Source organism: Xanthomarina sp. F2636L (assembly GCF_026410195.1).
Classification (GTDB): domain Bacteria; phylum Bacteroidota; class Bacteroidia; order Flavobacteriales; family Flavobacteriaceae; genus Xanthomarina.
In genome coordinates this window covers 1-115,343 of record NZ_JAPMLM010000061.1, presented here as the reverse complement: position 1 = coordinate 115,343, position 115,343 = coordinate 1, and the positions used below count along the sequence as shown (strand labels likewise).

The following is a 115,343-nucleotide window of genomic DNA, read 5'->3' as shown; positions in this document are numbered from 1 at the left end:
CAGAAAATGTCCCATAAGTTCCAGCGTTTGATGATACATTTGCGATGGAATTTCTAATAAACACATCGTAAGTAGAATTCATTCCATCGGAAATATCTCTAGTAGCTGCTGTACCGTTAACAGTATTCTGACAAAAGATAGAATTATTAACATTTAGGTTTACACTTCCATTGCCTGATGCCGTAATAGAATTGCCATAAGTACCATTATAATCATTATTAACAAACGTACTATTAGTAATCACAACATCTAAAGTATTACCATTATTCCAGTCTTCTCTGTAAATATTTAGTGCTGAAAGATTAATATCGTTATCTGCTACCAAAACATTTGCCCAACGTGTAAAAATATAACCGTTTGTACTATCAGATTGTATATAAACCAATCCCATATTAACAATGGTATTATTAATAAACTTGGTGTTTTCAATAAGTAATCCTTGATTAAATTTTCTAATTTTAAGTAAATAGCCATTAGAGTAATTATTTCTAAATACCGAGTTTTTAATTTTTAAATTATTAGCATTTAAACTATTTGGTATAAATATGACACCGTTTTCTTCTACACCACCTGATTGTGAAGTATCGTAAATGTTTTCAAAAACAATACCATCAAAAGTGACGTTGCTCGTTCTTAATTCAAATAAACGCTCTGCATTATCTGTTTTGTTCGATGAGAAATCTCCATCAATATCATCACCATTAATATCACCAGTAAAAATGGTTGCATTTGTAGTATTAATGGCCGTTAAGTCTCTATCAGCTAAAGCAGTTTCGGTTCCAGAAAAACCTCCAATAATATCTACTTCATTTGTATTAATAGCTATTGGCGTGTTTTTATCTGCTAAGGTATACGTTCCTTTTGCTACCCAAACAGCATCATTTAAATTGGTAAGTGCTAAAGCGTCTGTTACGTTTGTAAAAGCATCTGTCCATGAGCTACCATCGTTAGCACCTGTTGCATTAGCATTTACGTAAAATATAGAAGGAATACAGTTTTCACTGTAACCTGCTTGACCATCTTTAGTCCAACCTACTACGTACTGACCGCTGTTTGCTGGTGGTGAAAAGCCTGCATCAACTTGAATACATGTTAAACTTGCATTATTATAGGCTTTCATGTAGATGAAATTACTGTTGTTTCCGTTAGAGATTAACAAAGTTTCTAATGCACTATTTTCATGACAAAACAATTCATCAATATTTGTATTTAAACGTATGTCTAAACTTGTTAAGTTGTTGAAACCAACATGCAAACGTGTTAATGATAAGTTATTACTCACGTCAATAGTGGTTAAGCTATTATTAGGCACATCTAAACGCGTTAAATTGGTAAAAGCTTCAATACCTGTTAAGTCTGCAATACCAATACCGTCCATAATTAACTCGGTTGTAGCTTGTGCTTCTGCCAGCGTTATTTCAGAATCTCCATTTAAATTGATAGTGTTATCGCTTACTAAAAAGTTTTTAAAATTGGCATCAGGGATGTTTACTACTTGATTAAGAGCAACACAATCGTCACCATAAATTGCAGAGTTACCTTTGGTCCAACCTTGACTGTATATTCCGGCATCTGCTGGTGGTGTAAAACCAGCATCTATTTGTATACATGATAAACTATTTCCATAGGCTTTCATCCAACTTATATTGCTGTTATTTCCATTGGCAATGTTTAATGCATATAAAACACCATTGTTATGACATTGAATATCTGTAATTAACGGATTTGCACTAATATCTAAAGTTCCAATTTGATTATCAGAACAGTGTAAACGTGTTAATGCTAAATTATTACTAACATCTAAAGCTGTTAAATTATTACTGTAACAATCTAAACGTGTAATGTTTACAAAAGTTTCAATTCCTGTTAAATCTGAAATAGACAAGCCATTTATTAATAACTCACCCGAAAATGCTTGTGCTTCTGCTACAGAAATTTCAGAATCTGAATTTGTATTTATTGCTGAATCTGCTAATAAATAGGTTTTAAAATTAGCGTCTGGAATATTTACATTTTGAGCTATAGCTGTAAAAACCCCTAAACAAAAGAAGGTCGTAAAAAGTAGTAATGTTTTTTTCATTGTAGTTGAGATTTATTTTAATTTTCAACTACAAAACAACAATCAAATAAGGGTAAATTAAGTGAGATTTTTCTGAATAGCTCTAATTTCTTTCTAAACAGAAATCACATAAAAGTTTCCTTAATCACGTCCAAAAACTGATCGCGTCTAGATTTTGAAATCGGGATACGTTTTTGATTGGACATTAGTAAGTAATCCCCATCATCTTTAACTAATTCATCTACATATTTTAGGTTAATTAAATACGAACGATGACATTTAAAAAACATCGCATTGCGCTCTAGTTGTTCTACAAAATGCTTCAACGGTTTGCAAATCGTTTTTTGTTTGCCTTCTATAAGTTGTACATTAGTGTACATGCCATCGGCTTCAAAATATGCAATATCGCTATGTGAAGCAAACATGATCCCTTTAGGAATTTCTAAAGCAACCTTGTCCATTGATAGTTGCTTCAACGAGTCGCGTAACTTGTTTAACTGGTCGTTTAAATTGTTGGCTTTTATCGCTTCTTCGGCTTTTGCAACTGCTTCTTTTAATTCAGTCGTATCAACTGGTTTTAACAAATAATCTACTGCTGATAATTTGAAAGCTTCAATCGCATATTGATTGTAAGCTGTGACGAAGATAATTTTAAAATCGATTTGATTTGGAAAGTAATCTAAAATATCTAATCCAGATTGATTAGGCATTTCAATATCTAAAAAAACAACATCAGGCTTACTGGTTTTTATCAAGTCTACGCCAGATGCTAAATCTTGTGCTTCTTCAATGTTTATAATACTAGCGCAATGTTCGGTTAGCAGGTTAGACAGTAAATGTCTTGCACGTTTTTCGTCGTCTATAATTATTGCTTTCATATCTTAATGTATTGGCATGGTCATGACCACTTTTGTACCCGCAGCAACGTTGTTTTCATTATACAAATCCTTCGTCGTTATGGTTAAATCACGGTTTAATTTATTTTTATAAAGGTGCACACGTTCTTCATTGGCTTTGGTTGCAAAAGGCTTGTGCTGCTGGTTTGGTCGTTTTAATTTTTCGGATTGTACACGACCAATGCCGTTATCTTCAACCGTAATTTGTAATTTATTTTGCTGAATAATTTTAGCTTCAACACGTAATTTTCGGTTGTTAAATTTGTGTAACAATCCGTGTTTCAAAGCGTTTTCAACATACGGTTGAATGAATAATGATGGTACTTTTATTTGTTTTGTCTTTAATTGACTATCAATAGCAATATTGTATTCTAATTCGTCTTCAAATCGGACTTTCTCTAATTCTAAATACAGTTTTAAAGCGTTTAATTCTTCTTCCAAAGTTATTTCGTTTTGCTGACTATAATCTAAATACATGCGGATTAATCGGCTAAACTTCACTAAATAAGAACTTGCTAATTCCTTTTCATTGGAAATAATATAATCTTGAATAGAATTTAAAGCATTAAAAATAAAGTGCGGATTCATTTGCGATCGCAAATTTTCTAATCTTAAATTGGTTATTTTTTTATCGATTAAGATTTTATCAATTTCGGCAATACGGTGTGCTTCTTTTTGTTGTAGTCGCCATCTAAAATATAACCAAATTAACCCAAAAACTGATACCAAAATCAAGCCATAAAACCAATAGGTTTCCCAAAATGGTTTTGCTATTGTAAAGGTAATAGGACTTGCAAATCGCACATCTTTACTGCTAATATTTTGACCTTGTAATTCAAACGTATAATCGCCACTAGACAAGCTGTTAAATACCACGAAATGGGTGTTTAAAGGCACGTTTCGCCATGTGGTATCAATAGGTTTTATTCGGTATTTGTAGTTAACATGCCTATTAGATTGAAATCCGTTTGAGTTAAAATCGAATCGTAATTTATTATAATCGTAAGGTAAATTGTAGTTGGTATTTACAACCGTATCTTTATCATTTATTTGAACTGATGTTATCCAAACTTTTGAGGTTTTAAAAGCTTTAAAAAGCGTATTGTTTTTGGGCATTAAATACAATGAATTTGGAAAAACAGACACCAAATAATCTTCAAGAATAATAAACTTATCTACAGGTAATGTTAATCCATCTTGAGTGTTTAAACGTCTTACTTTATTGGTTCTTGGATGAAACTTAAAAAAACCTTCTTCGGCGGAAATCCATAAAAATTCACCATCAGATTTTAATGTATTTATTTGTATTTGCTTTGGCAAAGCATCGTGTCTAGAAATAAGTTGATCATCCTTTAAACACAACAAACCATTATGCTGTGTTGCCAGCCATATAGTATCGCTTGTTTTAGCTATTGAGTTTACTAAAACACTTTCACCCTCTAGCTTAATTTCTTTTGACTGAAAACTATTAACATCAAATTGATACAAGCCATCAATAAAAGAAACAAATAGCTGATTGTTTAATATTTCGGATGCTTTTACTCTGCTTTCTCTAATAACTCTTGTAGAGTCTGAAATATAAGGTTTGTTATATATTATGGCTTCTTTGTAGCTTCCATAGAATAGATTTTCATCATTAATTTTTGAAAATGTTTTTGCGACAGAGTATTTATTTTTTTGGTCTTTAATCGAGAATAGACTTAGATCTACACTATAAGATTCTGATGCATTAATACTAACAATTACATGATTTTGTGATGCATCAAAAAATAAATTGCCTATGATTTTTGATCCCGGTAATTTAATCATTTTAAAAACACCTTCTGTATTATAAAACATCAACTTACCATTATTTGTACCTAATAAAAATTGATTATTATTTAATGCACATACTGCGGTAATTTTATCTTTTGCCTGGTCTAAATTAAGCCGTCTAATATTTAGATTAGAAGACACAAAAACACCGTTATCTAATGTGGAAAACCAATAATTTTTATTAAAATCCACCAATACATCTGTTACGGACTCGTTACTAAACAGTTGCTCTTTTAAAATTAATTGCTGATCTTTTCGTTGAAAAATAAACACACCAGACGTTGTTAAAAACCAATAATTATTATTTAAAGATGTAATGTTGTAAATGGTTAAATCTTCTAACGTTTTAGGTGTCTTTAGCTTTAAAACATCGTCTGTTTGAGTTTTATAAATAAAAAGTTGATTTTTGCCTTGCTCTTTAAAATTTAGTAGCGCACTATTTTTAAAAGCATATACCTTTGGCGACTGCATTCTGTTTATAGACGTGAATGCTTTAAGTAACTTTATATGACCATTTTTAATTTGGTACCAATTCTGTTTTTCTTTGGAAGGTCTGTCATTAGCATTCATTTTAATGACATAAGATAAATCTTTGTGAGTGCTTTCACTAACACACATACCTTCAAAAAGCTTGATGATGTTTTTGTCTTTTAAACTAATATCATAAATACCATCTACAGTAAATAAGCGAATGGATGTATTGGTGATTTCAAAAGGTGATAATTGACCTTTTACCAGTTTGCTAGCGTCATAAAATAGGCGTAAAGTATCATTTTCAACATAAAATAATTGCCCGTAAATATTAATACACCAAAGTTTTCCTTTTTCATCTAATTTTAATTGAAATAAAGAATTTGCTTTTTGTTTAGGGTTTGTAAACTTTTGGTAATTCTTTCCGTTATAACGGTATAAACCTTTATCTGCTGCAAGCCAAATATAGTGGTTATGATCTTCTTGAATGTCATAAAATTCAACATCCGGAAGATTAGAAATTTCAGACATGTGTTGCGTTACCGGATTTTGAGAAACTACAAAAACTGGTATCAGTAAAAATAATATGTATTTAATAGAACACCTCATAAATATCAATTAACAAACTTAATATTTATGACTGTAACCTGTGTTCTATTTTTCTGTAACTATCTTATTTTTTTCTGAATAAAAAAATAAAAGAAGAGACTGTCTTTTTAGACGCCCTATTTTTATTTAATCGGTTTCAATTTCAGAAATAAGTTGTTTTCCATAATACAGTTCTAAATGGGTTTCAGGAAAGGAATTGTGGACTATAAAGTAAATTTCAGCCGTAAACTGGTCCAATTGTGTAGGTGAATAATATACGGTTGAAATGATCTCCTTTTTTTTTCCGGAAAATTCTCCTGCAAGTGATCTATTGGTTCCAAACCTGAGTGGAACTTCTATATTGGTATAACCTTCAAAAATAAAATCTTCAAAACTATCTTTGACGCTTTTATCATATTCAGGAATGCCTTTATAAGGCTTTCCTTTCCTATTTTTTAAATTCTTTTTAAGATACATTTTACTGGTATAACCAGACCCGAATACAGAAACAGCTTGATAACCTATATATTCATTGATACGATATCTCATTTTATTTATAGTATCCACTAAACTAAAGGCATTAATATCTACAGGTTGGTCGTACAACGCTTTAACCTTACATCTGGTTAGAATGCGTTTGGATTGATTCCCTTTCACTTTCACATTCGAGCGTGTATTAAAATTCTTTGAGGTCTTTTTTGTTTTTAAAAACTCAATACTCAAACTGTCATTAATAATGATTTCTTGACTAACAGCAAACTGAAGTTGAAATAAAAAGAAAACTAATAGGATCTTATGCATTTAAAGTCGGTTTTATATTTTTAAAAATAATAAAAAACCATATTCAAGTCTTAAAATGCCTGAATACGGTTTTTATTATATCTTTAAAATCAGTTTAATCGGCCAAAACAATCTCCTCTTTACTATCTACCCAAGCAACGTACAGTTTGTGTAAAACAGATAATAATACGGTTCCAATAAATATACCTATTATACCATGCAACAACATGCCTCCTAAGGCCCCAAGAATAATAAGCACCATTGGGGTTTCTAAACCTTTAGATAATAAGATTGGTTTTAAAACATTATCTAATAAAGAAACTACAACAATGTAAATTGTAAAAATTGTTGCTATTAAAGTGCTGTCTGAAATAGAATAAGCCATAAAAATAGTAGGTATTACAACAAGTGTTACAGGTATTTGAACAATGGCTGCTAACATAACAATAAACGCAAAAATGGCCGGACCAGGAATCCCCATCAGTTTAAACCCTATAAAACAAAGAAACGCTTGAATAATAGCCACAAATAAAATGCCTTTAACCACATTTCTTACAGTATCTCTTGCTATTAATAGCATCTCGGCTCCCTTGATGCTTCCAACTAATTTATTAGCAAAATCACTAGCTGACTGGAAAGCTCCTTTGGCATTAGTCATAAACACTACAGCAATTATAAATGACAATAAAAAAGATAAAATTGTGCCAATAAGACCCGTAAATTTTTTAAATGCATTACTCCCTTTGTCCAATAAGTAATCTTTATGTTCGATGGCATAGTTTTTTGAATTCTCAGAAAGCGCGTTCCAATTGTCATATACGCGTTCTCCTATAACAGGCCAGTCCTTGACTTTTTCAGTTGGAGGCGTTATTTTTAATTCGTTATTTTGAATAGCTGAAAAAGTGTCTTTTAAATTAGAAAATAAAGAATCCACCATCATATAGGTTGGCACAACTAACAAGGCCACGGCAACTATGGTAAAAATAAAAGTAGCTTTCTTTTTATGCTTTTCTCCAAATACCTTATGAAGTTTTTGAAATAGTGGAAATAAGGCTACTGCTAAAATTATTCCCCAGGTAAAAACTCCAATAAAAGGTTTTAAAAGAAAAAAGCCCCAAAGAATTAATAATGAGAGAACTATTAGTCTGATAAATTCTGTAATTGTAAATGCTTTCATAATGTTTTGGTTTGATTAGTTTGTTTGATTCCATCCACCCCCTAAAGCTAAGTATAATTTTACAACGGATTGTAATTGTGACTTATAACTTTCGGAAGCAGTTAATTGAACAGTAAAAAAAGTGGTTTGAACATTTAAAAATTCTAAAAAAGAAGTGGCTCCTTCGTTATAACGTACCCAAGCCAGATTATAGGCTTCTTCGGCTAATTCTAATTGGTGTGAACGTATTACGACTTCTTCTTTATAGGTTTCTATAGCTATAAGCGCATCTTCAACTTCTTGAAAGGCTATTAAATAAGCTTGCTTATAATCCAATACCATTCTATGATACTGCTCTTCTTCTATAGCAATAGTATTATTTATTTTATTGCCATTAAAAACAGGACCAAACATACTTCCTACTAAATTTCCAAAAACAGCAGACGGATCTAATAGCTGAGCACCCAAATTAAAATCAATTTGAAAGTTTGGGTATTTAAATGTTTCCGTGGCTCCCAATTGAGCTAATTGGGCTTTCAATTGTAATTCCGATTTTAGAATAGATGGACGACGTCTTAATAATCCGGCTGGAACACCAACTGGTAATTCGGAAGAAAACACTTGGTCTTCCAGTTTTTTTCCTCTTGGAATATCTTTTGGCAAACTTCCCAAAACCGTACTAATGGCATTTTCTACTTGCTTTCTGGATCTATATAAGGTTTGCATGGTTACCTGCACATCCTTCAAACTGATACTTATTTGATTAACATCTACTTTTGAAATAAAACCACCGTCGTAACGTGCATCAATAATCGCTTTATATTTTTCCATGGAAGCCTCCATTTGCTCCGAAACATAGATTTTGTTATCTATATCCCTGAGTGTAAAATACAATTCTGCTATTTGAGACACCATGGTTGCTTTAACTTCAAACACAGCCATTTCTGTCGCTAAATATGCCTGCAATGCAGCTTCGTTTTGATTGGCAATTCGTCCCCAAACATCTAAAGTATAAGATACTTGTCCAACCGCTGTAATAGAGTTTCTAAACGAAGGTAATAAAGAGGTTTTCGATGTTTCTGCAGATAAACCATAATTTACTTCAGGATACAATTGGGCTTTAGCAATGTCTAATTGTAACTGAGACTGCTTGATACCAATAATGATATTTTGAAGAGGTAAATTGCTATTTAATCCTTCTGAAATTAACTCAGTAAGCACTGGGTCGTTAAAAAATTCCCACCATTCTGTATCTGCCAGGCTCAATGAATCTGTAGTTTGTGTTGAAAATGATGTTGGGTTTTCAGTTTCTGGTGCTATATAATCCTTTTGAACTTTACATCCATAAAAGAACATAGAGAATAACACCACACTTAGATAAAATAATCTATACCAATTCATTCTTATAAATTCTTGGATTATTAAAATAAGTGATAATTTTATAAGCTAAAACTACGTATAAAACGGCTAAGCCAATTCCAAACAAACGCTCAACAATAGTTGTTCCAGCAGACGTATCTGAAGTAGAAATAACACCCATTACAAGAAAAAAAGTACGAAATGCTATAGCGTAAATTGGAACCGTTTTTTTATCTGAAAAAATATTATAAGTAAAGTACAAACCTATAGCAAAAATTAAAAACGTATAGAAAAATAAAGTTGGTGTTATAGTCAGTAAATTATAAGCAATGATACCACAGACACCACCAAATATATTGGCTAAAATTAACACAAATCCTTTTTTAGATTTATAAATCATGGGATCTAAACCTAGAACAATAATAAATACAAAGGTTAAAACAAGAGCATTAGGTTTAAACAAATAAAAATACAATACAGCAGGCATTAAAACTAAGAGCCCGTTAATAGCTACTTTATTTAAATTGTATTTGGTATCCTCGTCCTTTTTATCTTGAGCAGGGTTATGAGTATTTATGTTTTCAGGAAAAAACACAAATGCTAATTGAGCTACGCCTAACGCAATGGCTAAATTAATTATCATATCTATTAAAATAAGATCGCCCAAAGGTTCTGCGGTTAAACTTAAAAAAGGTAACAAAAGCGTAAGCATTAAAAACAAGAGTCTAACAGGTTCTGGAATTTGAATAAGCTTAAAGGACCAAAAAATAACAAGTCCTAATATCAAAATGGTTACAATAGCATAATCTTGAACAAAACCACCTAACAGTAAGCCAAATAATCCAAGAAAGTATAAACCAATAATAGCTATCAGGGATTTCTTAATACCGATTGCCGTCTTACCTTGATCTAAAAGCATTAAAGCAAAAATAGCTGAAATTTGAGGCAACAATATGTTGTTTAAAGTAGCAATAAGCAAAGCAGAAACAACACCCAGTAAGCATCTAAGAATAGCTCTTGTTTGTTGAGGCGTTTTAATATTTAATTCTGCCTTATCTAACATAAGAGAATTTTGAAGTTAGCCAAATTTTAAATTTTGCCAAGGTGTTTAAAACAAAGCTATCTCCTGTATAAACCACTACATTAGCTTGACTACCTTGCCTTAACTTTTTATAAACTACCTGATCTTCCAATGCTATAATAACTGGAAACCTTTGCTGTTCGCGTAGCCAGCCTTGTTGACTTCTTACAGTTGGCAAGTCGCCCGCATTCGTATTTTGTGTTTTTACACCATAAGCAATGCTAGTAACTTTGGCTTTATAAACCTCTCCTGCGTCTATATCGAAAGTGATTCCAGCCTCATCATTTACTTTTAAATGGGTTAGATTATTTTCAGTAAAATTGGCTTGGATCCATATGGTTTTATTTGAAATTAAAGAGGCTATTGCATGTCCTGCAGATGCAAAATAACCTGTTTCTACGTTAAAACTTTCAATAACTCCATCTGATGGTGCAGTAATAACAGTATGTTCTAAATCCCAATTAGCTTTTTCTAGTTGGTTTATGGCTGCTTTTACTAAGGGGTTTTTAGCATCTGTTGGTCCCAAAGCCGTTTTTTGTCCTTCAAGATTTGCCTTGGCAGTAGCTACATGTTCAATAGCTGTTAGATAAGAAGATTCTGATCGGTCTCTATCAGCTTCAGATAAAGCACCTTCATTTTGAGCCATAACACGCTGGGTACGTTCCCAGTTCTTTTTAGCCCGATCCAATTTCACACGAGCACTATTTAGTTGTGCGGTTGCAGCTTTTAAACCTGATAGTCCTGCCGTTAAATTTTGAATAACATTCTCTAAATTAATTTCAGCTTGAGTTACAGCAATTTCATATGGCTTTCTATCTATAATAAATAAAGTATCTCCTTCCTTAACCTGAGAATGTAAACTAACATCTACTCTGGTTATATAACCGCTAACCATTGGAGCTAATGACAAGTTTAATCCATGAACTCGTGTTTGATTGGTGGAAGGTGTAAATCTACTTGAAAGCACATTAAACAACATGATAATAAAAGTTAAAACAATTACTAAGATGCTGATTTTTTTTGCTGAAGCCTTTTTTGATTTCATTAATTTGGATTTTGACTTTTATAAATTTGCTGAATTAAGGAAAACATCATGGCTGTAGACCATCCAATTAACATAATGCCGTTAATAGCTTCAATGCCTGAGAGTAAACGCCAATCGTCAGTTAAAGTCAAATCGCCATAACCCAAAGAAGTAAAAGTAACCATAGAAAAATACCATGCTTCTGAAGCACTGGAAAAAACACCGGTTATTTCTGGAATAAGCATGTAAGCTACGGCCCAGAAACCTGTTTGTATAAAATGAATTATTGAGAAAAAAATAAACGAATAAGTCAATAAACGTAAAGGTCGGGATATAGAATTAGACGTTTGAAAGTTTTTAGATGCAAGTATTTTTTTTAACCAGAGGACATTTCCATATGCTTGAACAAGCACGCTTATTATAATAATAAAACTTCCTATTAATAAAGAAATAACCATCTTAAAGTAAAACTTTTTATTACAAAGAAAACAAAAATATTAACTTGTCATACTCCAAATACATAAAATACAATCGATTATTTTTTGAATTTGAATATTTTACAGAATAGTTTTTTAAATATATAACCCGAGACACACACACTTAAAGCGCTTGAAATAAAAATTATATCTTTATAAAAAAGAATAAATTATGGAGCTGGATGTATATAAGACCTTGCTTTAAGTCTATACACTTAAAAACAAAAATGCCCACTTTTCAGTGAGCATTTTTTGATAGCCTTTATTTATAAATTTCTAACTAATAAAATTAAAAGATAAAGGGTATGATGGAGATTCGCCATTGTTGGCTTTAATAGCATTAATTATTGGAAATATTAATGAAATAAAACCAATAACAATCAAACCTATAATGCCTAATCCTAATAATATAATGGCAGGAATACAAATAATAGCATAGATAAGCATGCTTAACTGAAAGTTAATAATTCGTTTTCCTTGTTCGTCCATTTCAAGCACTTTGTCTTTCTGTGTAGCCCATAAAATAAGAGGAACGATAAGGCCTCCAAATCCTGTAACAAAAGTCAATAACTGACTTAAATGTGTGATAACTATTAACTGATTGTCTTTTCTCATGATGGTGTAATTTTGAATGATTGATGTATTAATATGACGCACAATCATTAAAAATGTTACACTTTTTAATGAGACAGTTTCAATTATTTAACAGAACAACTAGCTTCACCTTTTTTTATACCCAACTTTATGAGAATCGTTTCCAATAAACACCATTTTGTAAAGGCCGATTGGATTAAATTCACTCCAATAAATACTGTAAACCACATCCAATTTGGATTTACGTAAACAGTTAAAACAACACTTAAAAGTACCATGGTACCTACTATCACTCTAAAATACGTATTTAACATTTTTTCTAATTTTTAAATTTATACATGTCTTTCAATTGGAACCACAACTGCTCTTACAGCGTTATTAGTTTCTACATTTGAATTAAACTCTTTTATTAAACTGAATAAAGTATCAATCTTTTCATCTTCTGTAAACGAGAAGAATAAGCTGGATTCATTTCCTCCTTTCACACTTGGAAACCAGCTGGTAGCCATTAATAAGGAAGATCCGTTTTTGTACCCATCAATTTCCGAACTACTAAAATTATGGATATCGGCATCTTTAAAAAGTCTCAAAATATCTTTTTGAAATTCTTCGACTGAGGTAACTATAACTAATTTCATATGCTATCTTTTATTTATAATTCTTCTTTTCAATCATATAATACACCAATGGCACAACCAACAAGGTTAATACGGTTGAAACAATAGTACCCCCCATTAACGAAATAGCTAATCCCTGGAAGATTGGATCGAATAAAATCACGAAAGCTCCAATAACAACCGTTCCTGCTGTTAATAAAATAGGGGTTGTTCTAACGGCTCCGGCTTCAATAGCTGCTTGCTTAAGAGGCACCCCTTCGGCTGTACGAAGATTTATAAAGTCAATTAATAACACCGAGTTTCGAACCATAATTCCTGCCAAAGCAATCATACCAATAAATGATGTTGCGGTAAAGAAGGCGCCCATAATCCAGTGACCTAAAATAATTCCTATTAAGGATAATGGTATAGCTACCATCATAACAATTGGAGCTTTAAAGTTTTGGAACCAACCTACAATTAAGATGTAGATTAGAATAATAGCACCTAAAAAGGCGATTCCTAAATCTCTAAATACTTCAAGTGTAATTTGCCATTCGCCATCCCATTTTACCGTATAATCATCTTCAAAATCTGGTTGTCCTAAATACAATTCATTCAATTCATAGCCTTGTGGCAAAGGAATGTCTTTTAATTTCTCCTCCATGCCCAAAATAGCATAGGCAGGACTTTCTAATTCTCCAGCCATATCAGCCAAAACATAAACCACACGTTTTTGGTTTTTTCTATAAATACTTTTTGCGCTTGTTGTTTCATTTATAGTTACCAGATCTGCAATTGGTACCATATTGCCTTGCTTAGATTTCACTTTTAACTGCGAAATATCTGTAAGCGTTGATTTTTCCTTTTCATCTAAAGCCAATACCAAACCTACCTGATTACTCGCATTTTCATCATATAAAGTGGTGATAGCTCTATTGGATAAGGCCATATTCATGGTATAAGCAATTTGCTGTGGTGCAACACCATAAAGCATAGCTTTCTCCTTATTAATTTCGAATTGATATTCTGTTTGGTCGTCTTCAACCATCCAATCAATATCCACCACATCGTCTGTATGCCTAAGAATGTTTTGAATTTGATCTGCAATCTTAATCTGCTCATTATAATCTGGGCCATACACTTCTGCAACAATGGTCGATAATACCGGAGGTCCTGGTGGCACCTCAACTAATTTTACGTTGGCATTGTATTTGGCTGCAATCTTTTGAATATCCAGACGTAATAATTTAGCAATATCATGGCTTTGAGCAGAACGCTCTCCCTTACCTATTAAATTTACTTGAATATCTGCCATATTGCTTCCTCCACGTAAATCGTAATGACGAACCAATCCATTAAAAGTAATAGGTGCTGAAGTCCCCACATAATTCTGATAGTTGACCACTTCTGGACGCGTAGTTAAGTATTGAGCAATTTCTTGCGCTACTACCCCTGTTCGCTCTAAGGTGGTGCCTTCCGGCATATCTATCACAACTTGAAATTCATTTTTATTATCGAAAGGCAGCATTTTTACGGCAACCGAATTGGTGAAAAACAATGACATTGTTCCCATTAAGATGGCAAAAGTTCCTCCTAAAAACACCCAACGTTTTGTTTTATTTTCCATTAATGGACGTTCAAACTTATTGTAAACACGATAGATAAACGTCTCCTCTAAGGGTTTTTCAACTTTTTCAGGCTGTCCCTTTTTATCTTTTTCTCTTAAGAAAATATATCCTAAATATGGTGTTATAGTTAAGGCTACAAATAACGAAAGAATCATTGCAATGGATGCACCAATCGGCATTGGAGCCATATAAGGTCCCATTAAACCAGACACGAAAGCCATTGGTAATACTGAAGCAATAACCGTAAATGTTGCTAAAATAGTTGGGTTTCCAACTTCGTTAATAGCATATAAAGCAGCCTGTTTAAAAGGCAAGCGTTTCATTTTAAAATGCCTATGCATATTTTCGGCAATAATAATGGAGTCGTCAACTACAATACCTGTTACAAATACCAATGCGAATAAAGTAATTCGGTTTAGCGTATAATCCATCATATAATAGCTCAACAAGGTCAGGGCAAAAGTAATTGGCACGGATAAAAACACAACCAAACCACCTCGCCAACCCATGGCTAGCATAACAACAAGTGTTACAGCAAAGATAGAACCAATTAAATGCCACAATAACTCTGAAACCTTATGAGATGCTGTTTCTCCATAGTTTCTGGTTATTTCTACATGTACATCGTCTGGAATTAAAGAGCTACGTAAATGTTCCACTTTATCTATAATCACTTCCGAAATTTTCATGGCATCGGCACCTTTCCGTTTTGCAACAGAGATAGTTACAGCAGGATACTCCGATTTATAATCAGCCGATTTTACACTTCCTTTTCCAAATCCTAAACTCACATAGTTTTGTGGAACTTCCGGACCATCAAGAATAGTTGCTACTTGTTTTAAATAGATAGGCTGATTTTTATGTACACCCACTACCAGATTCTCAACATCTGTAACTGTTTCTAAAAACTTTCCAGTGTTTACAAGGAATTCGGTATCGTTCTTATCAAAACTTCCAGAGCTTAACTGACTGTTATTAGCTTTAATCATTTCAGAAACCGATAGGAAATCCAAACCAGATGCAGCCAATTTATCTTTATCTAAAACCACACGCAATTGGCGGTCTCTGCCTCCAATTTTATGCGTCATAGACACATCATTCACTTTTTTAATTTCGTTTTCTAACTCTTCAGCCATTTGGCCTAATTGGTAATCGTCGTAATTTTCACTCCACAAGGTGAGCCCCAACATGGGTACATCGTCAATTGCACGTGTTTTTACTAATGGAAACGTAACCCCTTGAGGCATTTGATCCATGTGCTTATTGATTTCGTTGTACAGTTTTACAAATGAACGCTCAATATCTTCACCTACATAAAATTGAACAATGACCATGCCTTGTTCCTTCATAGAAGTAGAATACACATACTCTACTCCTTTAATATTAGAGATTAATTTCTCTAAAGGTTTGATAACACGAGATTCCACTTCTGTAGGACTTGCTCCTGGATACCCAACAAAAATATCTGCCATTGGCACATCAATTTGTGGTTCTTCTTCTCGTGGAATTAAAAATGAACTGTACACACCAACAACCATAAATACAATCATTAAAAGCACTGTAAGCTTAGACTGTATAAAGATTTTTGCGATTTTCCCTGCGATACCTTCTTTCATATATTTGCCCCTTAGTCCCAAATGATAGAACTTTAATGGGTGGTTTTTTAATTAATACTTATTTTATTGTTTGAAATATTATCTCAAACTAAAAACAACTTTGTTTTACTGAACACTTATTTTTGCTCCGTTAAACAATTTTCCTTCGGCTGAGACGATATAAGCTTCATCTGCCGATAAGCCAGATAAAACCTCAACCTGATTGCCATAGGTTCTACCTAATCGCAACCAACGCAATAAAGCTGTATTACTCTGACTAACTGTGTAAACACCTGATAGCTGACCATTAGTTATAATAGCATCTGTAGGGATTAAAACAATATTGGTAGTTGATTTTTTCTCTATAGGAAATTGAACCGTTACAAACATGCCTGATAAAATGTTAGCATCCGTTTTATCCAAAGCTATTTTCACCAAATACTGTCCTCCGGTATTCTTTGCTGAACTACTTACTTCAGTCACTTTTCCTTTTAAAGTTTGATTGATCGACTTAACCAAAACAGTAACTTCAATATCATTCTTAATTTGAGAAATTTCAGTTTCTGGAACCATTGCCATAACTTCAAAATCCCCTGGAGATTCTACTGAAATTAATGGTTGTCCTGGATTTGCCATATCTCCTTCTTTCACATTTTTAGAGGTAACAACTCCAGCAAATGGCGCTGTAATATTAGAATATGCAAATTGTGCATTCACTTCGTTTTTCATTTGTTTGGCTGCTTCTAAACGCGCTTTTGCCATTTCAAAATTAGCTATGATATCATCTAACTCTTTTTGTGAAGCAGAATTACTTGCAAACAAACTTTCAAAACGTTTATAGTCCTTTTGTGCATTGTTAAAAGCAGCAGTAGCTTCTGTTATTCCTGCATCTACCTGAGCACGTTTTGCTTGTAAATCGGTGTTGTTAATAGCAACTAATAATTGTCCTTTAGTTACTTTATCGCCAACATTTACATGCACTTTAGTTACATATCCCATCATTCTAGTGCTTAAATCAGCACTATTAACAGATTGAATTGTACCACTAACAGCTAAAAATGGATTATTGTTTGCCTCGGCAACCTGGCTCACTTCTACCTTAATTGCAGGAGAATTATCTACGGCTACCTTTTTGTCTTCACCTCCACAGCTTGCCATAAAGAGTGATGCTGCTATTATTGTTACTATGTACGTATATTTTTTCATTGATTTCGTATTTATATCCTTTCCTTGAAAAGTAAGTTTTTAGTTTGTTAATTAGTTTTTAGTCAAAAATTGTAGATACGCTTGCGCATAATTATATTCGAAAATAGTTTGATAATACTCCAATTGTTTTTGTGAATATTGAGTTTCAGACAATAACAAATCGGTTGTTTTCTCTAAACCTTCTTCATATCTGTTGGTTCTAATTCTAAATGATTCTTCAGATTGCTCTAAAGCCAGTTTCGTTAAATTCAACCTATTTTCTGCATCTGTTAGCATACGTCTTGCTTTATTCAACTCTAATTGGTTTTGAGAAACATACTGATCGTATTGTAATTTAGATTTTTCAAACTCCGCTTTACTTTTTTGTGCTTTTCCAAAACGTTTGGTTCCATCTAAAATAGTCCAGCTTAATTGGGCTCCAAAAATATAGCCATTGGCATCTCCCTGAAAAATTTGATCATCGTATAATTCATAACTTCCAAAAGCATTTAGTCTTGGTAAAAACGACATATTATCTGCTTTGTTCATAGTTTCATAAGCTTTGGAAGCTAATTTCATTGCTTTAATATCTGAACGTTCTTCTGAAATTGTTTCCGAATTTAAAGCGCTGAAACGTGCAATTTGTAAACTATCTGATGGCTTATAAATAACATCGCTAGACTCACTCATTAGAAACGATAAATAATTGGAGGCATTTTCCACATTACTCTTAGCAGATTGTAACTGATTTTTAACTTCGTTTACACGAACCTCAACCGATAATACATCTGCTCTTTGCAGATATCCCTGCTTAAAACTATTATCTGCCAATTTCTTATTTGCATTTGCAGTCTCTAAAGCTTTTTCAAGTACATCAACGCCTTTATAAGCCAATTGTAATTGCATATAGGCCTTTTCTACTTCAAAAGCATAGTAGTCTGATGTGCGTTCAATTTTTAAAGCCTGAGCTTCCATTTTTGATTTTGCAGCCTTACGTTGATAAATGCCATCCATATTGATTAATGGTTGCTGAATTTCAAAACGAGTGGCAAAATTTTCTACCTGGCCAGGATTGTTTAATAAATCTGGATTAAAATCTGAGGCTGTTAAAATCTCTTGATTTAGTTTAGAACCAAAAGCCATTAAAGGATTTGTTGTAGCCATCCCTGTATGCGACGCTGTAATATTAGGTAAAAACACCCCATTGGTTTGTTTATAGTCTGCTTTTGCTTCTAAGTATTCTTGTTCAGAAATTTTAATAGCTCTGTTTTCATCTGAAACTTTAGCTAATACTTCAGCTTTAGTTATTGGCAACACTTGTTGCGCTTGTATGGCAACCGATGCGAGTAAAAATCCAATGCTGAATATATATATCTGTTTTTTCATGTATCAAATTGTTTATTAATGCAAATTTAAGATTATAAAGGCTATTGCAAAGTAACATAGGTTACCAAAGAGAAAGGCACTCGTAAGAATGCCTTTCAACCAACCAAAAATCACTGATAATATGGTTATCAGTTTACCTGTCTTGTGCCTCCATGTCCTCCAGCTACAATTACTAAAACCTTTATACTCAAGTATATGTATTTGAAGAACTGGATAATGGGATTCATCATCTTAAAGCGTTGATATTTTGAAATACGTTCTGTCATGTTGTTTCTATTTAAGTTTTTTTCACTACCTACTTCCTACTTCCTACTACCTACTACCTACTACTACCCATTACCTACTCAGGTAGCAACCACCAGAATGGTTTCATTTTAGCTTTATAAATAAAAGCGTAATGTAGGGTTAGTTTTAACCAATGTCCTGCCAAACCAATTTCGCCAAAGGTTTTACCTAATTGTCTTCCTTGAGTTTTTGGGTACTTATTATAATCTGGAACAATTGGAAAAGTTGTAATACTTACACCGCTTCCTGAAGTCAATCCATAACCTGCCGAAGCAATACAAGCGGCTCCCATATTTCCCATAGACCCTTTATGACTTAAGGATTCTTTACCGTTTTTAATACTATCTATAATATTATCGGCTACAATTTTAGCTGTAATTCCTGATGGCATTCCTGTTCTAGGTGGCGCTGGAGTAATATCTGTTCCATTTTTACTTTTTCTAGGTTTAGAAATAGCATGTGGAGGTGCAAAAGCAATTCCTGGAGCAAAAATATTATTGTATGAAGGATTCTGATACGTTTCTGGCCAATCCTGAACAGACCATTCTTCGTAAGGTCTTGGTGTATAATCTGCATCGACAATCATAAAACCTTTAAAGAGTTTTTCTGTAATATCCTGATCGTTTTTGTCGTATGCTTTAAAACCATGACCTGAAAACGACGGAATAAGCATGGCAAAATCGTAAGTTTCTGTTTTAAATTCGCCGTCTAAGTTTTCGTAATGAGCCAATCCGTCTTCTATTTTATTAACTGCCGAACCAAGAATCCATTTAATCCCTCTGTCTTCAAAAACCATTTCTATCATTTCATGAGACTTCATAGTCATCCCTTTATAGCTTAAAAGCATGCCGTCCATTCCAAAATCTCCTAGTTGATATTCATTAGAAATCCACGTAATCTCTGCCATATCACGGACTTTGTGTTTGCGCAACTCTTGTTCTACATTTAATATATACTCGAAAGCTGCCCCTTGACAAGTGGATTTAGCATGACCCGTTCCAATAAGAATCTTAGCCTTTTTACCCTGCTTCATTTCTTTAATCAACGCTTCCAAGTTTTCCCAGGCATGTTCTGCATGGGTGTAGGTACAAACCGAATAGGCTTTGTTTTGTCCAGGAATTAATCCCTCAGTTGCTTCAAAATTTAATTTGGGTCCTGTACCATTTATCAAATAGTCGTAAGTTACTTTTTCTTGCTGGCCTTTTTTATCACCCACAACATACTCAACCAAAACATAAGGTTTGTTTTCAGTTTGATCACCTTCCGGATGAAAGGTCATTGCTTTAGCTTGTTTAAAATCAATATGTTTCTTTTTATATAAAGGAGCTAAAGGAAAAAGAATTTGCTTAGATTTCATTCTACCAATTCCCACCCAAATATTCGAAGGTATCCATTGGTAATTACTGTTTGGTGACACCACGACCACTTCGTGTTCTTTAGAGAGTTTTCTTCTTAAATGAGATGCAGCAACGTGACCTGAGATACCAGCACCTAAAACAACTATTCTAGCCATGACTTTAATTTTTATTAAAGATAGGCTCCTTTTAACTGCCGCACAGTAACTTAAGTTACATAAGAAATAAATTGTTAAAAGTTAATCTTTTGAGTTTAATTTATTAATTAGCCATTTAGCGAATACCAAACCAAAAGCTCCACCAATTGCAGACACTAAAAGATTAATTGCCAACTGAAATCCATCAAAATCTCCATTATTCATTATAGACCAAGGATCAAAACCTAATCTACCGAAAGACTTAATTAACAAAATACTTCCAAAAACACCAATTAAGGTATTTCCTATAACACCAAAAGAGTATTTCTTCTTTAAATAACCCAAAAGGTTTGCTGCAATTATTCCTGTGAGAATACTTAATAATGAAATTAATGTTCCGGTCATAATACTAACTTTTTACTAATGTCCATAGTCCATATTATCAATCTTACCTCCCATCAATCTTTTTTGAACAATCATATAAATAAAAATTAGGATAAAACCAATAATTCCCCAAGATAACGCAACAGACAAACCATATTCTGGTGCAGCGGTGTTGTAAATGGATAAATGTTCATGAGTATCATTAACAGATGGCAATATTACAGGAAACAAAGAAGCTAATGAGGATGTAATTCCACCAACAATTAACAAGGTTGACAATACAAAAGCATGACTGTCTTTTTTGATTTTTTTGATAAAAAATAAGCCAATTAACCCTGTTAAATAAATGACAGGAAATATCATTAAATAAGGCTTTTGAATAAAATTATCTAAGGAATCAGGGTTGACCATTTGCCATACAATTAAAGAGAAAACGGTAAGCATTGCCAATGCAATATTTAATTTAAAAATAACACTTTTAAGTTTGTTGTTTATTGATGAATTGGTTTTTAAAATCACCCAATTGGCACCATGAATTGCTAATGTAACAACTGATATTAATCCTATTATAATTGTAAACCAATCTATAACGCCTGGATGGTCTGTTAAAGGACTAAAACTACTATCCCATAATGGTAAGAAAAAATAATGCCCTTCGTGAGCAGAAACTCCATTTTCTACGCTTCCTAAATTTACACCTCTTACTATATTACCTAAGGCAATACCAAAAAACAGGGCTAATAATAAACTGGAAACCCCAAAAGAAGCATCCCAAATATCTTTCCACATTTGATATTTGAATTGTCCTCTAAACTCTAATCCAATAGCCCTAAAAATAATTAACCACAACACAATTATTAATGGTAAATAAAAACCACTGAATACGGATGCATAAAACGTTGGAAAAGCCATAAAAAGCATACCTCCTGCTGCCACTAACCAAACCTCATTAGAATCCCAAAATAAGCCTGCAGATTTAGTAATGACTTCTTTGTCCTTTTCTTCCTTAGCAAAAAACAAGTGAATGATTCCTGCTCCAAAATCATACCCATCTAAAATAAAAAACACCGTTAAAACAACAGCTATTGCTATGTACCAAAATATTTCCATAATTAATGTTTTTGAGATATTGGGCCCTGGTTGATAGTTTTACCGACTAAGACTAAAAACAACAAGCCTAGAAGCATATATAAACCAACAAAACCGAGTAAAGTAAATAGTGTATTACCAGAAGAAACCGTAGGTGAAATACCATCGCTAGTCCTTAACAAGCCGTAAACCAAATACGGTTGTCTTCCCAATTCTGCAGTATACCAACCTGTAATGTTCGCGATATAAGGAAATGGTACTAAAAACATAATCGTCCAGAGTAATGGCTTCATGTTGTATAATCTTTTTCGCCACAAAAAGAAAAGTGCTAATGCCATAACGCCTATAAATATGGTACCCAAACCAACCATAATATGATAAGCATAATATAATGCGGGAACATTGTCTGGCAATTCATCCTCCTCAAATTGGTCCATTCCGGGAATTTGTTTATCCCATTCTTGGTAGGTTAAAAAACTTAAAATATTAGGAACTGCAATTTTATTATCAAGTTTTTTATCTACCATATTCGGTTGACCAATAAGCACAATTTCGGCTCCAGCTTCTTCTGTTTCAAAAATACCTTCCATAGCTGCAAACGTTCCTGGTTGATATTTTGCAACATTTTTTGCGTTCCAATCTCCTGTAGGAAAAGCAACTAAAACACTAGAAACTAATCCAAAAACAACACCTGTTTTTAAAAATAACCTGCCATATTCAGAATGTTTATTTCTTAAAATATAAAAGGCACCAATACTTGCCATAACAAAAGCTGAAGTTACAACAGAACCCATTTGATTATGTAAAAAGGCTGGAAGTAGCCAAGGGTTTGTAAATAGTTCTGAAAAATTATTCAATACAAATTTTCCATTTTCTAAAATTTCATAACCTACAGGATTTTGCATCCAAGCATTGGTTGCTAAAATAAACCAACCACTTGCCCAGGAACCTAAAAATACTAAAAAGCCAGTTAAGAAATGAAGCTTTTGTCCCATCAGTTTTTCTCCAAAAATAAATAAGGCTAAAAAAGAGGACTCTAAAAAGAATGAAAACATGCCCTCCATAGCCAAGGTCTGTCCAATAATACTTCCCGTTAACTCAGAAAACTTTGCCCAATTGGTGCCGAATTGAAATTCCATTGGGATTCCCGTTACCACTCCCATTGTAAAATTAATGGCAAAAATTTTCATAAAAAACTTTGCTGCGTTATTGTATTTTTCAATTTTAGTTCGAAGGAACTTCCATTTAAAATAGACAATCATTAAAGATAATCCCATGGTTAATTGTGGAAAAATGTAGTGGAATGTGATAGTAAATGCAAATTGCAGTCTATCGTAAAATATCATGTCTTCCATTCAGAAAAGAATTTTTTAAAACTAAGGTATCCTGCAAAATTAGGCAATAAATTAAGCTCTATGTGTAACATTAGTAACGTTGATATATTTTGTTTTCTAAATATTTAAAATTATTTAATTTATGCTCTAGTCAAGAAAGTTTCTTATAATTTATTCCCTGATTTTAATTAACATCAATTTAACTCATGTAGGTAACAAATGTTACAAAGAAGGTTTATCATTTATGATATTTTTGTATAATCGTGAAAACTAAAACTTACATAGCGGCATTACTTACATTTATCTTTTTGGCGAAATTTGTAGCCATAGATGCAAATGGGTTAAACGTTTTGTTCAGCGGAAATAACATATCTTTTGTAAAACAGAATTGTAAGAATAAAAATTCTTCAAAACAGACAAAGAAAACAACAGATTTTTCTCAGATTGATCTATCTACTTCGCAAGAAATCATATTAAGTGGTTTTTGCACATCACAGTTTCAATTTGATTTGTTTACTTGGGAAACAAATATTTTAAAATCTATCACGGTTTTGAACGAACACGTACCTTCAAATTTAAGCTATCGTTATTTAGATAACGATTCTCCTCCACCTCGCTTGGCTTAAACTTCCAAACTCCCCTTTTTAAAACAAATTAAAGTCGGTGCTTTCGAAGTGATTTTTTACGTCCAAAAAACACATAAAACGGAACTATTAGGGATAGGCATCGCACAAAATCAAACTTTCAAAAATCATTTTCAATGACGACAAAAATATTAATTAGCCGTCGTTCCATACAGCTATTGCGTGTTATGATAAGTGGAATATTTCTAGTGGCGGGTTTTAACCACTTAGTCCATGTAGAGAAAACAGCACAGCGAATTGAACAATCAAACCTTACGAGTATCGCCCATTTGTTTGGCGTTCTGCAATGGCTTGTTATTGCCTCTGGAAAAGTAATGATTGTGGCTGGCTTCCTGTTTCTTATAGGATATAAAACCAAATGGGCAGCAATAGTCTTGATGGCTGTTTTAATACCTATAACACTAACAATTCAAGTAGGGCAAATAACAACGCTTGGACCACTATTTAAAAACATCGCAATTTTAGGTGGACTTCTATTCTTTATAATGAACGACATCAATAAACCTTTAAAATAAATAAAAATGAAAACATACCTATTTAATTCCATATTTGTTTTGTTAACGCTGTTTAGCATTACTGAAATAAAAGCACAACAAATAAATAATGACAAGAACAATTATGTAGTCCTAACTAAAAAAGTACCTCAACTACAACCAATTATTCTTGCTGCAGAAGCACTAAAAACTGAAGATGGCGAAAATTTCGGTAATTTTGAAGTGATTATTTGCGGACAAGAAATTGGCGATATTACCAATCCTGAAAAGATAAATAATTTTATAAAAAAAGCTAAAGAAACTGGCATAGAAATTATTGCCTGTGGATTTTCGCTAAATAAGTTTAAAGTTGAAAGAACTCAGGTTCCTAAGAACATGAAAATAGTTGAAAACGGCATTCTTTATAATTTACAACTTCAGAAAAAAGGATATAAAAGCATTACATTATAATTATGAAAAAATATATAAACAATAGCTTCGCAGTTTTAACATTAATCGGATTAACTCTTATATCAGTTTCTTGTAAAAATAAAACAGCTTCAGAACAATCAGTCAACAAAACGGTTAATGACACTTTAAGCATTACCATACTTCAAACTGCTGATATTCACGGACAATTAGACACACATCCCGAATTGTTTTGGGAAGACGAAAAAATAGTCTTCAAAGATCGTGGTGGACTCGCCAATATAAAAACACTTTTTGATAAAGAACGTGAGGCAAACCCAAATAAAACCATAATTGTAGATGGTGGCGATTTAATACAAGGAAGTGGCTATGCTGCTTTATCGGACGGTAAAGTAATGCAAGATGTGATTAAAAATATGGGTTTTGATGTTATAATTCCTGGCAATTGGGAAGTTGTTTATGGCAAGAATATGATGATGGAAATTATGAAGGGTTACGAAACCGACGTTATCGTCCAAAACATGTTTGATGACGACAAAGATAAAAACCCATTATTTCCGGCTTATTCTGTAAAGGAAATTGAAGGTATACGTTTAGGATTTATAGGTATTAACGACCCAGACGTTCCGGTTAGGCAAAATCCTATTTTTAGTAAAGGCATTGGTTTTAGTGGACTAGATGACAAGCTAAAAAAAATGGTGGACAATATTAAAGTAAAAGAAAAAATAGACGTGCTTTTCTTGGTCACACATATTGGTATTTTTAAACAAGTGGAATTGGCCAGCAATCCAATTGCCGAAAATGCCGATTATATTCTTGGTAACGATACGCATGAACGAGTTCGTGAAATGATTCAGGGTAAATATGCTAAAGTAACAGAACCTGGTGCTTTTGGTTCGTTTGTTGGAAAGTTAACTTTGCATTTTGTAGATGGCAAATTGGTTAGAGATGATTATGACCTTATTGATGTAGACCCAGAAGTTTATCCAGCAGATGAAAGTATTCAAGCGCTTGTTGACGAGGCTAAAGCACCTTACAAAGACCATTTAGAAACTATTATTGGTTATACAAACACACCAATTTACAGATATTTAACGGTTGAAAATCCAATGGACAACATGATAACAGATGCTGCTCGTTGGAAAACTGGTGCAGACATTTCAATTTCTAATGGTTTTAGATTTGGAAATCCTATTGTGCCAAAAGATGGAAAACCTGCTCCTATTACAAGAGCTAATTTGTGGAATTTAATGCCTGTTAATGAACCTGTAAAAACAGGAAAAGCAACTGGTAAACAAATTAAAGATTGGTTAGAAAAAGAAATGCATAACGCCTTTTCTCAAGATCCAACCGAACGTTTTGGTGGCTGGCTAGTACGTTTTTCTGGAATGAATGTAAAATTTAACAGTCAGAATGAAAGAGGTCAACGCATATCTTCAATAATTATAAAAGGAGAAGAAATGCAAGATGATGAATATTACACCATTTCAGCATGTGTCCGTCCTGGCGACCCAATAGATAATTTGTGTAGAATGGCAAATGTTAAAGACGTTGAAGTAAAAGATTATACCATACACGAAGCTGTTGAAGAATACCTAAAAATACATTCGCCTGTTTCGCCTAAATTAGAGGGTAGAGCATTTTGCGAATATCTTGGTGAATATTCTTTTTCAACAGTTCCTAAAACGGATTATAAATTTCAATAAAAATTGAATATCATGAAAACAGATAAAAAAGAAAAAACAATTAAGAAATCATGGATTAAGAATGGAATTTTTCTTGCAGTTATCGCTGCTCTTTATTTCACAGGTTTGCACACCGAAGTCATTGGTTTTGCACAACGAGGATTACTGGCTACCGGTTTGATGAATCCAAATGTAGAAGAAATTACCCAAGTACGGAACAATGAAAACGCAAGTGAAACGGCACCTATTGCAGACCTTATCAAGGCAGATTTAAACCTTAAAATGATTGATAGTGATGGAAACACCAGAACTTTGGAAGAGTTTGAGGGTAAAGTCATATTTTTAAATTATTGGGCAACTTGGTGCCCACCCTGCATAGCAGAAATGCCTAGCATTAAAAAATTGCATGAAGAAATGGGAGACGAAGTGGCTTTTGTATTGTTGTCTTTTGATGACGATTTTGAAAAAGCTAAAACTTTTGATAAACGCAAAGAGTATAACCTGCCTATTTATGCTCCCGCAAGTAATCTTCCAGCAATGTTTCAATCATCTGCTTTACCTACAACTTATGTGATTGATACCAAAGGAAATTTAGCAATGACACATAAAGGTATGGCCGATTATAACACTTCAGAATTTAAAGATTTTTTGAATGGTTTGAAGTAATAATGTGGTTATTTAAAGTTTATTTTCCTTAAATGCACTCGTGTTTTATGTATTACTTAAAATGGATATTCAATATTCTTATAGCGTTTACATAAACTATTGTCTATTCTAATTTAATAAAATGAGGCTGACTTATAAGTCAGCCTCTTTTGTTTTTTTATAGAAAAATCATTTAAGATTTAACACCTACAAACCGTATTACTTCTGCTTCACCTTTATGATGGTTTCCTTCAGAAAGCTGAATCGTTTCTTCTTTTAATATCTTAAATTTTAACTCTTTAAATTCATCTTTAATTTCTTCAATTGAAAACAACATATCTTTACTTTTTGGTCCACCAGAAGTGTTTCCAAATTGTGCCTTTGAAAAGGCTTCAAAAATTATAATTCCACCAGGTTTCAAAAAATTAATCAAATGTCTATGTGCTTCCTTTCGTAATTCAATTGGAAAATGAGCATAACACAAACCAATAACATCAAACTGCTGACTAGACATAAAATCTAACACACCAAAAATGTGATAATCAATACTTACATTTTTTTCTTTAGCCAATCGTAAAGCTTTTTCCTGTCCACGCTCACTAATATCGAATGCGGTTACTTGCCAACCTAGTATTGCAGCATAAACTGCGTTACGTCCTTCTCCTTCGGCAGGTAAAAGCAAACTTCCAAGTTTCAGTTTATTTATTTGTTCTTTAAAGAATTCATTGGGTTGCGTGCCGTAAATAAATTCTTCTTGACCAAAACGGTCATTCCAAAATTCTGCTGGATTATGTTTCATAGTCTTTTAAAGGAATCTCCTCGTTTTTGTTTTGTAAATTGAATATTCAGGGAATTTTTCTGATAATAATTTCTCTTCATAGTTTGATTTAAAATAAAATAATAGTCCTAATGCTACAACTATTATAAATTTATATAGTGATGTATCAAATACAGCATAACCCAAAGTTATAGCTAAAATACTAGTATAAATAGGATGTCTAGCTACTGCAAAAGCACCATGAGTAAGTAATTTACTATTTACTACTGGTGTTGGGAAGGGTGATAATTTAGCATTTATTTGTAATAAGGCTCTAACACCTAAAATTAAACCTAAAATAGTTAAAATTAAACCGGAATATCTTATCCATTCCATAAGAGTAATTACAATTATTTTAATTGGAAAAATATAAGCGATAAAAAGTAAAAGCTGAATACTTACAAATACATAATCTTTTTTTGATGGATGTCCTGTTTCCAATAGCTTCGTTCCTATTTATTTACTGAAATTTAGTCACAGCATCACTTAAATCGAACACATCAACCTTATCTGTAATATTTGAAATGATACTACAACCTGCTGCACTCCTATACCCCCCGGCACAATGCACTACAATAGGTTTGTCTGTAGGGATTTCATCTTCAGCATCTCTTAATTGATGAAGCGGAATAGCTATAGCATTTTTAAAGATTTCACCTTCTTCTACTTCACTCTTATTTCTTACATCTATTATAGTGTATTTATCCTGATGTTTTTTAAAATCATTGAAATTAAGAACATCAGAATCTTCTAAATTAGCTTCACCTAGAGTCATCAATCCTATTAATTGTTTCTCGTAACCAATTTTAGCTATTCGATACAGCATTTTATCTCGGTCTTCAATAGACTTTATTACTAAATAAAACGCTTCATTTGGTTTTACAATAGAGCCTAACCAAGTTTCAAATTTATCATCTTCAGTTTCAGCGATAATATTAATACTTCTATTTAGGTGGTTATTATCAAACGCTTCTTTACTTCTGGTATCTACAATTAATGCATCATCATTAAAAAAACCATCAACTTGAAATTGGAATGTTGGTATGGCAATACACAATTGAAAATTCTGTGATCCTTCTTTATTGATATCCACATTAAAACCAAAATAGGACGGAATAAAAGGTTGATCTTTTAAAATATGAGATACAAATTGGTCTTCAGATAAATCTTTAAATGCCCAATTTTCATTTCTTTCTTTTCCTAAAGTACTGGATGCATCTGCACTCATATTTTTACCACATAACGAACCTGCACCATGCGCTGGATACACTAGTGTAGCATCTGGTAAATGATTAAATTTATGATGTATGGTGTGATACATGCTTTTAGCTAATTCTTCGCGTTTGGCTTTCATGTTTCCCGCTTTTTCTCTTAAATCTGGTCGTCCTACATCCCCAATAAAAAGGGTGTCACCTGAAAACATAGCATAATTATTATCCATATCTTCAGCAATAATTGTAATACTGTCTGGTGAATGACCAGGTGAGTTAATGGCAGAACATGTAATATTCCCTATTTTAACAGTATCTCCATCATCAAAAGTCTCATGTTCATAGGTTGCACCAACCAATTTACTGACATAAATTTTAGCACCTGTCTCATTGTGAATCTGCAAATGCCCACTTACAAAATCGGCATGAGGATGAGTTTCAAAAACAGCTATTATATTTGCATTATGCTTTTCTGCTAATTGATAATATGGTTCTGGATCCCTTGATGGATCTACAATTGCCATTTCATTATTACTTATAATAGCGTAAGAATAATGTGCTAATGGCTTGTCTTCAAATTGTATGATATTCATAATTTTTACTCTTTTTTCACTTTCTCTTTTAAGATAAAAAATTTCGGCCTCAATTAAAACTTAAGACCGAAATTTCAATTAGATTTTTAAATTATCAATTTACTTTTTTAAGAAAATGATTTCTAAGCTTATAGTATTATTTATTTTTTAAGGATATTGTTTAATACTAAATCTTTATCGAGCTTTTTTGTACAGAAAAACCAATCTTCACATTCTAAATCGTCTGTACCTGTCATTCTTTCTTCAGCAACACCACATGATCCTGCAGGAGACACAATAACATCATCACCAGGATACCAGTCTGCTGGAGTAGCTACATTAAATTTATCAGAGGTTTGCATGGCAATTAAAGCTCTATATAATTCATCAAAATTACGTCCTAAACTTAAAGGATAATAAATAATGGCGCGAACGATTCCTTTTGGATCTACAAAAAAGACAGCTCTAACAGCTTGTGTTTCGCTTTCTCCAGGCTGAACCATTCCATATTTTTTTGCAACGTTCATAGAAATATCTTCAATTAAAGGAAACTTAACCTCAACGTTTTCCATACCGTTAAATTTAATTTTATCCTTGATGGTTCTTAACCAAGCAATATGACTGTACAAACCATCTATTGACAATCCAATCAGGTTACAATTGGCTTTTTTGAATTTCTCTTCTTGATCTGCAAATGTCATAAATTCAGAGGTGCAAACTGGAGTAAAATCTGCTGGATGACTAAATAATATAGACCATTCTCCTTTATAATCTGATGGGAAATTAATTTCTCCTTGTGTTGTTACGGCTGTAAATTCTGGAGCCTTATCTCCAATTCTTGGCATTGAAAATACATCTTCTTGTTGTGTTGTTTCCACGGTATTCATAATTATATAAGATTAATTTATTAATAGTATAAAATTAATCTAATCTTAGCTTTTGCAGTGTAACCTAAGTAGCACAAGACATCTATAATATTGATATTGAAATAAGAATTATCGATTTAGATACATCTAATGTAACCCTTGTTACACAACGCCATTATTACTAACTATTATGATAAAAATCAGTTTTAAGCTCAATGGTCAGTTTTATCTTTGTACTGATGAAACTGAGCACTTACATTTTTTCTATTACATTAACAATCCTTCTCCTTTTTAGCAGTTTAAGGGTATCACTAACATATGCGTATTACAACATAGATCGCATAGGTTTTATTGAGATTTTATGTGAAAACAAAGATAAACTTGAGTTACAGTGTCAAGGGAAATGTCATTTAATCAAAGTTAGTAAGTCACAAAGTAAGGAACAAAAGATTCCTGAAAGTATTGTTAATTTTGAAGAGCTTGTTTTATACCCAAATTCGGAATTGGATTATACATTAATTCAAGAAAACTCTATAAAAGAGCAAAACCCTATAGCTTATCAAAACCTATATTTTTATAACAGCATCATCGATTGTTTTCACCCTCCAAGAGTCTCGTTTTCTTCTTAAACTGGTAGTTCACACTACCTCAATCACTCTCGTTTAATAAAATATTACTATATATGAAAACATTATATGGTGCGCTAATATGCTCACTAATTACAGCTATATCTTTTGGTCAAGAACTAAACGAAACTAAAAAAGACTCAACAGAACAAGAAATCACAAAACTAGATGAAGTTATTGTTACTGGAAATATAAAAACAGACCCAGTATTAACAGTTGTTGCCAATAATTATTATGAAGACATTGTCCAGCCTAAAAATGTTGCAGATTTATTTAACAACATCAATGGTTTCTCGGTTATAAAAAGAGGGAATTACGCCATAGACCCATCGTTTAGGGCGGCTCAATACGAACAATTAAACATTCAATATGATGGTGGAACAAAAGCCATGCATGCTTGTCCAAATAGAATGGATCCAATTACAACACATATTATTCCTGAAGAAATAGCTAAAATTGAAATAATTAAAGGACCATACACCGTGCGTTATGGAGCCACTTTTGGGGGTGTTATTAATTTAGTGACACAAAAACCAGATTACGAAGATTATGGTTTTCATGGTAAAGTTTCGGCTGGATATGAAAGTAACGGAAACTCTCTAGTCAATCTAGTTCAACTACAGTATATTCAAGAAAAATATGATATTGTTGCCAATGCAGGTTATAGAGATTTTGGCAACTATAAAGATGGAAATGGTGTTGAAATTCCTTCAGCATTTAGAAGTACAGACTACGGAATTAAATTAGGTTACAATTTTACTGAAGACCAACGTTTACAAGGACATTGGAGACAGTCTTTTGGTCGCGATGTATTACATGCTGCTTTACCAATGGATACCGAATATGATAATAGTAGCATTATTTCTTTAGATTATAAATTGGACAATATTGGAGAAATTGCAAAATCATTTACTGCCAAAGCGTATTATAGCTACGTAGATCATTTAATGACTAATACTGATAGACCCTCGTTTAAGATGACAGAATCTTCTTCTGCTGTAGATGCGTCCACTATGGGAGGAAAAATAGAATTAAACTGGGTACCCGTAAACAAATTAAACATGTTTTCAGGCTTAGATGCTTTGCATATTGCTAGAGATGGCGATAGAACAAGAACCGTCAAGTTTAAGAATGGTAACCCTTTACCAACACCTATTGTATTTAATGATAAAGTTTGGCAAGATTCATATATAACAGATATAGGTGTTTTTACAGAAGTTAAATACAGTTTAAACCCATTAACTATTATTACGGGAGGAATTAGATATGATAATGTAACTTCAGACATACTCGATCCTGCAGAAGATTTCTCAAAAATGTATGATCTAGAAAAGCGTACAGAACATAATATAAGTGGAACAGTTTCGATTAAAAAATTAGTCTCAGAAAATTTCACTTTAGAAGCTGCTTATGGACGTGGTGTTCGTTCTGCAAACATGATTGAACGTTATATAAATCATTTTACAGTTGGTCAAGATCCCTATGAATATATAGGAAACCCAAATTTAGATGCTGAAATAAATAATCAATTTGAAATTGGATTCAAGGGAATAGAACAATTGCAAAATGGCTTTAATAGCTTTAGATACGAAACGTCTTTTTATTATTCATTTTTCGAAAACTATATTGTTGGGGTAATTGATGAAAACTTAACTAGAAAGTTTAATCCGATGTTAGAACCTACGCACCCTAAAGTATTTCAAAATTTAAACGAATCTTATAAAACTGGTTTTGAAGTTTTAGCACAAATAGATTTTTTAAATAATTATTACTTTAAAACTGAGTTTGCTTATGTATATACTAAAAACAAGGATTTAGATGAATCTTTACCATTAACACCTCCTTTTAATACCAAACTAAGTATAGGCTTCCAAAAAGAGAAATTTTGGGGGAATGTACAATACAACATAGTCTCTGAACAGGATAATATTTCTAAAAGTTTTGGTGAAACAGAAACTGATGGCTATCAAACGTTAGATGTGCGTTTAGGAGTAAAGCCTATAAAAGGTATAACATTGGGTGTCGCTTTAATTAATGCCTTTGACGAAGCTTATATTAGCCACTTAAACTTTTCTTTTACAAATCAAGCAGATTTTGGAAGAACTCCAATTACCGAACCAGGACGTAACTTTTCTGCGTTTTTACAATACACTTTCTAATCAATAAAATCAAACTTCAAAAAAGAGGTTGTCTAAATAGACAACCTCTTATTGGTTAGTACTTTTTTAAAAAACAATTATTGCTAAATATTTATATAAATAGTAATCGTCTTAATACAAGAAAGAAATAGAGGGTTAATTAAAGTGTTTCACTTTTAAAAGTCCTTTTAAATACCTTAGTTTGCACCTTACTAAAAAGCATATTTTTTATTTTAAATGGATTCATTAACACAAATTGTTTTAGGTGCTGCCGTTGGAGAAGCTGTTCTGGGAAAAAAAGTTGGTAATAGAGCCATGTTTTATGGTGCTATTGCTGGAACTATTCCTGATTTTGATATCTTTTCTTCTTATTTTACAGATACGGTTTCTGCTCTAGAAATACATAGAGGTTTTACACATTCTATTTTCTTTTCTATATGCATTGCTCCTATTTTTGGTTGGCTTGTTTCTAGGTACGAAAACTTTAAAGACGTTAAAGGTTGGTCTTTGTTATTTTTCTGGGCATTTATAACACATCCTATTCTAGATGCACACACCACATGGGGAACGCAGCTTTTCTGGCCAATAGACTATCCCATTGCCTTTAAAACCATTTTTGTTATAGATCCACTCTACACCTTGCCTTTTCTTACCTTTTTAATATTAGCTGCATATCAAAAATGCGAGGCTCCAAAAAGACGATTTTATAATAATATGGGACTTATAATTAGTAGTACTTATCTGTTATTAACCTTCGGATTAAAAGGTTTGGCTTATAATCAATTTGAAAAAGCATTAAAAAATCAGGATATAGATTATACAAAACTTGAAACAAAACCTTCGCCATTAAACACCATATTATGGTCGGCAAATGTAGATACAAAAGACTATTACCTAATTGGATATTATTCTTTTTTCGATAAAAAACCCATTCATTTTGAAGCATACCCAAAAAATCATGAGTTGTTGGGAGAGTTAGCAGATAACGAGAAAGTAAAGCGCATGATTCATATTTCTAAAGGCTGGTATTCTATTACAAAAAAAGATGATAAATTATTGTTCAACGATTTACGCTTTGGCTTATTAAGTTTAAAACCCGAAGCCCAAAATTTCGTATTTCAATATGAAATAAAAACGGATAATCTAGGCGAAGTTACATTTACGGAAACTATTAAAAACAAAGAAGACGCTAAACAACTATTAAACGATCTTTGGTTGCGTATAAAAGGAAATTAAAAACCTTGGTAGTGTTAGTTTACAAGAAACAAAACCTAACAATGCTCAATAGAAAAACTACTGTTCTTCCTCTTCCGTACCTTCTTCTTTTTTACCTCCCATCATAAAGTTAATAAGAATTGCAACTAAGGTAATACATACTAATGCGAAAATAGCAATCATAATAACGCCATTATTCCAATTGTATAAAGCAAGGTTTTGAGTAATCATAATCGAGGAGTTTTGTGGTTTATAATTAATTGTAAAAATATCTGATATATGTAATATTAAATATGATTTTAGTCAGTAAATATAACATACTTTTTAAATTAGTAACAAAAAGGCACTTTTATTTCTAAAAGCGCCTTTTCAAACCAACCAAAAATCACTGACAAAGAATTGTCAGTTTACTATGAGAATTACATGACTAATTCTATTTCTTATACTTAATTATTACTATTTATTAAGTTTATTAAATCTTCTTTTTGCACTAAACCAGATTGTCTCCACAACTGTTTTCCTTGTTTAAACAATATTAAGGTTGGAACACCTTTAACTTGATATTTTGCAGCTAAAGATTGATTTTTATCCACATCAATTTTTATAATGGAAACAGATTCTCCTAAATTATCTTTAACATCTTTTAAAATGGGAGACATCATTTTACAAGGCCCACACCATTCTGCATAGAAATCGATAAGAACTGGCTTGTCCTGATTTATTATTTCTGAAAATTGACTCATACTATTCTTTATTAAGATTTACTCGCCAAATACCTCTTACCTCATTCACATCGTAACCAATGGCCATATCTTTTGGATAAAGCGCTTTTATGGTTTTATAAGCTTCGGTATCTAACTCTTTATTTGGAGTTCCATGACATTGCAAACACATAGAGTTAGTTGTAATTGGGTAATAAAATAAAACTTCACTATCTGTTTCTTCTAAAATAGGCTTTGGCTCTTGATTAGCAGCTATTACTTTTTTAAAAGCTTCTATATGCTGTAGTTCTTTAAAATTTGCTTGATTCTCAGGATTTCTAGGTTTATCTGAGACACGTTTAATTTGCGTATTATAAGCTACAGACATACTATCTGTTAAAGGGTATGCTTTTATATTACAGAATTCAACAGCTGCTAATGTACCTTTTTTCTGTATGGTTCCCATTAAATTTTTCCCTAATACCGCTTTAGTTCCTAAGGCATACTTTAATCCTTTTTCCTCATAGGTCAAATCTTGAGTATCAGTAAAGCCTTGTTTATTTTGCATCCCTTTACCATGACCTTTACCTTTTTGCTTTCCTTTACCTTTCCCCATACCTCGCTCTTCATTAAAATGGTCTTCAAACCATTCTGGCTGCTCTATCTCGTAATCAAACATATAATCTGCTATCTGTTTGATAGTTTCTTCAGGATAAGGTGTGTTTGGCATAACTCCAAACTTTTTAACAGCTCCAGGCATTTTAGCGTCGTCTTCATTTGGATTTTTTATCCAATTTAGCATATCTGCAATAAACTCCTCTTTACTGGTGTTTTCTATAATATAATGTTTTTTAATAGCCACCATTGGAGGTCCAATTCTGTCTTCCATGCTAGCCGTTGGACTATGGCATACATAACAATTATTTTCCATAAGTTTTTTTCCAGGATGGACTTCTTGTAAAGTCTTATCTGTTTCATTAACAACAACTGACATGTAAGTCTCCTTATGATCTTTACATCCTTGTAAAAAAAATAGAATACTAATTATAATAATACTTAGTCTCATAGTTTAACTGAATTTTCCTGTTGCACAACTTATAAACGATTTTGTTTTAGACACCAAAGAATTATCTTCTTCAATTGAAGGGTAACCTATACTCTTTAATTTTTCTTTCACAAGAAAAGCATCATCTTCATATATATATTTAAATGAAATTTTGCTGTCTTCTATATCTATATGTATATCTGAAATATTCTTAATTTCTGATAATTTATTAGTAATGGTATTAGCGCAGCCACCACATTTTAAATTTTGAACTATTACTGATGTTTTCATTATTCTTTTCTACTTTATCTTTTAGTGAAATGATTTCGCCATTGGCTCGGTTTATTCTTGTTTTTTATTATAATTTAAGATTCCGCCTTCTAAATCGTATATGTCCTTAAAACCCATTTTTTTCAGTTTTACAGCAGCTTTATAACTTCGGTTACCACTTCTACAATACAGATATAAAGGCTTATTTTTATCTAACGTTTCAAATTCTTTTAAGAAATCTTCAGAATAGTAATCAATGTTTATAGCATCTTGAATATGACCGTCTTTAAACTCTTCTGGAGTTCTAACATCTATTAGCTGAACATCTTTATTTTCTGTTTGAGTTTTATAATCGGTTACATTAAGTATAACGATACTATCTTTTTCTTGTGCATTTACACTAAAAGCTGATGTAATTACAAATAAAAATATAAGGATTTTATGCATTGTGATTTTTGGTTTTATAGATTATAAATTTAAGCTTTATAGATTACTTAATCAGTAACATAAGTTACATAAAAAAAGCGACTATTAGTCGCTTTTTAAATTATTAAGAATATTCTTTATTTATTTTAAAGTTGAAGGACAGACAAAGCTTGTTGTTGGAATTCCAGAAGATTTTATTTCTGAAAACCCTCCGGCTACATCTACTATATTATGAATACCTCTACTTTTTAAAATAGATGCTGCAATTACCGATCTGTAACCTCCAGCACAATGTAGATAAAATGGTTTATTATCTGGAAATTCAGCTAAATGTTCGTTTAAAGAATCGAGAGGTGTAAAATGCACGTCTTCTATATGTTCGGCTGTGTATTCACCTTCTTTCCTAACGTCGAATATTTCTTCTTTTATATCTTCGTATCTGTTTTTAAATTCTTCGGCAGAAATTGAAGAAATGGTATCGTATTCCAAACCATCTTTCTTCCATGCATCAAAACTACCATCTAAATAACCATGTACATTATCGAAACCTACTCGGGATAACCTGGTAATAACTTCTTCTTCTCTTCCTTTTGGGGCTACGATAAGAATTGGCTGACTTACATCAACAATTAAAGCGCCAACCCAAGGAGCAAAGCCTCCATCAATCCCTATAAAAATAGAACGAGGAATATGACCTTTTACAAAATCTTTTTGGTGACGAACATCTAAAACAATAGCTTCCGTTTCGTTAGCGGCAACTTCAAATTCTTGAGGAGCTAAAGGCTTTTGAGACTTTTCCATCACATCATCAAAGCTTTCATAACCTTGAATATTCATCATCACGTTTTGAGGGAAATATCCTGGAGGTGCACTTAAACCGTCTAATAACTCAGAAATAAACTCTTCTCTGGTCATATCTGCTCTTAAGGCATAATTGGTTTTTTTCTGGTTTCCAAGCGTGTCTGTTGTCTCTTTACTCATATTTTTTCCACAAGCTGATCCTGCCCCATGATTAGGGTAGACTATTAAATCGTCGCTTAAAGGCATGATTTTATTTCTTAAAGAATCGAAAAGAAATCCTGCTAATTTTTCTTGAGTTAAGTCTGATGCTATTTTCTGAGCCAAATCAGGTCTTCCAACATCTCCAATAAATAAAGTATCTCCAGTTACAATACCATGTTCATCTCCATTTTCATCAATCAGCAAATAGGTTGTACTTTCCATGGTATGACCAGGCGTATGAATAGCCTTAATTTTATAGTTTCCTACTTCAAAAACTTGTCCATCTTCAGCAATTATAGCTTCATATGAAGGTTTTGCAGTTGGACCAAAAACAATATCTGCTCCGGTTTTTTTCTTTAAATCTAGATGTCCACTAACAAAATCGGCATGAAAATGTGTTTCAAAAATATATTTAATTTTAGCATCATCTAGTTTTGCTCTTTTTATATATGGCTGTACTTCTCTCAATGGATCTATAATAGCAGCTTCTCCGTTGCTTTCAATATAATAAGCAGCATGTGCTAAACATCCTGTGTAAATTTGTTCAATCTTCATGTTATTCAATTATTTATCTATTATGCAAAATTACTTATGTTATTCGATTTTAGTTGTAACATTGGTTACAATTATACTCAAATGGTCAGTTCCTTATATATTATGTAAATTCCCATAAATAATACAAACCAACCAAATCCTTTTTTTAATTTCTTTCCATCAATAAAATTGGACATATATGTTCCTATAAAAATTCCTATTATAGCAAGAGCCGTAAAACCAAGTAAAAATAACCAATCTACATCTAAATGCCCAAAATCTCCTGTAAAACCTATTAGAGAATTAATAGCGATAATTAAGAGGGAAGTCCCTACCGCTTCTTTCATAGGTAGTTTTGCCAGCGCTATTAATGCTGGAATAATAATAAAACCTCCTCCTGCTCCAACTAAACCGGTAAACAAACCTATAATAATAGCTTGATTAAATATTAAGAAGTAATTTAATTTGACTGGTTCTTGGGTAACTTCTAAAACTTGTGTCTTTTTTAACATGGTTCCTGCAGCCAACAGCATCATGATTGCAAAAAGCGTCATAATAGCCATATCTTTAGTTACCATATAATTGTTGATAGTAAATATATTTTCTGGAATAGCGGGTAAAATAAACCGTCTGGTAAGATAGACTGCTGTAAAAGCAGGAACAGTAAAAATAAGGGCTACTTTAAAGTTAACGCGATGCTTTTGAATGTTTTTAATAGTTCCAAAAGCAGAAGACACCCCCACAACAAAAAGCGAATATGCTGTAGCTGTAATTGGATTTAAGGTAAAAAGGTACACCAGAACAGGAACTGTAAGAATTGATCCTCCTCCCCCAATTAAGCCCAGGACAACGCCAATTAAAAGTGCTCCAAAATATCCTAAAATGGTATTTAATTCCATGAGTATCTAATCAATACTTTTTTAAAGGTCCAGTAAAGTAATCCTATTTCTATTAATTTTTATTTGATTATTCTTTTCTAAAGCTTTTAAGATTCTAGATACAACCACTCTAGACGTATGTAAATCGTTTGCAATCTCTTGATGTGTAGCAAATATTTCATCATTATGGGTTACCATAGCTTTGTCTTTTAAATACTTTAAAATTCGTTCGTCCATCTTTAAAAATGCAATGGTATCTATAGCTTCCAAAAGCTCAGACATACGTTCATTATAACTTTGAAGTATAAAGTTTTGCCAGCTTTTATATTTACCCATCCACAAACTCATATGCGCTACGGGAATCATAATTAGTGTTGTATCAGTTTCTGCTATTGCTCTAATTTCACTTCTTTTTTGTCCCATACAACAAGATAAAGTCATGGCACATGTATCTCCTTTCTCTATAAAATATAGAACAAGTTCATCGCCATGTTCATCTTCTCTAAGAATTTTAACTGCACCACTTATTAATAAGGGCATGGATTTAATATAGTCTCCTATTTCAATAAGCTTGTTGCCTTCTGGAATTTCTTTAAAAACACCAACTTGGTTTATTTCCTGAAGTAGTTCGTCTTCAAATAAATAGCCATAATTGGCTTTTAAATGTTCTATCATTTTTGGATGGTATAAGGTTTAATATTACAAATTTAATGTTTAAGTCTGAAACGATATTGATATTATTCATATTAAAAAAAACAGACCAACTTCATCTAACCCATTGACAATGAATTAATAATAACATGTTTAACATGGATTTAACCAAAAATGCCAATTAAATTTTATATCTTTATAGCATGATAGCACAGGACAAATTAGAAAACGAAGTATTTTTGAAAGAATCTTTAACGTATTTAGAGAACTTAGGATTCGGCAACATTAAAGCTGATGTTGAAGGTTATGAAACACCAAAATCTTACCTAAAAAAAGGTAGTGACATTACAATTACTCCAGATATTGTAGCTGAAAAAGGAGGAAGAAAACATTATTTTGAAATTAGTTTAAAATCTGAACAACCCAAACTACTTAAATCTAAATGGCGTTTTTTAGATGTATTAACTAGAATGAAAGACCATAGGTTTAAAATTATTACACGTCGGGGACATTATAAATTTACCCAAGACATGTTAGACGAACTAAACTTAGACAAAAACCCAATAAAACTTTAAAAAAGATTAATTATCTCAAACAAAAAAAGACTGCAATATTGCAGTCTTTTTTTGTAACATACTGTTATCTTATTTCTTGTAATACTTCGCATATTTTATATAAGCCAATATACCAATAACACCTACTATACCAAATGCTATTGCTATAAACTTAACACTTACTATTTGGTCTCCACTAGCATAACTATGTAATCCTGCTAAATAAAAGTTAACTCCAAAGTAGGTCATCATAATACTTGAAAAAGCAATGATGGATGATAAGTTAAAAAGGAAGCGTCCACGAAGTCCTGGTACCAATCTCATATGTATTACAAAGGCATAAATCATAATACTTATTAAGGCCCAGGTTTCTTTTGGATCCCAACCCCAGTATCTTCCCCAACTTTCGTTTGCCCACATGCCTCCTAAAAAGTTTCCAATAGTTAATAGAACCAAACCAACAGTTAAGGCCATTTCGTTAATAATGGTTAACTCTTGAATGTTTAGTAACATTTTCTTTTTGTTGTCTTTATTGGTGAAAATCATCAGTAATAAAGCCACAAGTCCTAAAATCATTCCTAAGGTAAATGGACCATAACTTGCAACAATTATCGATACGTGAACCATTAACCAATAACTATCTAAAACAGGTTGTAAATTGGCAATAGCTGGATCCATCCAGTTCCAATGTGCAACCATTAAAATCATAGAGGTTACAAATGCTGTTGATGCTATGGTTAAATCGCTTTTACGTCCAAAAATCAATCCAAATAACATGGTGGCCCAAGCAACATAAATCATAGATTCGTATGCATCACTCCAAGGCGCATGCCCAGAAATGTACCAACGTGCGATAAGACCTAAGGTGTGCAACAAAAAGAAACCTAAAATAATGTATTTAAATGTGCTGATGCTAGCATTTAAAACCTTATTCTTTTCCTTAAATATTTGAACAATTATTAGAATAAACATCAAAGCTGATGCATACATATACCAACTATACAGTTTTTTAAAAACATCGTATTTGTTGTAACTTATTTCTGCTTGAATTTTATTATCCGATAGCATGACCTCGCTTCCAAATTTATGCTGTGTCTTTTTAAAAGACTCTAATAGCTCTTCAGCTTTGGAGAAATCCTCAGATTGCTTAGCATTATTTAAGGTTAATAGATACGCATTAAAACCATTGTTTATAAAATTGCCATATAGTGAATCTTTAATTTGCGCTCTATAATTATCCCTTCTATATTCTGTTGAAGAAATCCATTTGTTGTTATAATCTTCCGGAATTGGAAAAATCCTCAACGCATACCCTTCAATCGTGTTATATAATAAGTTAACACGTTGATCTGTTTCCTTAAATTCTTTTTGAAAACCATTTGGTATCTGTGCTTTATAAGCTTCCTCTAAATACGGAGCTAATTTATAAGCTCCATTCTCAGTAAAGAAATCTACTAAAGCGACATATTTTTGACCTTCTGCAGCACCAATTAATTTACGGATTGAATCCCCTTTTTGAGGTTTTAAATAAATAATAGGTACGTTATACCACAGTAACGGACTTTCTTGAATGGATAGAAACACCTGGTTGGCATCAAAATCTTCATAAGTATCATGCTTACTTAATTTACGAAGCATTTCGGAAGCATAGGTATTTATTGGCATCATTCGTCCTCCGGCATCCTGAATTACCAAATGCGCAAACTTATCTGCATGTGCTTTTGGCGTGATGTTTACAGCTAAAATAGAATCTATTTGATGCTTTGTTGGTCTATTACTATGTGCATGTTCGTCGTTTTTAGAATGATCTTGCGAAAAACCTTGCAAGCCAATAAATAAAAATAATACCATTAAGGCTTTATCTTTTTTAAACTTCACTCTTTTAAGCTGACGTTTTAAATCTCCAAAACGCGTTCTACTATCAAATAAAATAGCAATCATTCCAAAGTATAAGAAGAAATAACCAATATAAGTTATCCAAGTACCATAGAAATCATGGTTAACTGAGAGTCTGGTTCCTAACTCATCAGGATCAAATCCAGCCTGAAAGAATCTAAATCCACCATGATCTAAAATATGATTCATATATATACGGTAATTATAGTCACCTTCTTTTTCATCAATAACCGTTACTTCACTAGCAAAAGAAGAATAGCTTTTTTCCGTTCCAGGATATTTATCGGCAATAAAATCGTTTAGTTTGATACTGAAAGGTAGCTCTATAATTTTAGAACCATATTTTACGGCAATATCTAATCCTCCTATTTTAACTTGTTCAAATGGTTTACTATAACCTTGTCCTCCTAAAAGGTTTACATATTGTGTTTCTCCATTAGACGTTACCTTTAAAACCAAACCATCTTCATCTCCTGCCAGCATTTCCGATTTTTCAACTATATCGAAAACTCCTTTAACTACTGGTTTTGGAAAGACCATTTGCATTCCTCCAAATTTATACATGGAACGTAAAATAAGAGGCTGAAGACTGTCCTTCACCAAGTCTCCCGTTGCTCCTGTAGCCATGGTCATATAATCTCCTTCAAACGGTGATTGAATGGTAATTCCATTTTCATTTGAAGTAATATTAACGGCACCATCCACGTCTTTATTTAAAGAAAATAACACATTGTGAATGCTTTGAACTTGCCCTGCTTCTAAGAAATGATTATGAGGAGAGCCATCACCACCAGCTTCCACAATTTTTAGATATTCTTTCCCGTTTTCGTCGGGTACAACATCTTTTTCTGCACTTCCAATAAACTTTTCAAGTTCGAAAGTAACCTCTTGTTTATTGTAATCTGTTTGGTAATAAAATTTATTATTTAATCTAGGTGAAAAATCAACTTCTTCCTCTACAATTTTTCTTTGTGCCTGCCCATTAACAATATAATCGCCATCAATATAAGCAGTTATATAGGTTTTATGGGATAAAATGGAATTTTCAGTTTCTCCTTCACGAATGGTCATCATCCCTTCAAAACTAATATATCTAGTAATTCCAGCCCCTATAATAATTAGGATAAAAGATAGATGAAGCATTAAGGTTGCCCATTGATCTTTACGCCAAAGTCTGTATTTTGGAATGTTACCTATGAAATTAATCATAAAAATAAACAGGATGGCTTCAAACCACCATGTGTTGTAAATTAAATTCCTGGTATAGGGTGTTGGAGAGGTGTCTTGTCCGGCATCCATAAAAGTTCCAATGGCCATTGCAGCAGCAAAAACTATAAATAAAACGGAAGTTAATCTGGTAGAAAATAAAAATTTAGTGATTTTATTTAGCATGATATTTAGACGCTTAAATTTGGTCGTGCAAATTTAAGTCTTTTAGTTTATTTAGTCGTGTTAAAATGACTAAATTTTAAAGTTCTTACTGTCTGGATTGAAAAATATTAAGAAATAAAAATGTACTCATTTTTCTGGCTTTTTGCTTGGCTTTCATGGCATATTCACCTTCATATAACTCATCGATAGTTTGAAACCAAAGATTCAACCATTTTCCAAAATGTTCTTGTGTAATACTCTGGTTATTGTCTTTATCTACATCTATATGAACAGCAATGGGATTTCCATAATATTTATTTTCCAAGCGTTTAGTTGTAAACAAACTAGTTTCCCAAAAAGTTGTTAGTTTTTCTATATGCTCAGGCCAATCTTTAATGACCCGATTAAAAAAAGGCCCTAAAAACGGGTCTTTTCTAACTTTTGCGTAAAATGTGGATACCAGTAAATAGACATCCTCTCGAGTTTTTATATCTTCTTTAACCATGTTTTTATTCTAAAAAGTAGGTTTCTATTTTTAATTTACAAAAATCGTATGACATTTATAATTATTAGTATTACATGCACAAATAAAGTGGCTACTAACACATTAAAAATAAAATTATTCTTTAATTGGGCATAAACAACTGCGTTGTAACCCATGGCAAAAATAACACATAAAGTTAGTTCTAAAAAATGAAAACTACCTGATGTACTATTCATTAAAATAAACATGGCTGCAATAGAGCCTAAACAACTTTGTAAAATAATGGTTAAAGGAATATACAGAATATAGTTCTGCCGAAAATCTTGACGATATTGGTTTAAAAAATTCATTTTCTTAGTGTTTAAAATTCTTATTACAAAATTCTAAAACTTATCTTTGTTATTTTATGATTCAAATCATATACAAATGATTCCATCTAACATCCTAGAAACCTACAATCCTATTTTGAAAACCTTTTCAAAAGGTGAGATTGTTTTTAATGAAACGGAAATTCCTAAGTACTATTATCAACTTAAATCTGGCAAGATAAAAATGTTCAATCTTACTGAAGATGGCAAAGAATTTACCCAAGGTTTTTTTGATAAGAACACGTCTTTTGGCGAACCCCCACTTTTTGGATCTTTTGCATATCCTGCAAGTGCCATGTGTTTAACAGATTGTGAAGTCTATATTTTAAAAAAGAACGTATTTTTGAATTTACTAAAAGCTCAACCCGATATTCATTTAAAATTCACAAAATTACTTTGTAACAGGATGCTATACAAAGCAAAAATCATGAAGGAATTATCAATTCATCCTCCAGAACATCGTATTTTAACTTTGTTACATCATTTAAAGGACTCTGCAAAAACAGAAGACTTGTTTGAGGTAAAACTAACCCGAAAACAAATTTCAGATTTAACAGGACTACGTGTAGAAACAGTAATTAGAACCATAAAACACCTTGAAAAAACTAAGAAATTAATCCTTAAACAACGTAAAGTTTTTATTTAAATATTCTTATTTTAGACACATGATTTCAGTAAGTATCATTGGCGCAGGAAATGTTGCTACTCACCTATTTAACGTATTTACAAAAACTAAAACAGTTTCTGTAAAACAATGGTATAGCAGAGATTTAAGCAAGATAAGCTCTTTTAAAAACAAAGTATCGGTTATAGATAAGCTTTCTGAATTAACAGAAGCCGATATTTATATTATTGCTGTTAGCGACGATGCCATTCAAAATATTTCTGAAGCTTTGCCTTTTAAACAACGCTTGGTAGTACATACTTCTGGTAGCGTAAGCCTTTACGATTTAGACAAAAAAAATAGACGAGGCGTGTTTTATCCGCTTCAAACTTTTTCTAAAGAAGCGAAAGTAGATTTTAAAAATGTTCCTATTTGCATTGAAACTATTGGAAAAAAAGACTATCCTCTGTTGAAATCTTTAGCAGAAGCTATAGGAAGTGCATATTATAAAGTGAATAGCGAACAAAGAAAGTCCCTACATCTGGCTGCCGTTTTTGTAAATAATTTTACCAACCAATTGTATCGCGTAGCTCATGAAATTACAGAATCTGAAGGTGTTGAATTCGACATTTTAAAACCCTTAATTTTAGAAACTGCAAAAAAAATCCAAAATTTGTCGCCTTATTTAGCACAGACAGGTCCAGCAAAACGCAACGATAAGAAAACCATTAAAAAGCATTTAAAACAACTAGAAAACCAAGAGCATAAAGCTATTTACACGCTGTTAACTAATGCGATAAAAAAAACCCATGGAAGATAAAAGCTATAAAGAGTATTTAGAACAAATTACGACTCTAATTTTTGATGTAGACGGTGTATTAACAAATGGAACTATAACCGTAACAACTGCAGGTGACATGCTAAGAACTATGAACATTAAAGATGGTTATGCCTTAAAAACAGCTGTTGACAAAGGTTTTCATGTATGTATTATTTCTGGAGGAACTAACGAAGGTGTTAGATTAAGGCTTGAAGGGTTAGGGATTACCGATATATTTCTTGGAGCTCACAATAAAATCGAACAATTAAACCAATATCTGGAAAAACATCAAATAGATCTTAAAAACGTATTGTTTATGGGAGACGATATTCCAGATTTTCCAGTGATGAAATTGGTGGGTTTACCATGTTGCCCTCAGGATGCAGTGCAAGAAATTAAAGCCATTTCAAAATATGTATCTCATAAAAATGGCGGAACTGGTGCTGTTAGAGACATTATAGAACAAGTTTTAAAAGTTCAGGGCAAATGGATGGGAAATTTTAACGCCAAATACGATTAAAAATCAGTTTCCAAATACAAACATAACCATAGAAATAAATTAGACTTTGATAACAGATAACAATCCTCCTTTAAAAAAAGCATTTAAAACTGTGAATTTTTTAAACCTTATCCGGTGGAAAAACCTACTCTTAATTGCGTTGGTTCAATATTTAATAAAATACACCCTACTTGAGCCTTTTCTAGGTACTGTTAATTTAAGTGTGACTTTAAGTTTCTTTGGGTTTACCTTACTAGTATTAGCGACTCTTTGTTTAGCAGCCGCTGGATATATTATAAACGACATTTACGATATTGAAATTGACAAGGTTAACAGACCTGAAAGAGTGATTGTTGGAAATAGTATTTCAGAAAAAACTGCTAACACTTTATTTATCACCTTTAATATTGCTGGTGTATTAATAGGTTTTTATCTTTCTAATCTAATTGGTAAAAATGGCTTCTTTGCCTTATTTGTTATTATTTCAGCATTGTTATATATCTATGCAACTTATCTAAAACAAATGCTACTTGTTGGAAATTTTGTCATATCGATACTAGTAGCTTTAAGCCTTATTATTGTTGGTTTGTTCGATTTACTTCCAGCAATAACCCCAGAAAATCAAGAAACGCAAATTACCTTTTTTAAAATAATTTTAGACTATGCTGTTTTTGCCTTCGTGATTAATTTTATTAGAGAAATAGTCAAGGACATTGAAGATATTGACGGAGAATACAAAGCTGGTTTTAATACCTTACCTATAGCATTTGGTAGAAATAGAGCTATAAAAGTGGTTTTTGCACTCTCTATAATGCTGTTGTTTGGTGTGGTTTACTACATCATTACTTTTTTATATTCACAACTCTTGGTTGTTGCTTACTTTTTAACCTTTATAATGGCTCCATTAATTTACATCTGTATTAAATCATACACAGCAGAAACTAAAAAAGAGCTTCGTCTTATTAGTAATTTGCTTAAACTGGTTATGCTTATTGGCATACTTTCAATGGCACTTTATCAATTTGTTTTATTAGGGTAATGCTAAACGAAAAATTGAAAAAATACCATCTTATTTTAGCTTCAGGCTCCCCTAGAAGACAACAATTTTTTGCAGATTTAGGTTTGGATTTTGAAATTCGTTTAAAACCCATAAAGGAAGAATTTCCTACTCGCTTAAAACATTTTGAAATTTCAGATTATTTAGCGCAATTAAAAGCACTTCCTTTTGAAGGTGAATTAAATAAAAATGACATCCTAATAACTAGCGACACCATAGTTTGGCACAATAAACAAGCATTAGGTAAACCAAAAAATAAAGCCGATGCGTTCCAGATGATTAAATCTTTAAGTCATGCCACGCATGAAGTGATTACTTCGGTTTGTTTTACAACTAACAAACACCAAAAAACGGTGAATGCTATTACCAAAGTTACTTTTAAAGAATTAAGTGATACCGAAATTAATTACTACATAGAAACCTGCAAACCCTTTGATAAAGCTGGAGCTTATGGTATTCAGGAATGGATTGGACAAATAGGAATTACAAAAATTGAAGGATCATATTTTAACGTAGTCGGTTTACCAACCCATCTTGTTTACCTAACTTTAAACAGTCTGATTTCTTCTTAAATATAACTTAAGAAGCCACATAAATCTTAATTTCTATTCTATCTTTGTGCTACAAATTTATTTATAAAATGACATTTTTTCAAACCTATCAAACCGAACTTATTGCAAGTTTGTTTATCATATTATTCCTCTTTATTGTTAGAGCCATCGCAAGAAAATTAATCTATAAATTAGGTAAGAAAACAGGTATTAACGATGCACGTATTCATTTAATTAGTAGATATTCAACTGTAACTTTAATTTTAATAGCTCTTTTAATAGAGACCTTTATTTTTGGAGCTCAATTAAAAGATTTAGCGCTAGTATTTTCATCTGTATTTGCAGTTATCGGAATTGCATTATTTGCTATTTGGTCCATTTTAAGCAATATAACCTCTGGAGTCATCATGTTTTTTTCTTTCCCCTATAAAGTTGGAGACAAAATTCAAATTCATGATAAAGATTTTCCTTTAGAAGGTATTATTGAAGATATTCGAGCCTTTCAACTACATTTAAGATTAGATAATGGCGACTTGGTAACTTATCCTAATAACCTCATGCTACAAAAAGCAGTCACTTTAATAAAAAAAGATGCCATAGGCGAAGGTCCTGATGCTATATAAATAATCCATATATTTATAGTATCATTCATATTTTATGACAAAGAAAAGAACCAATAAGTACAAAAAACATATTAAGCAATCTCCAGGATCTATAGTTTATACTGGAGAAAACCCTACAGAAAAACTTTTTATAAATGCTTTTGATTATGGCCCAAATTTTATAAACGAATTAGAGCTAAAATCGGTTGAAGACGCCTTTAATTTTAAACAAACAGAATCTGTTTCTTGGATAAACATTAACGGTCTCAATCATATAAAAGACATTGAAAAGGTTGGAAAACACTACAATCTGCATCCTTTAATTTTAGCTGATATAGCTAATACGTCTCAAAGACCTAAAATTGATGTCTACGACGATTATATTTTTGTCGTTCTTAAAATGCTGTATTATGACGAAAATGAAAACATTAAAATAGAGCAAATAAGTCTTGTATTAGGTGCCAATTACGTATTAACTTTTCAAGAAATTGAAGGAGATGTTTTTGACAATGTTAGAGAACGACTTCGATTAGAAAACGGCAGAATTAGAACTCTTGGAGCAGACTATTTATTGTATGCTTTAATTGATGCTATAGTTGATCATTACTACATAGTAAGCGAAACTATGGGGAATAAAATTGAAGATTTAGAAGATCTGCTATTTAATGGCGAGATTAAAGACGACCTAAGTCAACAAGTTTTAAGCCTTAAAAAAGAAGTGCTAAAAGTACGTCGTAGCATCTTCCCGATTCGGGAAATTATTAGTCGCATAGAAAAAAACGAACACACTTTAATTAATCCCAATTCCATACAATATTATGGAGATATTTATGACCACGTTATTCAACTGTCTGATTCTATCGATATTTATAGAGAAATGATTTGGAGTTTAATGGATATGTACATGACAACCATAAGTAATAAAATGAACGAAGTCATGAAAGTTCTTACTATTATGGCTTCTATTTTTATTCCTTTAACTTTTATAGCTGGTATTTATGGAATGAATTTCGACAACATACCTGAACTCCACTATAAATACAGTTATTATATTCTTTGGGTTGTTATGGTCTTAATTTTCCTAGGAATGATTTTTTATTTCAAAAAGAAAAAATGGCTTTAAAATATAATCAACCCATATTTTATAAGACTTCTAGTTATTTGTTTTAAAACAAAAAATACTGCTAAACAAATCAAGCTTCTAGCTCCAGAACTTTTAGAGCATGAGAAAGCTCCTTAAAACGTTAAAGAAACATAAAAACCTGCAAGCTTGCGGGTTTTCTTTTTATATTTATCGCTATCTAAAAAACCCACCATGCAAAGATTATTACTTGTTGTAATTATAACCTTATTCTCAAGCTTAAATATATTCTCTCAAGCACCAAAAAAACCGAATGCTTCCGAAATTTACGAGTCCATTAAAAAACTTAATTTCTTAGGTTCTGTTCTATATGTAGCTGCACATCCGGACGACGAAAATACTCGGCTAATATCTTATATGTCTAACCATGTTAAAGCTAGAACAGCTTATCTGTCTTTAACACGTGGCGATGGTGGCCAAAATTTAATTGGTCCAGAAATTAGAGAACTTCTGGGAGTAATAAGGACCCAAGAATTATTAACTGCCAGACAAATTGATGGTGGTGAGCAACTCTTTACTCGTGCTAACGATTTTGGTTACTCTAAACACCCAGACGAAACCCTTGAAATCTGGAACAAAGAAGAAGTTTTAAGCGATGTGGTTTTGGCCATCCGTCAATTTCAACCAGATATTATTATCAATCGTTTCGATCATAGAAGTCCGGGAAAAACACATGGACATCACACCAGTTCTGCTATGTTAAGCATTGAAGCTTTCGATATCACTAACGATAAAATGTCTTATCCAAACCAATTAAACAATACAAGCCTATGGCAACCAAAACGTTTGTTTTTTAATACCTCCTGGTGGTTTTATGGCAGTCAGGAAAAATTTGAAAAAGCCGATAAAAGTAGCTTATTGGAATTTGATTTAGGTACTTTCTATCCTTCCTTTGGATTCAGCAATCCAGAAATTGCCGCTTTAAGTAGAAGTCAGCATAAATCTCAAGGTTTTGGAAACACAGGAACTCGTGGCTCACTAATGGAATACATTGAATTGATTAAGGGAGAGATGCCAGAAGATCAAACCAATCTTTTTGAAGGTATTGATACCACATGGAATCGCGTAAAAGGAGGCCAAGCTATTGGAAGCATACTGCAAAAAGTAGAAGAAAATTATGATTTTACCAATCCGTCTGCCTCTATTCCAGAATTGCTTAAAGCCTATCAGTTAATTCAAAAATTAGAAGATTCTCATTGGAGAACTTATAAAACCGAGGAAATTAAAGATATTATTTATGGATGTGCTGGATTGTATTTGGAAGCCGCTTCTAATACCAGTCAAGCAACTCCTGGAGAAACTGTAAAATTAAATATTGAAACCATCAATAGAAGTTCTTTTCCTATTACATTGGGAACCATGACATGCAACAACACGCGTATTTCTAAGCAAATAGCTCTAAAAGAAAATATTAGCTTCGATTTTCACGAAGTTTTAGACATCCCTAGCAATCAAAAACCTACAACACCTTATTGGTTAACCGAAAAAGGCACTTTAGGTATGTATCAGGTGCCCGACGAATCTTTAATAGGAAAACCAGAAACTCCAAGAGTTTTTAATGTGTCTTTTGAATTGATTTTTAACAATACTGCCATTACATTTACTAAACCCGTAATTTATAAAACCAACGATCCTGTTAAAGGAGAAGTATATAAACCTTTCGAAATTATCCCTGAAGCTTCCGTAAGAATTTCAGAAAAAGTAATCATTTTTGAGAATAGTCTAGCCAAAGATATTCCTGTTATTGTAAAAGCTGGTCGGGATGGATTAAATGGTGTTTTAAGTTTAAATTACCCTAAAGAATGGTTGGTGACACCAGAAAATCAAGAGGTACAAATTCCGAATAAAGGTGAAGAAAAAACATTTATATTTCGTGTTACACCTCTAGAAAATCAACATGAAGGTCCCTTAGTTCCTGTGATGGCTGTAAATGAAAAAACATATTCCAAAGAATTGATAGAAATAGATTACGATCATATTCCATATCAAACCGTGTTACTTCCTTCCGAAAGTAAAATTGTACGTTTAGATATTCAGAAAAAAGGTGAAAATATAGGATATATCGTTGGCGCTGGAGATGTAGTTCCTGAAAGTTTAGAGCAAATTGGTTACAAAGTCACGTTATTAAAACCTGAAGATATCAATCCTGAAATTCTCAGTCAGTTCGATGCTGTTGTTGTTGGCATTAGAGCTTATAACATCTTGGAGACCATCAAATTTAAGCAGCAACAATTATTCGATTTTGTTGCAAATGGTGGAAATATGATTGTGCAATACAATACCAATCACCAATTAAAAGTAGATGCCATAGCACCATACAATTTAGAGCTTTCTAAAGACCGTGTGACTGATGAGTACGCCGAAGTGAAGTTTTTAGAACCTAAACATCCCGTTCTAAACACTCCAAATAAAATAACCCAAGAAGATTTTAATGGCTGGACCCAAGAGCGAGGCTTGTATTTCCCAGACAAATGGGACAAAGAATTCACCTCAATTTTATCTATGCACGACAAAGGTGAATCGGCTAAAAAAGGAAGCCTGTTAGTAGCAAGATACGGAAAAGGCTATTATATTTATACCGGATTGAGTTTCTTTAGAGAGTTTCCTGAAGGCGTTCCAGGAGCTTATAGGTTATTTGCCAATATGTTGAGTATTGGAAAATAAACCATGAACTTGTAGAAGAATGATAATCTGTAATTCAATCAGCTTTATTTTTAAGATTATGAAATATCAAATAATCTTTTAAAAAAGCCAATTAATTAAAACACATGAAAAAATACAAATGGAGTAACATGTACACCTTAGTGTTAATAGCAAATGCTATTTATATTGTTATCTTTTATTTTATCTCCAAAGCTTTTTAATATGCAAACATTAGACTGGATTGTTTTAATTGGAACTCTTGCCACAATTGTAGGTTACGGAACATGGAAAACTCGAGGCAGTAAAAATGTGGAAGACTATGTTCGAGGGGGCAGTCAATCGAAATGGTGGACGATAGGTCTATCTGTGATGGCAACTCAAGCTAGTGCCATTACTTTTTTGTCTACTCCTGGACAAGCTTTCCATTCCGGGATGGGATTTGTACAGTTTTATTTCGGACTTCCAATAGCTATGATTATTATATGCATGGTGTTTATTCCTTTATACCACAAATTAAAAGTTTATACAGCTTATGAATTTCTAGAAAATCGTTTCGATTTAAAAACTAGAAGTCTTACGGCTATTTTATTCCTTATTCAACGTGGTTTGGCAGCTGGAATTACCATTTATGCCCCAGCTATTATTCTTTCGGCTGTCTTAGGTTGGAATCTGACTTATTTAAATATAGTTATCGGAATTTTAGTAATTATTTACACCGTGTCTGGAGGCACAAAAGCAGTAAGTATGACCCAAAAACATCAAATGGCTGTTATTTTTACGGGAATGTTTGTTGCCTTCTTTTTAATCCTTAGCTATTTACCTGAAAATATCACATTTGCAAAAGCCTTAGAAGTTGCTGGAGCTAGTGGAAAAATGGATATCCTAGATTTTTCATTTAACATGGAAAACCGATATACCGTTTGGAGTGGTTTAATTGGAGGCACTTTTTTAGCTCTTTCTTATTTTGGTACAGACCAAAGTCAGGTGCAACGTTATCTCTCTGGAAAATCGGTTAAGGAAATGCAAATGGGGCTTATTTTTAATGGCTTATTAAAAGTACCTATGCAATTCTTTATTTTACTCGTTGGAGTTATGGTTTTTGTGTTTTATCAGTTTAACCAATCTCCAATTAACTTTAATCCTGCTGCTGAACAGGTAATGATGGATTCAGAATATTCCGAAGCTTATAAAGAGTTAGAAAATGAACAACTGGCTATTTTTAATACCAAACAAAGCCAGATTAACAGTTTTGTTACTACAGGCGAAGCTAAATATGCCAATGAAATTGCACTGTCTAACGAAGCTGATAGAGCGAACAGAGAAGCTGCTAAACTATTAATACAAGAAGCAGCAGATAAAAAGATAGTCCGTGTTGAAACCAACGATAAAGATTATGTATTTATTCATTTTATCTTAAATAATTTACCTCGCGGATTAATTGGACTACTTCTAGCTGTTATTTTAAGTGCAGCCATGTCAAGCACAGCAAGTGAGTTAAATGCTTTGGCTTCTACAACTTCTTTGGATTTATACAAAAGAAGCATGGCTCCAGGTAAAAGTGAAACTCACTATTTAAAAGCGACCAGGTGGTTTACGTTTGGATGGGGAATTTTAGCCATTATTATTGCTAGTATCGCATATTTAGCAGATAATTTAATTCAGTTAGTAAACATAATAGGTTCTATCTTTTATGGAAATGTTTTAGGAATCTTCCTCTTGGCCTTTTTCTTTAAATATGTCCGTGGGAATGCTGTTTTTGTAGCGGCACTAATTACTCAAGCTATTGTAATTATAGGATGGTGGTTTGATTGGATGCCGTATTTATGGCTGAATTTGTTTGGCTGTATGTTAGTAATACTTATTGCTTTTTTACTTCAAAGTTTAAACTCCAAAAAATAATATTTTATATATAAAAAAAAGCCTCACAATTAAAACTGTGAGGCTTTTTTTTATAAGTTTAAAGTAATCTTAGTTTTCCCATTCTTTAAGAGAATCCAAGTTCATTTTTACATAATCATCATTTCCAGCTTCTTTTGCTCCATCCAAGGATTTTTTAGCAAGTTCAATTGCCCCTTTTATATCTCCTGCTTTTGCATAGATTATAGATTGCTGTCTTATTTGATAAAACATAGGCTTATCCATCATACTCATGGCTTTATCCATCCATTCTTTAGCTTGTTTAATATCTTTCCCTTCTTGAGAATAATAAACTGCTGCAGCGTAATAATCGCTAGCTTTTGGAGTGCCATTTAAAGCATCGTTAATAGATTTAAGTACAATTTCATCTGTTGGCACAGAGAAAGGAACTGCCACATAGGTTTTTTCCCAAAGAATTTCTAAAGCTGCTCCAGAATTTGTAATTTGATTGATGTCTATAGTAAAGGTTTCAACATTAAAAGGCACAGGGTAAACTTCAGCATTTACTCTGGCTGCAACTTTACCATCATCCCATTTTTCTGGTGTTCCCCAGTTTTCTGTATCAGAGTAAAATAATACTTCCCAAACTTTCTCTCCAGGTTTTGCAAAAATAGCATAAGATCCTGCTTTTAATAATTGTCCCATGATGGTTACATTATCACTAAAAGTAATAATGGTGTTCTTATTAGCACCCATTCTCCATACCTTATCGTAAGGAACAAGGTCTCCAAAAACGGTACGTCCTTTAACTCCTGGACGAGAATATTCTATGGTCACATCTGTCAAACCAACCTTTTGCTCCACCTTACTAAATGGACTAGATTGTGGTGTTGTAACTTGCGCACTCATATTAATAGATAAGGCAGCTACAGCAAATAATAGTAATATGTTTTTCATTCTTCTATATTTTTAAATTATTAAATTTTAAGACAAAAATAGCTTTTATGTCATTATATACTTGTTAAGGAAAGCTTAATCTTCCCAGCCAAATCGCTCATAAATAATTCTGGCAATCTTTCCAAAATTTTCTAAAAAGTTGATGTATTGATCTTGTGTTAAAATCTCTTTCATGTCCGCATTCATTCTATCGACAATTTTATCAAATTCAACATGCATTTCATCAACACTATAGTCTTTGTCTCTATCGTTTAAACGACTCATCTCATAAACATAAGTAAATACGGTAGTATCATATTCTTCTCTTACTTCATCGGATAAATCCATTTCGTTAACTCGGTTATTAAACCAAATATCAATTTTTGATCGTTCTTCTACAGTAAAAACCGTATCAATTTTTGCAGCTTGTCTTCTAATTTGTTTTTCAGATTTCTCGTTCTGAGCTAACATGGTATTTATACCTATAAAAAATAAGGCTATAAATAAAGTAGTGATTTTTTTCATTTTATATAATTTTTATAAGTCCAAATATACAATTTTATAGGAATGAATTTACAATTGTTTTAAAGAAAACTACATGTACCAAACTGCCATAGTATGGTTTTAAGATTCGTCATTTCTAAAAATATTTTCCTAATTAATAACATACATACAAATTGAATATGTTAAATTTGTCTAATTTTATATTTTTAAAGTTAGACATTTAGTATATTTACAAAAAAATTATTTGGGTATTATGGCAAAAAAGAAATCTATAAACGAAAAAGACATCATGTCAATGTACATGAAATATGTTTTAGAACAAGACAAAAAACCGCATACAGTTTATCTGTTTTCTAAAGAAAATAAAATCAACGAACAAGACTTTTATAAGTACTTTGCCTCTTTTGAGGTTCTAGAAAAGTATATATTCAATGCTTTTTTTGAAAATACGCTTCATGTTTTAGAGAAAAGTGAGGATTACAAATCTTTTGATGATAGAAACAAACTTCTTAGTTTCTATTTTACATTTTTTGAAAATCTAACGGCCAATAGAAGTTATGTGATGTTTAGTTTAGAACAAAACAAACATAGTTTAAAAGGACTTCAAAAATTATCCAAGCTAAAACAGAGTTTTACAGGTTATATTAATACTCTAGATATTGAAATGTTAGATATCCAGCTGAAACAAATAAACCAAATTCAAAAAAAAGGCCTACAAGAATCGGCCTGGATTCAGTTATTATTAACTCTCAGGTTTTGGATGGACGACAGTTCGCCATCATTTGAAAAAACAGATATTTTTATTGAAAAATCTGTAAATACCAGTTTCGATATTCTCCAAATGACACCTCTTAAAAGCGTAATCGATCTTGGAAAATTTTTATTTAAAGAAAAAGCATCTACGAACTCATGAAAACCATAGACAAAATTCCAACATCCAAAATTTCACGTGCATCCAAATTGGTTACCACTGGAGCCAAAGTTGGCGTAAACTATATTAAATATTATGGCGATAAAATGGTCACAAATAAAGAAGACGCCAAAGATCGTTTAAATAAAAATAATGCCGAAGATATTTACGACAGCCTAAAACAACTTAAAGGGAGTGCTTTAAAAGTGGCGCAAATGTTAAGTATGGAAAAGACCATTTTGCCTCAGGCTTATGTGGAAAAGTTCTCTTTGGCACAATTTTCTGTACCACCATTATCTCCGGCATTGGTATTAAAAACCTTTAAAAAATACTTTGGAAAAACACCAGACGAACTCTACGATATTTTTAACGCCACCTCTATAAATGCAGCTAGTATTGGGCAAGTTCACCTTGCTGAAAAAGATGGAAAAAAGTTGGCTGTAAAAATTCAATATCCTGGAGTCGCAGATAGTATTGCAACCGATTTGGCTATGGTGAAACCTATTGCTATGAGCATGTTTAATATTAAAGGGAAAGATTCTGATAAATATTTTAAAGAGGTTGAAACCAAACTTATAGAGGAAACAGACTATATTTTAGAAGTAAAACAAAGCCAAGAGATTGCAAATGCCTGTGCACATATTCCAAACCTAAAATTTCCAAAATATTACGAAACTTTATCGTCTGATAGGATTATTACCATGGATTATATGGAAGGGGAACATTTATCAGAATTTACCAAACACAATACAAACGCCACTCACGCAAATAATATAGGACAAGCCCTGTGGGATTTTTACATGTATCAAATCCATAACTTAAAAAAAGTACATGCAGATCCACATCCTGGAAATTTTTTAATTTCAAAGGAAAAAGAACTAATTGCCTTAGATTTTGGTTGTGTTAAAATCATTCCAGAAGATTTTTATAGTCCTTATTTTGAATTGGCTAAAAAAGAAAACATTACCAATCAAGAGAAATTTCTTTCAAAATTATATGAATTAGAAATTTTAAAAACGGAAGATACCGAAGAAGAAAAAGAGTTTTTTACCAAGATGTTTCACGACATGCTTAGCTTGTTTTCGGAGCCGCTTCAAGAAGATACTTTCGATTTCTCCAACAGTGAATTCTTTTTGAAAATCGCAGAGCTAGGGGAAAAATATTCTAAAAACACACAAATAAGAAAATACAATGCCAATAGAGGTTCCAAGCATTTTATTTATATGAACAGAACATTCTTCGGACTTTATAACCTCATGTTCGATTTAAAGGCAAATAATATAATCATCAATAATTTTAACACGCTATAATGCCACACTTTAGCAAAGAGGATATTAGTGAGATGGACTATCTCTATCGGATTAATCTCATCAACAGTTGTTCGGGTTATAAATCTGCTAATCTTATTGGTTCGAAATCAAAAAAAGGCATTTCAAATGTAGCAGTGTTTAGCTCGATAACACATATTGGCTCAGATCCTTCCATCTTAGGTTTTTTCATGAGACCAACCACAGTAATAAGAAATACCTATGATAATATTAAAGACATGTCTGTGTTTACCGTCAATCATATTTATGAGGATATATTAAAAGATGCACACCACACCTCTGCAAAATATGATGCCATGACTTCCGAATTTGATATGACAAACTTAGAAGAAGACTATAAAAATGGATGTATCGCGCCTTTTGTAAAAAACTCTCCAGTTCAAATGGCCATGAACTTTGTAGAAGAATATCATATAAAAGCCAATAACACCATGCTTTTGATTGGGGAAATTACGGACTTGTATATTCAAGACTCTTTACTTCAAGAAGATGGCTTTGTAAATCTTTCAGAAGGAAAAATTGCAGCTATAAACGGTTTGGATGGTTACACAATCCCTAATTTAAAAACAAGATTGGCATACCAAAGACCAAAATAAAGCTTAATTTAAACCAATTATTTTTATGATGCCAAGTTTTTATTCCGAACACATAAAATAATTAAATATAAACGTATCCATGAAAATTCTAGTTACAGGTTCCACAGGATATATAGGGAAAAGATTAATCCCTATATTAATCAATGAAGGCCATGAGGTTATTTGTGCGGTACGCGATACACTTAGAGTAGACAAAAGTTATCTTCAAGACGAACATATAAAAATTGTTGAAGCAGATTTTTTAAAACCCGAAACTCTTCAAAACATTCCTAAAGATATTGATGTTGCATATTATCTTATTCATTCTATGTCCAATACCTCGAAAGATTTTGAAGCATTAGAAGCTGCATGTGCCATAAATTTTAAGAACTATTTTAAAACCACAGAAATAAAGCAGGTAATTTATTTAAGTGGTATTACCAACGATGCTTATCTTTCAAAACATTTGCAATCAAGAAAAAATGTTGAAGAATTATTGGAATCTGAAACCTATGCGTTAACCATATTTAAGGCTGGAATTATTGTTGGGTCCGGAAGTTCCTCTTTTGAAATTATTCGGGATTTGGTTGAAAAACTACCTGTAATGATTGCTCCAAAATGGTTAAATACCAAAACCCAACCTATTGCTGTTAGAGATGTACTTGCTTTCTTATCTAAAGCCAAAGGTAAAGAAGAGCTTTACAACAAAAGTTTTGACGTTTTTGGTCCTGAGATCCTTACTTACAAACACATGTTACTCAAGTTTGCTAAAATTAGAAATTTGAAGCGTTATATTCTAACAGTCCCTGTTATGACTCCCAAGCTATCCTCCTACTGGCTGTATTTTGTAACGGCTACTTCGTATAAACTCGCTTCTTCATTGGTGGATAGTATGGGGGTGGAAATTATAGGCGAGAAAAGTAACATCAATCAAATTTTGGATGTATATCCCATAACGTATCAAGATGCGGTAGCTCTGGCTTTTGAGAAAATTGAACAAAATAGTATTGTTTCCAGTTGGAAAGATTCCATGGTAAGTAGTGGACGTTTAAAAAACAACATTCATAAATACATCAACGTTCCAACCTACGGCTGTTTTAAGGATTATAAAGAACGAAAAGTTATTGATACGGAGAAAACCATAAATAGGATCTGGTCCATTGGAGGTTCAACAGGTTGGTATTATGGCAATTATCTATGGAAAATAAGAGGCTATATGGATAAATTATTTGGCGGTATTGGTTTACGGAGAGGAAGAACCCATATTTCAGAATTAAACGTTGGGGATGCTTTGGATTTTTGGCGTGTAATTTTTAGCGACAAAAAAGAACGGAAATTATTGTTATATGCCGAAATGAAACTTCCTGGAGAAGCCTGGCTTGAATTTAAAATTGAAGATGGCCTGCTAAAACAAACGGCTACTTTTAGACCACGTGGTCTCGCTGGACGCTTGTATTGGTATAGTGTTTTGCCTTTTCACGGATTTATTTTTAGAGGAATGATTAATAAATTAGTAGACGTGAACTAGCATCTATGAAACACATAAACAATGCCACGGAAAATTTAATCAAGAATTGTTTAATAAGAAATTATTGCATTTAAAATGAAACTTCTTATCAAAATCAGCGTTTTTAAATTTTTCGTCTTCGAGCCATAAAATGCTTCAAAAAAAGAAATTAAGCTGTTTTACGAAAGACCAATATGGCCATTAAATTCATTGTATTCCAGGAATAATGCAGCACTCATAAATATAATGTTAATTTTTGTATAATATTTTAATTAAAAAGTTAGACAAACAGATATTTTGCTTATATTTATTTTATGATTTTAGATACGACTCACAATAATAAGAAACATGATAAACTCATCCATGATTTAGTTGGTAAATCATTTGGATGGATTCAAGCTATCCAGCTGAAAGGAATTGGCTCCAAACGCATGATGATTGAAGAGGTGAGTCCTAATTTACAACAGTATTTGAACCTAGTCGCAGATGTTAATTATGCCAATCTGGAACTAAGGCCTTTGGGAGTTCTTATCAGAATTAACAAAGGTTTAAAAAACTATACCTGGATCATCCCTTTTTACCAATTGGTAATGTATAAAACAGATGGAAGCAGCATTCATGCTCAAGGAAAATTTATCAGGTCTAGAAAAAATACTACTTTTAAAGAGAACAAAGCTTTTTTCGATAAACTATTGGATGAAAAAGTAAAATACGAAGCGAAATATCATGTTTTACCATGATTTTAGAACCACAACATATCGATCGTATTATTGAAATGGCTTGGGAAGACAGAACCCCTTTTGAAGCCATTACTTTTCAATTTGGACTTTCAGAACAAGAAGTTATTCATGTTATGCGTCGCGAATTAAAAGAAAGTAGTTTTAAATTATGGCGAAAACGGGTTCAAGGCAGAAAAACAAAACATAAAAAATTACGTGTTTTTGAAAAAGGACGCTTTAAATGTTCCAGACAAAAACAAATAACACATAATACCATTTCCAAACGCTAATGTTGCTTTGATTAAGGAACCAATTCTTTAAGACAGCACAAAAAAAAGACCTCTATGAATACAGAAATTTTAAACGAAGTTAAGAGAAAAAAAAGTCCTCTAAATGGCTTTAGCATTGAAGATATAGGCGATGACCATCTATATTCTGGCTTAGAAACACCTATGAAAACCGATGCTTTTCTATTAAGTGATACTGAAAAAAAAGAACGCATTGCCTCTCTATTTGAAGAAATTATGGATGTTATGGGTTTAGATCTTACAGACGATTCTTTAAAGGGAACACCAAATCGTGTGGCTAAAATGTATATCGATGAAATTTTTTCTGGATTAAATCCTAAAAATAAACCCAAAGTTGCTTTATTTGATAATAAATATCAATATAATCAGATGCTTGTTGAAAAAAATATTTCATTTTATTCTAACTGCGAGCACCATTTTGTACCAATTATTGGAACAGCTCATGTAGCTTATATCTCTTCTGGCAAGGTAATTGGTCTATCTAAACTCAATAGAATTGTTCAGTATTACGCCAAGAGACCACAGGTGCAAGAACGCTTAACAAATCAGATTGCAGAAGAACTAAAAGGCATCCTTGAAACCGAAGATGTGGCAGTAATTATAGATGCTAAACATTTATGCGTATCTTCGAGGGGAATTAAAGACGAAACTTCTGCAACTGTAACTAGTTATTATGGTGGGAAATTTAATACAACCCCTAAAATTGCAGAATTACAGAACTATTTAAAATTATAATATTATGGAACTTATAGAAAAAGCTTTAGAGTTTGAAAAAACCAGCTTGAGATCCCTATCTACAAGCGATAGAATAGAAATATCTAGAGAAGCAAAAGCGCTTATTCTAGAATTGAATGAATTATATAAAACCAAAAAAGATGAAGATATCATGGATCTTATGAAACGTCTTACTGCCATGAAACAAAAGGTTGAAAAGCGTTTAAAAGGAAGACCTTTAACTACTTAAACTACCATCTTTTTTTCTTATAATCATTAAATGACATTTTAAATACATGAAGACTTACATCCTTATTGGAGGAAGTAAAGGCATTGGCTATGCCATTTTAAAAACTTTGATTCCGCATAATAAAATTGTTAACATTAGCCGTACCAAGCCTGAATTTGAGCACGAGAACCTCACCCACTATACTTGTGATGTTTTAAAAGATGTTTTACCCGAGCTTGATGCTGCTGATGGTTTAATCTATTGTCCGGGAAGTATCAATTTAAAGCCTATTTCACGTTTAAATCTGGAAGATTTTAAAAACGATTTTGAAATAAATGTTTTAGGTGCTGTTAACGCCATTCAAACGTATTTACCGCTTCTTAAAAAAGGTTCCGGGTCTTCCATTTTATTATTTAGTACAGTAGCTTCAAAATTAGGCATGCCCTTCCATGCGAGCATTGCCACAGCAAAATCTGGTGTAGAAGGTCTTGTAAAATCCTTAGGCGCAGAATTAGCTCCAACCATCAGAATTAATGCCATTGCACCTACAGTTACAAATACGGATTTGGCCTCTAAATTATTGAGAAACGACAAAATGATAGAAAATATTACAGATCGTCATCCTTTAAAAAAGTTCCTAAATCCAGAGGAAGTTGCTGGCATGGCTGCCTTTTTACTTTCAGATAAAGCCGCTTCCCTTTCTGGTCAGATATTTAAAATGGATTGTGGCATTGTAAGCTTTAAGATATAAAAAATTAAATACTATAGCGTATGTTCGGATTATTTAAAAAAAAGTCTGAGGTAGATAAACTTCAAATCAAGTATGAAAAGCTAATGAAAGAATGGCATAGTTTATCCACTGTTAATAGATCTAAAAGTGATGAAAAATATGCCCAAGCTCAAGACATTCAAAAACAAATTGAACAGCTTCAAAACTAATAATGATGAAGCAAACCATAAATATCTTTTGGTTTCGAAGAGACTTACGTCTAGATGATAATGTGGGTTTATATCATGCTCTAAATGATAACCATCCCGTATTACCCATCTTTATTTTTGATCCTGAAATTTTAGACGAACTTCCAAAAGATGATGCTAGAGTAACTTTTATTGATCAAACACTTCAAAAGTTAAAACACACATTACAGAAGACATCTAAAAGTAATATAGCCATTTACAAAGGCAAACCCAGAGATGTTTTTAAGAATCTAATAAGTAAATATCAAATTGATTCTATTTATACCAATCACGATTATGAGCCTTATGCTAAAGAAAGAGATGCCGAAATTGAAACGCTATTAGCAAAAGAAAACATCGCATTTAAAACCTACAAAGATCAGGTGATTTTCGAAAAAGAAGAGGTTGTTAAAAGTGATGGCAAACCGTATTTGGTTTACACACCTTATATGAAAACCTGGAAGGCTAAGTTTAAAACCGAAACACTAAAGTCCTATCCTTGTAAATCTCTTTATTCCAATTTACTTCAAATAGAAGATGCGCCAAATGTTACTCTTAAGGATTTGGGGTTTCAATTATCCACACAAAAAGTTACTGATTTTACAGTAAACTCCAATCTCATCCAAACTTATGAAGCCACCAGAAATTTTCCAGCTAAGGACAGCACGTCCCGATTAGGTCCGCATTTACGTTTTGGCACCGTTAGTATTCGGGAAATGATACAAGAGGCCATAGCTGAAACCAATGAAGTGTTTTGGCAAGAACTTATATGGAGAGAGTTCTTTATGCAAATTTTATGGCATTTTCCTGAAACCATACACAGAAGTTTTAAGCCTCAATACGACAATATTAAATGGCGAAATAACAAACAAGAGTTTCAACTCTGGTGTCAGGGAAAAACAGGTTATCCACTAGTAGATGCTGGCATGAGACAATTAAACCAAACAGGTTTTATGCACAATCGGGTGCGTATGTTGGTTGGTAGTTTTTTATGTAAACACCTATTGATAGACTGGCGTTGGGGAGAGGCTTATTTTGCAGAAAAACTACATGATTATGAGATGGCAAGTAATATTGGAAACTGGCAATGGGTTGCGGGTTGTGGTGTAGATGCTGCGCCATATTTTAGGATTTTTAATCCAACCACACAAATAGAAAAGTTCGATAAAGATTTAAAATATATTTCTAAATGGGTTCCAGAATTTCAGGAGCTCACCTATCCTACTCCAATGGTTGACCATAAAGAAGCTCGTGAACGCTGTTTAAAAGTTTATAAAGAGGCTTTAAACAAATAACCATACTTATATTTTACTTGTTTAATTTTATACTATTTAGCTCCTAACTTTTTTGCCTCTAAAAGGATTTGATTAAACTTCTTAAGAAGTTGAAAGACTAAGGTAGTAGTGTGTCTATAGAGTGAAAACAGTATCAATAAAAATGAACCCTATGTTATTTTATGGAATAATTAGATAAAAAAAAAGCTTCGATATCCCGAAGCTTTTTTTTATCCAATACGTTCTATCTTCGCTCCAATGGCTCGAAGACGCGTATCTATACTTTCGTAACCTCTATCAATTTGTTCGATATTGTGAATGGTTGATGTCCCTTTAGCTGAAAGTGCAGCAATTAATAAAGAAACTCCTGCTCTAATATCAGGAGATGTCATGGTAGTTGCTTTTAATTGCGATTTAAAATCGTGTCCAATGACAACAGCGCGATGTGGATCGCAAAGAATAATTTTTGCTCCCATATCAATGAGTTTATCGACAAAGAATAAACGACTTTCAAACATTTTTTGGTGTATCAAAGCACTCCCTCTGGCTTGCGTTGCAACCACTAGAATGATACTCAATAAATCTGGAGTAAAACCTGGCCATGGGGCATCGGATATGGTTAAAATAGAACCATCAATATAATTTTGGATTTCGTAACCGTCTTTATGTGCTGGAATATGAATATCATCACCTTGACGTTCCACAGTAATCCCTAATTTTCTAAATACATCTGGAATTTGTCCTAAATCGTCCCAACTTACATTGGTAATAGTCAGTTCGCTTTTTGTCATCGCAGCCAAACCAATCCAGCTCCCAATTTCAATCATATCTGGTAGCATGCGGTGTTCTGTACCACCTAGCGAATCTACACCATCAATAATTAACATATTGGAACCAATACCACTAATTTTTGCTCCCATGCGATTAAGCATTTTGCAAAGTTGTTGTAAATAAGGCTCACAGGCTGCATTATAAATAGTTGTTTTACCTTCAGCTAAAACAGCAGACATAACTATATTTGCCGTTCCGGTTACAGACGCTTCATCAAGAAGCATATAAGCACCTTTTAATCTTTTGGCTTCAACACCGTAAAAATAATCTTCGCGGTTATATCTAAATGTAGCTCCTAAATTAATAAAGCCTTCAAAATGCGTATCTAATCTTCTTCTTCCAATTTTATCTCCCCCAGGTTTCGGAATATATCCTTTCCCAAAACGAGCTAAAAGTGGTCCTACAATCATGATAGATCCTCTTAACCCTTTACCGTCTTCTTTAAATTCGGCTGTTTCTAAATATTTAAGATTAACGTTTTCAGCTTTAAACGTATAAGAACCAGTCCTTATTTTATTTACTTGAACCCCTAATTTCTTAAGTAATTCTATCAATTTATTAACATCAACAATATCTGGAATATTATTTATCGTTACTAAATCTGGAGTTAGTAAGACAGCACATAATATCTGTAAGGCTTCATTTTTTGCTCCTTGAGGTTGAATTTTTCCTTTTAGCTGATGACCTCCTTCAATTTTAAATATACCCATACGTATGGTTAATAACGTTTTCTTGTTCTGTTAGTACTACTTTTTTTGTGATGCGATTTTTTGGTATTTGAGCTGTATTTTTTCTTACTTCTCATTAAACTACTAGCATCTGTTAAATCTTCGTCTGCATTTTTAAGGTCTAATTGACCTCCAGATAATTCCCGTAAGTGCCCAAAAATAACATCATCTTCAACCGTATCTTTATTCCAGTTTAAAAAACATTTTTTCATGTGATTTGCAATGGTATAGGCTAGAGCATCTTTTAATTCGCCCTCCTCCCAAGTACAAGCTACATCAATCATGGTTTTTATATTGTTCCCGTAAAACCTGTATTTTGGAAAGTTTTGTGGGTATTTTAAAACCTCTGGCCTTGCATACAATTCTTCTTTTGAAGGCACTGGGTATGGAGAATCTACATCTATTTCAAAATCGGCCATTATAAACAATTGATCCCAAAGTTTATGTTGGAAATCTGGCACATCACGTAAATGTGGCTGCATGTTTCCCATAACCGAAATAATGGCATGAGCTACTTTATTGCGTTCTTCCTTAGTTTCTCGTGTTTTTGCATAGGTTATCATTTTCTGCATATGACGTCCATATTCAGGAATGATTAAATGCTCACGTTCTGTGTTGTATTCTAAATTATCTATCAAAATAAAATGTGTAGAGTTAAATATTATGCACGAAGTTAATTATGCATGCGCAAAGTACGAAAAAAAACTAAAGACTAATAACGCCTTCCACTTTTTCTGCTACTTCCTTATATTTTTCTATTACTTGTTCCGGATTCTTCATTTTTACATTAATAGAAACACTTGTGTAGGTACCATTTTTAGATTCTGTTGTTTTAATTACAGCTCCTAAATGATTAAAAAGTTCTTCTAACTCCTGCACTTTGCTGACTTCAGATTTTACAATAAACTTGTATAAGTATTCAGATGGCCATGAGGAGGTATCATATAATTGAGATTTTAATTTTTCGTAAAACTCTTCGGGTTTTTTGTTTTCGTTCATTTCTTTTAGTTCTTCTTTTTAAGCTTGATATCGCTATTTTTTACCACAAAATAAGCTTCTCTTTTAACTTGTCTTTTAAGTTTGTAAAGATACTATATTCGGTAGCATTTTTTATTTAAGATTTAAATTACGATTTTTACAGCTAAAATCTTGCCAATTTGAACTCGAAAAAAATTGTTATTACTGGAGGACCAGGAACAGGAAAAACATCTTTAATCAACGAATTAAAAAGAAGAGGCTACACTTGTCTTGAAGAAATTTCTAGACAAATTACTCTGGAAGCTAGAAAAGAAGGGGTGGAACAGCTTTTTTTGACTAAGCCTCTTTTGTTTAGCGAGCGCTTATTGGAAGGTAGAATAAAGCAATATGAAGAAGCCAAAAACATGGTCTCGAACGTTGTTTTTATAGACAGAGGTGTTCCAGACGTTTTGGCATATATGGATTATGCCAACGAAACCTATCCTAACAAGTTTGTAGCTGCTTGCAATACGTATAAATACCATCAAGTATTTGTTTTAGCGCCTTGGCAAGAGATTTTTATTAGCGACGGAGAACGTTATGAGAATTTTGAACAAGCTGCTATTATTCACGAACAACTTTTAAACACCTATAAAAAATACAATTATAATTTAATAAACATTCCGTTTGATACTATTGAAAACAGGGTTGATTACTTATTAGACACTTTAAAAAAGCTGTAATGCAGCATCCTATAAACATATTAGAACGCTATTGGAACTTTACTTCCTTTAGGCCGCTTCAAGAAGATATTATTGAAGCTGTTATGGAAGGTGAAGATGTATTTGCTTTATTACCAACAGGTGGAGGAAAATCGTTGTGTTTTCAAATTCCTGCCTTAGCAAAAGATGGTATTTGTATTGTTGTGTCTCCTTTAATTGCTTTAATGAAGGACCAGGTGAACTCATTAAAACAAAAAGGAATTAAAGCCTTAAGCATTACAAGTGGTATTTCCAACAGCGAACTAGATACGCTTTTAGACAATTGCATTTATGGAAATTATAAGTTTCTGTACTTGTCTCCAGAGCGACTTCAGCAAGAATTGGTTCAAGATAGAATCAAGCAAATGGATGTAAATTTAATTGCAGTAGATGAAGCACATTGTATTTCTCAATGGGGAAACGATTTTCGCCCAGCCTACAAAAACATTGAGTTATTACGACAAATTCAACCTTCTGTAAACTGTATTGCACTTACGGCTTCAGCAACTCCAAAAGTCATTAAAGACATTATTGAGGAACTGGATTTTATTCAGCCTAAAATTTTCAAACAATCTTTTGAAAGAACTAATATTGCTTATATGGTCTTCAATGAAGACGATAAGCATTACAGATTAGAAACCATTTTAAAAAAAAACCCTCAGTCCTCTATTATTTATGTTCGAAGTAGAAGGTTAACCATAGAAATTTCAGAATTTCTAAACAAAAAAGGTATTTCTGCAACTATTTATCATGGAGGATTGTCCAACAAACTAAAAGACGCACATCAAAATCAATGGATAAACAACCAAAAGCAAGTGATGGTTGCTACCAATGCCTTTGGAATGGGAATTGACAAACCAGATGTTAAAACCGTTATTCATCTTAATTTACCAGAAAGCATTGAAAGTTATTTTCAGGAATCTGGAAGAGCTGGTAGAAATGGCGATAAATCTTTTGCTGTTATTTTAAAAAATAAAAGTGATTTGCTCTTAGTAAAAAACCAGTTTTTAAATGTGCTTCCAACGGTTAAGGACGTAAAACATATTTACCGAAAACTTAGTAATTACTTTCAGGTCTCCTATGGAGAAGGACAGAATATCTTATTCGATTTTAATTTTAATGCTTTTTGTAAAACTTATCAATTAAACAGCCTTTTAGCTTATAATACCTTACAATTATTAGATAGAACAAGTATTATTAGTCTGTCGAAGCAGTTCAACAAAAAAACTACTATTCAATTTATTATTAGCAATCGTGCCTTATTTACCTATTTAGAAACACATCCAGATTTAAGCATCATTGTTAAAACCATATTAAGAACTTATGGAGGCATCTTTGAGCATGAGATTAAAATAAACAGTTTATTGGTTTCTGAAAAAGCATCAATTTCCGAAGACAAACTCTTTAAAGCTTTAAAACAATTGGAGAAAGATGAAATCATCAGTTTGAATCTGTCCACTACAGATTCTGAAATTACTTATTTACAACCAAGAGAAGACGATAATGCCATTTATAGAATTTCACATTATATCGAACAGCAAAACAACTTAAAATACAAACAAGTACATGCTGTTATTGATTATGTTGAAAATGACAAAACGTGTAAAAGCATACAGCTACTCTCCTATTTTGGTGAGAAAAACTTGAAAGATTGTGGTATTTGCTCCGTGTGTATCACAAAAAACAAGAAACCAGTAAAAACCGATCTTATTGCAATTAAATCTGAAATATTAACACTTTTAGAAGCAGGCGATTTAAGCTCTAGAGATTTAATGAAGCAATTACCTTGTACAGAAGCTGAATTAAAAAAGATCCTTACCTTGCTTTTAGAGCATCAATTAATTACCATTACAAACAAAAATACCTACAAATTATATTTATAATGACCAATTTAAGAATTGTATTTATGGGAACTCCAGACTTTGCTGTTTCCATTTTAAAAACCTTAGTAGAGAACAAACATCAGGTTGTTGGTGTTATTACAGCTCCAGATAAGCCTGCTGGAAGAGGACGAAAACTAAATGAAAGTGCTGTAAAGGTTTATGCAAAATCTCAAGGGCTTCATATCATGCAGCCTACCAATTTAAAGAATGAAGACTTTATTGCCGAACTAAAAGCTTTAAACGCCAATTTGCAAATTGTTGTTGCTTTTAGAATGTTACCTAAAGCAGTCTGGGAGCAACCAAAATATGGCACTTTTAATCTTCATGCGTCCTTATTACCAGACTATCGTGGTGCAGCTCCAATAAATTGGGCGATTATTAATGGTGAAACAAAAACAGGGGTTTCCACCTTTTTTATAGATGAAAAAATAGATACAGGCGACATTATACTTCAAAAAGAAATAGCCATAGAAACCACAGATAATGCTGGCATATTACATGATAAGCTCATGCATGCAGGAAGCGAACTTGTAATGGAGACTGTAAAACTAATAGAAAGTGATACAATAACTACGCAATCTCAACCTCAAACGGAAGGTTCTAAAACAGCTTATAAACTGCATAGAGACAATTGTAAAATTGATTGGGCTGACACTAGTATCAATATATATAACAAAATTAGAGGCTTAAGCCCTCATCCGTCAGCCTGGTGTTACTTAAAGAATGGAGAAGATACTTTAGATATTAAAGTATATACGACTAAAATAGAGGAAGAAGGACACCAATTACCTTTAGGTGAACTTATAATTTCTAAAACAGAAATTAAAGTAGCAGTAAATGAAGGTTTTATAAATATTTTAGAATTGAAGCTTCCAGGAAAGCGAAAAATGGATGCGAAGTCACTTTTAAATGGATATACTTTTGAATCATCTGCAAAAATGCTCTAAACCCTCATTCTTGCTCATTTCTTGAAATCATCGACGAAATGCACTGTCTTTATTAACAAATGGGTTAAGTTATTAACAATATGATGTATTTCCCTTGCTATTACTTGCATGGTTTAAGAATCCGTATAAATTTGTAAAGGATTTAACAAAAAAATGTTTAACCAAACAATTTATTAATAATTAAAATTAAAATTATGAACAAATCAGATTTAATCGATGCTATGGCAGAACACGCAGGAATTACTAAAGCAGCTGCAAAAAAAGCTTTAGAATGTGCGTTAATTGAAATTGAAGGTGCTTTACAAAAAGGAAATAGAGTTTCTTTAGTAGGATTTGGATCTTGGTCAGTTTCTAAAAGAGCTGCAAGAGAAGGAAGAAACCCTCAAACAGGAAAAACAATACAAATTAAAGCTAAAAACGTTGTTAAGTTTAAAGCTGGTTCAGATTTATCTAGTGCTGTTAACTAGTTTTAACTTCTTGAATATCCAAAAAGCCTTCATTATTTGAAGGCTTTTTTTATTTATATCTATTTGTAGTTAAAAAAAAATTTATTACATTTAATTATTAATCCTCGAAAGCTATGATTACAATCAAACCCAAGAAAGGTGATTTGTTAATAGCAGAACCATCCATTATAGGAGATTCTTCTTTTAATCGTTCTATAGTATTGTTAGCAGACCACACCGAAGAAGGCTCTATAGGTTTTATTTTAAATAAGCCTTTAGACTATAACATTCAGGACTTAATTCCTGAAGTTAAAGCTAAATTTAAAATTTATAACGGAGGTCCTGTTGAACAGGATAATTTATATTTTATCCATAAAGTTCCAGAATTAATTCCTGATAGTATTGAAATTTCATTAGGTATTTATTGGGGTGGCGATTTCGATAAAGTTGCCGAATTAATTGCCAATAATGAACTAGGTGAAAATAATATCCGTTTTTTCCTTGGATATTCTGGTTGGGATGCCAACCAATTGGAAGAGGAATTAAAAACTAATTCATGGGTTGTTACTGAGAACGTCCATAAGAAATCTATTATTGAAAAAGATTATCAGTTTTTCTGGAAAGAAAAAATGGTGGAATTAGGTGAAGAATATAGTATTTGGTCTAATGCACCTGAAAACCCAAGCGCTAACTGACAATTGTATTCCTAAAGTATTTTACTGTAATCGTATTTTCATATTTAATTTTTGAAGTAAGTTTTTTGAAACTTCATTATTAAATGCTTTTTTTCTGTAATTAGTTACAGGCTGAATTCCGGAAATCACGTTTGTAATGAATATTTCGTCAGCTTTCTGCAATTCGAAAGGTGAAATAGAAGCTTCTTCCAAAGTATATTCTGGTATTTGTTTGATAATTTCCATAAGTTGCTTTCTCATAATACCTTTTAAACAACCATCTGTTAATGGAGGTGTTTTTATATGCATACCTTTTACAAGAAATATGTTCCCATTTAAAGCTTCCACTACCTGTTTATTGGTGTTTAAAATAAAACAATTTTGTAGTTTATTTTCATTTGCATAAATACTTCCAACGACATGCAACACCTTATTATTTGTTTTAAGTGTAGATAATAATCCTGGTGCTACGTAAAAATCTTTGTACAAATCTACTTGATATATAGAGGTATTTAGCAGGTAGAAATCGTTGTCCAAAGGTTTAGCTGAAATAATATAATCGATGTTATTTGTGTCTGGCAAATACAGACCTCCTTCTTTTCTGTTTACAAACAACTTAACTCTAACAGTATTATCTATCAAACCCTTTCCTTTAACAAGCTCAAGTATCTGTTCTTGAAGGTATTCCATGGTAAAATTCATAGGAATCTCCATTCTAAGAATTCGCATGGAAGCCATCAATCTAAAATAATGATCTTCCCAGAAAAAGATGTTTCCGTGAGAGACCTTTATAGTTTCAAAAAGCGCATCGCCATAATTAAACCCTCTATTTGAGCTTGAAATAATTTGTTTTGTATCTGTAAGTGTCCCATTAAAATTGACCATAAAAAATCCCGAAATAAATTCGGGACAAATATAAGTTAATAAAGTAAAAATCTACTAAGCAGATCCCAATACCTGTTTTAAATCGGAAATCTGATTTTCCCACAACATTTTAGTTTCTTCAACCTCATCTTGCTCTGAAAAATCTGTAACTATAATACTGACATCTTTTGTGATTTCATCTACTTGAATTTTTATTTCAAAATAATACGATGACTCTTCATCTGCCAACCATTTAAATTTAATGCGTTCCCCACTTTTTTTACTTACAAGTTTTGCATGTTCTTCAACTCCATCCCAAATAAATTTAAAAAGCTCTCCACGAGAATTTACATTTTCTGCAAACCATTCAGATAAACCCGAAGGCGTAGAGATATATTGGTAAAGTAATTGAGGGGAAGCATGAATGGGAAACTCCATTTCAAATTTAATTTTTTCGTCCATTGTATCATTTATATTATAAGTGCTCAATATATACATTAATTAATAAGTTATAAAACTATTTTTAATAATAATTAATACAAGTTTATGTTTGCTCTATTTAAATTTGTTTATATATTTGCAGCCGTTAAAAAGGCGTGTTAGGGGTAATTCTGAATAGCTTTTTTAGTTATGGCGAGGTAGCTCAGTCGGTTAGAGCGTCGGATTCATAACCCGGAGGTCACGAGTTCAATTCTCGTTCTCGCTACAATAGTAAAAAGTTCAGCACAAAGGTGCTGGGCTTTTTTTTATGCCTTAAGCTTGTGCTCGCACAATAGCGAAAAGGCATAAAAAAAAGTCAAGAAACGCATATTTACCTCTTTTCCAATACCTGCAGCAGCCGGATCGTAATTAATATTATAATCAAATCTATTGATGGTTGTTTCGGCTTTCATTCCTAATTTTTCGCCTTGTTCACTTTTGGCTATTCCCCCATAGTGCACATCAAAAACCACATCTTTTGTAACGCCTTTTATAGTCAGTTTACCGTACAATAAATAACTATCTGGTTTTCCTGTTGCTAAGATTTTAGAACTTTGGAAAGTCATTTCAGGATATGTTTCAGCATCGAAAAAGTCGGCACTTCTTAAATGATTATCTCTATTTTCTACATTTGTATTGATACTTTCTATTTGTACCGTAAAATCAAAACTTGCAGTATTGAGCGCCTCTCCATTTGTGGTTAAGCTTCCTGTATAATCCAAGAATTTTCCATTCACTATACTAATTCCTGAATGTGAGATATTGAAATTTAATGAGGAATGGTAAGAATCTACCTTCCATGGCGTTTGTGCAAATGTGCTTACCGAAAAGAAAGCTATTGCGATGAATGTTATAAAATGTTTCATTGTAATTAATTTTAAAAGTTAATAATACTTTAATGTGGTTTATTAATTGATTCATTGCCACAAAATGGTTTTTCAGCTATTAATATCGAAACAATGCATTGACTCTTGAATTAGCATTTGGCATATCTTCTTTATCTAACAAATAAACATCTCCACCATTCAAAAAAGTTTTTATGGCAGCAACATTCATCAAGGATATGCTGCTGTCATTTTCTTCACTTTGGGTAACCGTTATGGAGTTGTTTTCTTCAATATAATTACCAAAAATATCCGCTTTGTTTTCACAAAATAACGTATCAACCTTCCCTTCAAAAGCTGCAATTAATACTTTATCAATACCAATAGCTGTTTTACCAGTACCTTGTTCTTCAAGGAATTGTGCTATTTTATCTTTTCTTTTTTGATCGAATAATGGAGCTATTTTCTCCCAAGCCAACTCATGAATCTCGAAAATATCTGTATTACTAAAATCGGTTGATATATTTTCTTCATGTAAATTTGAATATGTATTAACTTCTTTATAAATGTCAAAGAGCGGATCTTGTGCTACAACTAACATGGGCTTGTTTTCTTCTCTAATAAGTGGTGCAATACCATCGTTAATAGCTCTTAAATATTTTTTTATTTCGTTTTTTCTTGCTCCTGTAGCTGCCTCCTGACCATGATACATGGCCTGACCAGCTTGACCAGTACCTCCTGATCTAAATTGTAGATTCTTTTCTTCATAATCAAAACCTACACGATCTCGTTTACTTTCTGGTATCAAATCATCAATTATTAGTTCCGTGAAACTGTGCTGTGTACAATCGTATAATTTTACATTACGTCTTTCAAGCGATAGTAAGTAAAATTCTCCATCGTCAACAAACAATGGCATTAAGGGTTTTAAATAAAATGAATTCGATATGTAATTAAATTCTTTAAAATATACAGGCACTGTATAAACTTGAGAAAAACCATCGGCTAAAAAGATAGCAAGACCATCAGATTGCTCGCGCCAAAAAGAAGAATCATCAATTAAATCCTGTACAGGTTTGGTCAATGTATTAATGACATCGCCATTGAGCCCTTTTTGTTCTAACTTTTGTTTGACATCTTTCAATTGGTTTTTTAAAAATAGGGTATCCTCTTCTTGTAAGACTTTTTTTCCTCCTCTATGTGTTGGGATAAAAATTGAAATACAAGTATCCTGATTTATCTCGTGCAATTCAACAATTTCTTTTTTAGTTATTAGTGACATAGTTTTAAATTTAGATAATTAATAAAAAATTAATTTAGTGATGTAGCACCATTTTAAACATGACTGTTTTTTTGCCAAAACAGGTCTGTTTTAAAGATATTAAACACTTTGCAATTAACCTACTGCTTTAAGTAATATTTAGGCTTTTAATTGACTAAATACAAGCTTTTTAACTCAGTGTCTTTTTCGAAAAAAAAGCTATAACCATTCCTGGTATCGATAATACTATTGCAAAATACACCAGGCTCATGGGCGAATACATTCCTAGCAGTAATCCTGCAACAGACGATGCAATCATTATGGATAAGTTAAATACCGAAGACTGAACAGATGTGGCCACATCTTTTGCAGTTTCTACCTGTCTGCTCACGCCAGCTTGCAATAAGGTTACTAATGGACCAAAAGAAACTCCCCATAAAAAGAAGGCAAAATGTCCCATACCTTTTGTGCCACCAAATATTAGAAAAATAACCATCGAAATAATAAGTAATGCAAACATTAAAATGGTTAGCAATCTTAAATATGTATCTGTGAATTTTATGGCCAATAATACCGAAATCAAAGATCCTATTCCAAAAAACAATAAGGCACTTTCTACACCTCCAGCCAACTGAATGTCATCAACAAGACTTGTGATATAGACATAAACACCATAATGCGCAATAACACCTAGTAATGTAAGCAAAAGAATTAGCAAAACTGCTGGTATTTTTAATAGTGCAAAAGGTGAAGAACTTTTAGATAGTTTTTCTCCAGGTGCAGAAGGCAAAGCAAAGAAACTAACTATGGCAATAAGAAGAATAAAAGCACCTAAACCAATAAATTCGGTTCTCCAGCCATAATCATTTCCAATGGAAGTCATTATTGGCATTCCAATACTAATTCCCAATGTGGTTCCAGCCATAATGACTGCTATGGCTTTTCCGTGATCCTTTTCATTTACCAGGCGCATACCATAAGCTGCAATCATTGGCCACATAACACCGGCACAAATACCACCAATAACTCTTAAAATAATAATTATTGTATAATCGTGTACAAGTCCTGAAACGATATTGGAAATAGCAAATCCACCAAGCAAAATGAGCAACAGATATTTCCGGTTGAATTGCATGGTTAATGAAATTAGTGGAATCGCAAAAATAGCTGAAGCGATGGCGTAGTAACCTACCAGATTTCCTGTTTGTACCTCACTGATATTCAAATCCTCCATCAAAAGAGGAAGCACCCCTGAAGGCATTAATTCTGACAGTATTCCTACAAAAGTTACGGACGACATTAAAATCATAATCAGCCAAGGAAAAACACGTTTGGTTTGACTCTTTAAATTTATTGTGCTCATATTGCTAATTATTTTTGAGTTAAGTTTAGTTATTTGTCAATCTAAAGAAAGTGAACATCTAAAACTCAGTTTCTTGACCTATCAACTTCCAACCTGCATGACTTACTTCCTGTTTTATTATCAGGTTAGTAACCAAGTTTTCTAACAAATCTTCCTGCTCTCCTATGGTTGCAACTTCTACCTGAATTTCTACGTCTTTCAAATTTGATTCAAAAACGTTTCTAGTAATGGAACGTACTAATAGTTGATTGTTGGTATCAATGTAACTTAATAACCAAAGTCGAACATGTGATTCTATGTTTAAAGGGCATTTAATAGAAACCTGGTAAAAAGTTTCTTTAACTTCCTTTTTACTATATGATGATAGTTTTGATAATCTAATACTTATCGGTCTTAGAATTAAATGTGATATAACAACTGCTGTAGTGGTAATCAATGCTTCAAGAAAAAAGCCCATACCCACTAAGGCACCAACTGCTGCAGAACACCAAATGGTCGCCGCTGTATTTAGTCCTCTCACTGCAAATCCGTCTTTCATTATAACTCCAGCACCAATAAAACCGATACCTGTAACTATTTGTGCCGTAATTCTACCAGGATCTCCACCAGAAATATGGTAGAGGTCTACTGAAAGTAATACAAATGATGCAGCTCCAATTGCAACGAGAGTATTGGTTCGCAATCCGGCATCTTTTTGTCGCCACTGTCTCTCAAATCCAATTATGCCACCCAACAAAACGGCAGTGCCAATACGTAGAGCATATTCGGTAATATCTACAAATCCATCCATAGTATTTTTACTTATTATTAATAATTATTGCCAAAAAATATTAATTAAAACTTCAAAGGAACATCATATGCGGTTTCTTTTTTACGGAATAAGAACTCTCCATTTCGTACAGAGGCCAATACATCGACCCTTCTGCGAATCGCATCATAAACAGACGTTTCATTTAATACAATGAAATTTGCTGCCTTACCAACTTCTAAACCATACGTATCTTGAATATGTAAACAACGTGCTCCGTTATAGGTGATTAAATCGAAATTTGTTTCTACATCTTTTTTAGACATAATTTGAGCCAGGTGAATTCCGTTATCCAGAATATTCATCATATTTCCGTTACCCATTGGATACCATGGGTCGTTAATGGAATCTTGCGCAAAAGCAACGTTAATTCCAGATTCGATAAATTCTTTCACCCTTGTTAATCCACGACGTTTAGGATAGGTGTCTTGACGCCCTTGTAAATACACGTTTTCTGTTGGACATGAGATGAAGTTTATATGACTCTTTTTAAATATGTCCATCATTCTAAAGGCATAAGAATCATCTGCCGAACCGAACGAACAGGTATGACTTGCTGTAGTTCTGCTACCATAACCTTCCATATATACAAGTGCATTTAATAGCTCTACAAAGCGTGAATGCGGATCATCGGTTTCATCACAATGCACATCAATCAGTTTATCATATTTTAAGGCTAGCTCAACAATATCGTGAACCGATTTTTCTCCAAACTCTCTAGCGGGTTCGTAATGTGGAATGCCTCCTACTACATCTGCTCCCATTTTTAGTGCTTCCTCAACCAGTTCACGTCCACCTTTGTACATATACATACCTTCTTGTGGAAAAGCTACGATTTGAATATCAACAATAGCCTTAAGATCTTGTTTCATTTCCAACATAGCTTTTAGTGCAGTAAAGTTAGGGTCGGTAACATCAATATGTGTACGGATATGTTGTACCCCTTGTGAAACTTCGTCTTGAATTCCTTTCATAGCCAATCGTTTGACACTTTCTACTGTTAGTGTCTTTTTAAATTGTGGCCATAATTCAATGGCTTCAAACAAGGTGCCAGAACCAGCACCTTCCTGTCCTAGTTCAGACAAAGTATATACATAGTCTAAATGTAAATGTGGATCTACATAAGGTGGCAATACGAGTTTTCCCTTGAGGTCTATTTCTTCATCACATATAGGTAAATTTATGCCTATTTGTGTGATTTTACCATTTTCAACAATCAATTCAGTTGCATCTTCGTTGCGATAAATTTTCGCGTTAAAAAACTTTTTTTTCATTTTGGTGTTATTTAGATGATTATTAAAATAGAATTAAATGAACTACAAAATACGTTACCTCCGATGTTGGTTAACCGTGATCCCTAATCATTATAAAATTATACTTCTAACAATATTTATGCGTGGCAATTGAACCTTTTAGATAAAACCCCTACGAATATCATTCGCATTTATATCTATCTTTTTGTCAAAATATTTCTTATTGAATTATTAGTGTTTTTTAAGCAAATAATTTAATTTATGAAATTGGGATAACAAAGAAATCCGTACTATCGTTCAAATATTGATAAACGAATTTTCTTAGGGTTAGTTGCTGCTCAATTCTTAACAGGTCTTTTGGATCCTTCAACTCAATCCCCACTACAGCTGGACCACTTTCTCGATTGTTTTTTTTAGTATATTGAAAATATACAATGTCATCATTCGGTCCTAAAATATCATTTACAAAATCTTTTATGGCCCCGGGACGTTGAGGAAATTGCACCAAAAAGTAATGTTTAAAACCTTCGTAGAGTAAGGATCTTTCCTTTATTTCTTGCATCCGAGTAATGTCGTTGTTACTTCCGCTTACAACGCAGACCACGTTTTTACCCTTAATTTGATCCTTGTAAAAATCAAGTGCTGAAATCGTTAAAGCCCCTGCTGGTTCCACAACAATAGCCTCTTCATTATACATTCGCAATATCGTGGTACAAACTTTTCCCTCAGGAACAACAATAATATCTTCCAAACCGTTTTTACAAATTTCAAAAGTGTGTTCTCCCACACGAGCAACGGCAGCTCCATCTACAAAGTTATCAATCTCCTCCAACGTAGTATTTTCTCCTTTTTCCAAAGAAGTTTTCATGGATGCCGCTCCGGCGGGTTCCACTCCTATAATTTTGGTCTCTGGACCCAATTTATTAAACACGGTAATTATTCCTGCTGCCACCCCTCCTCCTCCAATAGGCACAAATACATAGTCAATAGGAACAGGACTGTCTTCTAAAAGTTCTAATCCTATGGTTCCTTGTCCAGCAATAACTTTTTCATCATCAAAAGGATGAATAAAAACAGCTCCAACTTCTTTGCAAAACTGATGGGCTTTTACGGATGCTTCATCAAAAGTGTCGCCTTTTAAAACAACCTCTACTTTATCCTTACCAAAAAGATTTACTTGCTTTATTTTTTGTGTCGGAGTTGTAACAGGCATAAATATTGTCCCCTTGATGTTTAGTTTATTACAGGCGTATGCAACTCCTTGGGCATGATTACCGGCACTTGCACACACGATCCCTTTTGATTTTTCTTTCTCAGAAAGTGACACCATTTTATTATAAGCTCCCCTTAATTTGTAGGAGCGAACAGGTTGTAAATCTTCGCGTTTCAAATAAACTTGAGCAGTAAATTCTTCACTCAAGTTTTCATTTATCGTTAATGGAGTATGTACAGCAATATTTTTTATCCGCTCACTGGCTTGGTATATTTTATCTAGTAATTTCATAATTTATTAATTTTAAATTTACAAATTCCCAATGTCGTTTTCAATGGCCGGTTAAATGTATCTATGCTACAAAAATTAGTTTGTCAAAGTATATCTAAGGTTTTAGATTAGTTTGTTTTACAATTAACTCAATTTTATATCTCTTACCTTCTTCCCAAGTATTAGTTGCCAAAAGAGTTAATCATCTGCAACCCCTGAAAGGCGATAAACTTTAGTTTTAAAAAAACTTTTTTTCACGGCTCATTAATTGAACCTTATTATATATTTTAACCTTACTTTCTCTATTTCTGTACGTTAGTATCAACCCATTTTTCAAATGATTGCATAAAGCTCTTTAAGAAATCTTTAGTAGAATTAGTAATTAGATTTCCATTGTCATCAAATAGATCAGCAGCACCTCCAATATATGCTTCAGGTTGCGCCATAGTAGGGACGTTAATAAAAGTTAAGGATTGTCTTAAATGGTGGTTAGCTCCAAAGCCGCTAATAGCTCCAATGGAAACACTTACAATTGCAGCAGGTTTTCCATCCCATGAATTATCTCCATAAGGACGAGAAGCAACATCTATAGCATTTTTTAAAACTGCTGGTACGGAACGGTTGTATTCTGGTGTAAAAAATAAAAGTCCATCGACTGCACTAATTTTTTCTTTTAATGATACCCATTCTTTTGGTGGATTGGCCTCTAAGTCCTCATTGAACATTGGAAGACCTGAAATATCCAATAATTCCATTGATAATGATTCTGGTGCCATTCCCATCATGGCTTTGGCTGTTTTTAAGTTGAAAGATTCTTTACGAAGACTTCCTACGATGACTGCTATTTTATATTTTTTCATAATGATTTGTATTGAAGTTATTAAAATCAAATTCCAATTAATCAGTTTTAGATAAAAGAATGATTGGTCAGTACCTGGTAGTAAATTTTAAAGAATACGCTTGTAACTTGTAAGCGGTAATGGGTCCTAAATTGTACATGTTTGCCACAACCCAAGCAGCTCTGGGTGGTAAAGTTTTCCATTTGCCCCGAAAACCTACCACAAAAAAGGGCTGGCACTCGCCCCAATCATTCCGCCCGAAGGCTAAATTTTATTTTTTTAATTCTGTCAGCCAATTAATCTCTTGGACTTTACTATCAAGCTCTCTAAAGGCTCTTCCTGTTTGATCCATTTCAGCTTGTAACTTCTTAATATCAATAGTAGTTTTAAGATTAGCTTCGCCACTATTATTTATTTGAGCAGAGAACCTAATATGTCTTAATTTTTCAGATAGCATTTTTAAGGAATCACGTTTAGCTAATGCTTCCATTAACGAACCTTCGCCTTTAATTTGGGTTTCGTTATTGGTCTTGTTGATTCTGATTACCAAAGTTTCTAAATCTTGAATGGCTTTCCGCAATTGGGCCAATAACTTACTTGGATCTTCCTGTGGCTTTTTGTCGTCCGATACAATAAGAACAGGTCTGATTCTATTTTGAAGATGCTCAATTTTCTTCATTAAATCAGCTCTTAATAAAAGCGCTTCGGCAAGTTTCATTTTTTTATTGTCATCTTCCATTTATGCGATTATATTTTTTTTAAAATTAATGTCTCGGACATTTAGAGATTGGATTATTATCTGGTTTTGGTGCCCATTTATTATAAGGTGTCAAATCAAAATCATTTACCTCTTCCATAGTTAACCCCAAAGCTTTTGCAACACCTTGTCCGTATTCGGGATCGGCTTTAAAGCAGTTTCTTATATGACGAATTTGAATGAATTTTTCTGCGCCACCTACTTGTGCTGCGGTATTATCAAACAACAACTGCTCTTTGCCATCAGCTTTAATAATGCGGAACAAATCGCCTGGTTGTGTAAAATAATCTTCATCATCATCCCTGAAATTATGTGCATAAGCAGCTCCACTTAACTCTAAAGCTGGCTCTTTTGCATCTGGCTGTTCTTGCCATTCGCCATAGCTGTTAGGCTCATAATGCAAGGTGCCTCCATGATTTCCATCTACTCGCATCGTTCCATCTCTATGATTGGAATGATACGGACAGCTTGGTTTGTTTACAGGAATTTGATAATGATTCACACCTAACCTGTAACGTTGTGCATCACCATAAGAAAACAATCGTCCTTGAAGCATCTTGTCTGGCGAAAAGCCAATACCAGGAACAACGTTCAAAGGATTAAAAGCTGCTTGCTCTACATCTTGAAAATAGTTTTCTGGGTTTCTGTTGAGTTCAAATTCGCCCACAGGAATCAACGGAAAATCTTTTTTAGACCATACTTTTGTTAAATCGAAAGGATGAAAACGATAGGTTTTTGCTTCGGCTTCGGTCATGACTTGAACAAATAGCTTCCATTTTGGAAAATCCTTTTTGTCAATAGCATCAAATAAATCTCTTTGTGACGACTCTCTGTCCATCCCAACTATTTTCATAGCCTCTTCATCAGATAAGTTTTCAATGCCTTGCTGACTCACAAAATGAAACTTTACCCAATGTCTTACATTGTCTTTATTGATAAAACTAAAGGTATGACTACCAAAACCGTGCATATGCCTGTACCCTTTTGGAATACCACGATCACTCATAGTTATGGTTACTTGGTGTAAAGATTCTGGTAATAAAGTCCAGAAATCCCAGTTATTATTAGCACTTCTTAAATTCGTTTTTGGATCGCGCTTAACCGCACGATTTAAATCTGGAAATTTCATTGGATCACGAAAGAAAAATACAGGGGTATTATTTCCTACTAAATCCCAAATACCTTCTTCGGTATAAAATTTAAGAGCAAAACCTCTAATATCTCTTTCTGCATCGGCTGCACCTCTTTCTCCAGCAACGGTAGAAAACCTGCTGAACATTTCGGTTTTTTTACCTACTTCGCTAAAAATTTTGGCTTTGGTATATTTAGATATATCGTGAGTCACTGTAAAGGTTCCGAAAGCGCCAGAGCCTTTGGCGTGCATACGTCTTTCGGGAATGACCTCACGATCAAAATTGGCCATTTTTTCCAAAAACCAGGCATCTTGCATAAGCATTGGCCCTCTTGGTCCTGCGGTTTGTACATTTTGGTTATCTCCAACTGGTGCGCCAGTTTGTCTTGTTAATTTTGGTTTATTTGCTTCCATTTTTGATTTGTTTTAAAGTGATACATAAATCTGGTATCTTTTATTTTAAGTTGAATAATCTCTTATAGTCAAATTGTTTTATGTTCCCTATCTTAATTTTATATCTCCACCATCAGCCATAAGCGTTTGACCCGTCATATACTGACTGTCTTCACTCAATAAAAAGGCTACAATAGGTGCGACATCCTTTTGAGGATCTCCAAAACGACCCATTGGGTTTTTACTGATAATTTCTTCATATGGCTCAGGGAAATTCTCTTTCCATTGCTTTACGCCTTCTGTAAATGCAAGCGGACAAACAATATTTACACGTATTCCGTCATCTGCCCATTCATTTGCTGCTACACGGGATAAACCTCTAATGGCTTCTTTGGCTGCTGCATAACTACCTTGATTTTTCTGACCTAATAATCCGGCACCAGAACCAAAATTAACGATAGATCCTTTGGTTTTCTTTAATGCTGGATAAGCAGCTTTCATAAAGTTTAAAGTGCCTTTTAAGCCGGTGTTCATAGATAACTCCCAATCGGCTTCAGTTAATTCGAGTAGTGGTTTTTGTCTAGAGGCATGGGCATTATTAACCAGACTTGTTAATTTTCCGAATTTAGATATAGCTAAAGCAACCGCTTCTTCTGCAACAGACGCTTTTGAAATATCTCCTTTTAAAAAGGCAATCTGCTCAGGATTAGAAGCTACTTTTTGCTGTCCTGCGTCTTCATTTAAGTCAACAGCCACAACACAAGCTCCTCTTTCTGTTAATTCGGTAGTCATTGCACCACCTATTCCTGCTGCGCCTCCTGTTATTAGTATGACCTTATCTTTTAAATGTTTCAAAATATTTATGTTTTAAAATTAAATTCTGACCCTAATTATTAGTAATTATCCCATTCATTACGAATTTCTATCATAAGATCATCATATTTTTTAACTAATTCTGCTGATATCTTTTTAGAAGATTTATGTAACTTTCTAAGTTGAAATGATAGAAAAACACTTAGAAGTCCAGCGAAAAGGAAATTTATACCTACTAATACGACCAAACTCAATCCTGCGAAAAGTGGATTCCAAATAAGTATAAATGATACGATGGTACCAAGGATACCTATGATTAAAAGCCCTGTCCAGTTTTTGCTTCCATATTTTTTAACATCCATTGCAAAACCGATGGTAGATATGGAACGAAACATGATTATAAAACCAATGTAAAATGCCAAAGCAGCCATGGATAATTCTGGTTTAAGTAATAATAAAACTCCAACTAAAAACGTAAGTATACCGAAGCCTAAAGACCAGCCCCAAGTATCTAGTCGATTTCTATTTGCCAATGCAAAAACACTTTCTGAGATTCCGCTAAATAAAAATGATAATGCAAAAAGTAAGGATAATGTCAACAACGAACCTACCGGAGATGTAAAGGCTATAATACTCACGATGATAAAAATTATCCCCACGAGTAAAGGAATATACCAATGTTTAATGGTGTTTTTAATTGTTTTTAAAAGTGAGGTTTCCATAGCTTTTTATAGTGTTTGTTAATAATAGTACCAAATATAATTTTAAAAGGTTCAGGTTCCCGAACCTGAACCTTTTTAGAAATAGTAATTATTTTATATAGGCTGTGTACATCCAAACTAGTTTTTCCTGCTCGCTAATATAGTCACTCATCAAGGCATTTGTACCTTCATCATTTGCGTCATCCGATAAATCAAGAATTTCTCGTTGTAGTGAAATAATTATTTTTAAGGACTCTAAGGTGTCCTTCACATCTTTTACTCCATCCGACACTTCAGTACTTTCCTTTACTTTCGAAAGCTTTAGATAATCAGTAAACTGATGATTTGGTGTATGACCAAGGGTCTTAATTCGCTCCGCAACTTCATCTATTTTTACGAATAAATCTTCATACATTTCTTGAAATTTGTCGTGAAGTTCAAAAAACTTATCTCCAGTAATATTCCAGTGATACCCTCTTATGTTTTGATAAAAAATAGAATAATCTGCTAATAGTTCATTTAACTTTTCTGCCAATACTTGGGATTTTTCTTTATCCAATCCAATAAAATTTGTCATCTTGTTTTGTTTTAAATTGTTAATTAATATTTACTTGTTTAGGTCCACTAATATGTTTACTTCCGAAGGGTCTTTTATTAGTGCCTAAAATCCTTTTTCTATAATTTCATCTAAAGATATAACATTTGTAAGTAGTTTCTCCACTGGCAATCGTCCGCTGTTGATTAATACAATTACGTCTGGGAAAATAGTACGATATCCGATGATTCCCTTAACAGTTAACTCTCTTAATACATGGTCTAAAGCATCCTGCGTCACCTCTTTTGAAAATAAAGCAACTAATACGACTGTTCCTCCATTTCATAGAATTCGAATTCTAGTGTCATAGGATGCTTGAACTCCTGCAGCATCTATAAACAAATCAACACCATAGCCAGTTATTTCTTTAATTTTTTATGGTCCTTCTTTCAGTTATAGTATCTGATTAGTTACCTGCTTATGCACCTAAGTTAGCAAAAAAATACCGAACCTACCCCACCGACAGGCGTGTAAATAGGCTTGCACTTACAATTAATTTTACGCACTGCCGACATGGCGTTTTTCTTTTCATTCGGTTCAGTCAAATTTCGGGCATTCTCATCCCATATAAAAAGTAGCAGAGCTTGCAAATTAGTTTGTCACTTCATAACAGAATTTAAATTTATAACATCTATTCCGAATAAGCGCATATAGGTTGACTACCTGAGTATTTATTTATGTGTAATAAAAGCTTTTTAAAACCACCGCTTAGCGCACTCTAAACCATTTTCCTGGCTTAGTTGCTTTACCTTCTTTCCATTCCCCTATACCCCGAAGAGAGCACAGAAAACCTAAACGGATGGCTTATAGCTTCAAAACCCATCATCGAATGCCATCAGTCCTACCTCATCCATTTCGCTTTAACTAGGCGCTTTTGCTAAATCACGCCCTTCCCACGGAATTCTTAACTAGAGTCCTATTTTTTTCACCGAATTCTTCTTAACTTGTTTTAATCTTTAAACAATTACTATGAAACATCCTTATCACATCATTATTGCTGGTGCAGGTGGCATCGCAGAAGCTGTAGGTCTAATTTTGGCAGAGTGGAGTGCCATAACACCTACCATATATATTGGCGACCAAGATCTAACTAAAGCCCAAAGTGTAGCAGATTGGATTAAAAACGGTTCCACAAAATCCTGCCAGGTGCATGCCTTCTTCCTGGATGCTAAGACCATTAATAACAACATGCACAGCGTTTTTGAAAAAGGCGATGCTCTGCTCGATTGCTTACCGGGTAGCCTGGCTCCAAATATGGCGCAAATGGCTAAAGACCATCAACTGTATTATGCCAATCTTACGGAGTATGTGGCTGAAACCAATCAGATTATCAACCTGGCCAAAGACGCCCAAACCGGATTCGTACTACAAACGGGGCTAGCTCCTGGTTATATAGATGTTCTGGCAAACTATATGTTTCAAAATTTTTGTAAGCAGTATGAAGTGGAACAAGTGGACACCCTGGAATTAAAAGTGGGCGCCCTGACCAATCACGCCATCCCACCACATTATTATGGCTTTACCTGGAGTCCTGTGGGCGTGGCTACAGAATATTTAAAAGACTGCATCGTCATCCGCGATTATAAAAAAACCACCCTTCCGGCACTTTCCGAAAGAGGACAACTTATTATTGATGACATTCCTTACGAAGAGGATCTCACTTCGGGTGGGGCTGCCGATTTACCCGATGCGCTTAGTGGCAAAGTAAAACGTCTGGATTATAAAACCCTAAGACATCCTGGACATTACGGATGGGTAGAGAACCAATTAAAAAGTTTAAAACAGAGCGAAACCCTTATTTCAGACCTGCAACAAATCATGCAAACAGAAATCCCACATATCCAAGACGATCAAATTGTTATCTATGCGGCTGTGGAAGGGAAAGATGCCTCGGGCACCTTACGCAGACAAGAAATTGCCAAACGCATACACCCGCAACAGGTAGGGAAACACACCCTAAGAGCCATCCAAACCAGTACGGCCACCCCATTAATCCAGGCAATTAGCTGGTTATTGGAAACTAAAACCAAAGGCATCGTCCTTCAAAGTCAATTGGATGCAGCTGCTTTTTTAAAAGGCGACTTTATAAAACGGGTTTATGGGGAGGTGAAATAACTTTTTTAGAAAGTGTTCATGGCAGCTTAAAAAAAACATAATAAAAAGTTTTAATAGATGACCGCATTATAAGTCATCCGACTATAAATGATGTCATTTGTAACCAAAACCAAAGATTAAAAAAGAATTGTACGTCAAGCGAACGTTCATTTAACGCAAAATTAATGGAAAAAGAATTTTATCATTGTGAGTATTGTTTTAAAGAATTTGAACCAACAAGACGTCGCGTACAAAAATTCTGTGGTAATAGTTGCAGATCTAAAGCCCATCATGCAAAAAATTCAACTAAAGTTTTAACTAATTTGGAGCCAATAAAAACTGATAAACCAGAATTAGAAAAACAATCAGTTAATAAAGTAGAGAAAATGAGTGCTTCAGGAATTGGAAATGCAACTGCTGGTTCATTGTTCACTGATAGCTTTAAAAGTTAGCAACACCAATGCTAAACAAACCTGCTACTAAAGGAAATATTGCTGCAATTGCACCTAAACTAAAACGATATCATACAATATAGAATTTACCTAAAAATGAAAATGGTGCTACCCCTTATTTTGATTTAGAGACCAAAGAAATTAAATACTCGTTTTATACTCTTTAAGGAAAACCGTAATAAAACATTCTAGAATCTTCTTATTTTACCATTTATTCTCACTGAATACACTGCTAATTGTTAAAATACGTAGTACTACTTATATATAATTTAACATAAAGGGATTATATTAGTAGATTGAATAACATTTGGGAAATGTACAATTGTCTATATCAAATTGTTAGCAAATATTAGCACACTGAAAACAAAAAATTAATATGAAAATAAATTTAAAGGCACTCATTTTTACAACCTTTTTTCTAGGGTTCAACACTATATATTCTCAATCATTGGAATGGGCAAAATCTTTTGGAGAAACAAATATTGATGTTGGTTACTCAATAGCTGTAGACGCTTCGGGAAATGTGTATACTACAGGTTTATTTCAAGGCACTGTAGATTTTGACCCAGGAACAGGAATAAGCAACTTAACAGCGTCAGGGTATGAAGGTATTTTTGTACAGAAGTTGGATGCAAATGGCAATTTTCAATGGGCAAAATCTTTTGGAGGATCTTCTACTAGTAATATTGGCTACTCAATAGCTTTGGATACTTCTAACAATATCTATATCACAGGAGAATTTAATGGAAATGTTTTTGTGCAGAAAATGGACTCCAATGGCAATATCCTTTGGGAAAATTTTTTAGAATCATCTTTAATATGCATTGGTTTCTCAATAGTTGTTGATACTTCTGGAAATGTATATACTACAGGATATTTTCAAGGTACTGTTGATTTTGATCCAGGAACAGGAATAAGCAACTTAACAGCGTATGGAACTAGAGGTGTTTTTGTACAGAAGTTGGATACGAACGGTAGTTTTCTTTGGGCTAAATCATTTGGAGGTTCGGGATATAGTGAAGGCAAATCTATAACTTTAGATATTTCCGGAAATGTATATACTACAGGATATTTTCGAGGTTCAGGAGATTTTGATCCAGGATCAGGGATTAGTATCTTGACAGGGGGAAATGGGTATGATGATGTCTTTGTTCAGAAAATGGATGCAAATGGGAATTTCCTTTGGGCAAAATCCCTTACAGGAGATGATCATGAAGGTGGTAGTTCAATAATTACAGACGCTTCAGGAAATGTCTATACTACGGGATATTTTGAAGGTATTGTTGATTTTGATCCAGGGACGTCAATAAGTAACTTGACAGCGTCAGGAAGTAGGGATGTCTTTGTTCAGAAAATGGATGCAAATGGAGATTTCCTTTGGGCAAAATCCTTCGGAGGAACTGATCAAGATGGCAGTACTTCAATAGCTATAGGTGCTTCTGGAGACCTTTATCTGATAGGTTATTTTTATGGAACTGTAGATTTTGATCCAGGAACTGGAATCAACAACTTAACATCTGGAGGAGCTGGGGATGTCTTTGTTCAGAAAATGGATACAAATGGTAATTTCCTTTGGGTAAAATCCTTTGGAGGCGTTAATAGTGATTCTGGTATATCAATAGCTTTAGACACTTCCGAAAACCTTTATACTGTAGGTGCATTTAGTGGCACAGCAGATTTTGACCCTGATTTGGGCACTAATGACTTAACTTCATTAGGGAATTATGATGTCTTTGTTCAGAAAATGAGTCAAAGTAATTTAGGAGTACAAGAGATTAGTAATAACATTAAAGTAATTGCTTACCCCAACCCTTCAGAAGGTATAATAAACATCAATTTTAGTCGAACAGTAAATAATGTTCAGTTTATTATAACTGATGTTTTAGGAAAAATACTTAAAATACAAACTTATAGTTCCTTAACTAAGGAAATCCTTGAATTACCAAATACAAAAGGAATCTATTTCTTAACTATAAAAACACAGAATAGCCAGAAGATAATGAGGATTGTAAAAAAATAACATTTGCTAACAAAGAACTGAGTTAAAAAACCTGCCTACCAACAGGCAGGCAAACAGAAATCTATTTATTTTTTACTAAAATACTTGAATAAGAACTATCTTATATTAATCCTAATTTCGTAATTATATATGCTTGATTTAAGCAGTTTGAATAACAATTTGAAAACAAACAATTGCCTGTATTCAATTGTTGCTGTGAGCAATTTTAAAGAATTTAATAAAGTCGGATAAGCTGAAAAAAGACTTGAAACAGAAGTAAGCACTTAACTTAATTATATTACAATGAAAAAAATTTTAATGGTATTTAGCCTTTTATTTTTAATGAATGTTTCAAATAAAATGTATTCCCAAACAAGTGATAAAACCACAAATTATATTTATGCAGAAGGGTCGGTTAAATTTGCAGCTACTGGAAAACACAAAGAAACCGACATAAACTTTGGAAGTAAATATACTGTAGAAGTAAATGACAAAGAAGAAATTATTAAAAAGGTGAAGGAATTTGAGAGTGGTGTCGATTTGATGAATTATATGTCCGAAAAAGGCTGGGAATGCTTTAATACTCAAATAATTCTCTCAACTTATGTAACTTTTTATACTTACAATTTTAGAAAATTAAAGAAAGAATGATATTGAAACTGCTAGCAACCCGCAAATTATAAGGTTTTTGGATGCACAGCATACATCTAAAAACCGTTGTCTGCGATCCATAAGCATTATACATTTTTAGGTTGTGGTTGTACTTAAGGTTTTCAATTTAATAATAAACATATTAAAAGTTAGTCGGAGTGCAGCCTATACTTTGCGGGTTATGTACTTAAGCACTTATCAAACTATAAGTAATAATTCAAAAATATGAATAAACTTAAAACTATATTCTTCAGTACTTTTATATTGATATTACTTCTTTGGTCATGTTCATCTTCAATGACTCCAGTTGAAGTGAATAATACGCTTCCAACTTTAACAAAATCAACTTTTTTTAGGCAAGCACAAGCAACGGAAGCTATAAATAGTAACACGTGCAAGTTACTAGTGCAAGGCAGAACATATGTTGCTCCTATAGGTTTTACCACAAAAAATGATCTAAAAAACGCTGCAAAAGGAATTGATGAATGGGTTCAAATGGATGGAGGAAATGCTTATGTGCTTTTAAATTATAAATGGGTTACTGTAAATGATGATGGTTCGACACAATTGTATGTTGATTTTGATACACTGCTTTGCAGTAAGAATTAACATATAAAACTAATTGATTACTCTTTCCTTTTTTGGCAGCATCTCATAACCTGTGTAAGTTTTAAAATTATTTATATCTAAGCTTTCTTTAGAGTTGAAAATTAAACCATCATAACATACCATCAACTTTAACTAATGTAACAGAAAATCTAGAACATTTTTCCAACCTAAAAAGGTATCACTTCCAAAATGAATATGTTTTTTTCCAAATTTATCAACTCCATAATTTTTTGTATCATCAATGATATAATCTCCTTTTACTAAGTCTTTATTATGTGTAAGTATCAATCTTTTATAAGCATCCCTACCTAAATGTTTTTCAACCCATATCCGTTTTTCCATCCAACAATAAGGATTACTCCACACTGGTGTTGATACAATGTAGCAATCATAAAGTTGGCCCAATTTTTTAAATGCATCTACCGCTCCCTCTATTGGTTTATTATTTAAAAAAAAGTCTTTTTTATTTTTATTTTCACTAAATGGCCCATCTCCTAACTCCACCAAAACTCCATCCACATCAATTAATAGCACTTTCTTCATTTTTTTAAATTTATTGAATAATTAAATAATTTTGTATTTTATTTGAACATTTGTATTTCTGAAAATCACAATAAAAACAAGTAATTAAAGTATTATTATCTATTTTAATAAACAACTCCTTGTTTACTTTAATATTCATATTTTTCAATACTTTTCGGCTAACTATAAGAAGCGTATTACATTTATTTGTCTCTACATTTTTTAACACATACGTTAGCACTTTATCGCTTATTTTTCTATCCCATTGTCTGTATGTAAAGTGCTCTGATTTACAAAAACCTACTAAATGATTTCTCATGATTTTGCGTCCTCCTCTCTTAAATCTTTGTTTTTAACATTCTCCCAATCATAAACACCACCCCTATCTAAAAACTTATTGAGGTTGTAATTAACTGTTTTTAAAGCTTCTTTTATCCCAACCTCCAAAATAGGTTTGCTATAATTATGTGTTCCTGCTGCATTGTCAAAAAAACGTCCTGCAGGATCAACCATTACATAACTACCTTTAATTTCATCATTAGACTCTGGTACTATTGTTTCTATAGCAGTATGTGTTTTTAAAAAATAGTTATACTCTTCTGTCGTGATTATAAAATCATCTATTTTAATATCATTTTGCCCCACTATTGGTAATACCTGTAGTACTTTCCAACGTTGTGGTTTAGCGTATTCTATTAATTCCGTTAAGTTATCTTTATAATTTATTTTATTGACTACAGTATTAATCTTTAAGCCATATCCATACTTCTTAATGTTATCCACTAAATCAAAATAAAACCCTTTACTTAATGGACTTTTTCCTGTAATAGCTCTACCAATTTTAATATTGTTTTCCTCCTCTAAACTATCTACACTTACTGCAATCCAATCTAAATAATCGATATTTGCTTTTAAAAAAGCATCCGTTAATTTACTTCCATTGGTTACAATCATGGTGGTCATTCCTAATCCCTTAGCTTTCATAATTAATTTTGGTAACCATTTGCAAAGTAAAGGCTCGCCACCTGCAAAGGTTATTTTCTTAAAACCTGCTGCCGCAATATGTTCCACAACTTTTAAAGCGTCTGCTTCTGGCAAGTGTCCTTTTGGTAAAATAGTCTGTTTTACATCTTTAAAAGTTGCAAAACAAAATTTACAACGCATATTACACGGTTCCCATAGATGATAATTCACACTCGGAATTGGTTGGATGGATTTCATATCTTCAGTTATTAATTTTTCCGTTTCACCATTATAATCTTGGAAAGCTTTAATAATTTTTGATGCAACTTGATAAGAATTCAAATGATCTGTATTTATTACCAAATCATAATTCATTTCATCCGTAAAATCCACTTTATACGTTTCTAAAAATCTTTTTCGCATAGTCCTATTCCTACTGCTAACACTTTCAGGAGTTGTTAATTCACTTTCTCTCTTAGCTATGTTAATTCTTTCAAAAGCAGTGTTATCAGAAACTTTTAACAACACATGAAAACCTTTCTCTATAAATTTGAATCCTAATCTATAATCAATAATGGCATGTTTTTTACTATTACAAAGCGATTTAAATTTTTCATCTATTTGAAAATCTAACTCAGGTTCTTTTTTACATTTTTCTTGAAATTGATTAATTGTCATACCATAATATTCCTTAGCAAATAACCTTGAATAGTTACCTACAGAAATAAATTCGTATCCTAATTTGGTTTGGATTAATTCTCCAACAGTTGACTTTCCTGAACCTGCAAATCCACTTAATGTGATTTTATTTTTCATTTGTTTTAATTATTAAATTAACACCTAAGAGGCTTACTATCTTACTAACAGCTCTCTTTGATACTGTAAATATGCAGTTGATTAAAATTAAATTTCCCAGTTTGTGATAGACTGCTTATATTTGGGATATAACCCCTAACTTTTGTGATATCTAAATCCAAACCAATAACCATCGCTATTCTTAATTATTTTTAAACCCTACTAACCACACTTATGCAAAACCCTTCAGATGATTTTAGAATTGTTTTTTTAATTCTCTTAGGTTTATTTATTTTAGTTACAATAAGAAACTGGTATAACCTCTACAAGAAACGCTCTTTTAGGAAAAAGAATAGAAGATTAACAGACGAATTAAAAGCTAGCAAAATTGAGGTAGAAAAATTCAAAACTCAAGTAAGCAAAGTGGAATTATTAGAAAATAAGCTTGTAATTAGTCAAAATGATATCATACAGCTCAAGGCTAATTTGGAAGGCTACAAGCAAAAGTTTTATGATACGCTAAGCCAAAAAGAGATAGAAATAGAACAGCAAAAAGAGGTTATAAATCATCAGAAACAAGCTTACGAACGTTACGTAAATTTTAAAAATGTAGAAGCCAACAACACCAGACTTGGTGCACATTTTATTAAGAATGTGATTAATCAGATTTATATGGATTTAGAACATGCTGAAAATAATCACAAATCCTTTTTAGGCATTTATTATAGCTTTAAGAAAACAGAAAACAAGATACCTTCACTAAAAGCTTTAAAGCAAATTTTCAAACTTTTAGATTATAATGTGTCTGCTCTTAATAAAGAACACATTGATTTAGAAGAAGAATGGCTTCATATTAATATGTTTATGGAACTCATCCAATATTTAAGACCCCATGCACATATCGAATTAAAAAACATGCTAAATAATGAGCTAAGAAAAAATTTAAAAATAAAGCCAACTTTATTTTTTCCTTTTGTTGAAAACGCCTTAAAACATGGTAGTTTAAATAATAAAGAATCATTTATTTCAATCACCCTAAAAGAAACAGAGCAAAAACAGTTAAGTTATTGCTTAGTGAATAGCGCCGAGCATAAAAGTGACAATCAAATGGAAGTACAGCATTCTGGACAATTTGGATTAAATGCATTGCAACAGCTACTCGATGCGTATTATCCGAATAGCAAACTAGTACATAAAACACTCCCTAACAATCAATATCTTTCTGAATTAACCTTAAGTTTAAATTAAATGATACGATACATACTAATTGACGACGATCCTAAGATTTTAAATTGGGTCAAAACTAAGATTGATACCATTTCTAAAGATTTTGGTTTAAAACATATTCAAAGCTATAGTAGCTCAAAAAAGGCATTTGAAGAAGTTCATCCAGATGATTACGATTTACTTCTTGTAGATTTTGATATGCCTGTATATAACGGCATTGAGTTAGCACAAAAAATTGGCACAAATAAAAAGATTGTGTTTTTAACATCAACCACAAATAATGGCCCTAAAATGATGAACGCCTTAAACGTGTCGGGTTATTTAAGCAAACCTTTCGATATTGAAGAATTTAAGCTTATTCTTAAAAACAAAGTTATTGGAAATATAAACCCAATACAAAAACACCAAAAAGCAGATTTAATTAGCATTCGTATAGGCACTCATAAAGATATAGGTTTCTATCCAGAAAAAGCTTATTATATAAGTACTTCAAGAAATATAAAAGGAAAACAAGCCCATAAAAATTGTGTGAATATATATGGCAAAAACGATGAAGTGATTGAAAGTAATGTGCGTATAAGCATTAACGATTTTTATAAAAAACTAAGCCCTTTTGGGTTTGAAAAAATTAATCAAAGTACAATTATCAATGTCTCTAAAATAAAAAATAGAGATAACAAACACCTCAACTTACATAACTGCCAAGAAACCTTTTTAATAGCCGATCAAGAAAAAGCAGGGTTTATAACAAAAATGAGAACGATGTTCGGGATTTAGCACTGACTCTATAAACAAACATTACTTATTCACACTCGCCATTCGTTTCATGGTGTTCAATAAAGTAGTATTGTAAAAAAATTGAAAGCTAAACTTAAAGTTTATATGTTGTATAAAAGCTGTATTATCTTCTCCCCAATATTTTTATCCAATTCTCCTCCTTCATCCAAAACAGACACAAACCCCATTTTACACTGATGGTCGATTTTTAATGTACCCGCTTGACCTACAGAATAATCATCTGTCTCGAAAACTTGGAACATGTTGGTTTTAAAATCACCAGGATATAGTAGCATAGCTTTTTCTGCATCCCAAAAACGACAATAGCTATACATTTGTCTTAAATCGGAAACTGAAGCAGAGCTTTTTTGTGGTCGTTTCCATTTGGTGTCTATAATGTAGGTATTCTCCCCTTCTCTCAAAACAACATCAGGTCTTAAACTATTATTTCCCCAGAAGGATTTTGATTCTTGTCCTGAAACTGTAATTCCTGCCCCAATACAAGCTTTTTGAAGCTGTTTTAATATATACTCTTCCCAAAGGACATTCATATCGAACAGAAGGGAAAGCATCTTTTCTTTTCCACTAGAAATATCTGGAGAATAGTTTAAAATAATTAGTCTCGCTAATTCTAAAGCATAACTATAAGCATTAGATTTTCTATTTAATTGTATCGCCTGCAATTGCTTTGCAGTAATAGTCTTATTAGCTACTTCCGGAAAGTTTAACTGCACTCTATTGGATAAATCTTGTAATCTGGAGCCTTTTGTAAATTGGGCAACAACAGTTAAAGCTTTATATAAAACCTGATGTAAAAAGTGATCCTGATCATAAACTTGATGCGTCGTGAAAAATCGCTCTTTATGAACCACATTTTTTCTAATATGTCCGGCAAACTCTAACTTCCCTTTTAAAGCTTTTGTGTTTTTAGTTTGATGTCTGTATTGTTTTATTAATCCTTTTCTAACAAGATTCTCAACCTCTAATAGGTACAACTCAAAATAAACTTCTAATAAATTAAGATGCTGTCTTTTTACATGTGCTGCACCAGAAGATTCTGCTTTCAGTTTCCCACAGGCCTGTAGCATTTTAATTAAAACACCTTTCCACTTTCTGTCCTCATCGTCTTTATCGGCTTTCGGATGAATTTCAATAGTTAGACCATCAACCTGAATAACACCCACGTATTGATTAAACTTTATTCCTTTGGCTATAGGCTCAAAATAATTACCATCGTGATATTCGTTAAGTTTTAATAAAGCATCTAAGTGTACTTGCTTAAAGCCATGTTCACCAACGTATAATCGTTGATGCTCAAAAACAGATATATTTCCCCTTTTATTCAATTATTCTGAAATAAATTCTTTCTTTCCTAATAATAATTTAACAGCTTCAATCACTGTGTCTTTCTTCACTGAAATTAATTGATAACTTGGAATTTTATAATCGTTAGAATTTTCATATTTAAAGCTTGCAAATTCAATATCTTTATTATCGATTACATCAACAAACCCCTTCCCTAGCACTAATCCAATTTTACCATAATCGCCATAAAAATACTCCTGCAATAGAGGCACAATTTTATTATTAAAAGCTTTAGCTAATTTTTCGGGTGTATTGACATTTACAAAATAAGAATGCCCAATGGTATGATCCCTATCTATCAATAATTCAATGCGTTGATTAATCTTTTCCAATACTTCTGAAAGTTGAATGCCATCTACTTCCTCCTCTTGAATAATGGTATAATCTGGCATCATTTCTTTAAACTCGAAGCGACGTCTTAAAGCGGTGTCTAAGGCCTCTACAGATCTATCTGCAGTATTCATGGTGCCATAAATATCTAGATTAGAAGGCACAGAAAATTCTTTTTTAGAGTATGGTAATTTAATACTCAATTCGTTTTTTGCACCTTTACGTTTATCTAATTCAATTAGTGTAATTAATTCACCAAAAATAGCAGAGACATTTCCTCTGTTTATTTCATCTATAAAAATAGCATAACGATTATCTGGATCGTTTTTGGCTTTTGTACATAATTGTTTAAAAACACCATCTTCAATAGCATATCCTAAATCCTTAGCTTCTTCTCCTTCTGTTTCTGGTAGAATTGGTTTAATACCTTCAATAAAATCTTCGTAGGCAAAGGATTGATGAAAGGTTACAAAGTCAAAGTTTTTAATTGCTTTTTGAGGACTTATTTCAAAATCATTGATGTCCTTTAAAATGTCAAATATTTCTGGGATTTGCTCTTTAACTTCTTCATTTAACAACATCCACAGTTTATCTTTAGTTTTATCAAAAATTAAAGGGTTTTGACGTTGTTTATAAGCCACAGTTTCAGATTCTGCGATAGTATGCATTTGCAAAGTTCCCCAAATAGTAGCTCTCACATTTTTAGAATCAGATAATGCTGCTTTTTTTGCTACCCATCTATTTTCTAAAATAGCATTTACTTTAGCAGTTCCTATTTCAATAAGTGCTAAAGTGATGACTTGCCACCATGTTAGATTTGTTACAATTTCCTCAAAATATTTTTCTTTAGTTACTGCGTTTTCTTTCAATGTATACCTATCAAACAACTGGTCTTTTAAATAAAACGTTTTTCCTGTTCCTGGTGGACCATAAAGTATTTGATTTCTTGCTTTCATTTTTAGGTTATATTTGGTTGCCTCTTCTGAAACAGTATTGTTTGTTATATTCCAATTTAATAAAGCATTAAACTCTTCTTCAGTAGCACTAAAATTTGTGCCTTGATTTCCTGCTTTAAAATCTGAAAAAGTAGGGTTGTATTTTATGTCTTCCCATAAAATAGGATTGTCTGCAAGATATTTAGTGATCTTTATCTTAACCCGATCCGTAGCTGTACTTGCTTCTTGATTTATGTAATATTGCTGCTCAAAAGCTTCTTCCTTAAAAATACCAACCTCCGAAGTTACCTCTGCTAAAGCATAGCAACCTGCCTTGTCTCCTGTTTGCCATAATATAACTTGATCTCCAACTTTTATCTTGTCTTTATGTGCTGTAACTTTCCAAGATTTTAAATGTGCTGCTTTTAAAGCATTGGTTATATTATAAGTGTTAGGATTGCCTTGAAAGATCCAATAATTAGGTTCTTGATAATCGAACGTTTCTTTTAAGAATTTGATGTAATTGTTTTTACCCAAGATGGCTTTAGGTATTCCATTACTATTTTTAGAATCATATTCTACAAATTCTGGATTTTTTACACGTTCTTTTTTACTCAATAAAAATAGAATGGAACTTACTAAACCATTAATATTAGTAGGATTTACTAAAAAGAAATTAAGATCATCAAAATAGTTATTAATCTCATCCAGTCTATCTTCAATACTTTTGTTTGTATGTCCTAGGTATGCACGATAAGATTCGAATGTATTTTCATTTAACCATTTTGCAAACTCTTTTTTTACATCTCTTAAACGTGTTTCGTATTGCTTCCATAAACCATGACTCCAAGTAAAATATTCTACACCAACAGGCTTTGTTTTTATAATTTGATTATGAAATTTAGAAACTGGTGTTTTATTGGTATAATCTATTCCAAGATTGGTAGCAATAACCCGTAAGGCATCTATTTTAAAAGCATTTAAGCAATTAAAATCGCCATACATAAAGGCTATTTTCCATTTGTAGGCATGTCCTAAATCTATAGTGTCTATAAGCTCTAAATTATTGGCTTGAGATGCTTTTGCTATTTTAATAATAATGGCTTTGATATTATTAAAGGCTACCTCTTGGGTATTACCATATTTAGTATGCCAAGCATATTCACCATTATTGGTTCTGTTACTAGCTTTTTCGGTTTTAGAAGTTTCAGCCATTTTATAAATACCAAATTTATAAGAGCTTCCACCAACAATACTTCCTAAATCTCGGCTAACATGTTCTAACCAATAACAAAACGAATCCTCCCTATCTAGATTGGTATATTCTTCTATAGTCATTTGTTCCAATTTTTCAACTAGCCAAGTATCTAAAAACTCTTGCTTTAATGCATATAACTTCTCGTACATATTATTAACTTTCTTTTCAATTATAAACCTATATCTTTCAAAAGCTTTAAAACAATCTGTTCCCTCTCCTCCACTAAAATTATTGTTTGGAGTATCACCTACTGCATGAAAATTTGCATAAGCCATAATGGCTTTAGGAGGATATCTTTTATCACCAAAAACTAAATCATAGGTGGAAGAAGAACCAAATCCATTTGGTAATCCTTTTTCTTCAAAATCCTTGATTCCTTGACGAATATGTTCTGATTTTACTTTCTCAAATATCATATTGTATTACTATCTTCTGTTTTAATAATAAATCTCAAAACCCAAATCATTCATTAATTGTCCATATTTAGATTTCATTTTTTTCTCAATGGTTTCTATTCTCTTCCAGTTTTGACATTCTTCAAAAAAAAGAATATCCATTACTGTACTAGGTATAAAATCAATATCTTTTGAATATCCAGTAACAGCAAGTGCTTCTGTATTACGCAAAAGTTCTTCTACATTTTCTTTAGAAGAAATCGTTTTACAACTACCAAAATGGATAATGCGATTGCTGAAATCCTCGGAGAAATATTTAGATAATTTAGACAATGAAATACTTTCAACTCCCAAATCAATTTCATTATCGATTCCATGAAAAGCTAAATAGATTATTTGAAATCTAGAATAACTTTTTTGATTACCATTAACAATATGCTGGATTCTAGACTTAAATTCTTTTTTGGTAGAACATGTTTTATGTAAAACTTCAATACCACAATTTTTTTCTAATAAATTAAGAGCTGGTGCAATGGTTCCAGAATTTCTTAAATTCTCATCCCAATCACCTTCTAAACAAAAAATATCACGAATATAATCTCTCTTGGTCATTAGATATTTATTGCATTAAAAAACCAAAAACGATTGGTTTCTTTTCGTTCTACTTCAACTTGTGGTAATAGATATAACATGTTCTTTTCATCTAAGTCCCTAAGGACATTTCTTAAGGGTAAACCGTCTCTATGGTCTTGATTAAAGAACCCTTTTTCAATAAGCATTGGCATTAGTTCTTTAGGCTTCGCATTTTTAAGTTTTTTAATTTTTAAAAACTCTTCAATTACATATCCCATTTTAACTACTTTGCTATACTCCATAATGATTCTTTTATTAAGCACTCCAATCACTATATTGCCCTTCGGCTTGTTGCATGATTTCTTGAAGTATTTCGTTTAGTTTAGTTAATGATACTTTGCCTCGTAATTCTTTTTTAACAGCTAAGCGTATCGCTGCTTTGGCGTTTTCTTTTTTAGTCCAGTCTAGTTGTAAGTTCTTTTTTACTGCTTTTACAACCGCATGCACGATATCTTGTATTGGGCCTTCTTCTTTTATGATGTCTTGTTTGGTGGCTAGAATGTCATAAAAAGCTAATTCTTCTTCGGTTAAGCCTAATTCTTCCGTACGTTTATCATCGTTTTGCAATTGTTTAGAACGCTCTATCAATTCGGCAATGGTGGCATAACTGTCTAAAGCATTGTTATGATACTTATCGATTACTTTTTCTAGCTCTTCTCTTAATGAGGTGTACTTCTTGATGTTTTTATGTAGACGTAATTTGATTTCGTCTTTTAAGATGTTCTTTATCAATTCAATCTTTAAAGCATGGGCATCTTTTTCTTTTTTCGCGCCTAGCAGAAAGGTCTCATCTAAAATAGATATGTCTGGTTTTTCAATTCCTGCCATGGCAAATACATCAACTATTTCTTCGGAATCGATACTCTGACTGATGAGTTCTTTTATTTTTTCTTTTTGCTCACTCCTACTCGATTTGACCGATTTTGCATTACGTACAGCTTTGGACACATGTTGTATAAATAAGACATCTACCACATGGTCTTGAATGGCTGGCTGACTTTTAACTATGGACAATAATCCAGATAGTTTTTTCTCTTCCAACATCAAGCTATTGGAAGCTTCATCGTCCTTAATGACAAAATTTATAGCTTGTTTTACTAATAATACTTTGTCTGCATCACGAAGCACTTTCCATTGGGAGTAGTCTATATTTTCTGGAAGAAAGGTTTTGCAAATCTCTATTTGATTAAAAAACAACTCTAAAGCTTGCTCCATATCAATGGTTGGCTGTCCTTTTCCTCCACCTTTGGTGTATTTATCGGTTGCCGATTTTAAATTATCGCCAATACCAATATAATCGACAATAACGCCATTCTTTTTATCCTTAAATACACGATTGGTTCGTGTAATAGCTTGCATTAAGGTATGCCCTTTCATAATCTTATCTACATACATGGTATGGACACAAGGTGCATCAAAACCTGTCAACCACATATCGCGTACAATGACAATCTTTAAGGGGTCGGTTTCTTTACGGAAACGTTTTTTTAAGGCTTCGGTTGCGTCCTTGGTTCGGAAGTGGTCGTTCCATGCTATGGGATCTTTTGAGATATTTCCAGTCATTACTACAGCCACTTCTGGACAACCTTCCAAAGCCGTTAAGGCGTTGTACATTTTTACACAGTTACGTCTGCTCATGCAAACCACCATGGCTTTCCCATCTAACGTAGCTATTCTTTTTTTAAAATGGTTGAGAATATCATTTGCTATTTTGTTAACTCTATCTTCACTTCCTGCCGCATCTTCAATAGCTGCCCATTTTAAGTTGCCATTATCTTCAACATCTTCGGTGATTTTATCTACCTCATCATCTATGTTTTCATTCCATAAATGAAGTTTTGCCAAACGTGGTTCATAAAAAATATTTACGGTTGCATTATCTTCTACGGCTTGTTTGATGTCGTAGGTATGAATAACGTCTCCAAAGACTTCTTGGGTGTCGGCATCTTTACTGTCTATTGGTGTTCCTGTGAAACCAATAAAAGACGCTTTTGGTAAGGCTTTACGCAGATTAGATGCAAAGCCATCGAGCAATCCATATTGGGTTCTGTGAGCCTCATCTGCCATGACGATAATGTTTTCACGTTCTGAAAGAATAGGGTGTTCTAACTCACCCAAAGTATTTTCTGTGGTTAGTTTTAAACGAAACTTTTCTATGGTTGTAAAAATTACACCACCAGCTCCAGCACTTAAAAGGGTTCTTAAATCTTCTGTGCTTTCGGCATGGTTGACATCGCCTACCAGGTCTTTTGCCAATACAAAGTTTTCATAGAGTTGTTGGTCTAAATCGCTTCTATCTACTTGAACGACAATGGTTGGATTTTTTAATTCTGGTAAGCTGCGTAAAATACCAGTATACATAGCCATGGAAATACTTTTTCCAGACCCTTGGGTGTGCCAAATAACGCCAATACGACCATCACCAAAAGGCCGGACTGATTTTTTAGCTGCCTCAACAGCAAAATTTACTCCAAAGAACTGGTGGTACTTGGCGCCTTTTTTAATGAGTGTGCCGTTATGGTCTTCGTGAAAGATGAAGTTTTTGATGTAATTAAGAATACGTTCTTTTGGGAACAAGCCAAATAACAAGCTGTACATTTGGAAATCGTCTTCTTGAACGGTTTCAACACCATCAATACTTTTCCAAGGTGCAAACCATTCCATACCAGAACTAAACATGCCATGTTGGGCTTCGTTACCATCGCTAATAATAGTTAAGGCATTGTACTCAAACAATATAGGAATGTCTTTTTTATAGTGTTGTATTTGGTTGTGTGCTTCTTTAATAGTCGTATTCTCGTCGTACCAGTTTTTGAGTTCAAAGACAATTAATGGTAAGCCATTGATGTAAATGATGATGTCTGGACGGCGTTTATTTTTTCCTGTGATGCTGAATTGGGTGACCGCTAAAAAACGATTGTTCTGTATACCGGTTTCTGAAAAATCTATTGGGTAGATGTGGACTGCTTTTTCCTTTCCAGAAGCATCTTCATAACTGAACTCCTTGCCTTTAGAGAGCTTTAAATGAAAGTCTCTGTTACGATGCTCCAGGTCTGCACCTACATTATGGGTAAATTCTGCAACGGCTAATTCTTGAATCTCGTTTGGGAGCTGTGGATATTGTTTTTGAATAAACGCCAACAACTGGTCTTTCAGCACAACCTCTTTATGGTTTTGAGGCAGCTCATTACCATCTACATGTGTGTAGTTAAGGTCTTGTAGCCACTCAATAGTAGCTTGTTCAATTGTTGCCTCGGTTGTCATACTATTTGGGTTTATTCAATAATCCATTTTTACCAACAGAGATTCCTGCTTTCGCAGGAAGTGTGGTAGCTTGTTCTATGGTTGTTTCGGTTGTCATATCAACTTTCTGCACAATCAGGAATCTTATTAATTATTATTCTTTAATCATCGCTTGAAAAAAACCTTCAGTGCGTCTAAAATTAACACCTCCTTGTGGTTTCCACCCTTTTCTAATTTCTTCATTTACTTTATTTGATAAACCAATTATGAGATTTTCTTGTACAATTTTGTATTCCATGTTTTTTATTTTTATAGTATTGATTCTACTTCTTTTTTAAATTTTTTTAAACGCACCTCTCCACTTATCAGTTTTGATAATAGGGTGTCGCGTAGTTTGGTTAGGGTTTGATTTTCTAAAATAAGTGCATTCTGTTCTGAAATATTTGATTCTATCAAATTTGAAAATTTATTAAATATTTCAATACCTCCAAAAGGAATAGGATATTCAAAAATATCGACTAACTTGATACTTGCTTGACTCGCACTACCTTGAGCACTATTTACTATATAATTTAAAAATCTATTATTCTTTAAAGTACAATACAATAAGCCTTGATGTTGCTCATTATCAATATTCATTTTTAATCTAACAGCATTTTGATTTAACAAACCTCCTTCAGCAGTTTTTGGTACTCTAACAACCTTACCAACAACTGATGAGTAATTTGGTGGCCAAGAACCAACTGTAGCAATAATAACATCATCAGTATCTAAAGAATAAGCAATATGTTTTGAAGCTAATTCAGTTGAAATTTTATTACAAGACTCTACATTTATAGAATTATGAGTGGTATCACTTACTCTTACAACTAACTCACCATGATCTTGATACCATTTAGATTTAAAAGCAAAACCCTTTTGATGATTTACAAAATCTCCTAAAACTTTCACTTCCCAACCTTTAGGGATTTCACCCAACTCACTATCCACAAACTCGCCATCTTGAAAAGGACCAAAATCTACAAACCAATGTTTGTACAGTGCCATTGCCATGTCTTCTAAGGTTTTGTTTATGGCTAGGTTGTTTTCTATTTTGTCGTCTATGGCTGAGAGGATTTTTGCTATTGCTTTTTGTTCTGGTAACTTTGGAAGGTTCAACTCAAAATCCTCAATCATTGATTTTGTTAGTGCATTTCTTGTAGCTCCTGCACTTGCCAATGTTAGTAACAAGTTTTTGTTTGATATTTCGAGCAATGAATACTTTAAATAATTTGCATCTAATAATTTATTATCTGCTCTAATTATTGCTACATGTTGATTTACTCTTGCTGGTAAAAACACATTAGGAACTGAACATACTCTTGCAACTGAATCACCTGTTATATTTAGTAAAACATCATTTTCCTCAATAGCAACATTGTTTAGTTTGGATGCTTGTTTGTCATCTATAAACGCAAGACCATCAGTTGAAAACTTATAATCTAAAACATTCTGACTTCTAATTAATGAAACACCCGAGTCTTTATATGCTTCTTTTCCACCTCTTGGTGTTGCTCCGCTTCCAATTTTGGTTGTGACTTCAGAGAGTTTATATGTTTTCCAGTTGTTATTCACAGCAAGCATGTAGATTAGGTGGAAAGTTTAATGTATTCTGAACGTGTTCAACACATAATTCTAATGAAGAAAATGGACCTACCCAGACACCATTTTCTCCCCTATTTACATTTTGATGGCTTCCTGTACCGTAATTGCAAAATCTACAAGTGGCTTTGTGTATTTTATTATCTTGACGAGCTGTCCAATTCATATAATAGTAATATAAATCTTCGTTCGGTTGGATGTTGAGTTCTATTTTCATAATCTATGGTTATTTATAATTAGCTCAATAAGCCTAGTTTCTTTGCAATAGTTTCAACAAGTTTTAAACTTGGTTTAAAATCCATTTTAGATTTATCTATTTTATCTTCTTGAAGTAATAATTCAAAATGACGCGCAATACCAACCTTAGAAATTGGTGTTTTTTTATTGTTCCATTTAACTTCTTCCAAATCTACTTCGTTATAAAAATTCTTAACTGCATGAGCTATTGAAGTATTATATCTTGAAGAAGATATTTTTGACAAATCAATTGGTAATGTAGCAATTGATGAAGCAACTTCACTAGCAACAGCCATGACCGCAGTTGCAATAGCTGATGCATCGTGTCCATTGGAAGTTTGTTTCTTTTTTTTCAAAGTTCCATCCAATTCCAATTCTGCACAAAAAAGTTTTACTGCATTTTGTAATAGTTGATATGGTAATAAATCTTCAATCGAGATCGCTTCTTTTTTAAATTCATTAACTTGGATTAAATCTAAGATAGAAGAATCACCTACTGCGTTTACTTTTTTATTGAGTTTGTTATAGGTTGAAACAGAATCAGAATCAATTAAAACTAAAGTTGGTCTTTCATCATCCATTATTATTTGAACCATAGCAGGTAAATTACTCTCGCCTCCAGCATCAATAAAAGAAAACAAATCCGTATTCAAATCCAATTCACCTATCCTATTAAAATACTCTATAAGACTAGAAATAAATATTAAATCTTCTGGCCCTTCTACAATAAGAGCTTTATCTGAGTAGTAGAAACTATCCTTAATATTGAGCCCTAATGATGAGCGCATTGGCTTCCAGTTTTTAGAAAACCCTTTAAACTTGAATACCGTACCCTTTTCTGGATCTCTAGCAACAATTCTAACACGATTAGGATAAAGACGATTAATCAAAAAAGGGGAATGAGTTGTGTATATAATTTTATGTTTGTCTGCCAACTCCTCAAGGTATTTTAATAAATCTCTTTGACCACTCGGATGTAGTCTACCTCCAGGCTCATCTAACAGGAAATATACATTTTCGTTATCCATTAAATTAGATGCCATCTCTATTAATAATGAGAAAAAATATTTGAAACCATCACTTCGTTCTTCCATTATATAAGTTCCGTCTGAATTATCTTCAATATCTACTGATATCTCACCTGAATCATGTACAAATTCCAACCTGACACTATTGTCTTGTGAATAGTATTTATGTACAAATTCTTTGTTCAGTTTTCGATTTAAACCTCTTAAGTATTGCCTTATTTGGTTACGTCCAGAAGGGATTCTACTTGCGTTATTTAAACCTGCTATTTTCATTAACTTAAATATAGAAGTGTTTTTAGCAGAACCATTTTTAATATTTTCTAATGTACTATTAAAAGTTATTTTAAAATCCTGGTCGTTTAACTTAATTCTATTAGGAACTATTGAATCAATATCTCTAACAATATTAGTTAAAACTTGCTGGTTAATTGTAACCTCTCTTTTTGTTGAAGCCACTCTACCCCCAACTTGTCTATTTTGTAAACTAATAGTAGTCAAACTCTTAGGGTGTACTTTTTTACCATTCCATAAAAAATAAATGTTTTGATTTTCCCCTTGACTTTCATCTATTTCTATTATATAATGTGTTAAATTTTCTATACCTCCATGTTTTGCTGTTTCAATTTTTCCTTTGTTAAGCTTTTCAAGAAATTTATTTTTCGATTCCTCTGTAAATTTAAAATGGTAAATTATTGTAGGTAATTTTTGATTATTGTAACTCTCACTTGACCTATTTGTATGAGTTTCAAAGTTTAATTTTTTAGCCTCCTTTCCTTCGATAAAATCAAAAACCTCCAACAAGTTACTTTTGCCACTTTCATTTTGTCCTACTAGGCAAGATAATCCATCATTTAAAATCCATTCTAACTCAGAAATGGACTTATAATCTTTAATGTTTATTTTTTCTAAAATCATTTATTTAAAACTTTTCAAAATTCTCTAAAATTTGATGTTGTAAGTCGTTGCCCTTGGCGAACTGCTCGTGCAATTGGGCTTTTAAGATTTCCATTTTATCTTCAAACGGGATACCGTCGTCTTCTACGGCTTCTGTACCTACGTAAATACCAGGTGTAAGTTTGTAGTCTTGTTTTTGTACGTCTTCTAGGGTTGCGCTGTAGGAGAAGCCGGGATCGTCTTCATAAATGGCAGATTGCTTCGCTTCGCTCGCAATGACGGGATTATTACGCCAAGCGTGGTAGGTGTCAGTTACTTTTGCAATGTCTTCATCTGTAAAAACACGAAGCTTACGGCTTTCCATAGTCCCCATTTTAGATGTGTCAATAAACAGAATCTCGTTAGTACGCTCTCTATGAATGCCATCTTTGCCATCTCTATTTTTACTTAAAATAAAGATACAAGCTGGAATACCTGTGGTTAGAAACAATTTATCTGGTAAACGTACAATACAATCTACCATGCTGTTATCTACCATGTGTTGCCGTACATTTTTTTCGCCTTTGTTATTGGAGGTCATGGCGCCATTTGCCATCACTACTGCTGCTGTACCTGCATCACTTAAATGACTCCAAAAGGTTTGCATCCACATATAATTGGCGTTACCATCTGTGGTAAACTCTTCTTTAGGTCCAAACAAGCGTGGGTCGTTTTCAGGTAAATCTTCCGGATGCCATTGGCTGACATTAAAAGGAGGATTCACGATAATGAAGTCGGCCTTTAGGTCTGGAAATTTATCTTGTAATAGTGAGTCACCTAATCTCACATCAAAGGATAAATCTCGTAAAGCCAGATTCATTTTACATAAACGCAAGGTGCCATCATAACGTTCCTGCCCATAAATAGATATGTTTTTCTTGTCGCCACCATGGGCTTGTAAAAACTTCAAAGATTGTACAAACATACCACCTGAACCACAGGCAGCATCAAAGATTTTACCTTCGTAAGGTTCAATCATTTCAACCAATAAGCGTACAATACTTCCAGGGGTAAAGAATTGTCCTGCACCAGAGCCTTCGGCAATAGCAAACTTACCAATGTAATATTCATAGACCCGACCCAATATATCACTATCAGGGTTTTCTTTTTCAGAAAGCTTTGGGTTTGCCAATAGGTTTATTAAACCAGCTACTTGTTTGGCTGTTAATTGGCTTTTTACAAAAATACGTGGTAGGATGCCTTTTAGGTCTGGTCTGTATGTTGCTAGGGTTTCATCTAATAAATCGAACGCATTATCAACCAACACCTTGATATTATCTTGCTCTGCATTATCCTGCAAGAATTGCCAAGTCGCTTTTTCTGGGATGATGTATGTGTTTTTAGATAGATATTCATCTGCATCTTCTAGGACATAGTTTTGCTCTTCTTTGTCTTGTGTGTAATAATCCGACTTTGGATCGTTGAGCAATCCTTTAAGGATGTCACGACGTAACTCAAAACGTTCAGATACATGCTTTAAAAAGATAAGAGGTAAGACAAAGTCTTTATATTGGTTTTCGGCAACAGCACCACGAAGTTCGTTGGCCGCTTTCCAGAGTTCTTGTTCGAAATTGATATCGGCTTTAGGTTGGTTTTTGGTCATTTAAATAATTAAAATTAGTCCTTTTGTAAAAATAGGAATTCTTGCATGAGAAAATAATAAATACCCTAAAAAAACAGAGAGATATTACAATCTGTATGGCTTAGTGCTAGAGGAGAGTTTAAAGATATCAAAAGTAATGATAATTGTAACTCTAAAAGACCTTTAATAACAATCACACTTATAATTAAAAATATACTTATGAAAGCGTTCGCCATAAGAATCAGAATCCCCATAACCACCATATTGAAAGTTTGACCAATTCATGGATGGGATCCCACAGAAAATATAGGTATTGGTACTGTAACTATACGCGTTTTTCTTAATTTTGGCTACCACATATATTTTATAATCATAACTATACGCTTTTACTTCATGGAGCCACTCAGAATTTAGTGTGTAACTACTTACTGTGCTTTTGTAATATCCTTTATCTTTAATAAATGATAGTAAATCATCGCAAGAAACCTCTTGGGAATGTGCGTTTATAGAACTACATAAGAAAATAGTTCCAATAATAAATGATATTAGGTATTTCATAAGGGTATATTTTTAAAATTAATTATCAAAAAAGAAATCATGAATATCAATAATATCACCACGCCCTATCTGCACTAAATCTCTGGTTTCTTTTAAATAGACACCTAAAGAACGTTCGTTATATAATAGTTTCAATCTTTCTGAATAATCCGTTACCACATACATATCTCCGGTTAATTTAAAAAAGGGTATTGCTAGTTTGCTACCAGATTTAACGCCACGGTTCACAATTTTTCCTTCTTTTAAGCTGTTGTTTAAATTAGACTCATTTTTCTCATCAGAGGCTACTTTTACATAAGCAACCATCATTCGCATCCATTCGGTCTCGTCTATTAAAAACCAATTCACTTTATTAAAGTCTATTCCGTAATCGCTAATCCAACCAGGACTTGTAAAACCAAACAACACTTGTTTTTTACCTTTTAATTCAGGATCCATTTCTGGTACAAATTCTTGAATTTTATAGGTAATGACTGAGGTGGCCGACATGTCTTTAGCTTTTTTGCCATCGAAAGACATGGTTTTTAAAGAAAAACTCGTCAGCTCTGGATGGTTATGCAAAATCCATTCGGTGGCAGTTAACTCTGCTTGCTCTTCCATTTGATCTATGGAAGCAATAATAGCTCCTACAGCTATAGCACCACCTACGGCTGCTGCAATGGCTGCGCCATCGTTTTGACTGCTTGCTTGCCTAGGGAAAATCATGCTTAATAGCAGTAGGACTAGGAAATAATGTTTCATGATTTAGTTGGTTTTAAATCAAACTTACTAAGCTTTAACTTAGTATCCTTACGGTAAACCGTAACCAAAAAAGACTAGCTAAAAAAATCGAACCTTCTACGTCATTCCAGCTAATTCGTATTCAAAACATCCAAAATCTGTACCCCCAAAGGCTTCTTAAAAGCATACACCTCGTTTTCAATAAGTTCGTAGTATCTCAAGCCTAAAACCACAAACCCCACATGGGCTGGAACAAGTACCTGCTCTGGTGTTAAACTAAAAGAAGAACCTCCTGCTCCCAACGCCACAAAATGAATGGACGAAAGGCTTAAAGAATGTTCTAAAGTTTCAAAATCAAAATCCAAAACCCCTAAAGTCACCCCTATATGTGTGGCTGTCTTTGGTACCTTATAGAGATCTGGATTAAAATCGCTAACATCCAACTGCTGCGTCGTCCAGTTAAAATTGGCCTGCCTGCAGAAACCAGACACCAGATCTTTCTCCGGAACAAAGGAATGCCGTTTCATGAGCTGCCGGCCCTTAGCAGTTTGCATCCCATGATACACCTGTCTCTGCCCGCGCTCAGACACCTGGTCTAAAGCCTTAATTTGCATAAACAAACTCACCAAATCGGAATGAAAAGCCCTGCTCCTTATCCCTTGAAAAAAGGGCAACAAAGCCAACCGAAACTGCTTTTTCACCCGACTGCAATTTCCAAATTCACTGGAGTTCTCGCGCACCCGAACCATCCTCGGACTCGTACGAATAGTATCCCCATCAAAACCACCTCCTGCAGTTCTGGCCAAAGCACCGGCCTCTTTGTCTATATAAAAATTAGCCCCACCTAGAGTGCCTATAATCTTAATAATACCTTTTTGTCGTGCCATAATAATCATGAATTAATATTACCATCAAACTCAACTCTAAAGTAGTGAAAAAGAGTCAATTAAACAATCCTTATAGCGTATATATAGCGTATGTATAGCATATATTCTTTATACCTACCCCATAGCAACCTTATAGAAACCACCTCCCAATCCCCATTCTAATAAGCAGAATCTAAAAAACACAGAATATATAGAAACAAAAAAAAGCGCACCTAAACGGATACGCTTTTTCATTCTCCCACACTAATTAATAATAATTATTAGCTTAAAACAAAACTACAGGGTTATGATTGAATATCCTTACGGCTTTCCGTAAGGACCTAAAAAAATTATATCAAGCCCAAATCTTTAACAAGGGCTACCAGATGAATAGCATTATTAGCTCTAAATTGAATGCGCAGTTTGTTTAGCCTTTTTTCTATGGTACTCAAACTGCTAGGTGAAATCTTATCGTCTTTGAGTTGCTGACTAATCTGATCTTGAGACAAGCCCAAGGATAAGTGTTTAAGGATAAGGATATCGAAATCGTCAATTTCCAAATCAGTTTTCTTGCTTATGGCTGAAGCCACCTGTTGGGATATATAGGTTTGCTGGTTATTAACAACCTGTATGGCATCCTTTAATTCTATAAGCCCTCTCCTGCCCTTACATACATAGGCCTTTACCCCGTATTGAGTCACCAACTTGCGCACCCGCTGGATACGGTCTTCTATGGAATATACAATAATGTTTAACTCAGGATATGTGGCATGTAAGGCTTCTATAAGTGCTTCCCCGGAAGGGTAGTCTTGGTCGCGATGGTCTTTTTTAAAGGACAAATCGGTGATTAACAAATCGTAGGGTTCCTGGTCTTGAACAGCACGTCTTATTTTTAAAAATGCATCGTCACAATACTGCACCGAGTGCACCTGCCCTACTTTTAAAGTATCTAAAATAGTAAGCATACCCAGATTGATACTTACCAAATCGTCTGCCAATATAACCTTTTTAAACATCTTAGATAATGATAACAGCTTGAAAGCCTTGGTTTATTTCTGAGCTAAAAGTAATAGAACCTTTTAATGTTTTTATACGGTTTTCCGTATTTTGAAGTCCGTTTTGTTTTTTTAGGGTACAACCCTGGCCATTATCCTTATAGGTAATGGTTAGTTTTTTGTGATTTTGAACAAAACTAATAACCACAATAGATGCCTGACTGTGTTTTTTCATATTGACCAACAATTCCTGTAAGACCCTATAAATGGCTATTTTTTTGTTCCTGCTAAGCAGAGACCAATGTACTTTTGAAAGGTCTTTGGTAATGCAGTTTACCAAATCGCTCTTATAATTACTTATTAAATCTGACAAGACGTCTTTAAAATTTTCCTTGACCTCAATCTCGTGATGTTCCCTGGAAATATCTCTGGTTTTATGATACACACGCTCTAAATCGTCCAGCACGGCTTCATTTACTTCTGGGTTTTGCTGGATTTTAGTCATAACATGATACACCTCATTCGCGACCTCATCATGTACTTTTTTGGAAATACGCAACTCGGTATGATAAACTTCCAACTGCTTTTGCTTCTTATAACGCAACCTTTGAAAAACGGCTACAGTTATCCCCAAACCTAGTACCAGCAAGGCAAAAAATCCATACAAATATTTATAGCTTTTTTCCTGTTCCAGCTGCAACAGCCTTTTATTGGCCAAAGCTTCTTGGGCTGCCAGGGCGTATTTTTTGGAGGCGTATTTTCCCTCTACCAGCATATTGGCTGTATGTACGCTGTCTATAAGTTGTTTATAATACTGGACATCTGGATCGTCTTTTAATTGAACCAACATCCCTAAAGCAGATACTAGATGACTAGGATTGTTTGAGGCTCTGGCCAGTTGATATGCTTTTTCAGCCGCTATCCTGGCTTGTGGAATGTTGTCTTGAAGAATATAATATTCCGTAAGATCTAAATAGCTGCCCAAAATATGAGTCATATTTCCTAATGCCAGGCGTAGCCTTAAAGCCTGTTCCAAATCCAGCAAGGCTGTAAGGTCCTGTAGTTTTCCTTTTACTAATCCCAGGTTGTTAAGGGTTCTGGCTATCATAACACTGTCTTGATACACCAAACTTTCTTGATAAAGAGCTGTAAATTCCTTTAAAGCCAGATCCAGACTATCTGCTTCTAAATGGGCAAATGCAATATTATTGCGCAGGATCAAATCTTGTAATTTGCTGTCTGCAAGAGTCAGAGCTTTTTTATAATAAACTATGGCATTGCTCTGGTCTTGCATGTCGCTATACACACGTCCCAAATGATTGTATATACCTGCTTTAGACTCCCTGGTTTCTGTACTTTCAGCTAAGCTTTCCAATAGGCTTAAAGCTTCTATAGCAGAGGTTTCACTATCGTATAAAATACCTAGTTTATTTTGAATGATGGCCAGTTGTCTCAAACTATAAATTGCCTGTAAGGTGTCTGATTGCTTCAGGTGTTTATCTTTTTGGTTTCTGTAAAACACAAAAGCTTGTAATAAATCGGACTTAAACTCTGGCTTGATTACCTTGTTGTAATAATAATAACTACTATCAACTGGTTCCTGCTGACCCATGCCTGCTGTTAACAACGGACAGCCAATAAAAAATAGGATAGGGATTAGAAACGTTTTAATAAAACTCATAGAACAATTGAAACCAATACTAGGGCTATCATTTAAGGATTAAAAGGGCATCAGACCAAAAGAACTACTAGACTGTTCCGAACATCGGAAAACATCCACAATGGCATCGTTTAAAAACTCCACATACACCCCATAGGTCAACCCAGAGTGGTTGCCTGTAAAAACAAACACTGGCTTGCCACAGAGACAGCCTGTACAGATGTTGGTGGATAAGTGTAACTGGGTATCTCCTTCTTTTTGCAGATACCTAAAAATGCGCTTTTGTTTATATATAAAAGCTGTTTTAGGCATGTCTTCATAATAACCTTCGTCCAACAACTGGTTTAACTTATGATAATCCATCTGCTGAAAAGCGTCCAGAATATGAAGGAGTTGCGATTTTAACGTCTCCTTTCTAGTCATTGATTCTATTAGTTCGGAAGGCTTCATACTGTTATATTTTTTTTAAAGATAAAAAATATTAACAAGTGCCACTTTTTTAAATCCTGAAATTATCCACAAATTAACATCCCCAAGAAAGCTTTCGTCTGTATTTGTACCACAGTAAAAAGACCAATAAATAATCATGCTGTTAATCAATCATGGCTTTTAAAGGTGTTTGACACCCTTTATCTGTTATTTTGTATATCTTAAAATGAATGATACAAAACTCTGAGTTTTAATTAGGAGGAGACATGGTCTGTTTTGATAAAAAACATAGGGATTTAAAAAAGCGCAAAATAAATATTTTGCGCTTAGACTCAACTATGATTGAAACTGATTAACAACCACTTTGATATTACTTTATGACAATTTTTTTGGTAATACCTCCTTTGTCTGTTATCACTTTTACAAGGTAAATTCCTGCTTTTAACGTATTCACAGCTATTTGATTCTTGTTAGAGACTTCTTTTACTTTTTTACCTAAAATATCAAAAACCTCTACGTGTTGAATTTGATGATTGGTTGTTATATGTATATAATCTGACGTTGGGTTGGGATGTATTGAAATGATATGATCCAAACTTACTTGTTCTGGAATTGATAAGGTTGCAAAATTAATAGAACTTGCGGCTGGATTATTCCCTGAATAATAGTTCTGTGTACCAGCACCATTCCATAAATTAATATTTAACCAGGTTTCATGATAATTATCTATTACGATAGGATCATCATTTTCAGCAAAAATTAATTCACCAGACGTTGGAAGTACTCCAGGTTCTATTTCATTAATAATATCGAAATTAATAAGTGTTATGGCTTCTCCTGCTGCATGAGTAAAATTATTAGGAACAACATCTGAACGTATCAATAAAAGTAAATCTGTAATCCCTCCATCGAAAGATGCTTCCTGATTTACCTGCCATTCAAAAAATTGTAAATTTGAATCTGCTGTTTCAAAATTATCAATGGATAATTCTGATGGTAAATAAACAGACGCTCCTAAATCGGCTGTGGCTGCTGGCGTAACCTGTTCAAAATCTGGAGTTGCAACTAAAGCTATTTGGTAATTACCTGTATTTGCATTTACTCCTAAAAAATTCAAACTATATTCATAACCTTGACTAAA

Annotated in this window: 113 protein-coding genes and 1 tRNA gene (1 of these 114 running past the window's edge); 42 read left to right on the top strand and 72 right to left on the bottom strand. The window is 33.0% G+C overall.

Annotated elements, in window-relative coordinates:
* From OS191_RS05890 to OS191_RS05795, 20 genes are all read right to left on the bottom strand, one after another.
* A protein-coding gene (locus tag OS191_RS05890) for a T9SS type A sorting domain-containing protein (protein WP_267154796.1) crosses the window boundary here: on the bottom strand, positions 1–2,080 show its 5' portion. 458 nt of this gene lie to the left of the window's left edge; 2,080 of the gene's 2,538 nt are visible here — the first part of the coding sequence; it begins with the start codon at positions 2,078–2,080; its stop codon lies off the left edge, out of view.
* Positions 2,081–2,184: 104 nt separating this feature from the next.
* The gene (locus OS191_RS05885) at positions 2,185–2,937 is read right to left on the bottom strand and encodes a LytR/AlgR family response regulator transcription factor (RefSeq protein WP_267154795.1); all 753 of its coding nucleotides are present in this window, start codon (positions 2,935–2,937) and stop codon (positions 2,185–2,187) included.
* Positions 2,938–2,940: 3 nt separating this feature from the next.
* A complete protein-coding gene (locus tag OS191_RS05880; RefSeq protein ID WP_267154794.1) occupies positions 2,941–5,772 on the bottom strand; it encodes a sensor histidine kinase in 2,832 nt (943 codons plus the stop codon).
* 204 nt (positions 5,773–5,976) lie between these two features.
* Complete coding sequence (locus tag OS191_RS05875; RefSeq protein WP_267154793.1) at positions 5,977–6,630, bottom strand: hypothetical protein; 654 nt, start codon at positions 6,628–6,630, stop codon at positions 5,977–5,979.
* A gap of 94 nt (positions 6,631–6,724) precedes the next feature.
* Positions 6,725–7,786: an AI-2E family transporter gene (locus OS191_RS05870; protein ID WP_267154792.1), complete on the bottom strand. Its 1,062-nt coding sequence runs from the start codon at positions 7,784–7,786 to the stop codon at positions 6,725–6,727.
* 15 nt (positions 7,787–7,801) lie between these two features.
* Complete coding sequence (locus OS191_RS05865; RefSeq protein ID WP_267154791.1) at positions 7,802–9,166, bottom strand: efflux transporter outer membrane subunit; 1,365 nt, start codon at positions 9,164–9,166, stop codon at positions 7,802–7,804.
* Positions 9,153–10,187 (bottom strand): hypothetical protein, encoded by a 1,035-nt coding sequence (locus tag OS191_RS05860; RefSeq protein ID WP_267154790.1) that lies wholly within the window; start codon positions 10,185–10,187, stop codon positions 9,153–9,155. The genes OS191_RS05865 and OS191_RS05860 overlap by 14 nt, the downstream gene beginning before the upstream one ends.
* Positions 10,177–11,250: an HlyD family secretion protein gene (locus tag OS191_RS05855; protein WP_267154789.1), complete on the bottom strand. Its 1,074-nt coding sequence runs from the start codon at positions 11,248–11,250 to the stop codon at positions 10,177–10,179. The genes OS191_RS05860 and OS191_RS05855 overlap by 11 nt, the downstream gene beginning before the upstream one ends.
* Entirely contained in the window at positions 11,250–11,687 is a 438-nt protein-coding gene (locus OS191_RS05850; protein WP_267154788.1) for a potassium channel family protein, read from the bottom strand. Before OS191_RS05850 ends, OS191_RS05855 begins: the two co-directional genes overlap by 1 nt.
* 294 nt (positions 11,688–11,981) lie before the next feature.
* Positions 11,982–12,320: a DUF4870 domain-containing protein gene (locus tag OS191_RS05845; protein ID WP_267154787.1), complete on the bottom strand. Its 339-nt coding sequence runs from the start codon at positions 12,318–12,320 to the stop codon at positions 11,982–11,984.
* Positions 12,321–12,403: 83 nt separating this feature from the next.
* The gene (locus OS191_RS05840) at positions 12,404–12,613 is read right to left on the bottom strand and encodes a YgaP family membrane protein (RefSeq protein ID WP_267149019.1); all 210 of its coding nucleotides are present in this window, start codon (positions 12,611–12,613) and stop codon (positions 12,404–12,406) included.
* 18 nt (positions 12,614–12,631) lie between these two features.
* The gene (locus tag OS191_RS05835) at positions 12,632–12,937 is read right to left on the bottom strand and encodes a hypothetical protein (protein ID WP_267154786.1); all 306 of its coding nucleotides are present in this window, start codon (positions 12,935–12,937) and stop codon (positions 12,632–12,634) included.
* Positions 12,938–12,947: 10 nt separating this feature from the next.
* Positions 12,948–16,142 carry an efflux RND transporter permease subunit gene (locus OS191_RS05830; RefSeq protein ID WP_267154785.1) on the bottom strand — a complete coding sequence of 1,065 codons (3,195 nt, stop codon included), beginning with the start codon at positions 16,140–16,142 and terminating at the stop codon, positions 12,948–12,950.
* 105 nt (positions 16,143–16,247) lie between these two features.
* The gene (locus tag OS191_RS05825) at positions 16,248–17,327 is read right to left on the bottom strand and encodes an efflux RND transporter periplasmic adaptor subunit (RefSeq protein ID WP_267154784.1); all 1,080 of its coding nucleotides are present in this window, start codon (positions 17,325–17,327) and stop codon (positions 16,248–16,250) included.
* A 51-nt stretch (positions 17,328–17,378) separates the two neighbouring features.
* Complete coding sequence (locus OS191_RS05820; protein WP_267154783.1) at positions 17,379–18,692, bottom strand: TolC family protein; 1,314 nt, start codon at positions 18,690–18,692, stop codon at positions 17,379–17,381.
* A 128-nt stretch (positions 18,693–18,820) separates the two neighbouring features.
* Entirely contained in the window at positions 18,821–18,958 is a 138-nt protein-coding gene (locus OS191_RS05815) for a hypothetical protein (protein WP_267154782.1), read from the bottom strand.
* A gap of 74 nt (positions 18,959–19,032) precedes the next feature.
* A complete protein-coding gene (locus tag OS191_RS05810; protein WP_267154781.1) occupies positions 19,033–20,490 on the bottom strand; it encodes an NAD(P)/FAD-dependent oxidoreductase in 1,458 nt (485 codons plus the stop codon).
* 81 nt (positions 20,491–20,571) lie between these two features.
* Positions 20,572–20,874 (bottom strand): hypothetical protein, encoded by a 303-nt coding sequence (locus tag OS191_RS05805; RefSeq protein ID WP_267154780.1) that lies wholly within the window; start codon positions 20,872–20,874, stop codon positions 20,572–20,574.
* A 15-nt stretch (positions 20,875–20,889) separates the two neighbouring features.
* Positions 20,890–21,963, bottom strand: coding sequence for a cytochrome d ubiquinol oxidase subunit II (gene cydB, locus OS191_RS05800; RefSeq protein ID WP_267154779.1), 1,074 nt, complete (start codon positions 21,961–21,963; stop codon positions 20,890–20,892).
* A 2-nt stretch (positions 21,964–21,965) separates the two neighbouring features.
* On the bottom strand, positions 21,966–23,297 hold the full coding sequence (locus tag OS191_RS05795) for a cytochrome ubiquinol oxidase subunit I (RefSeq protein WP_267154778.1): 1,332 nt from the start codon (positions 23,295–23,297) through the stop codon (positions 21,966–21,968).
* Positions 23,298–23,539: 242 nt separating this feature from the next.
* Between OS191_RS05795 and OS191_RS05790 the strand changes: the two genes are divergently transcribed.
* From OS191_RS05790 to OS191_RS05770, 5 genes are all read left to right on the top strand, one after another.
* Positions 23,540–23,902, top strand: a complete 363-nt coding sequence (locus tag OS191_RS05790; RefSeq protein ID WP_267154777.1) for a hypothetical protein — start codon at positions 23,540–23,542, stop codon at positions 23,900–23,902.
* Between the two features lie 134 nt (positions 23,903–24,036).
* The gene (locus OS191_RS05785; RefSeq protein WP_267154776.1) at positions 24,037–24,435 is read left to right on the top strand and encodes a DoxX family protein; all 399 of its coding nucleotides are present in this window, start codon (positions 24,037–24,039) and stop codon (positions 24,433–24,435) included.
* Between the two features lie 6 nt (positions 24,436–24,441).
* Positions 24,442–24,864 (top strand): sulfur reduction protein DsrE, encoded by a 423-nt coding sequence (locus tag OS191_RS05780; protein ID WP_267154775.1) that lies wholly within the window; start codon positions 24,442–24,444, stop codon positions 24,862–24,864.
* A gap of 2 nt (positions 24,865–24,866) precedes the next feature.
* Entirely contained in the window at positions 24,867–26,528 is a 1,662-nt protein-coding gene (locus OS191_RS05775; RefSeq protein WP_267154774.1) for a bifunctional metallophosphatase/5'-nucleotidase, read from the top strand.
* A gap of 12 nt (positions 26,529–26,540) precedes the next feature.
* The gene (locus tag OS191_RS05770) at positions 26,541–27,173 is read left to right on the top strand and encodes a TlpA family protein disulfide reductase (protein ID WP_267154773.1); all 633 of its coding nucleotides are present in this window, start codon (positions 26,541–26,543) and stop codon (positions 27,171–27,173) included.
* Between the two features lie 172 nt (positions 27,174–27,345).
* Here the strand turns inward: OS191_RS05770 and OS191_RS05765 are convergent, their stop codons facing one another.
* From OS191_RS05765 to OS191_RS05750, 4 genes are all read right to left on the bottom strand, one after another.
* Complete coding sequence (locus OS191_RS05765; protein ID WP_267154772.1) at positions 27,346–27,951, bottom strand: class I SAM-dependent methyltransferase; 606 nt, start codon at positions 27,949–27,951, stop codon at positions 27,346–27,348.
* 6 nt (positions 27,952–27,957) lie between these two features.
* Complete coding sequence (locus OS191_RS05760; RefSeq protein ID WP_267154771.1) at positions 27,958–28,410, bottom strand: methyltransferase family protein; 453 nt, start codon at positions 28,408–28,410, stop codon at positions 27,958–27,960.
* A gap of 19 nt (positions 28,411–28,429) precedes the next feature.
* On the bottom strand, positions 28,430–29,773 hold the full coding sequence (locus OS191_RS05755) for an MBL fold metallo-hydrolase (protein ID WP_267154770.1): 1,344 nt from the start codon (positions 29,771–29,773) through the stop codon (positions 28,430–28,432).
* 140 nt (positions 29,774–29,913) lie between these two features.
* Complete coding sequence (locus OS191_RS05750; RefSeq protein WP_267154769.1) at positions 29,914–30,630, bottom strand: peroxiredoxin; 717 nt, start codon at positions 30,628–30,630, stop codon at positions 29,914–29,916.
* Between the two features lie 227 nt (positions 30,631–30,857).
* Here OS191_RS05750 and OS191_RS05745 point away from each other — a divergent pair, with 227 nt between their 5' ends.
* The 3 genes from OS191_RS05745 (at position 30,858) to OS191_RS05735 (ending at position 34,618) form a co-directional block, all read left to right on the top strand.
* Positions 30,858–31,247: a hypothetical protein gene (locus OS191_RS05745; protein ID WP_267154768.1), complete on the top strand. Its 390-nt coding sequence runs from the start codon at positions 30,858–30,860 to the stop codon at positions 31,245–31,247.
* Positions 31,248–31,300: 53 nt separating this feature from the next.
* Positions 31,301–33,403, top strand: a complete 2,103-nt coding sequence (locus OS191_RS05740; RefSeq protein ID WP_267154767.1) for a TonB-dependent receptor — start codon at positions 31,301–31,303, stop codon at positions 33,401–33,403.
* A 216-nt stretch (positions 33,404–33,619) separates the two neighbouring features.
* Positions 33,620–34,618 (top strand): metal-dependent hydrolase, encoded by a 999-nt coding sequence (locus tag OS191_RS05735; protein ID WP_267154766.1) that lies wholly within the window; start codon positions 33,620–33,622, stop codon positions 34,616–34,618.
* Between the two features lie 57 nt (positions 34,619–34,675).
* Here the strand turns inward: OS191_RS05735 and OS191_RS05730 are convergent, their stop codons facing one another.
* The 8 genes from OS191_RS05730 to OS191_RS05695 all read right to left on the bottom strand — a co-directional run bounded on the left by OS191_RS05730 (position 34,676) and on the right by OS191_RS05695 (position 40,128).
* On the bottom strand, positions 34,676–34,828 hold the full coding sequence (locus OS191_RS05730) for a hypothetical protein (protein ID WP_267154765.1): 153 nt from the start codon (positions 34,826–34,828) through the stop codon (positions 34,676–34,678).
* 215 nt (positions 34,829–35,043) lie between these two features.
* A complete protein-coding gene (gene trxA, locus OS191_RS05725) occupies positions 35,044–35,340 on the bottom strand; it encodes a thioredoxin (RefSeq protein WP_267154764.1) in 297 nt (98 codons plus the stop codon).
* A gap of 1 nt (position 35,341) precedes the next feature.
* A complete protein-coding gene (locus OS191_RS05720) occupies positions 35,342–36,292 on the bottom strand; it encodes a c-type heme family protein (RefSeq protein ID WP_267154763.1) in 951 nt (316 codons plus the stop codon).
* A 75-nt stretch (positions 36,293–36,367) separates the two neighbouring features.
* Positions 36,368–36,634, bottom strand: a complete 267-nt coding sequence (locus OS191_RS05715) for a heavy-metal-associated domain-containing protein (RefSeq protein ID WP_267154762.1) — start codon at positions 36,632–36,634, stop codon at positions 36,368–36,370.
* Positions 36,635–36,685: 51 nt separating this feature from the next.
* Complete coding sequence (locus OS191_RS05710; protein WP_267154761.1) at positions 36,686–37,060, bottom strand: rhodanese-like domain-containing protein; 375 nt, start codon at positions 37,058–37,060, stop codon at positions 36,686–36,688.
* A gap of 120 nt (positions 37,061–37,180) precedes the next feature.
* Positions 37,181–38,596 (bottom strand): MBL fold metallo-hydrolase, encoded by a 1,416-nt coding sequence (locus OS191_RS05705; RefSeq protein ID WP_267154760.1) that lies wholly within the window; start codon positions 38,594–38,596, stop codon positions 37,181–37,183.
* 77 nt (positions 38,597–38,673) lie between these two features.
* Positions 38,674–39,474 carry a sulfite exporter TauE/SafE family protein gene (locus OS191_RS05700; protein WP_267154759.1) on the bottom strand — a complete coding sequence of 267 codons (801 nt, stop codon included), beginning with the start codon at positions 39,472–39,474 and terminating at the stop codon, positions 38,674–38,676.
* A gap of 21 nt (positions 39,475–39,495) precedes the next feature.
* Positions 39,496–40,128 carry a Crp/Fnr family transcriptional regulator gene (locus tag OS191_RS05695; RefSeq protein WP_267154758.1) on the bottom strand — a complete coding sequence of 211 codons (633 nt, stop codon included), beginning with the start codon at positions 40,126–40,128 and terminating at the stop codon, positions 39,496–39,498.
* A 179-nt stretch (positions 40,129–40,307) separates the two neighbouring features.
* On the opposite strand from OS191_RS05695, the gene OS191_RS05690 reads away from it, so the two are divergent.
* Entirely contained in the window at positions 40,308–40,679 is a 372-nt protein-coding gene (locus OS191_RS05690; RefSeq protein ID WP_267154757.1) for a hypothetical protein, read from the top strand.
* Positions 40,680–40,748: 69 nt separating this feature from the next.
* Here OS191_RS05690 and OS191_RS05685 read toward each other — a convergent pair whose 3' ends face one another.
* From OS191_RS05685 to OS191_RS05675, 3 genes are all read right to left on the bottom strand, one after another.
* On the bottom strand, positions 40,749–43,946 hold the full coding sequence (locus OS191_RS05685; RefSeq protein WP_267154756.1) for a cytochrome c biogenesis protein CcsA: 3,198 nt from the start codon (positions 43,944–43,946) through the stop codon (positions 40,749–40,751).
* 85 nt (positions 43,947–44,031) lie between these two features.
* Entirely contained in the window at positions 44,032–44,430 is a 399-nt protein-coding gene (locus OS191_RS05680) for a group III truncated hemoglobin (RefSeq protein ID WP_267154755.1), read from the bottom strand.
* A gap of 35 nt (positions 44,431–44,465) precedes the next feature.
* Positions 44,466–44,759 carry a hypothetical protein gene (locus tag OS191_RS05675; RefSeq protein WP_267154754.1) on the bottom strand — a complete coding sequence of 98 codons (294 nt, stop codon included), beginning with the start codon at positions 44,757–44,759 and terminating at the stop codon, positions 44,466–44,468.
* A gap of 76 nt (positions 44,760–44,835) precedes the next feature.
* Between OS191_RS05675 and OS191_RS05670 the strand changes: the two genes are divergently transcribed.
* From OS191_RS05670 to OS191_RS05630, 9 genes are all read left to right on the top strand, one after another.
* Positions 44,836–45,423 carry a Crp/Fnr family transcriptional regulator gene (locus OS191_RS05670; protein WP_267154753.1) on the top strand — a complete coding sequence of 196 codons (588 nt, stop codon included), beginning with the start codon at positions 44,836–44,838 and terminating at the stop codon, positions 45,421–45,423.
* 19 nt (positions 45,424–45,442) lie between these two features.
* Positions 45,443–46,201, top strand: a complete 759-nt coding sequence (locus OS191_RS05665; protein ID WP_267154752.1) for a Rossmann-like and DUF2520 domain-containing protein — start codon at positions 45,443–45,445, stop codon at positions 46,199–46,201.
* A complete protein-coding gene (locus OS191_RS05660; protein WP_267154751.1) occupies positions 46,191–46,721 on the top strand; it encodes a KdsC family phosphatase in 531 nt (176 codons plus the stop codon). Before OS191_RS05665 ends, OS191_RS05660 begins: the two co-directional genes overlap by 11 nt.
* A gap of 91 nt (positions 46,722–46,812) precedes the next feature.
* Complete coding sequence (locus OS191_RS05655; protein WP_267154750.1) at positions 46,813–47,739, top strand: geranylgeranylglycerol-phosphate geranylgeranyltransferase; 927 nt, start codon at positions 46,813–46,815, stop codon at positions 47,737–47,739.
* On the top strand, positions 47,739–48,329 hold the full coding sequence (locus OS191_RS05650) for a Maf-like protein (protein WP_267154749.1): 591 nt from the start codon (positions 47,739–47,741) through the stop codon (positions 48,327–48,329). Before OS191_RS05655 ends, OS191_RS05650 begins: the two co-directional genes overlap by 1 nt.
* Before the next feature lie 68 nt (positions 48,330–48,397).
* Complete coding sequence (locus tag OS191_RS05645; protein WP_267154748.1) at positions 48,398–48,931, top strand: mechanosensitive ion channel domain-containing protein; 534 nt, start codon at positions 48,398–48,400, stop codon at positions 48,929–48,931.
* Between the two features lie 34 nt (positions 48,932–48,965).
* Complete coding sequence (gene corA / locus OS191_RS05640; RefSeq protein WP_267154747.1) at positions 48,966–50,033, top strand: magnesium/cobalt transporter CorA; 1,068 nt, start codon at positions 48,966–48,968, stop codon at positions 50,031–50,033.
* 192 nt (positions 50,034–50,225) lie between these two features.
* Positions 50,226–52,715 (top strand): PIG-L family deacetylase, encoded by a 2,490-nt coding sequence (locus OS191_RS05635; protein ID WP_267154746.1) that lies wholly within the window; start codon positions 50,226–50,228, stop codon positions 52,713–52,715.
* Positions 52,716–52,916: 201 nt separating this feature from the next.
* Positions 52,917–54,593 (top strand): sodium:solute symporter family protein, encoded by a 1,677-nt coding sequence (locus OS191_RS05630; RefSeq protein WP_267154745.1) that lies wholly within the window; start codon positions 52,917–52,919, stop codon positions 54,591–54,593.
* A 69-nt stretch (positions 54,594–54,662) separates the two neighbouring features.
* Here the strand turns inward: OS191_RS05630 and OS191_RS05625 are convergent, their stop codons facing one another.
* Both OS191_RS05625 and OS191_RS05620 read right to left on the bottom strand, forming a co-directional pair.
* On the bottom strand, positions 54,663–55,508 hold the full coding sequence (locus OS191_RS05625; RefSeq protein ID WP_267154744.1) for a DUF2911 domain-containing protein: 846 nt from the start codon (positions 55,506–55,508) through the stop codon (positions 54,663–54,665).
* Positions 55,509–55,583: 75 nt separating this feature from the next.
* A complete protein-coding gene (locus OS191_RS05620; RefSeq protein ID WP_267154743.1) occupies positions 55,584–56,012 on the bottom strand; it encodes a hypothetical protein in 429 nt (142 codons plus the stop codon).
* 232 nt (positions 56,013–56,244) lie between these two features.
* Here OS191_RS05620 and OS191_RS05615 point away from each other — a divergent pair, with 232 nt between their 5' ends.
* The 11 genes from OS191_RS05615 to OS191_RS05565 all read left to right on the top strand — a co-directional run bounded on the left by OS191_RS05615 (position 56,245) and on the right by OS191_RS05565 (position 64,533).
* Positions 56,245–56,904, top strand: coding sequence for a TetR family transcriptional regulator C-terminal domain-containing protein (locus OS191_RS05615; RefSeq protein ID WP_267154742.1), 660 nt, complete (start codon positions 56,245–56,247; stop codon positions 56,902–56,904).
* A complete protein-coding gene (locus OS191_RS05610; protein ID WP_267154741.1) occupies positions 56,901–58,211 on the top strand; it encodes an ABC1 kinase family protein in 1,311 nt (436 codons plus the stop codon). The genes OS191_RS05615 and OS191_RS05610 overlap by 4 nt, the downstream gene beginning before the upstream one ends.
* Positions 58,211–58,825, top strand: a complete 615-nt coding sequence (locus tag OS191_RS05605) for a flavin reductase family protein (protein WP_267154740.1) — start codon at positions 58,211–58,213, stop codon at positions 58,823–58,825. Before OS191_RS05610 ends, OS191_RS05605 begins: the two co-directional genes overlap by 1 nt.
* A gap of 79 nt (positions 58,826–58,904) precedes the next feature.
* Positions 58,905–60,332 (top strand): SDR family oxidoreductase, encoded by a 1,428-nt coding sequence (locus OS191_RS05600; protein ID WP_267154739.1) that lies wholly within the window; start codon positions 58,905–58,907, stop codon positions 60,330–60,332.
* A gap of 293 nt (positions 60,333–60,625) precedes the next feature.
* A complete protein-coding gene (locus OS191_RS05595) occupies positions 60,626–61,051 on the top strand; it encodes a hypothetical protein (protein ID WP_267154738.1) in 426 nt (141 codons plus the stop codon).
* On the top strand, positions 61,048–61,320 hold the full coding sequence (locus tag OS191_RS05590; RefSeq protein WP_267154737.1) for a TIGR03643 family protein: 273 nt from the start codon (positions 61,048–61,050) through the stop codon (positions 61,318–61,320). The genes OS191_RS05595 and OS191_RS05590 overlap by 4 nt, the downstream gene beginning before the upstream one ends.
* A gap of 54 nt (positions 61,321–61,374) precedes the next feature.
* Positions 61,375–62,073 carry a GTP cyclohydrolase I FolE gene (gene folE, locus OS191_RS05585; protein ID WP_267154736.1) on the top strand — a complete coding sequence of 233 codons (699 nt, stop codon included), beginning with the start codon at positions 61,375–61,377 and terminating at the stop codon, positions 62,071–62,073.
* Between the two features lie 4 nt (positions 62,074–62,077).
* Entirely contained in the window at positions 62,078–62,302 is a 225-nt protein-coding gene (locus tag OS191_RS05580; protein WP_267154735.1) for a hypothetical protein, read from the top strand.
* A gap of 46 nt (positions 62,303–62,348) precedes the next feature.
* Positions 62,349–63,032, top strand: coding sequence for an SDR family NAD(P)-dependent oxidoreductase (locus OS191_RS05575; protein ID WP_267154734.1), 684 nt, complete (start codon positions 62,349–62,351; stop codon positions 63,030–63,032).
* Between the two features lie 20 nt (positions 63,033–63,052).
* Entirely contained in the window at positions 63,053–63,220 is a 168-nt protein-coding gene (locus OS191_RS05570; RefSeq protein WP_267154733.1) for a Lacal_2735 family protein, read from the top strand.
* A gap of 5 nt (positions 63,221–63,225) precedes the next feature.
* Positions 63,226–64,533: a cryptochrome/photolyase family protein gene (locus tag OS191_RS05565; protein WP_267154732.1), complete on the top strand. Its 1,308-nt coding sequence runs from the start codon at positions 63,226–63,228 to the stop codon at positions 64,531–64,533.
* 209 nt (positions 64,534–64,742) lie between these two features.
* Here the strand turns inward: OS191_RS05565 and murA are convergent, their stop codons facing one another.
* From murA to OS191_RS05550, 3 genes are all read right to left on the bottom strand, one after another.
* Positions 64,743–66,053, bottom strand: coding sequence for a UDP-N-acetylglucosamine 1-carboxyvinyltransferase (gene murA / locus OS191_RS05560; RefSeq protein WP_267154731.1), 1,311 nt, complete (start codon positions 66,051–66,053; stop codon positions 64,743–64,745).
* Between the two features lie 8 nt (positions 66,054–66,061).
* On the bottom strand, positions 66,062–66,709 hold the full coding sequence (locus OS191_RS05555) for a DUF4290 domain-containing protein (protein ID WP_267154730.1): 648 nt from the start codon (positions 66,707–66,709) through the stop codon (positions 66,062–66,064).
* Positions 66,710–66,776: 67 nt separating this feature from the next.
* Positions 66,777–67,070: a DUF493 family protein gene (locus tag OS191_RS05550; RefSeq protein WP_267154729.1), complete on the bottom strand. Its 294-nt coding sequence runs from the start codon at positions 67,068–67,070 to the stop codon at positions 66,777–66,779.
* 158 nt (positions 67,071–67,228) lie between these two features.
* On the opposite strand from OS191_RS05550, the gene OS191_RS05545 reads away from it, so the two are divergent.
* From OS191_RS05545 to OS191_RS05525, 5 genes are all read left to right on the top strand, one after another.
* Complete coding sequence (locus OS191_RS05545; RefSeq protein WP_267154728.1) at positions 67,229–67,771, top strand: AAA family ATPase; 543 nt, start codon at positions 67,229–67,231, stop codon at positions 67,769–67,771.
* Positions 67,771–69,672 carry a RecQ family ATP-dependent DNA helicase gene (locus tag OS191_RS05540; RefSeq protein WP_267154727.1) on the top strand — a complete coding sequence of 634 codons (1,902 nt, stop codon included), beginning with the start codon at positions 67,771–67,773 and terminating at the stop codon, positions 69,670–69,672. The genes OS191_RS05545 and OS191_RS05540 overlap by 1 nt, the downstream gene beginning before the upstream one ends.
* Complete coding sequence (gene fmt / locus OS191_RS05535) at positions 69,672–70,619, top strand: methionyl-tRNA formyltransferase (RefSeq protein WP_267154726.1); 948 nt, start codon at positions 69,672–69,674, stop codon at positions 70,617–70,619. The genes OS191_RS05540 and fmt overlap by 1 nt, the downstream gene beginning before the upstream one ends.
* A gap of 194 nt (positions 70,620–70,813) precedes the next feature.
* The gene (locus tag OS191_RS05530) at positions 70,814–71,086 is read left to right on the top strand and encodes an HU family DNA-binding protein (protein ID WP_267148977.1); all 273 of its coding nucleotides are present in this window, start codon (positions 70,814–70,816) and stop codon (positions 71,084–71,086) included.
* Between the two features lie 113 nt (positions 71,087–71,199).
* Entirely contained in the window at positions 71,200–71,760 is a 561-nt protein-coding gene (locus OS191_RS05525) for a YqgE/AlgH family protein (RefSeq protein ID WP_267154725.1), read from the top strand.
* Positions 71,761–71,781: 21 nt separating this feature from the next.
* Here OS191_RS05525 and OS191_RS05520 read toward each other — a convergent pair whose 3' ends face one another.
* On the bottom strand, positions 71,782–72,624 hold the full coding sequence (locus OS191_RS05520) for an aminotransferase class IV (RefSeq protein ID WP_267154724.1): 843 nt from the start codon (positions 72,622–72,624) through the stop codon (positions 71,782–71,784).
* Between the two features lie 54 nt (positions 72,625–72,678).
* Positions 72,679–73,065: an START-like domain-containing protein gene (locus tag OS191_RS05515; protein WP_267154723.1), complete on the bottom strand. Its 387-nt coding sequence runs from the start codon at positions 73,063–73,065 to the stop codon at positions 72,679–72,681.
* A 170-nt stretch (positions 73,066–73,235) separates the two neighbouring features.
* On the opposite strand from OS191_RS05515, the gene OS191_RS05510 reads away from it, so the two are divergent.
* Positions 73,236–73,309: transfer RNA gene (locus OS191_RS05510), tRNA-Met, on the top strand.
* Positions 73,310–73,349: 40 nt separating this feature from the next.
* Here the strand turns inward: OS191_RS05510 and OS191_RS05505 are convergent.
* The 12 genes from OS191_RS05505 to OS191_RS05450 form a co-directional block, all read right to left on the bottom strand.
* On the bottom strand, positions 73,350–73,949 hold the full coding sequence (locus tag OS191_RS05505; RefSeq protein WP_267154722.1) for a YceI family protein: 600 nt from the start codon (positions 73,947–73,949) through the stop codon (positions 73,350–73,352).
* A gap of 79 nt (positions 73,950–74,028) precedes the next feature.
* A complete protein-coding gene (locus OS191_RS05500; protein ID WP_267154721.1) occupies positions 74,029–75,189 on the bottom strand; it encodes a baeRF7 domain-containing protein in 1,161 nt (386 codons plus the stop codon).
* 169 nt (positions 75,190–75,358) lie between these two features.
* Positions 75,359–76,531: an MFS transporter gene (locus tag OS191_RS05495; RefSeq protein WP_267154720.1), complete on the bottom strand. Its 1,173-nt coding sequence runs from the start codon at positions 76,529–76,531 to the stop codon at positions 75,359–75,361.
* A 58-nt stretch (positions 76,532–76,589) separates the two neighbouring features.
* Entirely contained in the window at positions 76,590–77,321 is a 732-nt protein-coding gene (locus OS191_RS05490; protein WP_267154719.1) for an MgtC/SapB family protein, read from the bottom strand.
* A gap of 44 nt (positions 77,322–77,365) precedes the next feature.
* Positions 77,366–78,613, bottom strand: coding sequence for an amidohydrolase family protein (locus OS191_RS05485; RefSeq protein WP_267154718.1), 1,248 nt, complete (start codon positions 78,611–78,613; stop codon positions 77,366–77,368).
* Positions 78,614–78,851: 238 nt separating this feature from the next.
* Complete coding sequence (ilvA, locus tag OS191_RS05480) at positions 78,852–80,096, bottom strand: threonine ammonia-lyase IlvA (protein WP_267154717.1); 1,245 nt, start codon at positions 80,094–80,096, stop codon at positions 78,852–78,854.
* Between the two features lie 281 nt (positions 80,097–80,377).
* The gene (locus tag OS191_RS05475; RefSeq protein WP_267154716.1) at positions 80,378–80,935 is read right to left on the bottom strand and encodes an NADPH-dependent FMN reductase; all 558 of its coding nucleotides are present in this window, start codon (positions 80,933–80,935) and stop codon (positions 80,378–80,380) included.
* A 250-nt stretch (positions 80,936–81,185) separates the two neighbouring features.
* The gene (locus OS191_RS05470; protein ID WP_267154715.1) at positions 81,186–81,653 is read right to left on the bottom strand and encodes a DIP1984 family protein; all 468 of its coding nucleotides are present in this window, start codon (positions 81,651–81,653) and stop codon (positions 81,186–81,188) included.
* Positions 81,654–81,678: 25 nt separating this feature from the next.
* On the bottom strand, positions 81,679–83,217 hold the full coding sequence (locus OS191_RS05465; RefSeq protein ID WP_267154714.1) for a catalase: 1,539 nt from the start codon (positions 83,215–83,217) through the stop codon (positions 81,679–81,681).
* Between the two features lie 87 nt (positions 83,218–83,304).
* The gene (locus OS191_RS05460) at positions 83,305–84,051 is read right to left on the bottom strand and encodes an SDR family NAD(P)-dependent oxidoreductase (protein ID WP_267154713.1); all 747 of its coding nucleotides are present in this window, start codon (positions 84,049–84,051) and stop codon (positions 83,305–83,307) included.
* 38 nt (positions 84,052–84,089) lie between these two features.
* The gene (locus tag OS191_RS05455) at positions 84,090–84,731 is read right to left on the bottom strand and encodes an HdeD family acid-resistance protein (protein WP_267154712.1); all 642 of its coding nucleotides are present in this window, start codon (positions 84,729–84,731) and stop codon (positions 84,090–84,092) included.
* Between the two features lie 88 nt (positions 84,732–84,819).
* Complete coding sequence (locus tag OS191_RS05450) at positions 84,820–85,287, bottom strand: Dps family protein (protein ID WP_267154711.1); 468 nt, start codon at positions 85,285–85,287, stop codon at positions 84,820–84,822.
* Positions 85,288–86,274: 987 nt separating this feature from the next.
* Here OS191_RS05450 and OS191_RS05445 point away from each other — a divergent pair.
* The 5 genes from OS191_RS05445 to OS191_RS05425 all read left to right on the top strand — a co-directional run bounded on the left by OS191_RS05445 (position 86,275) and on the right by OS191_RS05425 (position 91,110).
* A complete protein-coding gene (locus OS191_RS05445) occupies positions 86,275–87,420 on the top strand; it encodes a saccharopine dehydrogenase family protein (protein WP_267154710.1) in 1,146 nt (381 codons plus the stop codon).
* A 164-nt stretch (positions 87,421–87,584) separates the two neighbouring features.
* Positions 87,585–87,851, top strand: coding sequence for a hypothetical protein (locus OS191_RS05440; RefSeq protein WP_267154709.1), 267 nt, complete (start codon positions 87,585–87,587; stop codon positions 87,849–87,851).
* Positions 87,852–88,227: 376 nt separating this feature from the next.
* Positions 88,228–89,871, top strand: coding sequence for an SBBP repeat-containing protein (locus OS191_RS05435; protein ID WP_267154708.1), 1,644 nt, complete (start codon positions 88,228–88,230; stop codon positions 89,869–89,871).
* 282 nt (positions 89,872–90,153) lie between these two features.
* On the top strand, positions 90,154–90,501 hold the full coding sequence (locus tag OS191_RS05430) for a hypothetical protein (protein WP_267154707.1): 348 nt from the start codon (positions 90,154–90,156) through the stop codon (positions 90,499–90,501).
* Positions 90,502–90,798: 297 nt separating this feature from the next.
* Complete coding sequence (locus tag OS191_RS05425; RefSeq protein ID WP_267154706.1) at positions 90,799–91,110, top strand: hypothetical protein; 312 nt, start codon at positions 90,799–90,801, stop codon at positions 91,108–91,110.
* A 132-nt stretch (positions 91,111–91,242) separates the two neighbouring features.
* Here OS191_RS05425 and OS191_RS05420 read toward each other — a convergent pair whose 3' ends face one another.
* Positions 91,243–91,653, bottom strand: coding sequence for a 5' nucleotidase, NT5C type (locus tag OS191_RS05420; protein WP_267154705.1), 411 nt, complete (start codon positions 91,651–91,653; stop codon positions 91,243–91,245).
* A gap of 294 nt (positions 91,654–91,947) precedes the next feature.
* A complete protein-coding gene (locus tag OS191_RS05415) occupies positions 91,948–93,411 on the bottom strand; it encodes a viperin family antiviral radical SAM protein (protein WP_267154704.1) in 1,464 nt (487 codons plus the stop codon).
* Positions 93,412–93,624: 213 nt separating this feature from the next.
* On the opposite strand from OS191_RS05415, the gene OS191_RS05410 reads away from it, so the two are divergent.
* The gene (locus OS191_RS05410; protein ID WP_267154703.1) at positions 93,625–94,638 is read left to right on the top strand and encodes a sensor histidine kinase; all 1,014 of its coding nucleotides are present in this window, start codon (positions 93,625–93,627) and stop codon (positions 94,636–94,638) included.
* Complete coding sequence (locus OS191_RS05405; protein ID WP_267154702.1) at positions 94,639–95,394, top strand: LytR/AlgR family response regulator transcription factor; 756 nt, start codon at positions 94,639–94,641, stop codon at positions 95,392–95,394.
* A gap of 101 nt (positions 95,395–95,495) precedes the next feature.
* On the opposite strand, the gene OS191_RS05400 is transcribed toward OS191_RS05405, so the two are convergent.
* From OS191_RS05400 to OS191_RS05325, 16 genes are all read right to left on the bottom strand, one after another.
* Positions 95,496–96,740, bottom strand: a complete 1,245-nt coding sequence (locus OS191_RS05400; RefSeq protein ID WP_267154701.1) for an McrC family protein — start codon at positions 96,738–96,740, stop codon at positions 95,496–95,498.
* On the bottom strand, positions 96,741–99,698 hold the full coding sequence (locus tag OS191_RS05395) for an EVE domain-containing protein (RefSeq protein WP_267154700.1): 2,958 nt from the start codon (positions 99,696–99,698) through the stop codon (positions 96,741–96,743).
* 21 nt (positions 99,699–99,719) lie between these two features.
* Complete coding sequence (locus OS191_RS05390; protein WP_267154699.1) at positions 99,720–100,289, bottom strand: DUF6642 family protein; 570 nt, start codon at positions 100,287–100,289, stop codon at positions 99,720–99,722.
* Positions 100,289–100,552 carry a hypothetical protein gene (locus OS191_RS05385; RefSeq protein ID WP_267154698.1) on the bottom strand — a complete coding sequence of 88 codons (264 nt, stop codon included), beginning with the start codon at positions 100,550–100,552 and terminating at the stop codon, positions 100,289–100,291. The genes OS191_RS05390 and OS191_RS05385 overlap by 1 nt, the downstream gene beginning before the upstream one ends.
* Before the next feature lie 13 nt (positions 100,553–100,565).
* Positions 100,566–103,574, bottom strand: a complete 3,009-nt coding sequence (locus OS191_RS05380) for a type I restriction endonuclease subunit R (protein WP_267154697.1) — start codon at positions 103,572–103,574, stop codon at positions 100,566–100,568.
* Positions 103,575–103,707: 133 nt separating this feature from the next.
* Positions 103,708–103,851, bottom strand: coding sequence for a DUF1737 domain-containing protein (locus tag OS191_RS05375; protein WP_267154696.1), 144 nt, complete (start codon positions 103,849–103,851; stop codon positions 103,708–103,710).
* Between the two features lie 11 nt (positions 103,852–103,862).
* Positions 103,863–105,167: a restriction endonuclease subunit S gene (locus OS191_RS05370; RefSeq protein WP_267154695.1), complete on the bottom strand. Its 1,305-nt coding sequence runs from the start codon at positions 105,165–105,167 to the stop codon at positions 103,863–103,865.
* A 263-nt stretch (positions 105,168–105,430) separates the two neighbouring features.
* On the bottom strand, positions 105,431–107,374 hold the full coding sequence (locus tag OS191_RS05365) for an ATP-dependent nuclease (protein ID WP_267154694.1): 1,944 nt from the start codon (positions 107,372–107,374) through the stop codon (positions 105,431–105,433).
* Between the two features lie 4 nt (positions 107,375–107,378).
* On the bottom strand, positions 107,379–108,995 hold the full coding sequence (locus OS191_RS05360) for a type I restriction-modification system subunit M (protein WP_267154693.1): 1,617 nt from the start codon (positions 108,993–108,995) through the stop codon (positions 107,379–107,381).
* A 162-nt stretch (positions 108,996–109,157) separates the two neighbouring features.
* A complete protein-coding gene (locus OS191_RS05355; RefSeq protein ID WP_267154692.1) occupies positions 109,158–109,532 on the bottom strand; it encodes a hypothetical protein in 375 nt (124 codons plus the stop codon).
* An 18-nt stretch (positions 109,533–109,550) separates the two neighbouring features.
* Positions 109,551–110,273, bottom strand: coding sequence for a hypothetical protein (locus OS191_RS05350; RefSeq protein ID WP_267154691.1), 723 nt, complete (start codon positions 110,271–110,273; stop codon positions 109,551–109,553).
* A 110-nt stretch (positions 110,274–110,383) separates the two neighbouring features.
* Positions 110,384–110,779 (bottom strand): hypothetical protein, encoded by a 396-nt coding sequence (locus tag OS191_RS05345; RefSeq protein WP_267154690.1) that lies wholly within the window; start codon positions 110,777–110,779, stop codon positions 110,384–110,386.
* A gap of 689 nt (positions 110,780–111,468) precedes the next feature.
* Positions 111,469–112,134, bottom strand: coding sequence for a response regulator transcription factor (locus OS191_RS05340; protein ID WP_267154689.1), 666 nt, complete (start codon positions 112,132–112,134; stop codon positions 111,469–111,471).
* Between the two features lies 1 nt (position 112,135).
* Positions 112,136–113,794 carry a tetratricopeptide repeat-containing sensor histidine kinase gene (locus OS191_RS05335; protein WP_267154688.1) on the bottom strand — a complete coding sequence of 553 codons (1,659 nt, stop codon included), beginning with the start codon at positions 113,792–113,794 and terminating at the stop codon, positions 112,136–112,138.
* Positions 113,795–113,833: 39 nt separating this feature from the next.
* Positions 113,834–114,223: a hypothetical protein gene (locus OS191_RS05330; RefSeq protein WP_267154687.1), complete on the bottom strand. Its 390-nt coding sequence runs from the start codon at positions 114,221–114,223 to the stop codon at positions 113,834–113,836.
* A gap of 349 nt (positions 114,224–114,572) precedes the next feature.
* A partial coding sequence (locus tag OS191_RS05325) for a T9SS type A sorting domain-containing protein (protein ID WP_267154686.1) occupies positions 114,573–115,343 on the bottom strand: 771 nt, incomplete at its 5' end.

Coding starts and splice junctions, on each gene's coding strand:
- OS191_RS05705 (WP_267154760.1), bottom strand. CDS start 38,596: ATGAAGATTGAACAAATTTACACAGGATGTTTAGCACATGCTGCTTAT.
- OS191_RS05715 (WP_267154762.1), bottom strand. CDS start 36,634: ATGAAAACATCAGTAATAGTTCAAAATTTAAAATGTGGTGGCTGCGCT.
- murA (WP_267154731.1), bottom strand. CDS start 66,053: ATGGGTATATTTAAAATTGAAGGAGGTCATCAGCTAAAAGGAAAAATT.
- OS191_RS05335 (WP_267154688.1), bottom strand. CDS start 113,794: ATGAGTTTTATTAAAACGTTTCTAATCCCTATCCTATTTTTTATTGGC.
- OS191_RS05450 (WP_267154711.1), bottom strand. CDS start 85,287: ATGACAAATTTTATTGGATTGGATAAAGAAAAATCCCAAGTATTGGCA.
- OS191_RS05720 (WP_267154763.1), bottom strand. CDS start 36,292: ATGTCAGTTGTTGTTAATGAAACAGATAAGACTTTACAAGAAGTCCAT.
- OS191_RS05835 (WP_267154786.1), bottom strand. CDS start 12,937: ATGAAATTAGTTATAGTTACCTCAGTCGAAGAATTTCAAAAAGATATT.
- OS191_RS05580 (WP_267154735.1), top strand. CDS start 62,078: ATGGAACTTATAGAAAAAGCTTTAGAGTTTGAAAAAACCAGCTTGAGA.
- OS191_RS05685 (WP_267154756.1), bottom strand. CDS start 43,946: ATGCTAAATAAAATCACTAAATTTTTATTTTCTACCAGATTAACTTCC.
- OS191_RS05515 (WP_267154723.1), bottom strand. CDS start 73,065: ATGGACGAAAAAATTAAATTTGAAATGGAGTTTCCCATTCATGCTTCC.
- OS191_RS05565 (WP_267154732.1), top strand. CDS start 63,226: ATGAAGCAAACCATAAATATCTTTTGGTTTCGAAGAGACTTACGTCTA.
- OS191_RS05620 (WP_267154743.1), bottom strand. CDS start 56,012: ATGAAAAAAATCACTACTTTATTTATAGCCTTATTTTTTATAGGTATA.
- OS191_RS05395 (WP_267154700.1), bottom strand. CDS start 99,698: ATGATATTTGAGAAAGTAAAATCAGAACATATTCGTCAAGGAATCAAG.
- OS191_RS05425 (WP_267154706.1), top strand. CDS start 90,799: ATGACTCCAGTTGAAGTGAATAATACGCTTCCAACTTTAACAAAATCA.
- OS191_RS05735 (WP_267154766.1), top strand. CDS start 33,620: ATGGATTCATTAACACAAATTGTTTTAGGTGCTGCCGTTGGAGAAGCT.
- OS191_RS05520 (WP_267154724.1), bottom strand. CDS start 72,624: ATGGTCAATTTTAATGGGACACTTACAGATACAAAACAAATTATTTCA.
- OS191_RS05815 (WP_267154782.1), bottom strand. CDS start 18,958: ATGACAGAACGTATTTCAAAATATCAACGCTTTAAGATGATGAATCCC.
- OS191_RS05810 (WP_267154781.1), bottom strand. CDS start 20,490: ATGGCTAGAATAGTTGTTTTAGGTGCTGGTATCTCAGGTCACGTTGCT.
- OS191_RS05775 (WP_267154774.1), top strand. CDS start 24,867: ATGAAAAAATATATAAACAATAGCTTCGCAGTTTTAACATTAATCGGA.
- OS191_RS05830 (WP_267154785.1), bottom strand. CDS start 16,142: ATGAAAGAAGGTATCGCAGGGAAAATCGCAAAAATCTTTATACAGTCT.
- OS191_RS05795 (WP_267154778.1), bottom strand. CDS start 23,297: ATGGAAGACATGATATTTTACGATAGACTGCAATTTGCATTTACTATC.
- OS191_RS05390 (WP_267154699.1), bottom strand. CDS start 100,289: ATGACCAAGAGAGATTATATTCGTGATATTTTTTGTTTAGAAGGTGAT.
- OS191_RS05630 (WP_267154745.1), top strand. CDS start 52,917: ATGCAAACATTAGACTGGATTGTTTTAATTGGAACTCTTGCCACAATT.
- OS191_RS05680 (WP_267154755.1), bottom strand. CDS start 44,430: ATGGTTAAAGAAGATATAAAAACTCGAGAGGATGTCTATTTACTGGTA.
- OS191_RS05700 (WP_267154759.1), bottom strand. CDS start 39,474: ATGGAATTAAATACCATTTTAGGATATTTTGGAGCACTTTTAATTGGC.
- OS191_RS05430 (WP_267154707.1), top strand. CDS start 90,154: ATGAAAAAAATTTTAATGGTATTTAGCCTTTTATTTTTAATGAATGTT.
- fmt (WP_267154726.1), top strand. CDS start 69,672: ATGACCAATTTAAGAATTGTATTTATGGGAACTCCAGACTTTGCTGTT.
- OS191_RS05605 (WP_267154740.1), top strand. CDS start 58,211: ATGCCACACTTTAGCAAAGAGGATATTAGTGAGATGGACTATCTCTAT.
- OS191_RS05840 (WP_267149019.1), bottom strand. CDS start 12,613: ATGTTAAATACGTATTTTAGAGTGATAGTAGGTACCATGGTACTTTTA.
- trxA (WP_267154764.1), bottom strand. CDS start 35,340: ATGAGTCAATTTTCAGAAATAATAAATCAGGACAAGCCAGTTCTTATC.
- OS191_RS05820 (WP_267154783.1), bottom strand. CDS start 18,692: ATGAAAAAACAGATATATATATTCAGCATTGGATTTTTACTCGCATCG.
- OS191_RS05405 (WP_267154702.1), top strand. CDS start 94,639: ATGATACGATACATACTAATTGACGACGATCCTAAGATTTTAAATTGG.
- cydB (WP_267154779.1), bottom strand. CDS start 21,963: ATGGAAATATTTTGGTACATAGCAATAGCTGTTGTTTTAACGGTGTTT.
- OS191_RS05470 (WP_267154715.1), bottom strand. CDS start 81,653: ATGGAAGATGACAATAAAAAAATGAAACTTGCCGAAGCGCTTTTATTA.
- OS191_RS05435 (WP_267154708.1), top strand. CDS start 88,228: ATGAAAATAAATTTAAAGGCACTCATTTTTACAACCTTTTTTCTAGGG.
- OS191_RS05410 (WP_267154703.1), top strand. CDS start 93,625: ATGCAAAACCCTTCAGATGATTTTAGAATTGTTTTTTTAATTCTCTTA.
- OS191_RS05745 (WP_267154768.1), top strand. CDS start 30,858: ATGAAACTGAGCACTTACATTTTTTCTATTACATTAACAATCCTTCTC.
- OS191_RS05675 (WP_267154754.1), bottom strand. CDS start 44,759: ATGAATTTTTTAAACCAATATCGTCAAGATTTTCGGCAGAACTATATT.
- OS191_RS05355 (WP_267154692.1), bottom strand. CDS start 109,532: ATGAAATACCTAATATCATTTATTATTGGAACTATTTTCTTATGTAGT.
- ilvA (WP_267154717.1), bottom strand. CDS start 80,096: ATGAAATTACTAGATAAAATATACCAAGCCAGTGAGCGGATAAAAAAT.
- OS191_RS05380 (WP_267154697.1), bottom strand. CDS start 103,574: ATGACAACCGAGGCAACAATTGAACAAGCTACTATTGAGTGGCTACAA.
- OS191_RS05550 (WP_267154729.1), bottom strand. CDS start 67,070: ATGAACGAAAACAAAAAACCCGAAGAGTTTTACGAAAAATTAAAATCT.
- OS191_RS05780 (WP_267154775.1), top strand. CDS start 24,442: ATGAAAACATACCTATTTAATTCCATATTTGTTTTGTTAACGCTGTTT.
- OS191_RS05880 (WP_267154794.1), bottom strand. CDS start 5,772: ATGTCTGAAATTTCTAATCTTCCGGATGTTGAATTTTATGACATTCAA.
- OS191_RS05525 (WP_267154725.1), top strand. CDS start 71,200: ATGATTACAATCAAACCCAAGAAAGGTGATTTGTTAATAGCAGAACCA.
- OS191_RS05595 (WP_267154738.1), top strand. CDS start 60,626: ATGATTTTAGATACGACTCACAATAATAAGAAACATGATAAACTCATC.
- OS191_RS05415 (WP_267154704.1), bottom strand. CDS start 93,411: ATGAAAAATAAAATCACATTAAGTGGATTTGCAGGTTCAGGAAAGTCA.
- OS191_RS05755 (WP_267154770.1), bottom strand. CDS start 29,773: ATGAATATCATACAATTTGAAGACAAGCCATTAGCACATTATTCTTAC.
- OS191_RS05825 (WP_267154784.1), bottom strand. CDS start 17,327: ATGAAAAAATATACGTACATAGTAACAATAATAGCAGCATCACTCTTT.
- OS191_RS05600 (WP_267154739.1), top strand. CDS start 58,905: ATGAAAATTCTAGTTACAGGTTCCACAGGATATATAGGGAAAAGATTA.
- OS191_RS05625 (WP_267154744.1), bottom strand. CDS start 55,508: ATGAAAAACATATTACTATTATTTGCTGTAGCTGCCTTATCTATTAAT.
- OS191_RS05765 (WP_267154772.1), bottom strand. CDS start 27,951: ATGAAACATAATCCAGCAGAATTTTGGAATGACCGTTTTGGTCAAGAA.
- OS191_RS05665 (WP_267154752.1), top strand. CDS start 45,443: ATGATTTCAGTAAGTATCATTGGCGCAGGAAATGTTGCTACTCACCTA.
- OS191_RS05870 (WP_267154792.1), bottom strand. CDS start 7,786: ATGAAAGCATTTACAATTACAGAATTTATCAGACTAATAGTTCTCTCA.
- OS191_RS05770 (WP_267154773.1), top strand. CDS start 26,541: ATGAAAACAGATAAAAAAGAAAAAACAATTAAGAAATCATGGATTAAG.
- OS191_RS05445 (WP_267154710.1), top strand. CDS start 86,275: ATGAAACATCCTTATCACATCATTATTGCTGGTGCAGGTGGCATCGCA.
- OS191_RS05875 (WP_267154793.1), bottom strand. CDS start 6,630: ATGCATAAGATCCTATTAGTTTTCTTTTTATTTCAACTTCAGTTTGCT.
- OS191_RS05845 (WP_267154787.1), bottom strand. CDS start 12,320: ATGAGAAAAGACAATCAGTTAATAGTTATCACACATTTAAGTCAGTTA.
- corA (WP_267154747.1), top strand. CDS start 48,966: ATGACAAAGAAAAGAACCAATAAGTACAAAAAACATATTAAGCAATCT.
- OS191_RS05865 (WP_267154791.1), bottom strand. CDS start 9,166: ATGAATTGGTATAGATTATTTTATCTAAGTGTGGTGTTATTCTCTATG.
- OS191_RS05345 (WP_267154690.1), bottom strand. CDS start 110,779: ATGAAACGGCATTCCTTTGTTCCGGAGAAAGATCTGGTGTCTGGTTTC.
- OS191_RS05610 (WP_267154741.1), top strand. CDS start 56,901: ATGAAAACCATAGACAAAATTCCAACATCCAAAATTTCACGTGCATCC.
- OS191_RS05695 (WP_267154758.1), bottom strand. CDS start 40,128: ATGATAGAACATTTAAAAGCCAATTATGGCTATTTATTTGAAGACGAA.
- OS191_RS05485 (WP_267154718.1), bottom strand. CDS start 78,613: ATGAAAAAAAAGTTTTTTAACGCGAAAATTTATCGCAACGAAGATGCA.
- OS191_RS05615 (WP_267154742.1), top strand. CDS start 56,245: ATGGCAAAAAAGAAATCTATAAACGAAAAAGACATCATGTCAATGTAC.
- OS191_RS05505 (WP_267154722.1), bottom strand. CDS start 73,949: ATGAAACATTTTATAACATTCATCGCAATAGCTTTCTTTTCGGTAAGC.
- OS191_RS05740 (WP_267154767.1), top strand. CDS start 31,301: ATGAAAACATTATATGGTGCGCTAATATGCTCACTAATTACAGCTATA.
- OS191_RS05730 (WP_267154765.1), bottom strand. CDS start 34,828: ATGATTACTCAAAACCTTGCTTTATACAATTGGAATAATGGCGTTATT.
- OS191_RS05385 (WP_267154698.1), bottom strand. CDS start 100,552: ATGGAGTATAGCAAAGTAGTTAAAATGGGATATGTAATTGAAGAGTTT.
- OS191_RS05690 (WP_267154757.1), top strand. CDS start 40,308: ATGATAGCACAGGACAAATTAGAAAACGAAGTATTTTTGAAAGAATCT.
- OS191_RS05490 (WP_267154719.1), bottom strand. CDS start 77,321: ATGGATGGATTTGTAGATATTACCGAATATGCTCTACGTATTGGCACT.
- OS191_RS05710 (WP_267154761.1), bottom strand. CDS start 37,060: ATGCATAAAATCCTTATATTTTTATTTGTAATTACATCAGCTTTTAGT.
- OS191_RS05500 (WP_267154721.1), bottom strand. CDS start 75,189: ATGTCACTAATAACTAAAAAAGAAATTGTTGAATTGCACGAGATAAAT.
- OS191_RS05860 (WP_267154790.1), bottom strand. CDS start 10,187: ATGTTAGATAAGGCAGAATTAAATATTAAAACGCCTCAACAAACAAGA.
- OS191_RS05805 (WP_267154780.1), bottom strand. CDS start 20,874: ATGACCGGAACATTAATTTCATTATTAAGTATTCTCACAGGAATAATT.
- OS191_RS05660 (WP_267154751.1), top strand. CDS start 46,191: ATGGAAGATAAAAGCTATAAAGAGTATTTAGAACAAATTACGACTCTA.
- OS191_RS05360 (WP_267154693.1), bottom strand. CDS start 108,995: ATGACCAAAAACCAACCTAAAGCCGATATCAATTTCGAACAAGAACTC.
- OS191_RS05785 (WP_267154776.1), top strand. CDS start 24,037: ATGACGACAAAAATATTAATTAGCCGTCGTTCCATACAGCTATTGCGT.
- OS191_RS05645 (WP_267154748.1), top strand. CDS start 48,398: ATGACATTTTTTCAAACCTATCAAACCGAACTTATTGCAAGTTTGTTT.
- OS191_RS05850 (WP_267154788.1), bottom strand. CDS start 11,687: ATGGTTATTTCTTTATTAATAGGAAGTTTTATTATTATAATAAGCGTG.
- OS191_RS05465 (WP_267154714.1), bottom strand. CDS start 83,217: ATGGAAGCAAATAAACCAAAATTAACAAGACAAACTGGCGCACCAGTT.
- OS191_RS05340 (WP_267154689.1), bottom strand. CDS start 112,134: ATGTTTAAAAAGGTTATATTGGCAGACGATTTGGTAAGTATCAATCTG.
- OS191_RS05885 (WP_267154795.1), bottom strand. CDS start 2,937: ATGAAAGCAATAATTATAGACGACGAAAAACGTGCAAGACATTTACTG.
- folE (WP_267154736.1), top strand. CDS start 61,375: ATGAATACAGAAATTTTAAACGAAGTTAAGAGAAAAAAAAGTCCTCTA.
- OS191_RS05455 (WP_267154712.1), bottom strand. CDS start 84,731: ATGGAAACCTCACTTTTAAAAACAATTAAAAACACCATTAAACATTGG.
- OS191_RS05570 (WP_267154733.1), top strand. CDS start 63,053: ATGTTCGGATTATTTAAAAAAAAGTCTGAGGTAGATAAACTTCAAATC.
- OS191_RS05420 (WP_267154705.1), bottom strand. CDS start 91,653: ATGAAGAAAGTGCTATTAATTGATGTGGATGGAGTTTTGGTGGAGTTA.
- OS191_RS05330 (WP_267154687.1), bottom strand. CDS start 114,223: ATGAAGCCTTCCGAACTAATAGAATCAATGACTAGAAAGGAGACGTTA.
- OS191_RS05475 (WP_267154716.1), bottom strand. CDS start 80,935: ATGAAAAAATATAAAATAGCAGTCATCGTAGGAAGTCTTCGTAAAGAA.
- OS191_RS05670 (WP_267154753.1), top strand. CDS start 44,836: ATGATTCCATCTAACATCCTAGAAACCTACAATCCTATTTTGAAAACC.
- OS191_RS05650 (WP_267154749.1), top strand. CDS start 47,739: ATGCTAAACGAAAAATTGAAAAAATACCATCTTATTTTAGCTTCAGGC.
- OS191_RS05575 (WP_267154734.1), top strand. CDS start 62,349: ATGAAGACTTACATCCTTATTGGAGGAAGTAAAGGCATTGGCTATGCC.
- OS191_RS05635 (WP_267154746.1), top strand. CDS start 50,226: ATGCAAAGATTATTACTTGTTGTAATTATAACCTTATTCTCAAGCTTA.
- OS191_RS05375 (WP_267154696.1), bottom strand. CDS start 103,851: ATGGAATACAAAATTGTACAAGAAAATCTCATAATTGGTTTATCAAAT.
- OS191_RS05440 (WP_267154709.1), top strand. CDS start 87,585: ATGGAAAAAGAATTTTATCATTGTGAGTATTGTTTTAAAGAATTTGAA.
- OS191_RS05530 (WP_267148977.1), top strand. CDS start 70,814: ATGAACAAATCAGATTTAATCGATGCTATGGCAGAACACGCAGGAATT.
- OS191_RS05590 (WP_267154737.1), top strand. CDS start 61,048: ATGATTTTAGAACCACAACATATCGATCGTATTATTGAAATGGCTTGG.
- OS191_RS05365 (WP_267154694.1), bottom strand. CDS start 107,374: ATGATTTTAGAAAAAATAAACATTAAAGATTATAAGTCCATTTCTGAG.
- OS191_RS05855 (WP_267154789.1), bottom strand. CDS start 11,250: ATGAAATCAAAAAAGGCTTCAGCAAAAAAAATCAGCATCTTAGTAATT.
- OS191_RS05350 (WP_267154691.1), bottom strand. CDS start 110,273: ATGAAACATTATTTCCTAGTCCTACTGCTATTAAGCATGATTTTCCCT.
- OS191_RS05540 (WP_267154727.1), top strand. CDS start 67,771: ATGCAGCATCCTATAAACATATTAGAACGCTATTGGAACTTTACTTCC.
- OS191_RS05495 (WP_267154720.1), bottom strand. CDS start 76,531: ATGAGCACAATAAATTTAAAGAGTCAAACCAAACGTGTTTTTCCTTGG.